Source organism: Maribacter flavus (assembly GCF_008386635.1).
Lineage (GTDB): Bacteria > Bacteroidota > Bacteroidia > Flavobacteriales > Flavobacteriaceae > Maribacter > Maribacter flavus.
In genome coordinates this window covers 288358-403700 of the sequence record NZ_VUOE01000003.1, presented here as the reverse complement: position 1 = coordinate 403700, position 115343 = coordinate 288358, and the positions used below count along the sequence as shown (strand labels likewise).

Sequence of the window (115343 nt, the reverse complement as noted above, 5' to 3'; positions counted from 1 at the left end):
CTCCGGATATGGAAAGATCCGTACCGCTAAGGCTCAAGGTCTGCGAATCCGTGTTCACGAAACCGCTCAGGTCGACACTATTGCCGCCCGTTGCAGGATTCGTCAGTGTCAACGTGTTTCCGCTTAGGCTTAAGTCCGTAAGCTCGTTCGTGAGGCTACCGTCTACTTCCGTGAAGGTATTGTTCACAACATACGGGTCGCCCGATGTTCCGCTTCCAGTTACGTTGATGTTCGTGCCACTGTTCACTATCGTCTCAGAACCATCGGCCGTTGGCAATGTGATTGTATTACCGCCCGTAATGGAAAGGTCGTTGCCCACGATGCTCAGGTTCTGATTGTCAGTGTTGTCCAAATAACCACTAAGATCTACCGTAGTCGCATCACTGCTCAAGCTAAGGGTATTTCCACTAATACTTAAATCTTGTATCTCATTGGTTACGCTGCCGTCAACTTCCGTTCCAGTAACGACATACGGGTCGCCCGTTGTACCGCTTCCCGTTACCACGTTGATACCGCCTCCGTTCACTATCGTCTCAGCTCCCGTCGCCGTTGGCAATGTCACCGTGTTTCCTCCAGCAATCGATAGGTCGTTGCCGGTAATGCTCAAGGTCTGGGAATCTGTATTGTCCAAGTAGCCGCTTAAGTCAGCGGTAGTATCAGCACCCGTCCCGTTGGATAGGGTCAACGTGTTCGTGCTCAAGCTTATCTGCTGGTTGTCCGTGTTCACGAAACCGCTCAGGTCAACGCTGTTACCGTCCGCAATGGCCAAGGTATTTCCTGTAAGGCTCAACGTCTGGTCATCCGTATCCGTATCTATGCTACCGATATCTATGGTATTGCCTCCGGATATGGAAAGATCCGTACCGCTAAGGCTCAAAGTCTGCGAATCTGTACCCACCAAACTCGATAGGTCCACAGTGGCCGAAGTTCCGCCCTCGATGTCTATCTGTAACTGGTTGCTGCCATCCAGTGTGGCTCCCGTCAAGTTCTGGTCGTCGGTACTACCAGCGGCAAGTTCAGACAAAGCGCCCTCAACGTCCGTGGCCGTGAAATTACCTGCCACATCGGCGATGTTCACCTCACCTGCAGTCTGGTCATCGGTTCCGACAAGTCCGGATAAATCCACGGTTTCGGAAGTACCTCCCTCAATGCCGATGGTAAGTTCGTTCGTAGCCCCGTTGAAGCTCGAACCACTGATATTCTGGTCATCGGTTCCAGTACCATCTTGAAGTCCCGAAAGGTCAATCACAGGATCTATCTGGTTTGGAACGTTTAATGTAAGGTCGGTACCTGATAGAGAACCTCCAGTAACGAAGTCGTTCCCATCTGAACCGCCTGCAAGTACAAGCGCATCTATACGAGCATCAATTTCTTCGAGTACTCCCTCTACCTGGTTATTTGCGAAGTTTCCTCCTACATCTGCAACGGTTACTTCAGCTGCAGTCTGGTCATCGGTTCCGACAAGTCCGGATAAATCCACAGTTTCGGAAGTACCTCCCTCAATGCCGATGGTAAGTTCGTTCGTAGCGCCGTTAAAGCTGGAACCGCTTATGTTCTGGTCGTCCGTACCCACCAAACTCGATAGGTCCACAGTGGCCGAGGTTCCGCCCTCGATGTCTATCTGTAACTGGTTGCTGCCATCCAGTGTGGCTCCCGTCAAGTTTTGGTCGTCTGTATTGGTTGCCGCAGCGATGTCCGCCAAAGCTATCGTTACCGTTCCGCCATCGGAATCCGTCAAAATAAGGTTGGTTCCATCCTCCGTCAAACTGGCGTTCGTGGTGTTCGTGTCCGCCAATGCCGCGATGTCCGCAACGGGGACGCTCACAGTGCCGCCGTCGCTATCGGTGATGACCAAATCGGTTCCGACTACCGCGAAGGTCGCGTTGGTCGTATTGGTGTCCGTCGCAGCGGCGATGTCCGCCAAGGCTATCGTTACCGTTCCGCCGTCATTGTCCGTCAAAATAAGGTTGGTTCCATCCTCCGTCAAGCTCGTGTTCGTGGTGTTCGTGTCCGCCAATGCCGCGATGTCCGCAACGGGGACGCTCACAGTGCCGCCGTCGCTATCGGTGATGACCAGGTCCGTACCGACCACAGCGAAGGTCGCGTTGGTCGTATTGGTGTCCGTCGCGGCGGCGATGTCCGCCAAGGCCAAGGTTACCGTTCCGCCATCAGAATCCGTCAAAATAAGGTTGGTTCCATCCTCCGTCAAACTGGCGTTCGTGGTGTTCGTGTCCGCCAATGCCGCGATGTCCGCAACGGGGACGCTTACCGTACCGCCGTCACTGTCGGTGATGACCAGGTCCGTACCTACCACCGCGAAGGTCGCGTTGGTCGTATTGGTGTCAGTGGCGGCTGCCAAAGCTGCCAGGGAAACGGATAATATGGTGCCGTCGGAATCTTCAAGTTCCAAATTGGAACCATTGATCTCCAATCTATTATTTGTAGTATTTGTATCAATATCCGCCAATGGAATGGTCACCGTACCGCCGTCACTGTCGGTGATGACCAGGTCCGTGCCCACCACCGCGAAGGTCGCGTTGGTCGTATTGGTGTCCGTCGCAGCGGCGATGTCCGCCAAAGCTATCGTTACCGTTCCGCCGTCACTGTCCGTCAAAATAAGGTTGGTTCCATCCTCCGTCAAGCTCGTGTTCGTGGTGTTCGTGTCCGCCAATGCCGCGATGTCCGCAACGGGGACGCTCACAGTGCCGCCGTCGCTGTCGGTAATCACCAAATCGGTTCCGACTACCGCAAAGGTCGCGTTGGTCGTATTGGTGTCAGTGGCGGCTGCCAAAGCTGCCAGGGAAACGGATAATATGGTGCCGTCGGAATCTTCAAGTTCCAAATTGGAACCATTGATCTCCAATCTATTATTTGTAGTATTTGTATCAATATCCGCCAATGGAATGGTCACCGTACCGCCGTCACTGTCGGTGATGACCAGGTCCGTACCGACCACCGCGAAGGTCGCGTTGGTCGTATTGGTGTCCGTCGCAGCGGCGATGTCCGCCAAGGCTATCGTTACCGTTCCGCCGTCACTGTCCGTCAAAATAAGGTTGGTTCCATCCTCCGTCAAGCTCGTGTTCGTGGTGTTCGTGTCCGCCAAGGCCGCGATGTCCGCAACGGGGACGCTCACCGTGCCGCCGTCACTATCGGTGATGACCAGGTTAGTACCGACCACAGCGAAGGTCGCGTTGGTCGTATTCGTATCTGTGGCAGCTGCCAAAGCTGCCAGGGAAACGGATAATATGGTGCCGTCAGAATCTTCAAGTTCCAAATTGGAACCATTGATTTCCAATCTATCATTTGTAGTATTTGTATCAATATCCGCTAATGGAATGGTCACCGTTCCACCGTCGCTGTCGGTGATGACCAGGTCCGTACCGACCACCGCGAAGGTCGCGTTGGTCGTATTGGTGTCCGTCGCAGCGGCGATGTCCGCCAAGGCTATCGTTACCGTTCCGCCGTCACTGTCCGTCAAAATAAGGTTGGTTCCATCCTCCGTCAAGCTCGTGTTCGTGGTGTTCGTATCCGCCAATGCCGCGATGTCCGCAACGGGGACGCTCACAGTGCCGCCGTCGCTATCGGTGATGACCAGGTCCGTACCGACCACAGCGAAGGTCGCGTTGGTCGTATTGGTGTCCGTCGCAGCGGCGATGTCCGCCAAGGCCAAGGTTACCGTTCCGCCATCGGAATCCGTCAAAATAAGGTTGGTTCCATCCTCCGTCAAGCTCGTGTTCGTGGTGTTCGTGTCCGCCAATGCCGCGATGTCCGCAACGGGGACGCTTACCGTACCGCCGTCACTGTCGGTGATGACCAGGTCCGTACCGACCACAGCGAAGGTCGCGTTGGTCGTATTGGTGTCAGTGGCGGCTGCCAAAGCTGCCAGGGAAACGGATAATATGGTGCCGTCGGAATCTTCAAGTTCCAAATTGGAACCATTGATCTCCAATCTATTATTTGTAGTATTTGTATCAATATCCGCCAATGGAATGGTCACCGTTCCACCGTCGCTGTCGGTGATGACCAGGTCCGTACCGACCACCGCGAAGGTCGCGTTGGTCGTATTGGTGTCCGTCGCGGCGGCGATGTCCGCCAAGGCTATCGTTACCGTTCCGCCGTCACTGTCCGTCAAAATAAGGTTGGTTCCATCCTCCGTCAAGCTCGTGTTCGTGGTGTTCGTGTCCGCCAATGCCGCGATGTCCGCAACGGGGACGCTCACAGTGCCGCCGTCGCTATCGGTGATGACCAAATCGGTGCCCACCACCGCGAAGGTCGCGTTGGTCGTATTGGTGTCCGTCGCAGCGGCGATGTCCGCCAAGGCCAAGGTTACCGTTCCGCCATCGGAATCCGTCAAAATAAGGTTGGTTCCATCCTCCGTCAAGCTCGTGTTCGTGGTGTTCGTGTCCGCCAAGGTCGCGATGTCCGCTACCGGTACGCTCACCGTACCGCCATCGCTGTCGGTGATGACCAGGTCCGTACCGACCACCGCGAAGGTGGCGTTGGTCGTATTGGTGTCCGTGGCCGCGGCGATGTCCGCCAAAGCAATCGTCACTGTTCCGCCGTCACTGTCCGTCAAAATAAGGTTTGTTCCATCTTCGGTAAGGCTCGTGTTCGTGGTGTTCGTGTCCGCCAAGGCCGCGATGTCCGCTACCGGTACGCTCACAGTTCCACCGTCGCTATCGGTGATGACCAGGTTCGTGCCGACCACAGCGAAGGTGGCGTTGGTCGTATTGGTGTCCGTCGCAGCGGCGATGTCCGCCAAGGCCAAGGTTACCGTTCCGCCATCGGAATCCGTCAAAATAAGGTTGGTTCCATCCTCCGTCAAACTGGCGTTCGTGGTGTTCGTGTCCGCCAATGCCGCGATGTCCGCAACGGGGACGCTTACCGTACCGCCGTCGCTGTCGGTGATGACCAGGTCCGTACCGACCACAGCGAAGGTCGCGTTGGTCGTATTGGTGTCCGTCGCAGCGGCGATGTCCGCCAAGGCTATCGTTACCGTTCCGCCGTCACTGTCCGTCAAAATAAGGTTAGTTCCATCCTCCGTCAAGCTCGTGTTCGTGGTGTTCGTGTCCGCCAATGCCGCGATGTCCGCAACGGGGACGCTCACAGTGCCGCCGTCGCTGTCGGTGATGACCAGGTCCGTACCGACCACAGCGAAGGTCGCGTTGGTCGTATTGGTGTCCGTCGCAGCGGCGATGTCCGCCAAAGCTATCGTTACCGTTCCTCCGTCACTGTCCGTCAAAATAAGGTTCGTGCCGTCCTCAGTTAATGAGGTGTTGGTCGTGTTCGTGTCCGCCAATGCGGCGATGTCCGCTACCGGTACGCTCACAGTTCCGCCATCGCTGTCGGTGATCACCAAATTCGTCCCCACCACCGCGAAGGTCGCGTTGGTCGTATTGGTGTCCGTAGCGGCCGCGATGTCCGCCAAGGCAATGGTCACCGTGTTGCTATCGGAATCCGTCAATATAAGGTTCGTGCCGTCCTCGGTCAAGCTCGTGTTCGTCGTGTTCGTGTCCGCCAAGGCAGCTATATCGGCTACCGGTACGCTCACAGTTCCGCCGTCGCTATCGGTAATCACCAAATTCGTCCCGACTACCGCGAAGGTCGCGTTGGTAGTGTTCGTGTCCGTTGCAGCGGCGATGTCCGCCAATGCAATGGTTACCGTGTTGCTGTCGCTGTCCGTCAGTATAAGGTTGGTGCCGTCTTCCGTCAGACTGGCGTTCGTCGTGTTCGTGTCAGCCAATGCGGCAATATCCGCTACCGGTACGCTCACAGTTCCGCCGTCGCTATCGGTAATCACCAAATTGGTTCCGACTACCGCGAAGGTAGCGTTGGTAGTGTTCGTGTCCGTTGCAGCGGCGATGTCCGCCAATGCAATGGTTACCGTGTTGCTGTCGCTGTCCGTCAGTATAAGGTTGGTGCCGTCTTCCGTCAGACTGGCGTTCGTCGTGTTCGTGTCAGCCAATGCGGCAATATCCGCTACCGGTACGCTCACCGTATTGTTTTCGCTATCGGTAATCACCAAATTGGTTCCGACTACCGCGAAGGTAGCGTTCGTCGTGTTCGTGTCCGTCGCAGCGGCGATGTCCGCCAATGCAATGGTTACCGTGTTGCTGTCACTGTCCGTCAATATAAGGTTGGTGCCGTCTTCCGTCAGACTGGCGTTCGTCGTGTTCGTGTCAGCCAATGCGGCAATATCCGCTACCGGTACGCTTACAGTTCCACCGTCGCTGTCCGTGATGACCAAATTCGTCCCTACCACCGCGAAGGTCGCGTTCGTCGTGTTCGTGTCCGTCGCAGCGGCGATGTCCGCCAATGCAATGGTTACAGTATTGCTATCGGAATCCGTCAATATCAGGTTCGTGCCATCTTCGGTCAAACTGGCGTTCGTGGTGTTGGTGTCCGTTAAAGAGGCTATTTGTGCTAGTGGAATACCTACCATATTTCCATCTGAATCCACCATGACCAAATCTGTTCCCATAACCAAAAAGGCGTTATTGGTGGTATTTGTGTCAATCGATGCTGCAATATCGGCTAAAGCTAGAGTTACCGAATTTCCATCAGAATCGGTCAAAATCAAATTAGTTCCGTCCTGAGTAAAACTTGCATTTGTAGTATTATTATCCGTAGCGGTCAATTCCCAAGAATCACCATCCCAGAAATAGATGGTACCTGTATTGGTATTCACATATAAATCGCCGAGGTCCGCTCCTGCAGGAGTTACAGATCCAGCAGCGGTAACAGCAGTTCCTTGTAATACCTCACAGTTACATTGGTCTTCCAATGTTACGGTCGTTTGTGCGAACGTGATTCCGGATATAAATAAAAATATCCATAAAATTCTTTTATCCATCGCCTTATGTTTACTTAAGTACTTTGTCATTTTATGATTGACCCTGTTATTATCGTTGTTCAAATCCATAGTTAGTTGGTACTCTATTTCCACCGTAGGCACACCACGGCATGTTAATTCTTTACAAAATTAGATTTACACCTAGCCCAGTGAAATAATTGTTGTGTAAGTGGAATTTCGCACGGTCTACGTCCTGAAAAATGAGGTTATAGCTTTTAAAAATGTTCAAAAGATAGCGGGTACTTTATCGATTAGCCCAATATTTACAGTGGCTTTCAAAGGTACGCTTGTAGCCAAAAAACTACACTTATATTGTATTATACAGATTAGTTCTTCTTTATCCGGTAGGTAATCCTCTTGTTCGTAATCAAGGAGTTTGCCCTAATTTCACTTAAAGGAGAAAACTCAGAAGTGCTATTTGACAACGTTGCGGTAGCCGTAATCAACTCGCCAATGGTCACTCCGGGAGGTAACGGAATGGTGAACTTAAATTTGTTGGTGTCGTCCGTATTTCCGTCCATATCGGTATATGGTAGAACATTTGAATCCTGATCCGACCCGCTGCCTTCGACCAAGGTTGCAATATACACCTGACCTTCCCCATAGTCCCTTAAAAGACCCAATTGATTGTCCCCGGTACTGGCATTTCCTTCGTTAATATCGGTCGTAAAAAATTCCAAGGTCGCTCCAGGTCGTGACCAACCTTCCACTGTTAATGAAGTAGCGCTTCCATATACACCCGATATGATAGGGAAATTGAGGCTGCCGTTAGGTCCACCATCGGCATCGTTCAAATCATTTAAGGTAACACCATCGCCTAAAATATCTATACCCAAGGCTGGTGCATTAGTACCATTTGCATAAAATGAGTTTCGACTAATAAGATTACCACTTCCGGAACCAACTAGGGTAATACCCGCACCACCGTTGCCATATATCACGTTATTGGTTATCTGGGAGTCGCTACCTGCCAATTTTATACCCATATCTTCAGGTCCACCACTACAGTTTCCCCCGTTCTGGCCAGAACCTGTAATCGTATTATCAGATATGATAATATTGCCTAAGGAAGAAGCTGCATCTATTCCCAAAGAGGCCGCATTCTCAATTAAGTTTTGTTGTATAACTATACCACTACCCCCATTGATTAGGATGTTATCATCACAAGCGGCGTCACCATTCGAGGTAATATGATTGTTCTGGATAATGTTTGATGTTCCACCGTTGATAAGTATACCACTATCTGTAGTGGTGGCAATATAGTTGGAATCTACCAACAAATTTCCGCCTAAATTCTCTACTGCAATGTCGATATTACCTGCATTTACCCCAGAGGCACTTACTCCCAACAGGTTGTTTTGAATGTCAATACTTCCACCATCTATCCGAATACCCGCATTGTTGTTGGCATAAACTGAAAGATTCCTAATTTGGGTATTATTCGCATTTATTTTAAACACATCACCACCATTCCTATGGACTTGAATCTCCGGTAAATCATAATTTGGTAAGGCTAGTGAAGAAATTCCTACTTGAGTTCCCCCACCACCAACAGTACCGGTATTGGTGTTCCCCGAATAAGCTGTCTGGGTTCTACCGTCAATTTTTGTATTGTCCGAGCTTATATTACTTAGTGGGTTTCCATTTGAAATAAAAATATCAAAATAACCTCCGGAATAATTTGAATCTGCCGTTCGACCCAATGGATCGCTTGAAGTGGATATCATAAAGACCGATGTGTCCTCTCCCGATACCGGATCAAAGAGCGCGTTTGCTTCAATATCAAGGCCTGTCTCATCAAGGTTGTTGGAATTTACTATAAACTGCTCCAGAGATCCCTGACCGTCCTCGTTTGTGTTCACAATGGTATTAAAATTATAACCAAAATCGATATTGCCCAATCCTCCTCCAGCAATGGTTACGGAGCTAACGGATTGAGCTCCACTGAAAGTCCCAGCACCAACGTCTTCTTGGTCTGGGAATGCCCCTCCAATCTCGTCAGTAATGTAATTGTAAGAGGTACCATTATGGGAAGTTCTAAATGTCTGTATTGGCCAACACGCAGTGCAGGCGGTTCCCCCTCCTCTACTGGACCTAACCGTAGAATTTACTACGCGAATATTATAGGTTCCATCCGCCATACCGCCAAAGGCATATTCTCCGTTGGCATCCGTGGTCTCAGAATTCCATAAATTACCCAGATTGTCATAAATCTCTACCGTAGCACCTTCCACAGGAATACCGGAAGATGTGGCCATGTCTCTTCCCGATCCTCCGCCGTAATTTATATCCTCAAAAACGGTTCCTGCTATCAAGTTTGATTGTACCTTGAGCACGACAGCATTAGATATTACAAAGTCCTGACCCATGGCTACATTGGCCGTGAATTGGGTATCGCCAGGGTCTAGGATACTCGTTAGGTCGTAAGTGTCCCAGTCCAAGCCGTATGATGTGGTAATATTTATAGTTGTAGGTGTAGTATTATCATAAATGGTACTATTATAGGGATTATTCCCAGTCTGTCCTCCATCACCGGTTAAATCGACGGCTGGATCTCCAGGCACACTGATGGATAAATTTTCTACCACCGTGCCTGATCCGGCACCCACGATGTTTTCATCGCCTTCCCATGATAAAAAGGAAGCTTTTGACCCTGCCCCGCTGATAGCATAAAAACTATCCAATGTATAACTGTTTGTATCATCGCTTATTCCATAAAAGCCTTGGTACACATTTATTGTTGATACAGGTAAAGATGATTCCTCATAAAATACCATAAGTGCCCAACCTCCCAATACCGTTGAGGAACTACAGTAGGTAGCTGAATTATCTATATCTAAATCCGTAAACGTGAAATCAGCCGTGTTTAAATTTGCCTTTGCCTGTACAATGGAAGTTACATCACTTACATAGCCGTTAAACTGCCTTGTAGTAATGAAGGAAGTATAGGCCTGGTCCGCTGTAACGTTTTGTCCTTCAAAGGTCACATTTGTATCCAATGTACCATTGGAATGGGCCCAATACAGATATGCCTTTTCAATAGTGGCACCTACAGGAACATCAACCAAAAGGGGTGCCTGAGAAGTTGCTTGTATCTGACAAGCATCGTTGTTGGAATTATTATTAGGAAGGGTTCTTAATGATCCTCCCGTGGAAGTGTAGTCAAAGTTACCATTGAACTCTCGAACCAGTACTAAAGGAGGGTTAACTTGAACTTCATCATCGTTAATAGTAATCGTTCCGTTATCAGTAATATCAACCGAAGGATTACTTGAGCCAGTTAGGTCCAAAATGAAACTTTCCGGCCCCTCAAGTAAACTATCATCCAATATTGTAACCGTCACCGTTTCAGTATCTCCAACGGTACCAGAAAAATTTAGAGTTCCAGAATTAAAGTTATAGTCCGACCCACTTACAGCAGTATTGTCAACAGTTTGAAAGTTAACGCTAAAACTACCTGTATTAGTTGCTGTATGGGTCACCGTAATGTCAACAGTACCAGCAGTTTCATCTACGGAAACATCGGTGATTTCAACTACTGGGTCATAAAATGCCGTAAATAACACATTATCGATAAAAATAGTATCTCCATTTTGCCAGTCAGTATCCCTGGGATAAAAAATGATTGCTGGATTGGAATCGATTTCGGCAGCGGTGAGATTGTATGTTATGGTACCAGTAGTATTACTGTCTACACTCCCTACCAAATTCCAAAACGCCGTATTACTGTTATAAATGTATACATCCATGATTTCTCCACCCCTAGATGTACCGTCAAAATCCAAGGTCAGTTGAACACTTGATGCTCCTGCCAATGGTACAAATCGATAAATCCAATCATCATCACTATTAGAAAAGCGCAAACGCCCTGAAGTAATTCTTGTAGAACCACTACCGGGATTGTTATTATCATTGTTCTCAATCCAATTAGAACTAAAATTCTGACTACCATCATTATTTGAATATGAAGCAGAACTAAAATTATCCCTAAAGGTCTCCTGACTCCAGGAAACATCAGCAGCTACCATTAAAAAGATAATCAAAAGCAGTTTAAAGAACTTCATTTCTATACAACTTTTTGCAATTAAACGAAGTTAAAGCTTGAAAAAGGTATCAATAAACAATTGTTGTGAAAGGGCTAATCGATGAAGTGTGGCCCTTAAAAAACGTTATTGGGTTATATTCAAAGCGGCACCCAAACAGAAAAAGGCAGCCAATTTGGCTGCCTTTTCGTATTAGTATTATTGTTCACTTTATTCGAAAATAATGAATTCAGACCTTCTATTGACGTCATGATTGGCCGCAGAGCATGGAACTCCATCGGCACATTCGTTCAAAAGCTTAGATTCACCGAATCCTTCGCTCAATAATCGGTCTTTGGAAATACCCTTATTGATCATGTAATTTACCGTAGATTCCGCCCTTTTCTGTGACAGCCATAAATTATAGGCCGCAGGCCCCCTACTGTCCGTATGGGAATTGACCTTGATTTTTAGACTGGGATATTTTTCCATAGCCGCGATCACCTTTTCAATTTCAACTTCGGAGTCTTTTCTAATATTGTACTTGTCAAAGTCGAAATAGATAGTGCTCAATTGTAGGAGTTTTGCCAAATCATCGCCGTAGCCTGCAGTCACCCTATCCCTTTCCAAATAAAAGTCGATGATTTTTGGTTTGCCATCGGATACGCCAATATACTCCTCATGGGGAGTATATCCTTCCATCAAAGCCCGCACAAAGTTGCCATGGTTACAATCCAATACCAAACTATAAGTACCCTTGGAATCCGTAATCGTGGACAAAAGTTCTTCGTTGTCCTCATTGATCACTTTTACAGTGGCTCCCACCAGAACCTGATTTGAAATTTTATCCCTAACCGTACCGGTAACCTGTTGTATGCAATCAAAAACCAAGGGTTCGTTTTCAATAAAGGCGTAAATATCGTCATAGCCCATTCCGTCATCCCTATTGGACGCAAAATAGCCTTCTCTGTTCTCCTCATTAAAGATAAACGTAAAATCGTCCTTAACGCTATTTACAGGTTCTCCCACGTTCATTATATTCCCGTTGAAGTCCTTCCTTTTTATTTTTGTTCCGAAGACATCCAAACCACCTAAGCCCGGGTGGCCATCCGATGAAAAATAGAGGATTTCCTCCTCCGTCACGAACGGAAATGTTTCACGAGCCTCCGTATTTATGTTACTCCCTAAATTTACGGGGGTACCAAAAGTACCGTCCTTATTGATTTCTACCATGAAAATATCCGAGGCACCGAGGGTACCCGGCATGTCCGAAGCAAAATACAATGTTTTTTCATCCGGACTCAGCGCAGGGTGCGCCACCGAATAAGAGTCGCTGTTGAACGGAAGTTCCTCCACCTCGCCCCAAATGCCATCATCCATCATTTGGGCCCTAAAAATTTTTAGCCGAATAATACCCTCCTCGTCCTTTTTATATTTTCCCTCCACGATATTATTTCTGGTAAAATAAAGGGTTTGGCCATCGTTGGTGGTTATGGAAGTGGATTCATGTAGCCGTGTATTCACATAGTCGTCCAATTTTACCACCTTGCTTCGTGTGGCACTATCGGCATTAACTTTATATAAATCCAAAAAATCCTTGCCGTTCCAAGTGTGCCTATTTCGGGCAAAGTTTCCGGTATCCCTATCCGAAGAAAAAATTAGACCTTCCTTGTAAAAGGATGGGGCAAAATCCGAATAGGGCGAATTGTATTCAAAAGTTTTCAATTCATATCTTCCGGAGTTCTTTTTTATTTCTGCCAGGTAATCTTCCGCGCTCTTAAATTGCCGGGCCCTGACATCGTTACCCGTTATTTGGGTAAATTTGTTCATTATCTCACCCGCCTTTTCATATTCCTCCAAGGATTTTAAAGTTTGGGCGTATTTGAAATAATCCTCCGCACTCACTTCAGCTTCAAATTCATTCACCAATCGGTCAAAGGTTTCCCCCGCTTCTTTGTAGTCTGCATTGTAATAATAGGAATTCCCCAATTTTCTTAGCAAATCTGCGGAAACATAACCTTTGTCCAAGACTTTTTTATAAATATCTATGGCAGGACTAAAGGAATATTCCTCGTACTTTTCATTTCCTTTTTTTAAAAACCGTTCCTGGGCAACCAAAGTTCCCGAAACCAATTGGGCCATTATTAGCAAAAAAAGGATATGTACTTTTTTAAACATGTGCATACTTTAAAAGAATCGGGGTGATACCAAACGTTGAAAAGATCTGACCAATTCAAATCTTAAAAAGACCTCAAAAGAACCGTCATTGAACTGGGTTCCACCAAGTTCCGTTGTTTCCCTGTCGTAGGCCAGTCCTAACATAAATTGTTCGGAAACTTGAAAACCTACCAAGGCACTAAGCGCGGCATCCCAACGATAAGCCGCACCAAAGGTAAATTTATCATTAAACATGAAATTGGCGGACAGGTCCACTTGTAGTGGGGCTCCTCCCACCATCTTGGTCAATAAAGCGGGTTTGAATTTTAAGTTGCCGTTCAGGTCAAAAACGTAACCTGTTATAAAGTAAAAGTTGATTCTTTCCTGTGAAACAAATTGAACGGAACTTGCGTCCCTGTTGGTATTATCAAAATATTCGGTCTGCAACAAGTTGGGGGCGGATAATCCAGCATAAAAACTATTGGTGTGATAGTACATCCCCAATCCGAAATTTGGAGAAAATCTACTGTCAATATTATCGGTACGAACCACCTCGTTGTCAAAATTTCTAAGCTTGGCAAAATCTAGACTTAAAATGTTTCCTCCAGCCTTTAATCCGAATGAAAGTTTTGCGTCCCTGGAAACATCAATGGTATAGGAAACCATGGCATCCAAATAGGTCTCTTGTACGGTTCCATCACCAATTTCGTCATTTACAATGGACACCCCATAACCCAGTTTACTATTTCGTATGGGGGAATGAAGGTTGAGTGTAAACGTACTTGGGGCACCTTCCAATCCCACCCATTGGGAACGGTACAGACCTGCCATACTTAATTGACCCCGAGATCCCACATACCCCGGATTCACGGTCATCGTATTGTACATGTACTGTGTATATTGTGCATCCTGCTGCGCACTTGCCCCCTCTAGAAAGATAAAAGTAATAGCTAAAAAAGTTAGTATCCTGTATCTGATATTCATATAGTTATGCTTTTATCTGCTGATGTAAATATACTCACTATCCACAACATTCTCTCCGTCCAAAGTGGTGTAATTAAAAATGTAAAAATAGACTCCCGATGGCAAATATTCTTCCACACTTAAGGTTGACCTACCTCTAGAACGGCCATCAAAAACGTTGGTCTGATTATTGTAGTTTTCCCCTTCGTATACCGAAACGCCCCATCTGTTAAAAATTCTCAAGGTACTCTGTCTGATATTTTCTGTACCACGGATGAATAGAAAATCATTGCGTCCATCCCCATTGGGTGTTAGCATTTGATTAACTTCCACTTTTAGGCTCGTAATTTCCTCCACGGTAATACTGACTGTTGCCGTGTCGCAGTTCCCATCCGTATCGCAAACGGTATACTCGAAACTGTCGGTTCCGCTAAAACCTTCCCGTGGAGTATAGGTTACCGTATCATCTGAAATATCGCCCGGGGTTCCGCCGTCGTTAATTTCCACTGTTCCATTTGAAGGGGCAGTTACCGTTAATTCTCCATCCATAGGTATTCCGGAATCATTGTTTAGAATATCAATTTCAATGGAAGTATCCTGTGGCGTGGAAACTTCATCGTCCACAAGATCCAATATTGGTGGTGTCCCCACGGTTATGGTTACCGTAGCTGTGTCGCAGTTCCCTTCCGTGTCGCAAACGGTATACTCGAAGCTATCGGTTCCGTTGAACCCGACATCCGGGGTGTAGATAAGTACATTATCCGTGATATCCTCCGGAGTTCCATTATCGTCAATCGCTACGGTTCCGTTGCTGGGCTCGGTGACCGTCAACTCCCCATCCGAAGGAATTCCCGTGTCATTGGCCAACACATCGATATCAATAACCGTATCCTGGGGCGTGGAAACTTCATCGTCCACCGCATCCAACATTTCTGGTGTGCCCACCATTATGTTTACCGTAGCTGTGTCGCAGTTCCCTTCCGTGTCGCAAACGGTATACTCGAAACTATCAGTTCCGTTGAAACCATCTTCTGGAGTATAGATCAATACATCATCCGTGATATCGTCTGGAGTTCCTCCATCATTTATCTCTACTATTCCATTGGTCGGTTGGGTCACAGTAAGTTCCCCGTCTGATGGTATGTTCATGTCATTTGCTAATACATCGATATCGACAACCGTATCCTGTGGCGTGGAAACTTGATCGTCCACCGCATCCAGCATCTGAGGTGTTCCCACCGTAACGGTTACAGTTGCCGTGTCGCAGTTACCGTTGGTGTCGCAAACGGTATACTCGAAACTATCAGTTCCATTGAAACCATCTTCTGGAGTATAGATCAATACATCATCAGTGATATCGTCTGGAGTTCCTCCATCATCTATCGCTACTGTTCCATTGGTCGGTTGGGTCACAGTAAGTTCCCCTTCTGATGGTATGTTCATGTCATTCTCCAATACATCAATCTCCGTTACAGTATTCTCAGGGATTGAGACCTCATCGTCTACAACATCAACTATCTCTGTCGATGGATCTAAATAATCGGGCGTACCATCACTATCGGTGTCGTCATTGGTTGGGTCGCCATCCCCGTCCGCATCCTCATCGGGCGTGTCGATACCGTCCCCATCGTCATCAAGGTCACGGTAGTTCACGTCCTCCGTCCCGTCCGTATCCGGCAGGTCGTTGGCCGGGTCGTCGATTTCGTCGTTCACATCAAAACCGTCGTTGACATCGCTGCCCTCGTAGCCATCGTCCAATCCGTCGCCATCGGTATCGGTACCGGTAAATGTCTGGTCAGGGATACCGTCGAAATTGAAGTCGTTGCCTTCATTGTTGTCCGGCACGGAATCATTGTCCGAATCGTTATCCAGATAGTCCACCTCGTCAGTACCGTCCGTGTTCACAGGGGTAAGACCATCTGGATAGGCACTGTTCACGCCATCGTTGCTTGCATAGGTAGCCGCGTCGTCGTCGTTCGGTGCTATGTAACCGTCCGTAGTCTGCGCCTCCACATTGTCAGGGATGCCGTCGTTGTCGCTATCGATGTCCAAATGATTTGGGTATCCGTCACCATCGGAATCCAAGGGATCTGTCAGCGGGTCGTTGTCACCGTCGAGGTTTGGGTCTTCAACGGTATCCAAAATCCCGTCATTGTCATCGTCCAAATCGGCGCTATCAGGGACCCCATCACCGTCTGTGTCCGTACCTGGGGAATCGGGGTCAAGATAATCGGGCGTACCATCACTATCGGTGTCGTCATTGGTTGGGTCGCCATCCCCGTCCGCATCCTCATCTGGCGTGTCGATACCGTCCCCATCGTCATCAAGGTCACGGTAGTTCACGTCCTCCGTCCCGTCCGTATCCGGCAGGTCGTTGGCCGGGTCGTCGATTTCATCGTTCACATCAAAACCGTCGTTTACATCGCTGCCCTCGTAACCATTATCCAGACCGTCGCCATCGGTATCGACACCGGTAAATGTCTGGTCAGGGATACCGTCGAAATTGAAGTCGTTGCCCTCATTGTTGTCAGGGACCGAATCATTGTCCGAATCGTTATCCAGATAGTCCACCTCGTCAGTACCGTCCGTGTTCACAGGGGTAAGACCATCTGGATAGGCACTGTTTACGCCATCGTTGCTTGCATAGGTAGCCGCGTCGTCGTCGTTCGGTGCTATGTAACCGTCCGTAGTCTGCGCCTCCACATTGTCCGGGATGCCGTCGTTGTCGCTATCGATGTCCAAATGATTTGGGTATCCATCACCATCGGAATCCAAGGGATCTGTCAGCGGGTCGTTGTCACCGTCGAGGTTTGGGTCTTCAACGGTATCCAAAATCCCGTCATTGTCATCGTCCAAATCGGCGCTATCAGGGACCCCATCACCATCTGTGTCCGGTCCTTGATTATTGTCCACATCCAAATAATTTGGCCTGCCATCATTATCTGTGTCGTCATCGGTAGGATCGTTGTTACCGTTAACATCTTCTTCAGGCGTTGTCAATCCGTCATTATCATCGTCCAAATCCCTAAAGTTCACGTCGTCAGAGGCGTCAGTATTTGGAAGGTCATTGGCCGGATCGTTAATTTCATCGTTCACATCGAATCCGTCGTTGACATCGCTGCCCTCGTAGCCGTCGTCCAATCCGTCGCCATCGGTATCGGTACCGGTAAATGTCTGGTCAGGGATACCGTCGAAATTGAAGTCGTTCCCTTCATTGTTATCAGGCACCAAATCATCATCACTATCAAAATCTTGATAATCTGGCTTGTCAGGTGGCGGTGTACCATCGGTATTTACAGGTGTCAACCCACCAATATATGCGCTATTGACTCCTTGGTTTGAAATGTAGGTAGCAGGTTCGTCGGCATTAGGAGCAATATAACCCATGGTTGATTGCGCCTCCACATTGTCAGGGATACCGTCATTATCCGTATCAATATCCAAATGGTTGGGATATCCGTCATTATCCCTATCATTAACCGCTATCCCTTCTCCAGCACCCGGATATGATTCATAAACATCATCCAATCCATTCCCGTCTGAATCGACTCCCGATTTTGGTCTGTAGGTATGGAAATTTTGACCTTCCAGATTATCTAGTATACCATCATTATCTGAATCCAAATCCAAATAATCCGGTACCCCGTCACTGTCCGTATCCGTAGGGTTGGTTGCAGGGTTATTATCCCCATCATGATTTTTATCTTCTACCGAATCAAGAATTCCATCCCCATCATCGTCAATATCTTCATGGTCGTACACCCCATCGCCATCATAATCAGTGAAATATGGTGAATAACTAGAACCCCTGTTTGCGCGAATGGCACCAATTAAAAAAGTTCCAATTAATAATAGGATAAAGTATTTATGGGAAAGGGCAGTTATTTCAATTTTGTATAGTCTAGTTTTCATAATGACAGTTTATTAAAACAATCACCATGACAAGTATGAAATTCAGGATAGGATTTGGGATTTCCTTGGTGAAAATTATGCGCAAGATACTTTATAAATATTCAGTTGTTGGGTAATTCGGTCAAGTTGTTAATAATTCTCCATAAACTGTGAAAAAGTTTATTTTCCTAGTATTTATAGTATTGATTAAGACACCTTTAACCTTTTTAAGGTCACAAAAATTCGCATTATTTTTTACTACAAATACTATTGTAACCTAGATGTATAAATTAGCTTATTTTTGCGCCAAATTTTAATGCATGAGCTTTAAGAAAGAGATAGAAAGAAGGAGGACATTTGGCATTATTTCGCATCCGGATGCGGGAAAAACTACCCTTACTGAAAAGTTGCTCCTTTTTGGAGGGGCTATTCAAGAAGCCGGTGCCGTAAAGAACAATAAAATAAAGAAAACTGCCACCAGTGATTTCATGGAAATTGAACGACAGCGGGGTATTTCCGTGGCAACTTCTGTCTTGGCATTCATATACAAGGATAAAAAAATCAATATCCTGGATACCCCCGGTCATAAGGACTTTGCAGAGGATACTTTTAGGACCCTAACCGCAGTAGATAGTGTAATCGTAGTAATCGATGTTGCCAAAGGTGTTGAGGAACAAACAGTTAAGTTGGTTGAGGTTTGCCAAATGAGGAAAATTCCCATGTTGGTATTCATAAATAAGCTCGATAGGGAGGGACAAGATGCCTTTGACCTTTTGGATGAACTTGAGCAAAAACTAGGGCTTTCCGTTACCCCTCTTAGTTTTCCCATTGGCATGGGATATGACTTTAAGGGCATTTACAATATTTACGAAAAGAACATCAATCTCTTTAGCGGTGATAGTAAGAAAAATATAGAAGAGACAATTGCCTTTGATGATATTGAAAGTCCTGAACTGGAAAAAATCATTGGAACCAAAGCAGCTGAGAACCTTAGGGGCAACCTAGAATTGGTATGGGGCGTATATCCAGATTTTGACAAAAATCTTTACCTAAAAGGAGAACAGCAACCGGTGTTTTTCGGTTCAGCCCTGAATAACTTTGGGGTGCGTGAATTGTTGGATTGTTTTATAGAAATCGCACCCTCGCCAAAATCAAAAATGGCGGAGGAACGTCTAGTGAATGCCGATGAAAAATCCTTGACAGGATTTGTATTCAAGATTCATGCGAACATGGATCCCAAACACCGGGACCGATTGGCTTTTGTGAAGGTGGTATCCGGAACTTTTGAAAGAAACAAACCTTACTTACACGTTAGACTGGATAAAAATCTGAAGTTTTCTAGTCCGAATGCCTTCTTTGCCGAAAAAAAGGAAATTGTGGATATTTCTTATCCAGGGGATATCGTAGGGCTCCACGACACAGGAAATTTTAAAATTGGGGATACTTTGACCGAAGGTGAAGTTCTCCATTATAAAGGCATCCCAAGCTTTTCACCAGAACATTTTAGATATATAAATAATGCGGACCCAATGAAATCCAAACAACTAAATAAAGGTATAGATCAGTTGATGGATGAAGGCGTCGCACAGCTTTTCACTTTGGAGATGAACGGCCGTAAAGTTATTGGGACCGTAGGTGCCCTACAGTTTGAGGTCATTCAATATCGACTGGAGCATGAATATGGTGCCAAGTGTAGCTACGAAAATTTTCCGGTCTACAAGGCTTGTTGGATAGGCACGGAGAATAGGAAAAGTGAAGAGTTCAAGGAGTTTATCCGAGTAAAACAGAAGTTTTTGGCTAAGGACAAGCGAGGCCAATTGGTTTTCTTGGCAGATTCACAATTCTCGCTTCAGATGGCGCAGCAAAAATATCCTTCCGTAAAACTGTATTTTACTTCCGAGTTCGAATAAAAAAATCCACCTTTTGGTGGATTTTTTTATGCTTCTCCCGTGGGCCCAAAATTCATTGGTATTGCTGGCTGTTCGTAATCCCTAATGGTTCCGTGGGCCTTCTCAAAGCGCTGTACATTTTCATTGAGCGCCTTTAAGAACTTTTTGGCATGTTGTGGCGTCAAAATAATTCTACTTTTGACCTTGGCCTTTGGAGCACCCGGCATCATACTTATGAAATCTACAACAAATTCAGAAACAGAATGATTTATAATGGCCAAATTGGAATATGTCCCTTCGGCGGTCTTTTCATCTAGCTCAATATTGATTTGCTTTTGTTTTTGATTTTTAGTTTCACTCATACTTGTAAGTAAAAAAATAACAATTAAAAAAGCCCTCGCATTAACGAGGGCTCTTAACTTTAAAATCTCAAGGCCTCTTTTCTGGCCATTATCTCATCATATTCTTCCTTAGATCCAACTATGATGTTCTCATAGTCCCTCATACCTGTACCTGCTGGTATTTTATGTCCTACAATTACATTTTCCTTCAATCCTTCTAAGGTGTCCACCTTACCACTCACAGCAGCTTCGTTTAGTACCTTGGTCGTTTCCTGGAAGGAAGCAGCGGATATAAACGATTTAGTCTGTAAGGAAGCACGGGTAATACCCTGCAAAATTGGCGTTGCGGTTGCCGCGATGGCATCCCTAGCCTCTACCAATGCCTTGTCTCCACGTTTTAAAATGGAATTCTCGTCACGTAGTTCGCGAAGCGTAACGATTTGACCTGGTTTAAGGTTTTCTGAATCACCGGCATCCATCACCACTTTCTTACCAAAAATCTCATCGTTCTCAATAATGAAATCATCTTTGTGAATCAATTGGTTTTCCAAGAAAATAGTATCTCCCGGATCTTCGATTCTTACCTTACGCATCATCTGTCGTACGACGACCTCAAAGTGTTTATCGTTGATTTTTACACCTTGCAAACGATATACCTCTTGTACCTCATTTACCAGGTATTGCTGTACTGCGGATGGTCCTTTGATAGCCAAGATATCCTCTGGTGTAATAGATCCATCGGATAGTGGCATACCAGCTCTAACGTAGTCATTTTCCTGAACAAGAATCTGGTTAGAAAGTTTCACAAGATATTTTTTTATCTCGCCCAATTTTGATTCGATAATGATTTCTCGGTTACCCCTTTTTATCTTACCGAAAGAAACGACACCATCAATCTCGGAAACAACAGCCGGATTAGAAGGATTACGTGCCTCGAACAATTCGGTTACCCTTGGAAGACCACCGGTAATATCCCCAGCCTTGGCAGATTTACGTGGAATCTTAACCAAGATTTTACCTTCTTTTATCGTATCACCATTGTCTACCATAATGTGCGAACCAACAGGTAAGTTATAGGAACGTAGCGTCTCTCCTTTAGTATCCTGAATAAGAAGCGTTGGAATCAACTTTTTGTTTCTGGATTCGGAAATTACCTTTTCTTGGAATCCTGTCTGTTCGTCAATCTCAACTTGGTAGGTAACACCTTGCTCTATGTTTTCGTATGCAATTTTTCCAGGGAATTCAGAAACGATAACGCCGTTGTATGGATCCCAAGAACAAATCAAATCGCCTTTTTGAACTTTACCGCCATCCTCAACAAAGAGTTGTGAACCATAAGGTATATTGTTCGTGCTCAAGGTAATTCCCGTTTTAGCATCTACTACCTTGATTTCAGTCGTTCTGGAAATTACGATATCTACAGGTTTACCTTCTGAATTTTCACCTTTTACGGTTCTCAAATCCTCAATCTCGGCGATACCCGCGAATCTAGCTTCCAACTTATTATCCTCAGAAATGTTTCCGGCGATGCCACCTACGTGAAAAGTACGAAGCGTTAACTGCGTACCTGGTTCACCAATGGACTGTGCAGCGACAACCCCAACGGCCTCACCTCTTTGAACCATCTTATTCGTAGAAAGGTTCCTTCCATAACATTTGGCACATATACCTTGTTGCGCCTCACAAGTCAGTGCAGAACGAACCTCAATCGTTTCAATAGGTGAAGCTTCAATTTTCTTGACATCGGACTCCATGATTTCCTGACCGGCCTTCAATAACATCTCCTCAGAAATTGGGTCATACACATCGTGCAAGGATACACGACCAAGTATTCTTTCTCCCAAGGACTCCACTATTTCCTCGTTTTTCTTCAATGCCTGAACCTCTACACCTCGTAAGGTTTCACAATCCTCGATATTGATAATAACATCTTGGGAAACATCCACCAAACGACGCGTTAGATAACCGGCATCAGCTGTTTTAAGAGCCGTATCCGCAAGTCCCTTACGTGCACCGTGCGTAGAAATAAAGTATTCAAGAATTGAAAGACCTTCCTTAAAGTTGGAAAGAATCGGGTTTTCAATAATTTCTCCACCACCTGCAGTCGATTTCTTCGGCTTCGCCATCAATCCTCGCATACCTGTCAACTGACGAATCTGTTCCTTGGAACCCCTAGCTCCCGAATCAAGCATCATGTACACAGAGTTAAAGCCTTGCTGATCTTCCCTGATACGCTTCATGGCCAATTCGGTCAACATTGCGTTCGTGGACGTCCACACATCGATTACCTGATTGTAACGTTCGTTATTGGTTATAAGACCCATGTTATAGTTGGCCATAATACCATCAACCTGACCGTTTGCATCATTGATCATATCGTGCTTTTCTTCGGGGATAATGATGTCCCCCAAGCTGAAGGACAATCCACCTTTAAAAGCGAACTCGTATCCCATAGTCTTTATCTTGTCCAAGAAATCAGCAGTAGTTGGCACATCGGTAACGGATAGTATGTCACCAATAATATCCCTTAGGGATTTCTTGTTCAATACCTTATTGATATAACCAGCAGCTTCGGGTACTTCCATGTTGAACAATACCCTTCCCACGGTAGTTGGAATAATCTGGTATACCAATTCTCCAGCTTCATTAAAATCCTTCGCCCTAACTTTAATACCAGCGTTCAACGCAACTTTTCCTTCGTTGAAAGCAATTTCCACTTCTTCTGCGGAATAGAAAGTCAAACCTTCACCTTTTACTGGAACTTCCGGCGTAGATTTACGCTCTTTGGTCATATAGTACAGACCCAAGACCATATCCTGGGAAGGTACCGTTATTGGCGAACCATTAGCAGGGTTCAAAATATTATGGGAAGCCAACATCAACAATTGTGCTTCCAAAATGGCCTCAGGACCCAACGGAAGGTGAACCGCCATCTGGTCACCATCAAAATCCGCGTTAAAGGCGGTACAAACCAATGGGTGCAGACGAATGGCCTTACCTTCAATCAATTTGGGCTGAAATGCCTGAATACCCAATCTGTGTAGTGTAGGGGCACGGTTCAGCAATACCGGATGTCCTTTCAGGACATTTTCCAAAATATCCCAAACAACAGGCTCTTTTTTATCTATTATTTTCTTGGCGGACTTCACCGTTTTTACAATACCCCTTTCAATTAATTTCCTAATTACGAAAGGCTTGTATAGCTCGGCAGCCATATCTTTTGGAAGACCACATTCAAACAATTTCATTTCAGGTCCTACAACGATAACCGAACGTGCGGAGTAATCCACCCGCTTACCAAGAAGGTTTTGACGGAAACGACCTTGTTTACCCTTCAAGGAATCCGAAAGGGACTTTAAAGGTCTATTTGATTCCGTTTTAACCGCCGATGCTTTTCTTGTATTGTCAAAAAGAGAATCCACGGCTTCCTGAAGCATACGTTTCTCGTTTCTAAGAATAACTTCCGGTGCCTTTATCTCAACCAACCTTTTTAAACGATTGTTTCTGATAATGACCCTTCTGTACAAATCGTTCAAATCGGAAGTTGCGAAACGACCACCATCCAAAGGAACCAACGGTCTTAATTCTGGCGGAATTACCGGAATGACCTTCATGATCATCCACTCTGGAAGATTCTCACGATTGTCCTGGGACTCCCTTAAGGCCTCAACAACTTGAAGCCTCTTTAGAGCCTCGGTTTTTCTTTGCTTGGAAGTCTCCGTATTTGCCTTGTGCCTCAATTCAAAAGATAGGTCCTTTAAATTGATTCTGCCCAAAAGATCTATCAAACATTCCGCACCCATCTTGGCGATGAACTTGTTTGGATCGGTATCCTCCAAGTACTGATTCTCTTGTGGAATTGACTCCAAAATGTTCAGATATTCCTCCTCAGTCAAGAAATCCATTTTTTGGATTTCCTCTCCCTCAGGACCTTTGGCGATACCAGGCTGAATTACTACATACCTTTCGTAGTAAATGATCATATCCAATTTCTTGGAAGGAAGACCTAACAAGTACCCGATTTTATTCGGTAAGGAACGGAAATACCAAATATGTGCGACAGGAACCACTAAATTGATATGACCTACCCTATCCCTACGTACCTTTTTCTCGGTAACTTCAACACCACATCGGTCACAAACAATACCTCGGTAACGGATTCTTTTATACTTTCCACACGCACATTCGTAGTCCTTCACAGGTCCGAATATACGCTCACAGAACAATCCGTCACGTTCCGGTTTGTGGGTTCTATAATTGATTGTTTCAGGCTTTAAAACCTCACCTCTGGACTCTGCCAAAATTGCTTCGGGCGAAGCCAATCCGATTGAAATTTTATCAAACCTTTTTACTTGGTTATTATCTTTTAATCTAGCCATAATAGCGTACTGATAATGATTTTAAATGTGTTTAAAACAGCCTCTTAAAGACCATCGTTATTCTTCCAACCTGATATCCAAACCTAATCCCTTAAGCTCGTGCATCAATACATTGAAAGATTCTGGCAAACCAGGTTCCGGCATCGTCTCACCTTTTACGATGGATTCGTAGGTCTTGGCCCTTCCGATAACATCATCCGATTTAACGGTCAATATTTCACGTAAGGTTGCCGATGCACCGTATGCCTCCAAGGCCCAAACTTCCATCTCCCCAAAACGTTGACCACCAAATTGTGCTTTACCACCCAATGGCTGTTGCGTAATCAAAGAGTAAGGTCCTATGGAACGTGCATGCATCTTATCATCTACCATGTGACCTAATTTCAGCATGTAGATAACACCAACTGTTGCCGGCTGGTCAAAACGCTGCCCTGTACCACCATCATAAAGATGTGTATGTCCAAATCTTGGGATACCGGCCTCATCCGTATAGGCATTGATTTCATCCAAGGATGCACCATCGAAAATTGGGGTAGCGAATTTTCTACCCAGTTTCAATCCGGCCCAACCCAACACGGTTTCATATATCTGACCAATGTTCATACGGGAAGGTACACCTAACGGGTTCAATACAATATCAACCGGTGTTCCGTCCTCCAAGAAAGGCATATCCTCCTGACGCACGATTCTGGATACGATACCTTTGTTACCGTGACGGCCCGCCATTTTATCACCTACTTTAAGCTTACGTTTTTTGGCAATATAGACTTTGGCCAATTTCATAATACCCGCTGGTAATTCATCCCCAACGGAAATCGTAAACTTATCCCTTCTCAAGTTTCCTTGAAGATCGTTCAACTTGATCTTATAGTTGTGAAGCAAATCGGCAACAGAATTGTTGGTATCCGTATCCGTAGTCCAGCTTCCGCTCACCAAGTGTGCGAAATCGTCCACGGAGTTCAACATCTTCATGGTATATTTCTTACCTTTTGGCAATACCTCCTCACCCAAATCATTCAATACACCTTGGGAAGTTTTTCCATTTACCAGGGTAAACAACTTCTCTACCAGAATATCCTTTAATTCCTGGAATTTTACTTCGTATTCCAATTCCAATTTGGAAAGTTCCTCCTTGTCCTCTGAACGTTTTCTCTTATCCTTCACAGATCTTGAGAAAAGTTTTTTATCGATTACTACACCGCTTAAAGATGGTGAAGCCTTCAAAGAGGCATCTTTCACATCACCCGCCTTATCCCCAAAGATGGCACGTAGCAATTTCTCCTCTGGTGTAGGATCGGATTCTCCTTTTGGCGTAATTTTACCAATAAGAATATCGCCTGGCTTTACTTCAGCTCCAATACGGATCATACCGTTTTCATCCAAATCCTTTGTGGCCTCTTCTGAGACGTTTGGAATATCATGGGTAAGTTCCTCTGCACCTAATTTAGTATCACGAACTTCCAAGGAATACTCGTCCACGTGGATGGACGTAAAAATATCCTCGCGTACCACTTTTTCGGAAATCACAATAGCATCCTCAAAGTTATATCCCTTCCAAGGCATGAATGCAACGGTAAGGTTTCTTCCCAAGGCCAATTCACCTTTTTCGGTGGCATAACCTTCGCATAATACTTGGCCTTTTTTGACCCTATCCCCTTTCTTTACGATGGGCTTCAGGTTAATACTAGTACCTTGGTTCGTTTTTCTGAACTTCACCAAGTAGTATGTTTTTTCATCCTCGTCAAAAGAAATCAATCTTTCTTCGTCCGTTCTATCGTACTTTATGGTGATTTTTTCAGCATCCACATATTCAATGGTACCATCGCCTTCGGCATTGATCAATACCCTGGAATCCGATGCTACCTGTCTTTCCAGACCGGTACCAACAATGGGTGATTGAGGCTTTAGAAGTGGAACAGCCTGACGCATCATGTTTGAGCCCATCAAGGCACGGTTCGCATCATCATGCTCCAAGAACGGAATCAAGGAAGCGGAAATGGATGCGATCTGGTTTGGTGCAACGTCCGTGTAGTGAATCTCTGCTGGATCTACTACAGGAAAGTCACCCTCCTCCCTTGCAATGACCTTATCCGTATCAATCTGTCCATTTTCCTTCAAGGGAATGTTTGCCTGGGCAATTTTCATTCCTTCCTCTTCCTCTGCACTTAAATAGGTGTAATTTTCCAAATCGACTTTGGAATCTTCTACCTTTCTGTAAGGTGTTTCCAAAAATCCCATAGGGTTTACCTTGGCGAATACCGATAAGGAGGATATCAAACCAATGTTTGGACCTTCCGGGGTTTCAATTGGACATAAACGTCCATAATGCGTGTAATGAACGTCACGAACCTCGAAGCCTGCCCTTTCCCTCGAAAGACCTCCAGGTCCAAGAGCCGATAACCTTCTTTTATGCGTAATCTCCGCTAACGGATTCGTCTGGTCCATGAACTGCGATAACTGGTTGGTACCAAAGAAGGAGTTGATAACGGAAGATAAGGTCTTCGCATTGATCAAATCGATTGGTGTAAATACCTCATTGTCCCTTACGTTCATTCGCTCACGGATAGTCCTCGCCATACGGGCTAGACCTACACCAAATTGTTGCGACAATTGCTCACCCACGGTACGTACACGACGGTTTGAAAGGTGGTCGATGTCATCGATCTCCGCTTTGGAGTTGATCAGCTCGATTAAATATTTTATGATGGTAATGATATCCTCTTTGGTCAAGACCTGCTTGTCCATTCCAATATCAAGACCTAACTTCTTGTTCATTCTGTAACGACCCACCTCACCTAGGTTGTAACGCTGATCAGAAAAGAACAATTTGTCAATAATACCCCTTGCCGTTTCCTCATCGGGCGGCTCGGCGTTACGTAATTGTCTGTAAATATGCTCAACAGCCTCCTTTTCAGAGTTTGTTGGGTCCTTTTGTAAGGTATTGTGGATAATAGCATAATCCGACTGTGCATTGTTTTCTTTGTGCAAAAGAATGGTCTTCACATCAGCCTCCAAAATTTCGGCAATATGCTCCTTTTCCAAAACAGTATCACGGTCCAAAATAATTTCGTTCCTTTCAATGGAAACTACTTCACCCGTATCCTCATCCACAAAATCCTCGTGCCAAGTGTTCAAAACCCTTGCTGCGAGTTTACGGCCCAATACTTTTTTAAGTCCGGCATTGGAAACCTTTACCTCTTCAGAAAGGTCAAAAATTTCCAAAATATCCTTATCCCTTTCAAAACCAATGGCCCTGAATAAGGTGGTAACCGGTAATTTTTTCTTTCTATCGATATAGGCGTACATAACACCATTGATATCGGTAGCGAATTCTATCCAAGAACCTTTGAAAGGAATTACCCTGGCAGAATACAATTTTGTTCCGTTGGCGTGAAAAGATTGCCCAAAGAATACACCAGGAGAACGGTGCAACTGTGATACAACAACTCTTTCCGCCCCGTTTATTACAAAAGTACCACTAGGTGTCATGTAAGGAATGGTCCCTAGATAAACATCCTGTACTATAGTTTCAAAATCTTCGTGTTCAGGATCGGTACAATACAATTTAAGCCTCGCCTTTAAAGGAACACTATAAGTTAGTCCACGCTCGATACATTCTTGGATGGAATATCTTGGTGGGTCAATAAAATAATCTAAAAATTCCAGTACGAACTGATTACGGGTATCAGTGATAGGAAAGTTTTCCATGAAGGTATTGTACAATCCCTCATCACCTCTCTGGTCAGATTTGGTTTCAAGTTGAAAAAAATCTTGAAAGGACTTAATCTGAATGTCCAAGAAATCCGGATATTGCGGAGTATTCTTAGCGGATGCAAAATTTATTCTTTCAGTCTGATTTGTGAACATCTACGGACAGTGTTTTGATCGTGAGTACTATTTGGGTGGTATACCCCTTGATATACCTAATTCTATAAAAAGGCTTAGGTCTAACCGCAAAAAGCGAAAAGACCTAAACCAAAAGTAATATGGTTAAAGCTATTATTTAAGCTCAACTTCCGCTCCTGCTTCTTCCAATGATTTTTTGATACCTTCTGCCTCGTCTTTAGAGATACCTTCCTTAACAGCTTTTGGTGCGCTATCAACAATATCCTTAGCATCTTTTAAGCCAAGTCCGGTCAATTCCTTAACCAATTTAACTACTGCTAGTTTGGAAGCTCCTGCTGATTTCAAAATTACATCGAATTCTGATTTTTCCTCTGCGGCTTCACCAGCTTCAGCGGCACCACCACCAGCGGCAACAGCTACTGCAGCAGCAGCAGGCTCGATACCGTATTCCTCTTTTAATATATTGGCTAGTTCGTTTACTTCCTTAACTGTAAGGTTAACCAATTGTTCTGCGAAATCTTTTAAATCTGCCATTTTCTATCGTTTAATAAAATTTTAAAATATACTTAGTTTTTAGTGCGTACTTATTTTTCTGATAATGTCTTAAGGATACCGGCCAGTTTTCCACCGCCAGATTTAAGTCCTGAAATAACATTTTTGGCTGGAGATTGTAACAATCCAATTATTTCGCCAATCATTTCTTCTTTCGACTTAATGTTTACTAAAGCATCCAAAGTTTCATCACCTACATATATTGCTTCCTCTACAAAAGCACCTTTCAATAAAGGTTTATTGGATTTTTTCCTGAAATTCTTAATAAGTTTTGCGGGAGCATTACCTACTTCAGAAAACATTAAAGAGGTATTTCCCTTCAAAACTTCTGGAAGTTCACCAAATTCCTTTTCGGAAGCTTCCATTGCCTTTGCTAGCAATGTATTCTTAACCACTGCAAGTTTGATATTTGCCTTGAAACAAGCTCTCCTCAAATCGGAGGTCGTTCCTGCATCCATTCCAGAAATATCCGCTAGATAAATAATGGAATTCTCACCCAACTGCGTAGTTAAATCCTGTATAACCGTTGCTTTTTCTTCTCTTGTCATAATTGATATTTTTAACTAGCAGTGCTTAAACTGACTTTGGGTCTAATTGAACACTTGGGCTCATGGTGCTGGACAGGAAAATACTTTTCATGTAAACACCTTTTGCAGCTGTTGGTTTCATCTTGTTCAAGGTTTCCAACAACTCCTTGGCGTTTCCTGCAATCTTATCAGGAGAGAAAGAAACTTTCCCAATTGCAGCATGCACGATACCAGTCTTGTCAACTTTGAAATCGATCTTACCCGCTTTAACCTCAGATACCGCTTTGGCAATATCCATAGTCACTGTTCCTGTTTTTGGATTGGGCATTAGTCCTCTTGGCCCAAGAACACGTCCTAAAGGTCCAAGTTTTCCCATAACGCTTGGCATAGTGATGATAACATCAACATCTGTCCAACCATTCTTTATTTTATCCAAATATTCGTCCAATCCAACATAGTCAGCACCTGCTTCTTTAGCTTCGGCTTCCTTGTCCGGAGTAACCAAAGCCAATACTTTTACATCCTTACCGGTACCATGGGGAAGTGTTACTACGCCACGTACCATTTGATTCGCCTTACGCGGATCTACTCCCAAACGCACAGCTATATCAACAGATGCATCAAACTTAGTGCTTGTTATTTCTTTTACTAAAGCAGAAGCCTCTTCCAAAGAATATAGTTTATCCTTTTCAATTTTAGAGTGTGCTTCCTTTTGCTTTTTTGTTAACTTTGCCATTTAATTGCTTTTAAAGATTTTAAAAAGGTCTTTTACCTGCAACCTTCATACCCATGGAACGAGCAGTACCGGCAATCATACTCATTGCTGATTCAATCGTAAATGCGTTAAGGTCGGCCATCTTATCCTCAGCGATTGCCTTGATTTGATCCCAGGTTACACTACCCAATTTTACTCTGTTAGGTTCGCCAGATCCTTTTTTAATCTTAGCCGCTTCCAATAGCTGGACTGCCGCTGGTGGTGTTTTAACGACGAAGTCGAAAGACTTGTCCTTATAAACGGTGATAACAACAGGTAATACCTTGCCCTGTTTGTCCTGGGTCCTTGCATTGAACTGCTTACAGAACTCCATAATGTTAACACCGGCAGCACCTAAGGCGGGTCCAACCGGTGGCGATGGATTCGCTGCACCTCCCCTAACTTGTAGTTTAACTACTTTACCTACTTCTTTTGCCATTGTTTAAAATTAAATTGAAAGTGTGTTAATGGAAGCAACACTACTTTTAAATATGTAACAATTATCTTAAATCTTTTCTACTTGCATATAGCTCAATTCCAATGGTGTCTTTCTTCCGAAAATCTTCACCATAACTTCAAGCTTACGCTTTTCTTCATTAATTTTTTCTACGGTACCGTTAAACCCATTGAAAGGTCCATCTATAACCTTTACGGTCTCACCAAAGACGAATGGTATGGCAACACTGTCCGTATTCACGGTTAATTCATCAACCTTACCTAGCATCCTATTTACTTCAGACTTTCTTAGGGGAACAGGGTCACCACCTTTGGTTTCACCCAAAAAACCAATTACATTGGTTATGGAACGGATTATATGGACCATTTCACCACCCAAATTGGCCTTAACCATTATATAACCTGGAAAATAAACCCTTTCCTTGTTAATTTTCTTTCCATTTCTAATTTGAATCACTTTTTCGGTTGGAACAAGAACCTCCTCCAAATAATCCGAAAAACCATGGCGCTCTACCTCACTCTCGATGTAGCCCTTAATTTTGTTTTCCTGACCACTTACAGCCCTAACTACGTACCATTTCTTTTCCAATACTTCTGACATAGAGCTCTAATTAGTTTAATACATAATCAAAATACAGCTGAACGACTTTACTAAAGACCGTATCCACACCCCAAGTTGCCAAAGCGAACAATATGGAAAAAACAGCGACCACTACCATAAGGTTAGAGGCTTCCGCCCTAGAAGGAAGGGTAACATTATTCCTCAATTCTTCAACGGATTCTTTTATGTATGTAAGCATTTATACTATATTAGGTTTCAAAATTCAGGTATCGATTACGCGACCACCTGTTCAAAGCGCGAGAAAAGAGACCTCCTTAGACTATGCTTGGGATATATATCTCGACCCACAACTTTATTATAATATTTTAGCACGGGAGGAGAGACTCGAACTCCCGACACCTGGTTTTGGAGACCAGTGCTCTACCAACTGAGCTACACCCGTATTTGCGTATCACTAGATCTTTAGATGACACGCCTTTATATTTACATTTAAAGGTATCCGTCAAAAGACGGACACCCTTAAAATATCTATTACATTAAAAGATTGGATTAATCCAAAATCTTAGTTACCTGGCCAGCACCTACGGTTCTACCACCTTCACGGATAGCAAAACGAAGACCTACACTAAGTGCAATTGGTTGAATTAATTCAACAGTAATTGTAAGGTTATCACCTGGCATTACCATCTCTACACCAGAAGGAAGGGAAATATTACCGGTAACATCAGTAGTTCTTACATAAAATTGTGGACGATAATTGTTATGGAAAGGAGTATGGCGACCGCCTTCTTCTTTTTTCAAGATATACACCTCAGCTTCAAATTTAGCATGTGGCTTAACAGAACCTGGCTTACAGATAACCATTCCACGGCTAATTTGAGATTTCTCAATACCTCTCAACAAGATTCCAACGTTATCCCCAGCTTCACCTCTGTCCAGAATTTTACGGAACATTTCAACACCGGTAATAGTTGAAGACAATTTTTCAGCACCCATACCAATGATATCTACGGCATCACCAGTATTAGCGATTCCAGTTTCAATTCTACCTGTTGCCACGGTACCACGTCCAGTAATTGTAAATACATCCTCAACAGGCATCAAGAAAGGCTTATCGACATCCCTTTCCGGCAATTCAATCCAGCTATCAACAGCCTCCATTAATTGCATAACGGTATCAACCCATTTTTGCTCACCGTTTAACGCACCTAGGGCAGAACCTGAGATTACAGGCCCATTGTCACCATCGTACTCGTAGAAAGAAAGCAATTCCCTAACCTCCATTTCAACCAACTCCAACAACTCCTCATCATCAACCATGTCAACTTTGTTCAAGAAAACAACGATTCTAGGAATACCTACCTGACGACCTAATAGAATGTGCTCACGAGTTTGTGGCATAGGACCATCTGTAGCGGCAACCACCAAAATAGCACCATCCATCTGGGCGGCACCAGTAACCATGTTCTTCACGTAATCCGCGTGACCTGGACAGTCAACGTGCGCATAGTGACGGTTAGCTGTTTGATACTCTACGTGCGATGTATTGATTGTGATACCTCTTTCCTTTTCCTCTGGAGCGTTGTCGATAGAATCGAAACTCCTCTTTTCAGAAAGACCTGCGTTAGACAGAACCTCTGTGATAGCAGCAGTCAATGTAGTTTTACCGTGATCCACGTGTCCAATAGTACCAATATTTAAGTGCGGTTTGGAACGATCGAAAGTTTCCTTTGCCATGTTTATTGAATTTTAATCTTAGTTTATATTAGTGTACAAATTTATACCTTAATTGAGCCAATGACGAGATTTGAACTCGTGACCTCTTCCTTACCAAGGAAACGCTCTACCCCTGAGCTACACCGGCGTAAAGTGTCGAATCTACCAAAATGGTAAATTCCTGCCTTCGCAGGAATGACTATAAAGTCAAAAAATTAGGGTCAGAACGAAAAATCGTCCCAAAATAACCCTTCATAAACCTAAAACCTAAATAATAGACTTCCGGTTTATTTTGAGCGGGAGACCGGGTTCGAACCGGCGACATTCAGCTTGGAAGGCTGACGCTCTACCAACTGAGCTACTCCCGCTTGTTTAATTTTCAAGATTTCAATTTAATACCGATGATAAAGCTATGTGGGGAGAGCAGGATTCGAACCTGCGAAGACATAGTCAGCAGATTTACAGTCTGCCCTCGTTGGCCGCTTGAGTATCTCCCCGCCTTATCAGTATTTTAAGAACTTTGGAGCCGATGGCGGGACTTCCATCGACTTCGCCCAAGATAAACTTCTCGCCCCCACAAACAAAAGCGTATTTATTCACTTTTTAATTGCATCCTGATGCTTTATTCACTATTTCAAGAGCCGATGGAGGGACTCGAACCCACGACCTGCTGATTACAAATCAGCTGCTCTAGCCAGCTGAGCTACATCGGCACTTTTAATGCTTTTTTCGGCACAAAAAAGTCCGCTATTTCTAACGGACTGCAAATGTATAGATTTATTTGTTTTTTCAAAATAAATTTCGAAAAATTTTAATCAAGCATGTGCCCTTAATTTTTGCTTGTTCTTGATCAATTTTCTCTCCAAGGAATTACATGCAGTATCTACCGCTTCCTCAAAGGATTTGCACTGCTTTTTTACTACGAAATGGTTCTTTGGAACATTTAACTTAATTTCCACAATCTTGTTCTCTTTAGAACTAGTATTCTCCACCTTTAAATAAACATCGGAACTGATGACCTTATCATAAAACGTCTCCAACTTATCTAAACGGCTTTGCAGAAAATTTATCAGTTTAATATCTGCATTAAAATTCACGGATTGTGCGTTTACTTTCATAAGCTAAAAAATTTTAACGCCCCTTTATCTAGACCAGGGACCGGATTAAACAATTAATTGTTTTTCCCTCTAGGGTGGGAAGAAGCATGTATTCTTTTGAGTTCCGCTATGCTGTTATGCGTGTAAACTTGCGTTGAGGCCAAACTTGCATGCCCCAGTAATTCCTTCACCGAATTTAAATCGGCTCCCTTGTTCAACAAATGTGTTGCAAAGGTATGCCTCAGAACATGAGGGCTATTTTTAACCTTAGCGGAAACCTTTCTAAAATACTTATTTATAATTCTATAAACAAGGGTTTCATATATTTTATTGCCCTTATTGGTCAAGAAAAAATAGTCGGTATTTTTAGCTTCGGCGATTGTGTTTCGTTCAGCTAGATAATCCTCAATAAAAAGTATCGTCTCCGGTAATAGGGGAATGATACGTTCCTTGTTTCTTTTTCCCAAAACCTTTACTGTTTTCTCCGCTAGATCTATATCCTTTACTTTAATATTTACCAATTCTGCCCTTCGGATACCCGTAGTATATAAAATATGGATAATGAGCTGATCCCGCAAACCGTCAAAATCCTTGGAATACGGAATTTCGTTCAAAACTTGTTGCATCTCATTTTCAGAAAAAGGCGTCTCCAATTTTTTAGGGGTTTTCAAGGCCTTGTGCTTCAAAAGAGGACTCACCTGTAGTATGTCAATCTTTTGAAGGAATTTATAATAAGCTTTTAAAGAAGCAACTTTTCGATTGATCGTACGGTTTGAAATACCGATATCGGACATGGACACGATCCAACTCCTTATTATGGTATAGGCGACATCATCGATATCCCCAATGGAATATTCCGATTCACAAAAATCCCGAAATTCAATAAGATCGGTTCCGTAGGCCTGTACCGTATGAACGGAATACTTTTTTTCCAGGGTGAGATAGTCCGTGAATTGATTTAAGTGCATATACCAAAGTTAGGAATTACCGAGAAGAAAACGTCAAAAACAAAAAATCCCGCAAAGTGCGGGATTTAATGCTGTATGTATAAAAGTCTAAATTTCCTCTTGGTCCCTTAGACTTTGAATATACTGTGCTTTCTGTATTTGGGCTCTGCGCTCTACGGAAGGCTTGGTAAACTGCTGACGTTTTCTCAACTGCCTCATTGTACCTGTCTTGTCAAACTTTCTTTTGAAACGTTTTAAAGCTCTATCTATGTTTTCTCCTTCTTTAACTGGTATTATTAACATGGGCTACAACCTCCTTTCTTTTGTGATTAAGGCCGCAAAGATAATAACTAATTTCACATGGACAACATTAATGCCTAATTTGAACAGGAAATTGTCATTAATTCGTTGTAGGCCGATATTCTTTTTTATCTATGATGATCTTTGCAATAATTTCCCGCAATATCTCAGAGGTTCCACCACCAATAGGGCCCAATCTACTATCCCTTAACAAACGGGCCATGGGGTAATCCTCAATGTATCCGTAACCACCCAGAAATTGCAGGCATTCATAAGCGACCTCATCGGCCATTTTTGTGGATTTAAGCTTGGAAATGGTCGCCTCCTTTACAACGTATTCCCCTTTGTCCAATCGGCCTGCCACAAAATAATTATAATGTTTACAAATTTCCATATCGGCATGAAGGTCCACTATCCTATGACGCAAAGCCTGAAATTGATCGATGGTCTTGCCAAACGCCTCCCGTTCGGACATATATTGCAAGGCATATTCCAAGGCATATTCCGCCCTTGCATGTGCGTTGATTCCCATAACAAGACGTTCGAGTGCGAAGGCTTCCATAATATATGAGAATCCCATACCTTCCTCGCCCAATAAATTTTCTTCAGGGATTTCAACATTGTCGAATGCTAGCTCGGCGGTATCCGAAGCCCTCCATCCTAGTTTGTTAAGCTTATTTGCAGTTACGCCCTCCGTTTTTCTATCAACGACAAAAATACTGATCCCTTTATTCCCTGCCGAAGCGTCCGTTTTGGCTGCCAGGATAATATAGTCTCCATAAACACCATTTGTAATGAATGTTTTTGACCCGTTTATTACATAGGTATTGCTCTTTTTTATCGCCGTGGTTCTCATACCCGCGACATCACTTCCGCCATAGGGTTCAGTTACACCAAGACAACCGATCAATTTACCAACCGCGCTGGGCTCAAGATATTTTTTCCTGATACCCCCTTTTGCCCTCTTGTTCAAATACGTCATGGCCAGATAAGCGTGTGCCCACATTGCGGCCGCGAAACCACCGGAATTTATCTTTTGCAGTTCCTCTAAAAATATAACCGTATAAAAAAGATCCAGGCCTAAACCGCCATCTTCTTCCGGTGTAGCGAGGCCAAAATATCCCATTTCGCCAAACTTCTCCCAAATAAATCTTTCGATGGTACCGGTCTGCTCCCATTTTTCAATATGCGGTACTACTTCTTTCTGCAAAAAATCCTTTAGGCTTTGCCTAAATAAAAGATGTTCTTCAGTGAAGTACATATTCTCCATAGCTTTATTTTTTGAGCGACAAATATAAAGGAAATCTATTTATCCGATTGGTTGGAAAATTCTCGATTTGTCGCAATTCATCGAAGGAAGTTATTTCGCCGTTCTCTTCCCGAAACCTGACAATTCCCTCAGCGAGGCTTCTAGAAATATAGCCTATTTTAGATAATTCCCGTGCGCTGGCGGTATTGATGTTGACCTTTTCAATTTCTGGTGCTTTCAATACCTTATATCTTTCAATGACACGTGCGGCAACCTCGTGTTCCAGTCCAAAAACATCGTACAATTGATCATCCAACAAAAACCCGCCCAATCTGTCCCTGAACTTTATGATTCTTTCAGAAAGTATATTTCCTACACCGCGTATCTCCATTAATTCTTGAACGGTAACTTGGTTTAAATCCTTCAGCGCAATATCAAGGGGGATCTTACTTTTTTCGACAACCTTGGGATTCCTATCAGTGATGCCACTATTTTTGACCCACTCCGGAAACTTGAAATATGGTGACAGCCTATTCAAAAGAGAATCCGAAACCCCCGTTACCTCTTGAAATTCTTCCGTGTTGTTTATAAACCGATTTTGCTCCCTGAACTCGTGAAGACGATCTATCTCCTCTACAGACATCCCCAAGGTGTAGCCTTTATAGTCCGAAATAAAATTTGGATTGAAGGGGAATATCACCAAATTATCCCGCTTTTTGGTTTCCTCTTTAAGCGCATCTATCTTACCTTGGATTTCCTTATCCAGATGTAAAGAATGGGTAGCCACACTGGAAGACCGCTTGTAAAACCAAAAGGCACCTTGAACAAGGATGATGATCAACAACAAAAAGAAAATCCCACTTCGTTCCTGTTTTGTAAACTTTATGTGGGATTTTCTCAATGTTATTCAATTAATCACTATTCCGTAACTGCTTTAACTTTGAGTCTTATTGCGTCCATGTATCTTTTTAACTCTCCTTTTACTTTTGGCGCCAAGATTACTATCCCTATCATATTAGGCACCATCATACCAAAAATCATGGCATCTGAAAACCCAATTACGGAACTCATACTCGCGGATGCTCCCACGATAACGAATAAACAAAAAATGATTTTATAAGTGTACTCCGTTTTCTTAGTTCTCCCAAAAAGATATGCCCACGCCTGATAACCATAATAAGACCAAGAAATTTGCGTACTAAAGGCAAAAAGGACCACGGCCACCGTTAATACATAGGGGAACCAACTAATAACGGAACCAAAAGCACCCGAAGTCAATAAGATAGCATCTGCATCGTTCAACCCAGCATTACCTGGATCTACATTCCCAGTAATGATAAGTACCAAAGCGGTCATTGTACAAACTACCACAGTATCTATGAAAGGCTCCAAAAGAGCAACAAGGCCTTCGGAGGCAGGGTATTTTGTCCTAACTGCAGAGTGGGCAATTGAAGCTGACCCAACACCCGCCTCATTGGAAAAGGCGGCCCGTCTAAATCCTTGGATCATAACACCCACTGCCCCACCAACAATTCCTACAGGTGCAAAGGCCCCTTGGATAATTTCATTAAAGGCCCAACCGATCATATCAAATTTGGCCACAAGGACGAAAATAGATGCACCCACATAAATAATGACCATAAACGGAACGATTTTATCCGTAACCTTGGCAATGGATTTGATACCTCCTATTATTACAATACCGACCAAGATGGCCATAACAACACCGAAGGCCCATCTGTAGCCATATAAGAAAGATTCCGTACCTCCGGTCATATTTTCAAAGAGCTGTACCGCTTGATTCACTTGAAACATATTTCCCCCACCAAATGAACCACCAATGCACATTATAGCGAAAGCACCAGCCAATATTTTTCCTAAAGTTTTGTTTTTTAAACCTTTATTTAAATAATACATAGGACCACCAAATATGGTTCCATCCTTACCTACGTCCCTGTACTTAACTCCCAAAGTACATTCCACAAATTTGGAGGCCATACCCAAAAGTCCGGCTATAATCATCCAAAAAGTCGCACCTGCACCGCCTATTGAAACTGCCACGGCAACACCAGCTATATTTCCCAAACCTACTGTTGCAGATAGCGCCGCAGTAAGTGCTTGAAAATGGGAAACTTCCCCACTCGAACTCTCATCCCTTATGGTATCCAGAATATCTCCGTCAACCACAATTTCATCCTTGTTGTCTGCCAAGTGCTTGTCCAAACTTTCCACTTTGTTCATATCTACACCTGCGGCAATACCCTCTTCCCCATATAATTCCTTGGCACCGTATTTTTCAATATCCTCATACTTACCCATTACCACCTTTATGGCAGTCCACACACCAGTGAAATTGATAAATTTGAAGTAAAATGTAAAAAAACCTGCACCAAGAATAAGTGGAAACAATACCCAATAAATTTTTATGTTCTCAGAAAAAGGTATTTGATAAAAAATAAAGTTTACGAACCAACCAGTAAGATCTCCGAAAACTTGATCAATTTTTTCATCTATTCCAATTTCTTCGGCCTCTTGGGCCATGGATAAAAGTGGTAATAGGAACGTACAAAAACTCAGAAGTCTATACTTCATATTCTTTTTTGGATTTTTTAGTTAGTTAGTTTGGCAATATCACAAAAAAAATGAACCCAATCAAATTATAACGTTGAATTAACTCAACTCAATATGGAACATTTCATTCAACTTTCGAATTTGCTCTGGCCGGCCCAAAACAATCACCTTACTTTTTGGCTGTAACGGAAGGTCTGCTTCCGGATTTATTATATATTCGCCATCAGGTGCGATGTATCCAATGATGGTACACCCGGTTTTTCTGCGCAAATCCAAATCTCTTAAGGAGCTACAATCCATCTGATCGGAAAAATCCTCGATGGCAACTTCCTCCAGATTCGTTGTATGCTCCCCTTCCACGGAGAGTTTATCCATAAACGTTATAAGATCGGGCATAACGACCAATGAGGCCATATGGTCCCCCCCTATTTTATCCGGCATTATCACTTTATTGGCTCCTGCCAACTGTAGTTTCCGTTGAGAGGTTACCTGGGAAGCCCTGCTAATTATAAAAAGGTTGGTATTTAATTGCCGTGCCGAAAGCACCACGAACAGATTGGCCGCATCGTCCGGCAATGTGACAATCAAGTATTTTGCCCTATCAATTCCTGCCGCTAGCAAAACCTCATCTTCGTTGGCATCTCCCTCCATAAAAAGAATATCGTCATCGTATTTTTCCAAAAGCTCCTTGTCCCGTTCGATTACTACGAACGGCTTTTTGTAGGCTTTTAGCCTTTCTGCAGCCTGCATTCCATTTCGACCAAAACCACAGACTACTACGTGATTTGATAATTTATCGATCGTATTTTTCACTTTTTTTAATTTTAATTTTTGCGGACTGTTTCTACTCAAAAGATATTCCGTTATAACGGAAATGGCAAAACCAAAGATAAAAACACTGGTGACTATCAGGACGACGGTGAAAATCTTTCCTTCGATATCCATGGGGCGTACTTCGGAAAATCCTACTGTCGTTACTGTAATTATGGTCATGTAAAGAGCATCTATCCATGAATAATCGGCTATATACCGATATCCCAAAACCCCAAAAAATAGGACCACTACCATTAATAATAGGGCCACATATAGTTTGGAACGAAAGAGCTTTATCATGATTATAAATCAAATACGGAAGTTCTTTTGGTATAAATCAAATCCTTGATCTTTAACCAAAATGCCAAAAACAAGTACAATGCAAATCCAAATCCAAGGGTTACGAAGGTTAGGTAAATGAAGGAAGTTCGTACCACCCTTGCCCTAATTCCAAGTCGGTCCGCAATCCTTCTACATACCTCAAAACCCCTTTTCTGAAGATAATGCAACAAATTATATAAGATGTCCATAAAAGTAAAATTAGGATTTTAAATTCAATAATCTGTTCCCAACGGCACAGTCAAGACATTTATTCTTGGTACAATAATTAGTGTACAGTTGTAATAGTGCCTGACTCTTAAAAGCCGTACCCACACGAACGCCCAAAAGTTTGAAATTCTCAATGATACTATTCTTTTCTTCGCCTAAATCTTGCATTATGGAAAGCAAGGAATCTGAATTGTAGTTGCCCTTTTGTCTGAAATAACAGAACCGCAAGGGAATGATGGTGTTTATTATCAACAGGTCCACAAAACTTTTAGAAATCGTTTTGGGCGACTTTTGGGATTCCTTGCCAAAATTGTAATGGGTATCCCAATAGGAACTGGCCTTTACCTTGAAGAGGCCATAAAGTTCCATTTCAGGACCGTGTATTAGGTCGCGGAACAAATTATGGGAAGATGCATACAACATGGCAAATTGGGACAAGCGTATGGTTGGAAAATTTGGTGGTCTTAATTTAAAGAAGGAAACGTTTGAAATTGGAATATTCCCCAATTCATATTTGGCACTTAAAAACCTGTAGGAACCCTGCAGCTCCTTATAATAGTAGTCTAGCCCTTCTTCAGATTCCAATAGCCCTGCCATCCCAAATAACAAGCTTTCCAATTCCAAGGGTTTACCCAGTAAGTGCCTAACCTTGGAAAAATTCAAATTCTTGCCCAACTGGAAAAAGGCGTCGCCATTTATTTTTGAGCCGAAGTTTTTCAACAATAAGGTAAACAACACTTTTTCCCAGTCATTTTTAAAGGTTTGAAGAAGTTTCTCAATTACCTTGGATTTTTCCTCCAAGCGCTCCAGAAACATACGCTCCAGCCAATTATTGAAATCGAATTCCGGGATTTCTGCAATGTTCTTTTCGCAATTGATAAATTTCCCTGAATTGGCCTTCATCAGTTCCCGATATGTTTCCAACAAATGGGAATCTATCCGATTTTTTAGTTCCAAGGTGGGTATTTCCGTACCATCCTTTCGGTATACCGATACATCATCGTTCCAGACTACGTGAAGTATAACATTGTCATAATTCGAATCCTTCTCATGATGGTGCGCGTACCAGTCCGATGCATTTACGTGGATTTCAACGTTCCCCGCCCAAAGCTGATCTCCTATCCGTACCTGGGCATTGAAAAAATCGGGACCATGCAAATGATTGTGGGAACCGGTATTGATTATGGAGAGATTATCCCCATTCGTGGTCCTTAATCCCTGTTGGGGATATTTTTTAAAATTCCAGATGTAGTGCAACAGGTCTTCGCGCATGGTAGAATTAAAAAGACCCGCTAGATGCGGGTCTCCAAATTAAGAATTTAAATCCATTTTACTCGGCCACTTCGCCTTCCCAGTTCATAAATCCTCCTTCCAGATTAAAGGCGTTTTCAAAACCAAGACTGTTCATGATGGCACATGCCTGACCAGATCTATTGCCGGACCTACAATAAACGTAATAGTTCTTTGATTTGTCCATCTTTTCAAGTTCATCTATAAATCCTTGACCTTTATAAATATCGATATTGACCGAATTGGGTATAAACCCTTCCTCGACTTCGGTATCGGTACGCACATCCAAAATGATTGCATTGTCGTCCTGCGCTAGCCTAGAGGCCCATTCCTCTTGCGATAAGTCTGCCATAATAGTTTTTTTCAAAAATAACGGATCTATTTGAAATCGGTCAAAAATAATTTTAACAAAAAATTAAATCGGTTGCATTAGGATAATTCCTGTGAACCGACATACATTTGTATATACAAATATTGTTTGTACATGAACGTTGAGAAAATCATAAAAACAAAAAAAGAAATTCCCTTGGAAGCGAGGACCATCATTCATCTGACATTGGTTACCAACAAGATTAATGAAATGATGTCGGCCTCGTTAAAACCCTTTGGAATTTCCATTCAACAGTTCAATGTGTTGCGCATTTTAAGGGGCCAGGAAAATAAGCCTGCCAACCTATCCACCATAAATGAAAGGATGGTCACGAAAATGAGCAATACTACAAGGTTGGTTGACAAATTGTTGGCCAAAGATTATGTCATTAGAAAAATATGTCCGCAGAACAGAAGGAAAGTAGAAATTAAAATCACTACAAAAGGTTTGGATGTTTTAAATGAAATCGATGGCATAAAATTTGAAATGGAAAAGGACATTCTTAAGAACTTTTCTACGACCGAGTTAAAAGAGTTAAATAGTCTATTGGATAAATTTTAAGGAAATGAAGGACATTATACATGATTTGAATTGGCGCTACGCTACCAAAAAATTCGATACGACCAAGAAGGTTAATTCGGAGGATTTGGAAACACTTTTGGAAGCAACTAGACTGAGCGCATCATCCTATGGCCTCCAACCTTACCATATTTTCGTAATCGAAAATAAAGAACTCAGGGAAAAATTAAAACCTGTCACATGGAACCAATCACAAATAACGGATGCCTCCCATGTCATCGTGTTTGCCAACAAAAATTCTTTTGGTGAGGATTTGGTAGACGATTATTTGGACAATGTGGTTCAGACCCGGGGCATTACCCATGAAGCCGTTAAAGGGTATTCGGATTTTATGAAGTCGAAACTAATGGGACTCCCCAATGAACACAAAAATAGCTGGACGGCCAGGCAGGTATATTTGGCCCTTGGTAATTTAATGACCGTGGCCGCCTCCATGAAAATTGATACTTGCCCCATTGAAAGTTTTGAGAATGAAAAGTACAATGAAATATTGGGGCTGAAGGAAGCCAACCTAAATGCTTCGGTCGTATTGGCCATTGGCTACAGGGCGTCATCCGATGAAACCCAGCACCTACCAAAAGTTCGTTACCCAAAAGAAAGATTATTCACCCATTTATAAACAAAAATTAGTATTCAAACATTTAAATTAGAAACATGAAAAAATCAGTTTTAAGCATTGCATTGGCTCTAGTATTCGGATTTTCCGCAACGGCCAACTCCCCAATCGACGGAGAGAAGAAAGAAGTGAACGTTAGCGAAAGTAAGATTACTTGGAAAGGGTATAAAGTGACCGGTTCCCACGAAGGAACGATCGACCTTAAATCCGGCCATTTGGAAATGGACGGCAACAAACTTACAGGCGGTGAGTTTGTGGTGGATATGACTTCCATTACCAACTTGGACATGGCCGCAGGTGAAGGAAAGGAAAAATTGGAAGGACACTTAAAATCAGACGATTTCTTTGGTGTTGAAAATCACCCGACCGCAAAATTGGTAATCACTTCCGCAGAATCCATGAACAAGAACTCCTATTCCGTGAAGGGAGACTTGACCATCAAAGGAAAGACAAATCCAGTAACCTTTGTGGTTTCCATTTACGAAAATAAGGCCACCGCTACCCTTAAGGTAGACAGGGCAAAGTACGATGTTCGCTATGGTTCTGGAAGCTTTTTTGACAATCTTGGGGACAAAGCGATTTACGATGAGTTTGACTTGGTCGTTGATTTAGCCTTATAAAAGGTAATACACCCATTTTAAATTAAAGTCCCTTGGAAAGTTTTTCTAGAGGGATTTTTTTTTGAAAGAAAATTTGAGACTTTCATTTTCCTTTCTATATTTACACCCATGTTAGTAGTAAAAAATATCTGGTGGTGGAACAACTTGCGACGGTATTCGTGAGCTGGTTCTCCATGTAAATAATATAGAGGCTTGTCATCACGACAGGCCTTTTTTAATTTTCAATTGTATCATGTCATTTAAAATTAAGACATACTCAAAAAAAATTCTTGCGGATACCATAACCCCCGTAAGCGTCTACTTAAAAATAAGGGATAAGTTTCCCAACAGCATCTTGCTGGAAAGTAGCGACTATCATGCCAACGATAACAGTTTTTCCTATATCTGCTGTAATCCCATTGCTTCCATCAAGGTTCAAAATGAATGTATTTCAAAAGAGTTTCCAGATGGTTCAAAGGAAAAGGTTGAAATCGATGCCCATGTGGATGTAATCCATGAAATGGACACATTCGCAAAAAGTTTCAACACCACAAAACAGGATTTTAAGTTCATTACAAACGGTCTTTTTGGTTTTATGGCGTACGACGCCGTCCGCTATTTTGAGGATGTGGACATTTCCAAAAAACCAAATTCCGTTGAGATTCCGGATATTTTTTACGCCGTTTACAAGAATGTCATCGCCATCAACCATTTTAAGAACGAGGCCTACATCTTTGCACACTGTTTTGAATCCGAAAACAACATTGCCGAGATTGAGAGACTATTGAACGTTCGCACATTTGCATCCTATAATTTTTCCAAGGAAGGCGATGCCAAAACCAACCTGAAGGATGAAGAGTACAAGGAACATGTGGAACTGGCCAAAAAGCATTGTAAACGGGGCGATGTTTTTCAGTTGGTACTTTCCAGAAGGTTCTCCCAAAAATTCAAAGGGGACGAGTTTAACGTTTACAGGGCTTTACGCTCTATAAACCCTTCACCCTATCTGTTCTTTTTTGATTATGGCGATTTCAAGATTTTTGGAAGCTCCCCTGAAGCCCAACTTATTGTTAAGGAGGGAAAGGCCGAGATACATCCCATTGCCGGTACCTACAAACGAACCGGAAACGACGAAAAGGATGCGGAACTCGCTAAAAAACTGGCCCAGGATGATAAGGAGAACAGTGAACATGTCATGTTAGTTGATTTGGCCCGAAACGACTTGAGCAGAAATGGAAACTTGGTCCAAGTAGACACTTACAGGGAAGTACAATATTTTTCTCATGTAATCCATTTGGTTTCAAAGGTAACAGGGATGAAAAAACCGGATATTTCTACGTTGAAAATAGTTGCCGATACCTTTCCGGCCGGCACCTTGAGCGGTGCGCCAAAACATATGGCCATGCAACTGATAGAAAAGTATGAAAAAACCAGTCGAAGTTATTACGGCGGAGCCATTGGTTTTATGGATTTTAACGGAAACTTTAACCACGCCATTATGATCAGAACCTTCCTCAGTAAAAACCATGAACTTCATTTCCAAGCCGGTGCAGGGCTCGTAGCCGCATCCGATGCGAATGATGAACTTCAAGAAACCTATAACAAATTGGGCGCATTAAATAAGGCCCTAGAAATTGCTGAAACTATCTAAATGGCACGGAAGATTTTAATGATAGACAATTACGATAGTTTTACCTTCAACCTTGTACACTATCTTGAGGATTTGGGCCGCGAAGTAATCGTAAAAAGAAATGACCAACTTAGCTTGGAGGAAGTGGATAACTATCAGGAAATAGTACTTTCACCCGGTCCGGGTATCCCGGATGAAGCAGGGCTATTAAAACCCATTATTGAAAAATATGGCCCCTCCAAACGGATTTTTGGGGTATGCCTAGGTCAACAGGCTATAGGGGAGGTTTATGGGGGATCCCTTATAAATTTGGACCAGGTTTACCATGGAGTGGCTACTAAAATAAATATTATAGTTGATGACTATATTTTCGATGGACTTGAAACGGAAATAGAAATAGGAAGGTATCATTCTTGGGTGGTGAACCCTAAATTACCCGAATGTTTGGAAGCAACCTCCCTTGATGAAACTGGACAAATTATGTCCCTAAGACATAAGGTTTACGATATCAGGGCGGTACAGTTCCACCCAGAGTCGGTTTTAACACCAAACGGAAAGAAGATATTAGAAAACTGGTTAAACGGCCAGAAAAAGAAATAAGATTTTTAGACCTGTCAGATTTTAAAAACCTGACAGGTCTAACCAACATAAAACAATAAAAAAAGCCCTCCCCCTTGGGGAGGGTTGGGAGGGGCTTATGAAAGAAACACTAAATAGACTAATCAATCACGAAATCCTTGAAAAAGAGGATGCCAAGCAAATATTGGTCAACATCGCCAAGGGCGATTACAACACCAGTCAGATCGCGGCCTTTCTGACAGTGTACATGATGCGAAGCGTCACTATTGAAGAGTTGGAGGGATTCCGTGATGCGCTGCTGGACCTTTGTTTGGCCGTCGATCTATCAGAATACAACCCGATCGATCTTTGTGGAACCGGAGGAGATGGCAAGGACACCTTCAATATTTCCACTCTGGCCTCCTTTGTTACCGCAGGGGCCGGTGTAAAAGTGACCAAACACGGAAATTATGGGGTATCTTCTAAATGTGGCAGCAGCAATGTCATGGAATTCTTGGGCATCAAATTCAGTAACGAGCCCGACTTCCTTCGAAAATCCATCGATGAGGCCGGAATCTGTGTGCTTCATGCACCACTCTTTCATCCGGCAATGAAAAATGTGGCCCCAATTCGAAGGGAATTGGCCGTAAAGACCTTTTTCAACATGTTGGGACCCATGGTAAATCCGGCCTTTCCAAAGAACCAAATGGTGGGGGTATTCAATTTGGAATTGGCTAGAATGTACGGCTATCTATATCAGAATACTGACAAGAACTTTACGGTTTTACATGCCTTGGACGGGTATGATGAAATAAGCCTGACCGGCGAAACAAAGACCATATCAAATGGTTCCGAGAATATTCTAAAGCCTTCGGACTTTGGTGTATCTGAAGTGAAAGCTTCGGAAATTGAGGGGGGCGAGGACATACCGGAATCGGCACAAATATTTATGAACGTTCTAAACGGTAAGGGAACGGAAGCACAAAACAATGTGGTCTGTGCCAATGCGGGGATAGCTATAAGTACGGTCAATGGGGTATCCCCAAAACAGGGATTTGAATTGGCCATGGAATCCCTAAAAAGTGGCAAAGGACTATCGGCATTAAAGAAATTACAGGAAATAAGCCGATGTTAGATGTTAGATGTTAGATGTTAGATGTTAGAATATATACTATTCTAATCGATTTTTAAACCATGTATCAAAAATGTATTAATGAATATTCTGGATAAAATAGTGGCGGATAAACGCAAGGAAGTCGCTTTGAAAAAATCGGTACTACCTAAAGCACAGTTTGAAAAATCGGTTTTTTTTGATAGAAACTGCAATTCTTTGGCCGAAGCTTTACGTAACAGTGAAACCTGTATTATAGCGGAACACAAAAGACGTTCTCCTTCAAAATCCACAATCAACCAGAATACCAATGTGGGACAAGTAGCCCAAGGCTATGAAAGGGCCGGTGTGTGCGGAATGAGCGTACTAACGGATATAAAATATTTTGGAGGTTCTATTGAGGACCTTTTGTTGGCCAGGGCGTCTGTGGATATTCCACTTTTACGGAAGGAATTTATTATCGATGAATATCAGCTCTTGGAAGCAAAGGCCTATGGTGCCGATGTTATTCTATTGATTGCCACCGTTCTCACAAGAGAAGAAATCAAGAACCTATCAGAATTTGCCAAGTCCCTAGGGCTCGAGGTCCTTTTGGAAGTGCATGATCAGGAGGAATTGGAGAAATCGGTCATGCCCAGTTTGGACATGTTGGGGGTCAACAACAGAAATCTAAAAACATTTGAAGTTAGTTTGGAAACAAGCAAGGCACTATCGGTGCTGATACCTGATGACTTTGTAAAGGTTTCGGAAAGTGGCATTAGCTCCATCGAAGCAATAAAAACGTTAAAGGAGTTTGGATACCAAGGTTTTTTAATCGGTGAAAATTTTATGAATACCGATAATCCAGGAAAGAGTGCCGAAATGTTTATAAAAAGCCTCCTCTAAATCCTTCAATGAAAGAGAATCACAAAAATATGGATACCAGCAAATACAACACACGCAAAACTTCCTCCCCTTTGGGAGGGGCCGGGGTGGGGCTTAAAATTTGCGGTATGAAATACAATCCTATGGAGGTTGCCACCTTACGACCCGATTATCTGGGATTCATATTCTGGGAACCATCGGCGAGATATTTTGATGGGGAAATCAAAGCTATACCACCGGACATAGAAAAAATTGGGGTGTTTGTAGATGCGGATATATCCTATGTTTTGGACCAAATTGAAAAGTATGACCTTCAAGGGGTGCAATTGCATGGAAATGAGACCCCGGAATATTGTAAGGAGCTTGTAGAATACACCGGAAGACCTGACAGGTTTTTAAAACCTGTCAGGTGTATCAAGGTTTTTTCGGTAAAAGAGAAGTTTGACTTTTCAGTTCTAAAAGAATATGAAGAGGTTTGCGATTATTTTTTATTTGATACCAAAGGAAAACTTCCGGGCGGAAACGGGTATACTTTTGACTGGTCTTTATTGAAAAACTATCCATCCCAAAAACCCTATTTTTTAAGTGGAGGGATTGGGCCGGAAAATGTGGAAGATATTAAAAAGTTTTTGCAAACACCCGAGTCAAAATATTGTCATGTCCTTGACGTAAACAGCAAATTCGAGGACAGGCCAGGGTTGAAAAATATTGAGAAATTAGAGGAATTTATAAAGGCATTAGGCATTAGGCATTAGGCATTAGGCATTAGGCATTAGGCATTAGGCAAAAAAGAAATAAAAATTAGCTCATGAAAAAATCTGGACATGATTCCCTATTTGGGAGCGGAGGGAAGTTTCACGTAAACGAAAAAGGCTATTACGGAGAATTTGGAGGCGCGTTCATCCCCGAAATGTTATACCCCAACGTAGAAGAACTACGCCAAAAATATTTGGAAATCATGAACGAGGAATCCTTTCAAAAAGAATTCCATCAGCTCTTAAAAGATTATGTGGGGCGGCCCTCACCATTATACTTTGCCAAAAGACTTTCGGAGAAGCATGGTGCAAAAATCTACCTAAAACGAGAGGACCTCAACCATACCGGGGCCCATAAAGTGAACAATACCGTTGGCCAAATCTTGATGGCCAAAAGACTGGGAAAGACCCGTATTATTGCGGAAACGGGAGCGGGGCAACACGGTGTGGCCACGGCAACCGTTTGTGCCCTAATGGGTATACACTGTGTGGTATATATGGGCGAAATAGACATTGCCAGGCAGGCACCCAACGTGGCCCGGATGAAAATGCTCGGCGCCGAAGTTAGACCGGCTACTTCCGGGAGCAAGACCTTGAAGGATGCCACGAACGAGGCCATTCGCGACTGGATCAACAACCCCGTGGATACCCATTACATTATTGGATCGGCCATTGGGCCACACCCCTACCCAGACATGGTAACCCGTTTCCAATCGGTCATTTCCGAAGAAATAAAATGGCAGTTAATGGAAAAGGAAGGCCGGGAAAACCCGGATTATGTGGTAGCTTGTATAGGTGGTGGCAGTAATGCCGCCGGGACCTATTACCACTTTTTGGATGAACCTGAAGTAGGCATTATTGCCGTAGAGGCGGCCGGAAAGGGTATCGATTCCGGGGAAAGTGCCGCTACATCGGCCTTGGGAAAAATCGGGATTATACATGGTTGTAAGACCATGCTCATGCAGACCGCGGATGGTCAGATTACGGAGCCCTATTCCATATCGGCAGGTCTGGACTATCCCGGAGTTGGCCCCATGCATTCGCATTTGTATACATCGGGGAGGGCGGAATTTTATTCCGCCACCGATGATGAGGCAATGACGGCAGGTCTGGAACTCTCGCAATTGGAAGGAATCATTCCTGCCATCGAATCTGGGCATGCATTTGCCATTTTTCAGCACAAAAAATTCAAGCCGGACGATGTGGTAGTCATGAGTTTATCCGGAAGGGGCGATAAGGATTTACAGACGTATATAGATTATTTTAAAATATAGATGTTAGACATAAGATATTAGAAGTAAGACCCATAATGCCGGTCAAACAATATCCACAAAGCTAACATATCATTTCTAGCATCTCATATCTCTTATTCATGAACAGAATACAACAAAAATTAAGGGAAGACAAGAAACTATTGTCCATCTATTTTACCGCTGGATATCCTTCCCTGAAAAGTACCGTACAAATCATTGAGGATTTGGAAAAGAACGGCGTGGACATGATAGAAATTGGTCTACCGTTCAGCGATCCATTGGCGGACGGACCCACTATTCAGGAGAGCTCCACCGCAGCCTTAAAAAACGGAATGACCTCGGATGTTCTGTTCAAGCAATTAAAGGATATTCGAAAAACTGTGTCCATTCCCTTGATCATCATGGGCTATTTTAATCCGGTACTTCAATATGGCGTTGAGAAATTTTGTAAGAAATGCCATGAAATTGGTATCGACGGACTCATTTTGCCCGATTTGCCGTTGGATGTCTATGAATCCGATTACAAAGCGATTTTTGAAAAATACGGATTGTTGAATATGTTTCTCATTACCCCGCAAACGAGTGACGAAAGAATCCGCCAAATTGACAAAGCCTCCAAAGGGTTTATCTATATGGTAAGTTCCGCAAGTGTTACGGGTTCAAAATCCGGATTTGGGAAAGAACAGGAAGCTTATTTTGAGCGGATAGCTGCGCTTAAGCTCGCCAATCCGCAAATTGTAGGCTTCGGTATCAAGGATATCGAAACATTTGAAAAGGCCACTCGCAAGGCCAAGGGTGCGATTATTGGGTCTGCCTTTATTAAATTCCTGACAGAAAATGGCACAGGAAATATCCATAGTTTTATTAATAAAATACGATGAGCTTCATAAACGATTGGCGGGTCATTATACTATTATGCTTGACCCTTGGGCTGGCCCCCTTTTTTCCTGAACCGCATCTTTGGGGCAAAATAAGGTGGATACTGGGAGGGGCCAAAGGAATGGCCTTTATGGATTGGTTCGATGTACTTTTACATGGTTTTCCTTATGTATTGTTGCTTCGGAAAATTGTACTTTCCCTACTAAAAAAGTAGTTTCATTTCAATTGGTAGCCCTATCTTTAGGCTTCACTTTTTCAATTAGTCAGCTACTACTATATGATAAGAAGCGTTATAACCCTCGTATTTTTCATTGCCACCATAACCAATATTCTGGGGCAGGATTCCATCAAATTAAAATCCCAGGTGCGTAAAACCATCGATGAGCTAAAGGATTTTGTGGCCCTACCCAATGATGCCCTAAATCCGGAAGATATAGATAATAACATTATTTGGCTTCGGAATAAATTCAATGCCCGTGGTTTTAATACGAGTATTTTGGAAACGGAAGGACTACCCCTATTCTTTGCAGCGCTCCCCATGGACGATGCCAAACCCACTATTCTTTTTTACATGCATTTTGACGGCCAATCCGTTGATCCGTCCAAATGGAATCAGAAAAATCCCTACGTCCTGGAATTAATGTCCGATAAGGAAGGAAAATGGCAAAAAGAATCCTTTGATGCCTTGGATACCGATATCAATTACGACTGGCGCCTTTTTGCCCGTTCCACTTCTGATGATAAAGGGCCTATTATAATGTTTTTGAATACGATAGACCTGTTAAAGGAAAATGGTGTTACCCTTCCTTTTAACGTAAAGGTGATCTTGGATAGTGAGGAGGAAAAAAGTAGTGCCCCTTTACCAAAAGCGGTGAAAACCTATCGCGAACTTTTGGAGGCCGATTTTCTGGTAATCAATGATGGGCCGGTACACGCATCGGGCAGACCTACGGTGGTTTATGGATGCCGCGGTATCACCACCTTGTCACTTACTACATTTGGCCCAATTCATCCGCAGCATAGCGGGCATTATGGGAATTATGCCCCAAACCCGGGTTTTATACTCTCCAAATTATTGGCTTCCTTTAAGGACGACGCAGGTAGGGTCATCATCCCGGGATATTATGATGGAATAGTTTTGGACGACGACACCCAGACTATTTTAAAAAGTGTTCCGGATAATGATACCGAAATTAGGAAAAGACTTCAATTTAATTCTGCCGATAAAGTAGGGGCATTCTACCAAGAATCCTTACAATATCCAAGTTTGAACATCCGAGGACTAGGCTCTGGTTGGGTAGGTGCCGAAGCACGGACCATAGTACCAGCAACGGCCACGGTGGAATTGGATTTGAGATTGGTACCGGAATCGGATGGAAACCAACTCAAAAAATTGGTGAAGGATTTTATCAGGGACCAAGGTTTTTACATTACGGACACGGTACCAACGAAAGAAGAACGTTTAAAACATGAAAAAGTAATCATGGTCACCGAAGGCTCCGTTACGGATGCCTTTCGAACAGATTTGAGCAATCCTTATGGAAACCACATTGTAAACACCTTAAAGGACACCTTTGAACAGGATGTAGTGCAGATCAGAATCATGGGGGGAACGGTACCTATTGCCCCTTTTGTGAACGAACTTCAAATTCCCGCATTCCTGGTGCCCTTGGTGAATCCGGATAACAACCAACACAGTCCCAACGAAAATCTAAAAATCGGTCAGATTGCCTACGGAATTCAAGCCTTTTATGCGCTGTTGAGCACACCAATGGATTAACGGCTATTTTTTTAAATATATTAGAAATACACCATTGGCTCCCCTTGAGCCATATAACGTTGCATCTTCACCTTTCAATAATTTTATGGATTTGACTTCCGCTGGATTTATAAAGGATATGCTTTGCACAAAACTATCATCTACCAAAAATAACGGTGTAGTATCCCCAAAAGAACCTTTACCCCTAACGACAATATTAGATCCGCTGACCTCTATACCTGTGAACATTTCCCTTATCAATTGGTAGATGTCTGCATAGTCCTCAAATCGTGAGGGGTCAATGGTTCCCTTTCTATAAGCCGTAGTATTGAATCCTAAATCCTCCAAATCACGCTCGGTTAGAATAATATGCTCCTTAGGAAAAACAAATTGTACACGCTTTTCCCCATTATAAAACAGGGTAGCCATTCCATGCTCCGTTGAATATATAGAAAGCGTTTTGGTTTGATTTGAAATCTTTGTTTTGAAAACACCCTCTTTATTGGTTTGGACAAAAGTCTTAACCGAATCCTTATAAAGAATGGCCCTTTTTATAGGAGAGCCAAATCCGTCCAGTACAATACCCTCTATATGTATTTTATCGGATGAGCGCCGCTGTGCTTGTAAGAAACCTGAAATCAATAGGAAAAAGATAAATAGATATTTCATAAAAAACTTATAAGATACTGGTTCAAAGCCTAGTAAACAATTTGAGTAATTCCAAAACAACTAGATTCAAAAAAATTGGAAAGCAATGATGACTATTTGGTCGTTCTAAAGATTAAGATACAAATTTGTACCATATTAGGAGAAATAATAATTATTATCCAATTGAATTAGAACCTATTTCTCAAGACTTTAACATCCAATAACAAAGGTTTAATGGGGCATTAACGGAGTTCCCGACCCATATTTCTTATCTTATAGTTGAATCAAGAAAATAAAAGATATGGGAATAATTAAGGATAAAAGAAAATTTAAACGAACAAAGGAACAGGAAAATCCTACAAATCCGACTGGCAATACAAGAATCGATACCAATAAATTCGATATCGACGAAAAGACAATAAAAGACCAGCAGAACAAAAAATAATTGTCTGAATAATCATACTAAAAAATCCCGGCTGTTACGCCGGGATTTTTTCATGAATGTAAACCTAGTTTTATGCAGAATTCCTACTCGCATTGATATTCCCGTATAGTGACCGGGTTACAATTTTCTCATAGAGTTCCTTGTGCTCCACCCCTTGGCTTATTTTCTGAAGCGCATATTGCTGAATGACCAATAATGGTAACACAATATCTTCCCTTATTTTAATGGATTCCCTGGATATGGCCTCCTTCTCCATAAGGACTTCCATACCGGAAAGCTGTAACAACATCTTTTTAGAAAGCTCGTACTCCTGCAATAAAATCTCCCAAAAAGCCCCATATTCCTTATCCTCCTTCATGTAGCTGGTAAGTTCAAAATAACACTTGGAAAGGCTCATCATACTGTTCATCATGAGCGCCTGAAAAAATGGAACCTCGTCATACAGCTTTTTGGCCTCATCGAATCGGCCTTCATCCTCCAATTTTTTAAGTGCCGTACCAATTCCAAAATACCCGGGAACATTTTGTTTCAATTGGCTCCAGGAGCCTACGAATGAGATTGCCCTTAAATCCGACAGTTCCAGTTTTGCCTTGTTCCCACGTTTGCCCGGCCTACTGCCAATGTTGGCTTTGGTATAGTATTTCAAGGTACTCATGTTTTCCAGATAAGGCATGAATTTATCATGGTGCTTTAAAGCATCGTACTTCTCAAAACTCAACTCGGAAAGTTCCTCGATCAAGTCCCTGGATGCTTCGGAAATCGTAATCTCCTTCCCTAAGATTGAATTGGAAAGTCCGGCAGTCAACAATTGTTCGCTGTTATATATAAACTGCTCCTTAGTACCATACGTACTGGTAATCGTCTGCCCCTGGATGGTCAATTGAATTTCATTATTGGCCACCTTGCTGGTCTGGGCGGCATAAAAACGGTGTGTCTTTCCACCACCCCTGGCCGGTGGACCTCCCCTACCATCAAAGAATATGGCATCCACACCATTTTCCTCACAAACTCCGGAAAGTGATTCCTTGGTCTTTAAAATGGACCAATTTGCCTTAAGGTACCCGCCGTCTTTGGTTCCATCAGAAAATCCGAGCATAATGGTCTGCTTGTCCCCTCTGCCGGCAACATGTTCCCGGTATTCCTTCAAACCGAACAACTTCTGCATGGTGGTTTCGGAATTGTCCATACCGGCCATGGTCTCAAATAAGGGTACGATATCAAAGGTTATTTTTTTATCGGCCCAACCACACCATCTGAACAATCCGTATACGAACAGGACACTGAAAATATCCTCGGAGTTGCTTATGATATACCTATTGCATCCTTCCTCCCCATTTTTTTCCTGGATCGTCTTCAATTGGGAAATATTAACTATAGTATCCTTTACGATATCCTCGGAGAAATCCTTTGCCGAAAGTTCAAAATCCTCATGAAGCAAAATCCTGACCAGTTCATCTTCGGACAATTCGTTCAAGTTCTCCTTAATAAATTCTTTATGTTTCAGCACTTCTGTCATCACCTTGGTGTGCATGCTGTGATCTTGACGGATATCGATGGTGGCAAAATGGGTCTTAAAGATTTTTACCTTATCGATAAACTTATCCAAGTCCTTTAAATACAAACTGTTGTATTTGTCGATCAAGGCTTCGCGTATTTGAATCAATGGATTTATAATTTCGTCATAACCAACATCCTTGGTACTATCGAACATGGCCGTATAGAGATTGGAACGTAGTTGGTTCAACGGGTCTTGGACGGCTTTAAACGTCAATTTATGCTGCAATCGCTTTAGGTCATTATAGTAGCACTTCATTAAGTTTAAACGAAGTTCGTTCATGACATCCTTGGTAATTTCCGCGGTTACAAAGGGATTACCGTCCCTGTCGCCCCCAGGCCAAAACCCGAGTTTTACTATATTGTGGTTCTCGAACTTCTTTGAACCTGTACTTCCCTTTATATAGGAATAAAGGTCACCTATGGCATCATAATACACATGTCTCAAGGTGTAAATGATGTTCTTGGCCTCATCCAACGGGGTAGGTTTTTTTGCATTTATCAAAGAGGTAAGGCCCAATTGCTGTAAGGCCACATCGATTTCATCGATACGATCCTCGAGAATCAGTGTCCGTAAATTTGTAATGATATCAAGAACCGCCGGTGTGTAAAATTGGGTAGGGTGCGCCGTCAATACAATGCGTGCACTGAAATTATCCAGTTTTTCACCAATTTGGTCCCAGGCCCCATTGCGTTCCACCAATTGAAAATAATCCTTCAAGGACAATGAACTGGAATGTTTGTGCAATTTTGGAAAAGCGGCATCCTCCACACTGTCGTACAGTACTACTTGGCGTTCCACATACTGGATTACACGGAACATAAAATCGATTTTTTCCTTTTCCGTTTCCAAACTACCAAACTTTTCGAAAAACATATCCAATATTTCCTTTGGATTGAGACCCTGTTTTAGACCTTTTTCAGATTGGTCCATCAGTAAAGGAATCAACATGCCCACATTATCGATATTACTGTATGGCAAGTTTAGAAATAGACTATTGTAAACATTGAACTTATTTTCAACGGATTTTTTAAATTCTTCCAATCTTTCAGACTGCTGCATATTTCAAATAATTTTTTCAATTAATAAGACTGCCTTCCCTCCTTCCTACATCCATAAAGATCGATATTCTATGGAAATTGAAAGCACGAAAATGCTTAAATAACAAAATAGATTTCCTTCACCACAAAAACAACAGTTTTGACAACAATAATTAATCCAAGCCAAAAAACCGACTTAATTTTACATCGTAATCAAGTAAATAATTTTTTCATTTTCATATAGTGTTCTCGTAAAAGAGTCTTGCCGCAAAAGCAAGGCTCTTTTTAGTTTTAAGGGTTTAGAAATGTTTGGCGTACTGGAGCACCCTAAATTCTACCGTATTAAAATTGGGGTTGGCCGCTTTCATTTCTTTGTATTCTGGAATACTGCCCACTGCGCGATTTGCAGCGCCGGATGGTGCGATCAAGGATACCGTTTTAATTGCATTGTTGGTTTTAGGATGCACAAATTCATGTATCCTTGGAACTTCATTCGATTTCACCTTCAATTGCAATCCATGGTCCTTCAAGTGTTTTCTAAAAAAGTACTCCGGGCCGTTCTTACTGTTGCCCCCCGTGAATAGCAATGTTTCCACGGTAGGGTATTTTTCCAAATAAAAGAGAAGGTTTCTAAGTTTGATATTTTGCATTCCCAAATCAGAAGCATCTACTTTTTCACGTTCCGCCGATGCAACAATATCACAAATCCCTATTCTGTTCCTGATCAAAAATTCCTTTCGTTGCACAATAGCCCTATTAGAGGTTTCAAAAAGTAGGTCCAGTTTAAAGATTTCGTTCAAAATAGGCCATAACTGGCCGTCCCTGCTTCCATAACAGAAATTCACATCGCCATCCTTTAGGGCTCCTATAGTGAATCTTGGTGGCGGTAGGGTACCAACGATCAATTTTTTTACGCCTTCAAAAAGAAAAGGTTCATAGGGATGTGTATGCAGAAACAAACTATTGGATATTGAGATTAGGAAACCAAATCTATTGAAATAGGCGTTTAACTCCAATTTTGTAACTTTAGGAAGTAATACCATTTCTGGTTTAAGCGACCAAAAACATTTGGAGCTAGGCATCCATGTGCGTGGAAGCACAACAGGAGTTTTAAATTTTATAAATAAGTAAAGTTCCTTGGAGCACGTCCGCAAGGCGTTCGATGGAAACGTACTTTTAATCTTGAGTTAAACATCAGGGTACAATACCCATTGGCTTTGCCAATAAAAACGAAAATGATATGGGAAAAGGGGACAAAAAAACAAAGCGCGGAAAAATTGCCAATAATTCATACGGGGCAAGAAGACCTAGAAAAATAAAGAGAAAACCCTCCGTTGAGGAGAAAATTAAAGTCGGGAAGAAGAAATAGGTTTAATAGTCTATCCTAAAGTTAAAATCAATTTGGTTTTCATCATCAAGACCCAATTCGTAGGTATAAAAGCCTACTGGCAATGAATCTATAATGAGAACCCTAGGGGTATATTCGAAAGTTGCTGAATCTGACACAATGGTCAAGCCCATTTCTTCCGGAGCCGAATCAAAAGGATAATATTCTGAGAATTCACCTGCCAGTACATTTTCGTAAATCGTATCCTTTTCGGTCACCCTGACTTCGCTGAAATTGAAATCCGTATCGTTCTTTATACGGATGTTTACCTTGTTCACATCATCGTCGCGATCGGTACATGATAAAAGGACTGCGGAAAATAGAGCGAAAACCAGTAGGATTCTTTTCATTTTTTTAGAGTAAGAATAAACTATACTAGCAGAACGATAAGAAGGAAAATATATTATTAGCGGATAAAGACAGGTTCGCTTTCCTTAACTGTATGTTCCTGACTGAATTGATAATCATCCAAATCGAATCCTTTGATATCTTCCAGAGTCGATGCCTTGGAGTCCAAAATATAACGCACCATGGAACCACGGGCTTTTTTGGCAAAGAAGCTTATCACCTTTAATTTATCGTTTTTCCAATCCTTAAATACGGGACTGATTACGGGAACATTTAATTTCTTGGTATCCAGGACGCTAAAATACTCGTTGCTGGCCAGGTTCACGAACAGCTCCCCCTCTTCCAATTCATTGTTCAAGTGTTCCGTAACCTCCTTTTTCCAAAAATCATAGAGGTTCTTTTTACTACCTACTTTTAAGGAGGTACCCATTTCCAATCGGTACGGCTGAATTAAATCGAGGGGTTTGAGAATACCATAGAGTCCGGATAATATGCGCAGGGTATTCTGTAGGTCATCAAGTTTTTCTTCCTGGATGGTATACGCATCCAGCCCTTGATACACATCACCATTGAAGGCATATATTGCCGGCCTAGCATTTTCTTTGGTGAAGGGAACGGAAAAATTTTGATTGCGCTCCCAGTTCAATTGGGCCAGATTATCGGAAATTGACATCAATTCTGACAGGACCTTAGGTTTTTTCTTGGCCAGCACTTTATTCAGCTGCTGGGCTTGCTTCAAAAAATAGGGTTGGGAAAATCTATCGGTAGGCAAGGTACTTTCAAAATCCAGTGATTTTGCAGGAGATATTACTATCTTCATAAGTTTAAAATTAGGTAAATAAATTGATTTTCAAACACTTAATTATGTGTAGGTATTTTACTTTCTACAACAAATCCCTCGATGAGGGTTTCATTTGTTTCTGTTATTTCCGATGGCAAACATCAATTTCTCAGCTTCAAAAATATGTGATTTTTGTCCGTTCAAAAACCGATATCAAAAAAGAGTTTTGATAGTCCTATCGACTTATTCTATAAACCGGATTTAGCGTAGCTGCGCCACTTTTCTATGCACGTCTGCATATCCTCAGGGATAACGGAATCAAAGCGCATTTGCTGGCCCGTCGCCGGATGGACAAATCCCAATGTTTTGGCATGTAGTGCCTGTCTGGGTAAAACCTTAAAGGCATTTTCTACAAACTGTTTATACTTGGTAAAGGTGGTCCCTTTCATGATTTTGTCGCCCCCGTAGCGCTCGTCGTTAAAGAGGGTATGGCCTATGTACTTCATATGGACCCTTATTTGATGGGTCCTACCGGTCTCCAATTTGCAGGATACCAAGGTTACATAGCCAAGACGTTCCAACACCTTATAGTGGGTGATTGCCTCCTTGCCATCAGATCCATCAGAAAAAACGTGCATCTGGAGTCGGTTTTTGGGATTCCTGCCAATATTTCCACGAATCGTTCCTTCATCATCCTCCACATTTCCCCATACCAATGCGATGTATTCACGCTCAGAAGTCTTGTCAAAAAACTGTTTTGCCAAATGGGCCATTGCCGTTTCGGTCTTGGCGATTACCAATAACCCCGAAGTGTCCTTGTCGATCCTATGAACCAATCCCGGTCGTTCACTGCTGTTGGTAGGTAAATATTCAAAATGATAGATCAGAGCATTTATGAGCGTACCGGAATAATTCCCATGCCCGGGATGTACCACCATGCCCGCGGGCTTGTTCACCACCAAAAGGATATCGTCCTCATAGACAATATCCAAGGGAATATTTTCCGGCACCAATAAAAATTCATGGGGCGGATGTTCAAAAAGTACCTTTACCTCATCCCCTGCTTTTACCTTATAGTTACTTTTTACAATGGCATCGTTTACCCAAACATGGCCGTCCTTGGCGGCTTGCTGTATCTTGTTTCGAGTGGCGTTTTCAACAAAGTTCATCAAGAATTTATCCACCCTCAATGGATCTTGTCCCTTGGAGGCTACAAACTTGTAATGCTCAAAAAGATCGTCGTTATCCTCTTGCTCCGAATTTACTATTGAAGTCATAATTATTCCGGATCTTCCTGAATGACAACACTGCCTGGCACGTTGCCGTTACCGCAAATCAACTCAATTTTAGAGGTTTTGGGCAGCTTATCCCCTGGCTTGATATCCTTTCCCTTATATTTTATGTAGTAGACCATATCCTTTCCCAATTGGTCTATATAGGTTACACGTTGGACATCCAGACCAACGGCTTTTAACATGGACGATGCGTTTCGCTTGGTTACTTGGATAATTTTGGGCACGGTCACCTTTTTATATCCGGACGGATTTACCGTAAAGTATATCTTTCTATTGCTTTTGACCTTGGTGCCAGCGGATGGATTTTGCTCAATAATCGAAAATCTTGGATAATCTGGATTATAATTGGCCGAGTCCACAACTTCATAGCGCAAACCGGCACTTTCCACTTTTTGGCGCATTTCCATTACCGATAGTTTTGAAAAATCCGGTACTTCTACAAATTCCCCATGGTTGGTGGTACTGTTAAGCCATCTTAAAACCAAAAAGATCAGTATCAACATGATACCTAAGGCGAGGCCTATTTGTATCAGGAAAGTTTTGCTCTTTAAAAACCTTAAAAAATTTCTCATGTATTTTTAAATTGGTACAAATATAGTAAATGCCGTTTTACAAATAGGGTACATCATTTTTCGATAAATAATTGGCACTCGCCGGCATACTGGTCTTTTTTCTTTTACGGGAATAATCCATCTTTGTAGCCTAAACTTCTATTTAATCCATGAAGAAAAATATAGCGATTATTATGGGCGGGTATTCAAGTGAATACAAGATTTCCTTGAAGAGCGGCAACGTGGTCTACGGTTATTTGGACAAGGAAAAATTCAACTGTTTTCCCATTCATATATTCAAGGATAAATGGGTGTATGTGGATGAAAAAAATGAAGAAACCCCGGTAAACAGACACGATTTTTCCATCGAAATAAACGGTAATAAAGTGAATTTTGATTGTGTTTTCAATGCCATCCATGGTTCACCAGGAGAAAACGGACTCTTGCAAGCCTATTTTGAACTGTTGGATATACCACAGACCTCCTGCGATTTTTACCAATCGGCACTTACCTTTAACAAGAGGGATTTATTGAGTGTTTTAAAGCCGTATGGCATTAAATGCGCCCCATCCTTTTATTTGAACAAAGGCGACGCCGTGAATGAGTATGAGATCATTGAAAAAGTAAAGCTTCCCTGTTTTGTAAAGGCAAATAAATCCGGTAGTAGCTATGGAATCTCAAAGGTTTACAAAAAGGAAGAATTGAAAAAAGCGATTGAAGTGGCCTATGAGGAGGACGATGAAATAATCATTGAAGGCTTTTTGAGTGGCACTGAGGTATCCGTAGGGGTTATCAAATATCAGGGAAAGACTAAGGTACTTCCGGTTACCGAGATTATCTCAGAAAACGATTTTTTTGACTACGAGGCAAAATATGAAGGTAAATCGCAGGAAATAACACCCGCAAGAATTTCAGAAACACAGGAGGCGAATGTATCAAAATTGGCAAAAAAAATCTATGAGGTTTTGAAAATGAAAGGATTCTCAAGAAGCGAATTTATTTTTATCGGAGATGAACCGTATCTCTTGGAAGTAAATACCACACCCGGTCTTACCACGGAGAGTATTCTGCCACAACAGGCCGTCAAAGCGGGAATATCCCTTTCAGCTCTTTTTGAAAATGCCATCAATGAGGTTTTAGGATAAGCTGTTTCAGGGCAAGTCCGTTGGCTTAGGCTGAAAACTATTTTAGTTTTAGGATAAACTCCTGGGTCTTGAAACCTTTGGCGGAGGCAATAAAATGAGTATTTTTAAAATCAATCTTAGTTCCATTTTATGAGGCGCGCAATTTTTCCAGGATCTTTTGACCCACTTACACTAGGCCATCATGACATCATCATGCGTGGCATCACGTTGTTTGATGAACTTATTATAGCCATTGGAAAGAATGCCGAAAAAAAGTACATGTTCACCCTCGAAGAGCGGGTTACCTTCATTGAAAAGGCCTTCGTGAACGAACCTAAAATAAAGGTTTTGACCTATGAAGGCCTAACCGTGGATTTTTGTAAAAAAGTAAATGCAGGTTTTATTTTAAGAGGTCTAAGAAATCCGGCAGATTTTGAGTTCGAAAAGGCCATTGCGCACACCAATCGGAAACTTTCCGAAATTGAGACCGTATTCCTGCTAACCTCTTCCGGAAAATCCTATATCAGCTCATCCATCGTGCGGGATGTAATCAGGAACGGGGGAGATTATACCGGCCTAGTCCCTGATTCTGTTAAGGTTTCAAAATAAAGTTTGACACTTAGTCCATTGCTGTCTCTTCTAAAAAAATTTTGGAATCAAGCCACAAATCCCTTTAAATTTTTTCAATTGTAAGAAAATACCACAAAATTTCATATGTTCACAACATTTATAAAATACATTTAACATCAACCGATATTTTTGTAAGAAATTACATATATGTTGAAGGACCTTAAGATTCAATCTACTTCGTATTTAATAAAGCAACTACCTACACTAACAGTATTTGTTGATACGGATTTTAATATCATCCATGCTTCGGACAATTGGCTTTTTACTTTTGGAGAGAAAAGCACCAGTACCATAGGTGATAGTCTTTTTAGCGTTTTTTCTGAACTAAATTCTAAATGGAAGAAGGTATTGATGGGGTGCTTTGAAGGAAAATGTAGTCCCATTGGAATTCAAAAATATACAGATATATCCAATCAAGTTAAGTGGTACAAGTGGTCCAACACTTGCTGGTATGATGAGAATGAGAATATTATTGGCGCTATCATTCAGATGAACGATGTAACTGATGCCGTAGAAAATGAACGAGAATTAAGAAAAACAAAAGTACAGTTAAAGCAACATTCAGAAATTTCCAAAACCGGTAGATGGGAGTACGATATTGAAAAGGACGAAATAACTTGGTGCGATACTACAAAGGCAATCCATGAAGTACCCTCAAGTTTTGTCCCCAGATTGGATACCAGTATTCAATTCTACAAAGAGGGTTATAGTAGAAATGCTATTTCCATGGCCGTTTTTGAAGGTCAGGAAAAAGGAAGGGCATGGAGCCTAAAATTACAGATCATTACAGCAACAGGAAAAGAAAAATGGGTGTTGGCTACCGGAAAACCATACTATGAAAAAGGAAAACTTATAGGTTTCACCGGAACCTTCCAAGATATAGACGAACAGGTATTAGCCAACAATGAGATCAAGAAAAGTGAAAAACTATTAAGAACATTAATAGATAATCTTCCATTGAATGTCTATGTAAAGGATATCAACTCCAAAAAGATATTGGTCAATAAAGCGGAGTGCATCTATTTAGGGGCCAAAAATGAATCAGAACTTATTGGGAAAGATAATTTCGACATTTATGATATTGAGACGGCAAAGAAATTTACGGAGCAGGATATGAAGGTAATGTCTGATTTAGTGCCTATCCTAGGAGAAGAAATGGTAAGTATTGATAAGAAAGGAGTCGAAACGACCTTTTTGACATCTAAAATTCCCTTGCTAGATGAAAGGGGACGGGCAAATGGACTTATAGGTATCAGTGTTGATATAACATCCATAAAACAAAAGGAAAAAGAATTAAGAAATCTCATAGACGTAACTTCCTTGCAAAATAAAAAAATTATAAATTTTGCCCATATTGTCTCTCATAACCTTAGGTCCCATAGTGCTAATTTTTCGATGCTCCTTGACTTTTTACGACATGAAAACGATGAAGATGAAAAACAAAAAATTCTGGGAATGCTCAACAATGCATCAGGTAATCTCTTAGAAACTATTGAAAATCTTAATGAGGTATTGGCGATAAACACCAACATTAATGTTGAAAAAAAGGTAATCAACCTTTTTGAAAAATTAAAATCAGTTGAGAAAAATTTGGCCAATGTTATTTTCGAAAACCAAGCGCAAATTGAATCGGATTTTCATTTAGATCAAACCATAAAGACAGTACCTGCATATTTGGAAAGTATTTTAATGAACTTTATTACCAATGGGATAAAATATAAACACCCAGAAAGAAAACCCGTTATTTCACTGAGTTTGGAAAAAGGCAAACTGGTTTCCATATTAACAATCAAAGATAATGGACTGGGAATAGATCTAATGAAATATGGAAATAAGCTTTTTGGAATGTACAAAACCTTCCATGCTCATGAAAACGCTAGGGGTATGGGACTTTATATTACAAAAAATCAAGTTGAGGCTATGGGTGGTAAAATAGAAGTTGAAAGTAACGTCGGAGTTGGAACCACATTTAAGATTTTTTTTAATGAGGAAATTTAAATTTATAAGCATAATAGATGACGATCCAATAACTATATTCGGTATTAAAAAATTGCTAAGCTGTGTTGTGGATTGTGATAGTATTGAAGCGTATAAGGATGGTAAAATAGCCTTTGATACATTTAGAAAAAAGTTCGAGCATGATGAGGATATTCCAGAGGTAATTTTTTTGGATATTAATATGCCCATTATGGATGGATGGCAATTCTTAGAAGAATTTATTAAGTTACCGATTAAAAAAAGGATAAGGATTAATATCGTAACATCTTCAATTGATCCATTTGACAAAGAAAAATGGAGTTACTTCAAGGATAGCACACACCACGTTATAACTTATAATAACAAACCGATAAACCGGGAGGAAATAGCAGAAATGACCAAAGAAGCTTAATTCTGAAGTTGGATGTTTTTGGCTATTTTTGCAAGAAATCCATTGAATTATAGTAATTAGTGATGTAGTTTTTTGCTATGAAGAAGCGTTTTATACTACCTATCTTATCCCTTATATTTCTTGCCTGTGAAACCAAGACAACAAATGTTGCCCTAGACCTCCCTACTACATTTGAAACATCCAATGGCACAGAAACGCCTACTTATGAAGAAGTAATTGATTTTTACTTGAAGTTGGCGAAGGAATTTCCTGAAATAAATATCCAGACTATTGGTAAAACGGATAGTGATCGGCCGCTGCACTTGGTTACCTACAATAACGATAGAGATTTCAATTTCAGTAAAATAAACAAGGAAAAAACAGTTTTATTCATCAATAACGGAATCCATCCAGGAGAAAGTGATGGCATTGATGCCACGATGCTGTTGTATCGGGATTTGGCGAGCGGGAAACTATCGCCACCCAAAAATACCGTATTGGTAACAATACCCATATACAATGTTGGCGGCGCGTTAAACAGAAATTCCACCTCCAGGGCTAATCAGAACGGACCTAAATCCTATGGCTTTAGGGGAAATGCTCTCAATTATGACCTAAATAGGGATTTTATTAAGTCCGATACAAAAAATGCAAGAACTTTTGCCCATATTTTCCATTTGGTAAAGCCCGATGTTTTTATTGACAACCATGTTAGCAATGGGGCAGATTACCAATACACCCTGACCCATCTGTTTACACAACATAACAAACTTGGGGGCGAATTGGGTCCCTATCTCCATGAGCGGTTCATGCCGGCCCTAGTGGACTCTTTGGCCAGCGATAATTGGGATATTACACCTTACGTGAACGTTTTCAACAAGCCGCCAGAGGTTGGTTTTGCCCAATTTATGGACCATCCCAGATACTCCACAGGCTATACGACCCTATGGAACACTTTGGGCATGATGGTAGAAACGCACATGTTAAAACCATACAAAACAAGGGTAGAAGGCACTTATGAGCTAATGACCAAAATGCTTGCCCTAAGCGAAATTGAAGGCGCCAAGATCAAGGAATTAAAGAGCAAATCCAACGCGGCTTTTTTAGAGAAAGACCATTATCCAATTCAATGGGTTATTGATAGTACAAAAATCTCTAAAATTGATTTTAAGGGCTTTCAAGCGGATACGGTCATTAGTGGGGTCACCGGATTTAAGCGATTGAAGTTCGATAGGGAAAAACCCATAACAAAGGAGGTTACCTATTACGATTATTACAAAGCAGCGGACTCCATACAAATCCCCGAAGCATATATAATTAAAAAACAATGGAAAGAAGTTATTGACCTATTGAGCACAAACGCAATTAAGTTTAGTGTTGTCGAAAAGGATACGGTCAAAAATGTGGAATCCTATACCATTGATAGCTTTGAGACTCGGAACCGACCTTATGAAGGGCACTATCTACACTACAACACTAAAGTATTGGCCACAGTTGAAAATATTTCATTTGAAGCCGGGGATGTATTGGTACCTACACAGCAGGAGGGCATCAGATATCTATTGGAAACCCTGGAACCAGAAGCAGTGGATTCCTTTTTCAACTGGAACTTCTTTGACACCATATTACAGCAAAAAGAAGGGTTTTCACCGTATGTTTTTGAAGATACCGCCCTCTTAATGCTACAAAACGATTCGGTTTTAAGACAAGAATTTGAGTTTAAAAAACAGAATGATACGACATTTTCAGAAAATTGGTACACCCAACTTGACTGGTTGTTCAAGAAATCCGAGCTCTATGAAAAAGCCCATAATCGATATCCAGTATACAGGGTCTTGAAAAAGTGATGTAGTTCACCATTAGTTCGAACAGCATTGGCCTAATCTCCTTCGAACAAAATTTTAATGTTCACATAGGAGTTCTGTAAGGCCTTTTGAATCTTTTTGGGTCCTTTCCATTTCACCTTAACGATTCCCTCCTTTTTTTCGGGTTTCAGTTTTCCTGAATAATCGGTCTTCATAGCATACCAATGCACCTGCTTAAGTGTAATGACGCCATTATTTTTGAAAATGTGGTAAGTCGTCCTAAGAAAATTCTCTACACGTAAACCCTTTACACCGGTTTCTTCCATAACTTCCCTTACTGCACAGTCCTCAATGGATTCTCCCTTGTCCAGCTTACCTTTGGGCAAATCCCATTTATCGTTCCTATAAATAAACAAGACCTTTCCCAATGGATTCGTGACCACACCCCCGGCAGCAACGACCAATGGGATTTCCTGTGTAAATTTTTTTAGGATTTCTTCCGAATTGGGATGATAGATGTAGGCCTCAGTAAGCTTTTTCTTTTTTAATGCCTTTATGGCACTGTTGATAGATTCTTGATTCAGAAGAAAATACTCGCCACCAGCTGTTTCGGAGAGTTTATTTGTTAAAATCAGAGGCAGTTCATTAACAAAAACTTTATACATTTGCGACATGGTTTTAAACAAAAACACGGCTAAAAAAACAGCTGAGCTTCTGCTGCAAATTAATGCAATAAAATTGAAACCCGAAAATCCTTTTACATGGGCCTCAGGATGGAAATCCCCTATTTATTGCGACAATAGAATTTTACTTTCGTACCCCAGTATAAGGAACTTTATCAAGGACGAAATGGCAAAACAAGTCGAATCCCTTTATGGGAAACCGGATGTTATTGCTGGTGTTGCAACAGGGGCCATAGGAATGGGTGCATTGGTAGCGGATGCCCTTGGCCTTCCTTTTATTTATGTTCGACCGGAACCTAAATCCCACGGTAGGCAAAACCAAATTGAAGGGTACTTGGAACCACACCAAACTGTTGTGGTAATCGAGGATTTGATAAGCACCGGAAAAAGTAGCTTAAATGCCGTAGAGGCCTTGGAATCCTACGGTGCAAATGTAAAAGGAATGTTGGCCATATTTACCTATGGTTTTGAAACTGCCACCTTAAATTTTGCGGAACGAAAAGTGGAACTCTACACTTTGAGCAATTATGAGTATTTGATCGAGCAGGCATCTGAAACCAACTATATAAAGGAAGAACAACTGAACACATTAATGGAATGGAGGAAAAATCCCTCCAAATGGTTACAATAGAAGTATGTTTATAGAATCACCCAAATCAAGAGTATCCAAGAGTAAGGAAGAAACTTTCAAATTTTTGAACGACCTGGCCAATTTTGAAAAATTGATGCCCGACAATATCGACAAGTTCGAGGTACTGAACGAAAACAGATTTCTATTCTCCCTAAAGGGAATGCCGGAAATCGTTCTTGAAAAAAAGAATCAAGAACCCTATTCCAAACTTGTTTTGGGCGCGGCCAGCGATAAACTGCCATTCACCTTGACTGCGGATATCCAAGAGCTGGAAGCGTCCAAAAGTGAAGTAACGCTGAGCTTCTCCGGAGAATTTAATGCCATGATGGCCATGATGATAAAATCGCCCATTACCAACTTCATGAACACCTTGGCGACCAATTTGGAGAAAATTTAGTAAAGCAGGGTAATTTCCTTTATATCATATTCCGCAAGGCTATCGTCCTCCAACCGTACCCTTAACTTTCCCTCGTTCCCAACTCCTAATATAATGCCGTTGAAGATTGGTCCATCTCCAGATTTAAAGGTGCTCGCAACGCCTTTTCTGAAAAGATTTGAATGATATTCGTAAAGAATGGTTTCCCCTTCACCCATTTGGAGCATTGACAAGGCTAGCTTTAAATTTTTAATCAAACTTTGCAATAATTCCTCCAAATCATAGACGATACCCGTTTTGTTGTATAAGGAGGATGCTTTGGGGTTCCCAGGAAAATGGGACTGGTTCACATTCAACCCAATTCCAATAATTACCGATTTTAAAGAGATACCCACAATACTGTTCTCTATTAAAATCCCGCAAATTTTGTGGGAACCTGACATAATGTCGTTCGGCCATTTTACGGCAATCCTAGGGATTTTCAATAAGTCCAAAGTCCTAAATACGGCCAAAGAAACGGCCATGTTGAGCTCAAAATGTTTATTAAGTTGGAATCCCTCCATTTTTTTCAAGACACTGAATGTTAGGTTTTTACCAGGTTCGGTACACCAATTTCCATCCATTTGCCCCCTACCCCTTGTCTGGTTTTTGGCCCAAACGACCGTAAAATCATCTAGGTAGCCGCTTTTGGCCAATTCCTTTAAAAAGGTATTGGTAGATGCCGTGGCATCAAGTTTGATTAATCGCATATATATTTGCTAAGGGCCTATCTTTAATCTATTGTTAAAAACTAAGCCTAAAAGAGCAAAAAAACAATAACTTTGTAAAAACTAAAACTTTTGAATGCAGAAAAGGAAAACTAGTGCAGATGAGCTAATTGCATTGATTTTACAGGGAATAGAAGAAGTAAAAGGACAAAATATAAATTTACTCGACCTAAGGGAAATCGAAAATACCGTTTGTGACTACTTTATTATTTGTAATGGTACCTCCAACACGCATGTAAACGCAATCGTAGGTTCTATCCAAAAAACGGTCAGTAAGGCAAGTAAGGACAAACCTTGGCATGTAGAAGGTACGGAAAATGCCGAATGGGTTTTAATGGACTATGTAAATATTGTGGTCCATGTCTTCCAAAAGCACATCAGGGAATTTTACGATATAGAAGGGCTATGGGGTGATGCAAAATTCACTACCATAGAAAGTAGCGTTAATAATTAATAAAATAGAATGGCAAAAGAGAATAATACGAGTCCCAAAAAACCAAAATTCAGTTCTTGGTGGATATATGGATTGGTAGCGGTATTGCTTATAGGGTTTCAATTGTTCAGTAGTGATGATTTGGCAAGTACCAAAAAAACCACCACTTCAGAATTACAGGAATATCTAAGAAATGGGGATGTTCAGAAAATATTGATAATTACCAATACCAATCAGGCAAAGGTATTTCTGACGGACGAAGCAATGACCAAGGAAGTCCATAAGGACGTTTCCGAAAAATCCTTTTTGCCAACATCGGGAAGTGTACCCCAATATACGCTGGATTATGGGGATTTACAGATTTTCCAGAACGAGATTACCGAAATAAAAAAGGACAACAACCTGGATACGATCATTGAATTTGGAAAGGAATCCACGGCTATTTTGGACTTTTTGCTATCCCTGTTGCCATTTGTACTGATTATTGGTATTTGGATATACCTAATGAGAAGAATGTCCGGTGGTGGAGGCGGTGGTGCCGGAGGGCAAATTTTCAACATTGGAAAATCCAAGGCCAAATTGTTCGATGAGAAAACGGATACTCGAACTTCTTTTAAGGATGTAGCCGGATTGGAAGGGGCCAAGGAGGAAGTTGAGGAAATTGTGGAGTTCCTGAGAAATCCGGATAAGTATACTTCACTTGGTGGTAAAATCCCAAAGGGAGCCTTGTTGGTTGGACCTCCAGGTACCGGTAAGACCCTCTTGGCAAAGGCCGTAGCCGGGGAAGCCAAAGTACCTTTCTTTTCACTATCCGGTTCGGATTTTGTGGAAATGTTTGTAGGTGTTGGTGCATCCAGGGTAAGAGATCTATTCAAACAGGCAAAGGACAAATCCCCCGCAATTATATTCATCGATGAAATCGATGCCATTGGTAGGGCACGGGGTAAGAACAACTTTACGGGTTCCAACGACGAAAGGGAAAATACGTTGAACCAGTTGTTAACGGAGATGGACGGTTTTGGTACCAACACCAATGTCATCGTCTTGGCAGCTACCAACCGAGCCGATGTATTGGACAAAGCCTTAATGCGTGCCGGTAGGTTCGATAGGCAGATTTATGTGGACCTTCCGGATATTAGGGAACGAAAGGAAATATTTGAGGTTCACTTAAGACCGATTAAAACTGCCGAAACCTTGGATTTGGATTTCCTTGCCAGACAAACTCCAGGTTTTTCGGGTGCGGATATTGCCAATGTTTGTAACGAAGCAGCATTAATAGCTGCCAGAAAGGAACAAAAGGCCGTTAGCAGACAAGATTTCTTGGATGCCGTGGATAGGATCGTTGGAGGTCTTGAAAAGAAAAATAAAATCATAACTCCGGGAGAGAAGGAAACAATCGCCTATCATGAGGCCGGTCATGCTACGGTAAGTTGGATGCTGGAACATGCCGCCCCCTTGGTAAAGGTGACCATAGTTCCTAGGGGACAATCCCTAGGTGCCGCATGGTACCTGCCGGAAGAAAGACTCATTGTTAGGCCAGACCAGATGTTGGACGAGATGTGCGCCACCATGGGCGGTAGAGCGGCAGAGAAAGTAATTTTCGACAAAATTTCAACAGGCGCCTTGAGCGACTTGGAAAAGGTCACAAAACAGGCCAAGGCCATGGTTACCATTTATGGTTTGAACGATACGATCGGTAATCTTACCTATTACGATTCCTCTGGTCAGGATTCCTACGGATTCTCCAAACCGTATAGCGAGGAAACAGCAAGGAAAATAGACGAGGAGATTTCAAAGATTATAGAGGAACAATATCAAAGAGCCATTAAAGTCCTTACCGATAATAAGGACAAACTGACAACCTTGGCCCAAAGGCTTTTGGAAAAAGAGGTTATCTTTAAAGAGGATTTGGAAAAAATATTTGGAAAACGAACATTTGACAAAGACCTAAAGGAAGAGGAACGTCAAAAGTTGGAGACCTCCGAGTCCAAAAAAGATGCGGAAGAAGACGAGAAAGTAGCAGAAAATAGTTAATTATGTAATTCGATTTTGTATCGCAAATGAACGTTTGGACTATTTGGTAGATTAAAAAATTACATGGGGCTTTTAGATATTTTATTTGGTGGGGGGAAAAAGAAAATTTCCAAGGAAACTGCGGAAACGCGCGGTGAGCACATGCCAGATTTAGCCCTCCCGGTAGATGAAAAATTTACCATCCACTTCAAAAAGAACGGCGGCAAATTCATTTATTGCATATCTGACCAAGAAGTACTGAAGGCCATTCAAAACATTATCGAAGAAAATGGCTGGGAAGACCATCCGTTTTTTGCAATGAATCCCCAGTTGGTCAAGAAGTTCTCCAAAGAGCAAATCTCCTTTACTGAAAAAATATCGGAAAGCGAGGTGTTCCTGACGACTTGCGAACACTTGATCGCCCAAAACGGAAGTATTTTGGTATGCTCCAACCAGCTGATGGAGAAAAAAATAAATGAACTTCCAAGCAACGTAATCGTTTATGCCACCACAAGTCAATTGGTGGAATCCATTGGGGAAGGTCTTAAGGCCATAAAAAAGAAATATGGCCCCGCCATTCCGGCAAATATTACCACATTAAAACACTTTAAGGCCACTGAGGAAAATTCAGATGATTTTCTAACATATGGCAGTAGTACTAAAAATCTTTATCTTTTATTGCTGGAAGATTTATAGTATGAAATTCCCATTAGTAGAATATTTAAATCACACTGTCCATTTTTATTGGCGCATTACATCTGACTTATTAAATACATTAAATAATTTCAGATGAAAGAGGTTCTAAGAAGATCGCTTACGGGCGCCGTGTATATTATTCTACTATTATCGGCTGTATTTCTAAGCTCGGATGCATTTGATTTTCTTTTTATGATATTTGGGCTTGCCTGTCTCTATGAATATAAAAGACTCGTAAAACTTAAGGGATATTATATTTTTTTGGCCTACCTCTCCTTATGGTGGGCCTATATTTATCTGATACATGACCAAATTTTGATTAACATTTTAATGTTTATCACGATTTTTATCGATATATATTTATTATTCTATCTTTTTTCAAAAAAACAATCAAGTTTTACACCATTGTTTAAATTTTTGGTTGGTTTGTTCTACATAGGTGGTGGATGTATCTTTCTAACGATGATTCCCTATAAGAACGATGCGTTTGCCAAGCTATTGATAATGGGCATATTTATATTGATTTGGGTAAACGACTCTTTCGCATATATCGTTGGCAAGACCATGGGAAGGACCAAGTTATTCCCTGAAGTTTCCCCAAAAAAAACTGTGGAGGGAACGGTTGGAGGTTATATCTTTGCCCTTGGTGCGGCGTATATCATGGGTACCCAAGAACAAATTATAGGCCCCATACAATGGATGCTCCTAGCCAGTGTTATCGTTGTAACGGGAAGTTTGGGTGACTTGATCGAATCAAAACTAAAAAGGTCCGCAGGTGTAAAAGACAGTGGGGCCATATTGCCGGGTCACGGTGGCATGCTGGACAGATTGGACAGTTTGGTTTTTGCCGCCCCATTTGCTTATTTAACGTTAAATATTTTTACCTATGTTTCATAGAGAAGGTCAAAAAATAATCTTAATTACCTTTTTTATAACGGCACTGGCAGTTTTGCTGGCCCACTTCTTTGTGAATATACCTTGGATAAAACTAGCAATCCAAATTACCGCTTTGGTCATTCTTATCCTAATACTCCAATTTTTTAGGAACCCAAAAAGAAGATCCAACAAATCTTTCAATGAAATTTTGGCCCCCGTCGATGGTAAAGTTGTAGTTATAGAAGAAGTTGAGGAAACCGAATATTTTAAGGAGAAGCGCAAACAGGTTTCCATTTTTATGTCTCCAATCAACGTACATGTAACTCGGTATCCCGCGAGCGGAAAGGTAAAATATTCAAAATACCATCCCGGCAAATATCTTGTGGCCTGGCATCCAAAATCCAGTGAGGAGAACGAAAGAACGACCGTTGTAATTGGAACACCAAAATTTGGGGATATCCTTTTCAGACAGATAGCTGGGGCAATGGCAAGACGTATCGTAAATTACGCCGAAGTGGGTGAAAGCGTGCAGCAAGGTGAAGATTCCGGTTTCATCAAGTTTGGCTCTAGGGTTGACGTATTTCTTCCCTTAAACTGCCAAATAAACGTTTCCTTAGGACAAAAGGTAAAAGGAGCCATTACCTGTATAGCAACGTATGTTGACCCAAATGAGCAAGAAGAATCTACATACTGATTTTCAAGAAGCGGTAGCGTTCGTAAGCAATTATGAATTTCCCATTCCAGCGGATATTTTATTGAAACTTTATGCCTATTATAAAGTGGCCACTAAAAATTTCAGCAATCCCGGAAGTAAGACTCCATTAATCAATGCCTTTAAGGCGAACGCATTGATCCAGGCACAAAATATCAGCATTGAAGATGCCATGAAAGAATATATAAACTTGGTAGAAAAAGAGTTGAAACCAGACGGTAAATAAACTCATCCAACAAGTAGGCTACTCGTAAAGATCCTCCAAATCGGCATCACACAAGTCCACAAATAGGTTACTTACTTTCGCGCAAACATCCCTAAAAAACCGTGCGCCCTTTTCTTTGGTGGCCAATTCCGGATTTCCGGTTCCAGTATCCTCTGTTATTTTGGACCATTCACGTTCTGCCCATACACCCCCTTGGGAAAAGGCCTTTATCTTGAACTTTTTGTGGTCGCCCCTACCCCAATGTTCCTTAGGAAGTACTAAATCCTCCCTTAAATAGAGCATGAGACTTGTTTCCATTTCATCGGCATGGTCGCCTGCCTTTTCAAAAAATTTGTACTTGTCCAGCATCTGTGGAAAGAAGCAAAAACTGATGAACATTTTAGGGAAGAGTAGTCCCAACTCGCGTATCATAGGTTTAAAGTCGTTACCTCCATGTCCGTTAAAAATCAGCAACTTATTAAGTCCTTGATTATTTAACACAGTGATGATATCCTTTAAAATGGCAAATTGGGTGCTTGGGTTTAGGTTGATATCCAAGTAGATATCCTTCTGGCCCGTATTCACACCAAAGGGAATGGTGGGCAACACGACCACTTTTTTTCCTTGCTCCCATGCGATTCTTGCCGACTCAGCGACCATGGCTTCCGCTTGAAAGTTGTCCGTCGCATAGGGAAGATGGTAATTATGGGCCTCCGTTGCGCCCCAAGGTAACACGGCCAATTGAAATTGTTCGTCCTTTAGATGTTTCCAATTAGTTTCGGCCAAAATGTAAGGTCGTATCATACCAATATTCTTTTCTTTTTAAACAGATTCATAAAGTAAACTATCTTTGGGCAAGCCTACGAGTCATACTTCGAAAACGAATTATTATTTTCGAGGTAAGCCTTGGAGTTTAAACCCTTTGGCGGTGCCAATAAATACTTCCTATTATGGTCGACAAAAAGTAAAGAAGTATGAGCGTTTTACCTGCCGAAAAATAGGAATTCAATCCGAACCAATCCCCAGTAGATAAAATAATCGTACAACCCAGCACCCCCCGGAAAACTTCAATCCATACGGCATAGGTATCACCATCCATTAAGGAAGTGTATCCATAAATTCCCAGAAAAACCAAACCTCCGTACCACAACAACTGATTGACCTCCAAGTTTCCAAAATTTGCGAACATGAACAGCAATAATAGTAGTGAAATGACCAATTGAAAAATCAAGTATGCATTGAATGCCTTGCTCGTTGGTGTGACATAACGTTCAAAATTGTACACATCGGTTATAACGTCCGTGGGATATTTGTCCTTGACATCACTGGGCCGCCAACCTGTTGGCATAAACCAAATCCTAATTTTATCCCAAAGATTTTTGGTCCTCCACGCATCTAACGACAACCTCCACAGATGTTGAAAGTTGATTCTTATAGGATTCCAGGTTCTTGCAGGTTTCAAAATTCCATATTGTGGAGGAACATCTGGTAATTCTTCCTGAAACGTTCCGAACATTCGATCCCAAATACAGAAAACCTGACCCAAGTTCTTATCAATGTACTCGGGATTAATGGCATGGTGTACCCTATGCTGGGATGGCGTTACGATGATGTATTCCAACCATCCCATTTTTCCAATATGTTGTGTGTGATACCAAAATTGGGCAAATAGTTGTATGGGAGCCAAAATAGCAATGACCTCGTTGGGAACGCCCAAAAAGGCGGCAGGTAGCAACAAAAACGGGAAATAACCCAAAACGTTGGAAACCGATTGTCGTAAGGCACAGGCCAAATTGAATTTCTCACTACTATGGTGGATCACATGTTGGTTCCAGAAAAAATTGACCCTATGGCTTAACCTGTGGTTCCAATACCCCGCAAAATCTATGGCAATAAAACCAATGACCCACGTAAGCCAGGTAGGTTCAATACTGGTAATGGCCAAATGTTCGAGCAAAAACGGGTAGGATATCAGTACCAAGACAATTCCCAGCGAGTCCTTTATAATATTGGTAAGTCCGGAGCTTATGCTGGAAACTGTATCCAACACCGTGTACTTTTGGTCCTTTACAAAATGACCATATGCCATCTCTATGACCAGTAGGAGAATAAAAAAAGGTATAGCGTACAACAGTGCAGTTGCGTAGGTTTCCAAAACTCTCTATTTAACGTTTAAAAGATACGAACTCCTAAAGAATGGCCAAAAGACAGATTGAATCTTATGGGTCAAATCGAAAGATATAGCCTTTACCATGAACATTTTCAATCTTTATATTGGTATCCTTTTCCAAAAATTTTCGCAATCTGGTAATGAATACGTTTAAACTTTTCCTGTTGAAATAATCATTTTTGCCCCAAATTTTGATGAGAATATCCTTGTGCGGGCACAATTGGTTCTTTTTTTCGACCAAATATTTTAAGAGTTCACTCTCCTTCGTCGTTAGGTTTATCTTTTGTCCGTCAACCATCAATTCTTGGTTAAGCGAATTAAAATGATATATACCGATAGTGTATGCTTCAACTTCCTCCTTTTTTGTGATGGATTTATCCAATCTTGAAAGTAGGTTCTCAATTCTAATGACCAACTCTTCCTCATCGATGGGTTTTTTTAGGTAATCCACCGCACCCAAATAAAATCCTTTAAGCACGTCTACTTTCAAGGATTTTGCCGTCAGGAAAATAAAGGGGAGTTCAGAAAAATTTTCATTTATTTTTTCTGCCAATGTAAACCCATCCATTTCCGGCATCATAACGTCCAATACGGCCAAATCGAATTTAGTTTGATCCAATTTCACTAAAGCCTCCTTGCCGTTTTTTTCCCAAATGACCTCGAAGCTTTTCATTTTCAAGTATTCCGATAATAAATACCCAACCGCCTCGTCATCCTCTACCAAAAGAATCCTTTTCTTTTCTTCCATCATGATAATATAGGAATTGTTAATCTAAACTTTGTACCTTTTTTCTCCTCACTGCTCATTTGTACCTTGCCTCCATGCTTTTTGATTACTTTTTTAACATAACTCAGCCCCAGACCATAGCCTTTAACACTATGGAGGTCTCCATTTGTAACTCTGTAAAATTTCCGAAACACCCTTTGTGACTCCTCCTTTGAAATCCCGATTCCATTATCGGTCACCTCCACAATGAGCCTATGGCCATCCTTATAAGCCTTCAAATGTATTTCGGGCTCGGGGGAATATTTTTTTGCATTGTCCAGAATATTATTGATGGCGTTTTCCAAATGAAAGACTTCCGCGTTAAGTACATAGTTTTCGCCGGCCAAATCATAGTTAAAAATACCATTTTCTATGGCGACCAGTGTCTTGAATTCGGCACACAGGTTTTCCAAATATGGTTTAAAATCTACTTTAGTCAAGGTAATCACGCTTTTACCCGATTCCAGACTGGCCAACTCCAAGACTTTTTCTATGTGACCGGACAAACGTCCTACTTGTTGCCTGATTATTCCCAAAACCGGTTTTTGTTTTTCGTTCGCGGATTCATCCAAAATCTTGGTAGCCAATCCAATAGAAAATACAGGGGTCTTCAATTCATGCGTAAGATTGTTGATAAATTCATTGGTGGTGGTAATGACATTACTTTGCCAATAGTAGGTACGCAATACCCAAAAAATAGTCGCACAAATCCCTATCAAAAACAATATACTGGGAAATGTAAGGCCGTTTAGTTTCGCTAAAAAATAATTATGAAGATTTTCAAATTTAAGATCCAATACTGTCGGTTTGCCCAACAATTGGGGGAAATAACCCTCCAAATCAATTGGATAAGAATCCACATTGTCCATCCCTTCAAAGGAATTGGTGGAATGCAGAACATAGCTACTATCCTTGGTATAAAGGGTATATGTAAAATCAGATTCAATACCTTGATTTAAAAGCTGGTCCCTAATAAAATCGTCCAAAAACATGTTTCCCACATTTTGCAGGCTATCAACACTGACCTTAAAAAATGAGGTGTCCCTTCGAATGCCCTCTCCAATTAAATACGTGAGTTTGTTTTCTTCTTTTAGACTGTTAGCCACTAAAGTACCCACTCTATCTATTTTAGAATCGAACTGAACTTTTGCCAAACTTAGGCCAATACGTAAATACTGATACTGTACAATTGCCAAACCCACAATTGAAACCAAAAACACCCCTATGTAGATATATCTCTTTTTCAAAATCCCTACGAAATAACTTAAATAAATGCGTTTATTAATGAAAATTAATATTCCGTTAATTGCATTAAACTTTCCTTAAACCTCTTTACCCTACCCTTAATGCTTATGGATGACCTAATCAGGTAAGTTTGTCAATGTTAATAAATTAATCTTGAGTTTAGTTAAAGTTTCATAACAGAATGCAATAAAGTCAACTCTTTGTAGCGTAGAGTTGGCTTTATTTTTAACGCTACTATTCCTAACTACCAACTAAATACAAACTCAAACATGCAGGGAAAACTATACTTCATCATTCTTTTATTCTTATTGTATCCAATATTTTCAATCAATGGACAAGGTTGTGTAGCAATCCGGCATTTTTCCTCTTGCGTTGGCAGCAATTTAGAGAACAATTTATTAAGCACCGGAGATATTCAAATTGGAGTCAATTACCGGTATTTTAAATCCTTTAGGCATTTTAGGGGTACGGAGGAAGAACCGGATAGACTCGCCAACAATACAGAGGTTATCAATCACTCCCATGCGTGGGATTTTTTTGCCACTTACGGAATAAACGATAGACTGTATACCAGCATCACCGTACCAACGGTAATAAACACAAGATCTTCTCTTTATGAACATGGTCGCAATGAAAGAAATGTAACTTTTTCAAGGGGGCTTGCCGATATACGGTTCGGGTTTGGCTATTGGGTGTTCGATATGGATAAATCCCCAAACGGAAACCTTGCCTTGGGACTAGGTGTAAAGCTGCCAACGGGTAACTACAATGCATCGGATATTTTTTATAATGTGGGACCGAACGGGGAGCCTCAGACGAGACCGGTAGACCAGTCCATTCAACCAGGTGACGGAGGATTTGGGGTCACGGTAGATTTTCAATTCTATCAAAAAATAACCACGGATGTTTTTAGCTATGCAAGCGGATTTTATCTAATAAACCCCAGGGAAACGAATGGCGTTAGGACCTTTAGGGAGACCTTGAGCCCAATTTTGCAAAATGAATCCATCATGGCGGTACCGGACCAATATTCGCTCAGGGGAGGGCTTAGTTATAACATCTCGCCCACAATATCATCTTCGCTTGGCGCCCGGTTCGATTGCGTGCCCGTCAAGGATTTGATCGGTGGAAATGAAGGGTTCAGGCGACCTGGAAATGTACTATCCATAGACCCTGGAGTAAGTTTTATGAAGAGTAATTTTGTAATAAACCTGAACGTACCTTTTGCGGTCCGTAGGGAGCGGCCTCAAAGCATAACTGACTTGCAGACCGAACAGCTTACAGGTACCCCAAGGAATGGGGATGCCGCCTTTTCCGACTATGTTATAAACTTGGGCGTTACCTATCGCTTTGCCAATAACAAGGTAAGACTTGCCCCGGAACTTGAGAATAATTTCAAATAACCAATTCAAATACATACCAAATGAATCTTCAAAACATTAAAAGACGCTATTTACAAATATCCATTGGACTGGTATATCTATGGTTTGGGACCCTTAAGTTCTTTCCCAATTTGAGTCCGGCAGAGGAACTTGCGAAAAACACCATTGGAGAGCTTACCTTTTCATTGTTACCATCAAATATTTCAATACTACTCTTGGCCCTTTGGGAAGTTCTCGTGGGACTATTTTTCCTTTTCAACCTTCAAAAAAAGACAACCATAAAAGTGGCCGTTATACATATGGTACTTACCTTTACACCGCTGGTTTTTTTCCCAGAACTGATTTTCAATGAGAACTTGTTATCGCTCACCTTGTTAGGTCAGTATATCATTAAAAACCTTATTATCCTAGGAGCCATGGGTGTCCTGTGGATGGAAGTGACTCAGGAAGCTTCCGCTTCCAAAGAGATTAAGGAAGAACTTACAGGTTCTGAAGAAGTAAGCTTAAAACGTATTTTTAGATTCAGGTAATTAATTGGGTCCTACCATGATGTGGGCCCTGTGGGTACCGGGGTCCATCAACCAGGGCATTCCTTTGGCATGGGGTTTATCGGGCAGACCCGTGGATTCCGTTGTGGCATAGGGAATGTAGATCACATATCTAAATTGACCGTTCGCCAATTCCCCTGTAGAGGTATTATAATCGGCATCCGTGCCATAATATACATACATCATACTGGGTTCCCTTGGCATATCCAATGTACCGTTGGCAATCTCCTTGCCCCTAATTTCACGGATTTCCATAATTTCCTTTCCTTCGGCCCTGAGTTCTCGTCCACGTTTCATAAAAGGTTCGAGTTTTTTGGAATAACAGGAAACACTAATACCTTCCTTATGGGGGTCATCGGCCAAACAAACCAAATTACTCGTTCCCTCCCGTAGTACTACAAAATCCCCATTCGCATCGTATCCATAGACCATAGTATCCGTACTGCTACCTTCCGGTACAGGTAAAATGGCCGTCTTAATTTGAATTTCCTTAGACAAAATAGTTCTTTTTCCGCTCTGAGAGTATAGACAGGTAAATGATAAAAGCACAAGAAAAAATAAAGAGTACTTCATATTTAATGGATTTATTTCTAGCAAGATACGAAATAATATATTTTAAGTTTATGCCTAGCACCAGTGTGTAAAACAAAAAACCAATCCTAGAACTAGGATTGGTTTTAATTTAATTCTAAGTGAAATCTTATAAAGGTTTTCGACCTGAAATAATATTGTACAGTACTACAATCACGGCAATAACCAACAATATATGAAGTAAACTACCCGTTGCCAAGCCAGGTACCACGCCCAACATACCCAGCAACCAAATGATAATACAAATAACTGCAACTAACCATAATAGACTTTTCATAATTTTAGTGTTTTTGATTTGAATGGAAATTAGCTGATAATGAATCAACTATCGTCCTTTAACACTATGATTATTAACCCATTTGGTTGGCAAACGAGCTACTTTTAGCCCAAACTGGCGAGGCTTTTTTCCAAGGTTTCTATCTTGGCCTCGGCATCGGCTTGTTTTTTACGTTCCATTTCGATCACCTGCTCAGGTGCGTTGTTTACAAATCGCTCATTGGAAAGTTTTTTCTGTACCGATGTCAAAAATCCTTTTATATACTTTAATTCGTCCTCAATTTTGGCCTTTTCGGCCTCCACATCAATGGCTCCGCTTATCGGAATAAAATATTCATTGGATTTCACCCTGAAGGACAAAGCTCCGTCCACCGTTTTATCCACATAGGAAATGGAAGAAAGATTTGTCAACTTCCCGATAACGGAATCCCAATCCCGAACCAAATTTTCCTCATTCAAAACCGATAGTTCCAAGCTTTCCTTCATGGGAATGTTCTTCTCCTTGCGTATGGTTCGGATACCGGCGACTACCTCCGTAACAAAATCAAATTGACCAATAAGGTCTTCATCAGCGGTATAGGCTTCCGGCCATTTTGATATAATCAAAGCTTGGGAAGGGTCCCGCTCCGAAATATGCTGCCAGACTTCCTCCGTTAAAAACGGCATGAAAGGGTGCAATAATTTGAGGTTTTGCTCAAAAATTTGGATGACGGCCTTGAAGGTTTTTTTATCGATCGGTTGTTGATAGGCCGGCTTTATGATTTCGAGCAACCACGAACTATAATCGTCCCAAACCAGTTTGTAAATGGCCATGAGAGCATCGGAGATTCTGTATTTACCAAAGTGGTCCTCAATTTCCCGCAAGGTCTGGTTGAACTTCGCCTTGTACCATTCTAAGCCCATTTTGGAGGCTTCGGGCTGGGGAATATCGGCCACTTCCCAACCCTTTAGGAGTCGGAATCCGTTCCAGATTTTATTCGCAAAATTCTTTCCCTGTTGGCATAGATCCTCATCGAACATTAAATCGTTGCCCGCGGCGGAGCTTAATAATAGTCCGACCCTCACTCCATCTGCACCATATTCCTCGATAAGTTTTAGGGCATCGGGAGAGTTGCCCAAGGACTTGGACATCTTTCTTCGTTGCTTATCACGGACCAGGCCGGTAAAATAGACGTTTTCAAAAGGCCTAGTATCCCTGTATTCATATCCTGCAATGATCATTCGGGCTACCCAGAAGAAAAGAATGTCCGGCCCCGTAACCAAATCATTGGTGGGGTAATAGTATTTGACCTCTTCATTCTCTGGGTCAAGAATGCCATTAAACACGCTTATGGGCCATAACCAGGAAGAAAACCAAGTATCCAGCACGTCTTCATCCTGTTTTAAATCGGCCATGGTCAAATTGGGATTCCCTGATTTTTCCCTGGCCCTATCCAATGCAACTTCGGCATCAAAGGCCACTACAAAATCATCTTGTCCATCCCCAAAATAGTAGGCGGGAATGCGTTGCCCCCACCAAAGCTGTCTGGAAATGTTCCAATCACGGATATTCTCCATCCAATGCCTATAGGTATTGTCAAACCTTTTAGGGAAAAACTTGATATCGTCCGACTCCAAAACTGCCCTTATGGCAGGTTTTACCAATTCCTCCATTTTTAAGAACCACTGATCGGACAGCCTGGGCTCTATGACCGCCTTTGTACGCTCCGAAGTTCCCACTTTATTCAAATGCTGTTCGGTCTTGACCAAAAAGCCCTTTTCTTCCAATTCCTTGGCGATTTCCTTCCGTACTACGAATCTGTCCTTGCCTTCATAATGCAGACCATAGGAATTCAGCGTTGCGTCGTCATTAAAAATATCAACGGTTTCCAAATGATGCTTTTCTCCCAGCGCTTTGTCATTTATATCGTGGGCCGGGGTCACTTTTAGACATCCGGTTCCAAACTCTATGTCAACATACTCATCCTCAATGATTGGAATTACCCTATTGCAAAGCGGTACAATGGCCTTTTTGCCCCTTAAATGCGCATAACGCTCATCATTGGGATTGATACAAACGGCGGTATCGCCCAGTATGGTCTCAGGTCTTGTAGTTGCAATGGTCACCTTTTCATCGGAGTCTTCTATTGAGTACTCCAAATAGTACAAAAGCCCCTGTTTTTCTTCATAGATTACCTCCTCGTCAGAGAGGGTGGTTTTGGCCTCCGGGTCCCAATTGACCATTCGGTAACCTCTATAGATGAGTCCCTTTTTAAAAAGGTCAATAAATACCTTGATTACACTGTCATGGCGTTCCTTGTCCATGGTAAAGGCTGTTCTGTCCCAGTCACAGGAGCATCCCAGTTTTTTTAACTGTTCCAGGATGACCCCGCCGTATTCATGGGTCCAGTCCCAGGCATGTTCCAAGAATTCCTCCCTGGATATCTCGTTCTTATGGATTCCCTGTTCCTTAAGTTTTGCCACTACCTTGGCTTCCGTTGCTATGGATGCATGGTCCGTACCCGGTACCCAACAGGCATTGCGCCCTTTGAGACGCGCACGTCGTATCAAAACGTCTTGTATGGTATTATTGAGCATATGCCCCATATGCAGCACCCCGGTTACGTTTGGAGGCGGAATAACGATGGTATAGGGTTCCCTGTCATCTGGCGTGGAATGAAAGTAATTGTGTTTCATCCAATAGTCATACCAGCGCTTTTCAACCTGATGCGGCTCATACTTTGAGGCTATTTCCATTTTGGAACAGTTTTTGAAATACATTGGGTGGAAAAAATAAAACGGAATGGATTTTCAAAGATCCGTACCGTTTTTCCACTATTAAAATACGAAACAAAAATAAGTAACGTTAGAGTATAACAAAAGGATTTTGGAGTTGTTCTGAAAAGAATTAATTTTGAGATTCATCCTAAATTAAGAATGATGAAAAAAATTGTACTTGTATTATTTGTCGGATTGCTTGGAATGAGCCTAAAAGCCCAGGATAGCGCGGCAAAAATTGAGTTTAAGGAGGAAACCGTGGATTACGGTGAAATCGAAAAGGGTTCGGACGGTGTCCGGGTGTTCGAATTCACGAATACAGGAAATTCGCCTTTGATCATTAGCGATGTACGTTCAAGCTGTGGATGTACCATCCCTAAAAAACCGGAAGATCCCATCATGCCAGGAAAAACTGGGGAAATCCAGGTAAAATATGACACCAATCGTGTTGGCCCCATTAGAAAAGCGATAACCGTTACTTCAAATGCGGAGACTCCAACAAAGATTTTGAAAATTAAGGGAGAAGTAAAGGCTCCTAGCGGAACCAAGTAATACGTTTCCAAAAGATTTTAAAGGCCCTCCCGAATGGAGGGCTTTTTTATTGGCACTGCCTAAGGATTTATTCCCCAAAGCTTTATACCAGTTCTGGTTTAAGAATGGGCCAAAATTTACGCCGTTGCTTTTTTCTGTACCGAAGCCGTGGAGATTGCAAATAGCTTGAGTTCTTCGCAATTTCCACAATGAAGGTAGAGGAAAAATGGACAAGTAAATTGGCTCATTTTTAAATTGGAAATGGTATTATATGCAATGAAACCTTCGTTCACTTCAAGAGCCTAAAAGACTTTCCTTAAAGTAGTTTACTTGAAAAGGTCCTTGAGCACAAAACTGAACAACAAATTGTTATTGGCCCTTTCCACAAGCACCTTCACCCGCTTGCCTTCCTTTTCATTGAGCATCTCCATTATTTCCTGGATTTTATATCTATGGATTCGCTTGCCGTTCACGGCCAAAATAATATCCCCTTCCTGTAAACCAGCAGAATGTGCCGGACTTCCAGACCTGATACCGGAAACCACAATTTCTGGGACAAGGCTCAATCGGGTGGCGCCTTCCAACAAAATCTGAACGTTTCCGTACGTCCTTTCGCTACTTACAACGATACCGTTAACATCGGCAATCCTTTCTGAAACATAACGAACTCCGACATGTTGCAGATCAATACCGCTTACGTTATAATGAAAAGGTTTTTTGAAATTCGAATTTTTCCTGAGACTGATTTTTCCGTTGGGATAATCGAATACGATGTTAAATCGCTTTAATATTTCCCCTCCCAAACTACCATTTCTATTGCCCAAGTCCTTGATGGTGCTAAAAGACAGCATATCCGGGAATGCGGCCTTTGCATCGTATAGTTCGAAACCCCCAATCTGGATTCCTTCCACCTTGGTTCTTTTTCCATAGATGTCCCCGGCGAGACCTTTTCCCAAATAATCCTCGTAATATTCCTTGGGCAATTGGATACGTTCGTCCTCAAAGAGCCAAATAGCGTCACTACTACCGGTATCCAATAACATTTTTACAGGAATAGCTTTCACACCCTTCAGCGAAACGGTGGCATCCATATAGGCCTTTCTGTTAACAACCTCAACTTGTAAGGTCTCATACCTATTTCCCAATTTTGGCGCATCAATTTCGGGGTTATAAAATTTAATGGTATTGGCAGAATAGTTGATGTCCACAATAAAATCCCTGAACAGATCGTAACCGATGATGCCATGAATGGGAACGCCCAAGCTTGGGGAGAAATTGATACCTGCGTCCATCACAACATATAGTTTTTGGGAAAAATTTCGGACGTTGCCCAACTTAAAATAATTTCCTTGGGAACTCAAGGCATTTATCGGTTCCCCTTCGCCAAGCCCATTGATGGTGATTTCGGAAACATTCTTTAGCTCTAGGGAATCCTGATTGGAAAGATTGAACAAAATAGGTGTACTGACCCCAGAATCTAGTACAAACGATAATTCCGTACCATTGACATCGATAGGGACAACGATCAAATTATTGATCAATTGGAACCGAATTTTTTCGAACTTTTGATCTTCGGGCAACGAATACCCTTGTGTACTACCAATTATGGGCAGTGCCATCAATAGCAACAAAAATTTCAAGCGCCTTATTAACATGTTCGTTTCCAATTGTTTGACCAATAGTAAGATACGGAATTTTTCACCACATCGGTATATTTTAACATTTCACAAAAACTTACTAGCTTCGGAAAGGAAAGATTTAATGGGTTATCTACCCAGGGGCAAATCCACGAAGAATCCATCGGCAATAATGAATGGATAGTGAGTGAAGCCTAGTATTTGTTTACCGATTATGATTACCAATAAATAAACAGCCCATATATTGTAGATTCCCCAATCATTTGCCACTTTTGTCAAAAAGTATTTGACATGCCTAAAATTTCCCAAAAAGGGCTTGCGATGCCGCAATCCCCCATTAGAAAATTGGTCCCCTTTGCGGAAAATGCCAAGAAAAAAGGTGCCAACGTAATCCACCTAAACATAGGGCAACCGGATATCAAAACGCCACAAATAGCCTTGGATGCCGTAAAAAATAACCAACTGAATGTTTTGGAATATAGCCGAACCGAAGGCTCAGAAGCTTACAGGGAAAAAGTGGCGGCCTATTACCAAAAAAATAAAATATCGGTCACTGCCGATGATATCATCGTTACCACAGGGGGCTCCGAAGCGCTCGCCTTTGCCATGGGCAGCATTGCCGATGCCGATGACGAAATCATAATCCCCGAACCATTTTACGCCAATTATAACGGTTTTGCCACGGCAAGTGGCGTGAAGGTCGTTCCCGTAGTATCCAAATTGGAAAACAATTTCGCGCTACCTCCCATTGAGGATTTTGAGAAATTGATTACCCCAAGAACAAAGGCCATCCTCATCTGTAATCCGGGGAATCCTACGGGATATCTTTACAGCGAGGAGGAAATTAGGAAACTGGCCAAAATCGTTCTCAAACATGATTTATTCCTTATTGCCGACGAGGTGTACAGGGAATTTGTATATGATGACAAGGACCATTATTCAATTTTGCAGGAACCTTCTTTGGAGCAGCACGGAATTATCGTGGATTCCGTTTCCAAGAGATACAGTATGTGCGGGGCCAGAATAGGTTTTTTGGTTTCCAAGAACAAGGAAGTGATTTCAACGGCCATAAAATTCGCGCAGGCGCGACTTTCCCCGCCGACCTATGCGCAAATAGCTAGTGAGGCAGCCCTGGAAACCCCTCAAAATTATTTTGACGAAGTTAAGACCGAGTATGTTGCCCGTAGAAATCTATTGATTTCCGAACTTGAAAAATTGGACGGAGTAAAAGTGGCCAAACCACAGGGCGCTTTCTATTGCATTGCGGAATTGCCCATTGAGGACGCGGATGATTTCGCACAATGGTTATTGGAGGACTTTAGGGTAAACAACGAAACCGTCATGGTTGCCCCGGCAGCAGGCTTTTATGCCACGGAAGGACTGGGCAGAAACCAAATTAGGATAGCCTATGTACTGGACCAGGCCTCCCTAAAAAGGGCGGTTCATATCTTGGGCGAGGCCCTTAAAACCTATATCGGTTAGGGAAACCTTCTTTGAAGAATCATTATTGCCATCCGCACATTGGTAATAAGGATGTGTTCAATAAGCCAATTGCTGACCTAAATTACAAAGCATGCAAATACACGAAAATTATTCCCTAAAGGACTACAATACCTTTGGCCTCGATGCCAAGGCGAGGTTCTTTGTAGCAATAAATTCGGTAGCGGAACTTCAGCGGATTTTGGCCGACAATTCCTATCCAAACAAGTTTATTTTGGGCGGAGGCAGCAATATGTTGATAACCCAGGATATCAATGCCTTGGTCATCCATATCAACATAAAGGGCATTTTTATCGAAAATGAAGATGATTCCCGTGTTGAACTTAAAGTGATGGCCGGTGAAAACTGGCATGAAATGGTTTTATGGACCTTGGAACGGGATTTTGGTGGGCTGGAAAATATGTCGTTGATCCCCGGAAATACGGGAACCGCGCCCGTACAGAACATAGGTGCCTACGGGGTTGAATTAAAGGATGTTTTTGTGGGGTGCGAAGCCATACGAAGGGCCGATCAAGAATTGGTATATTTTTCAAAAGAAGACTGTCGGTTTGAGTATAGGGATTCATTTTTCAAAAATGAGGGCAAGGATAAATATGTAATTACTTCGGTAACACTAAGGCTTACCAAAAAGAACCATGCTATAAATACCAGTTACGGTGCCATAAACGAAGAATTGGAAAGAAACCATTGTAAATCACCTACCATAAAGGACGTCTCCAACGCGGTTATAACTATTAGAAACAGTAAATTACCAAATCCCAAGGAACTGGGTAATAGCGGAAGTTTTTTTAAGAACCCCGTAATATCCAAAGAAGTGTTTGAGGAGTTCATCGCTAAATACCCGGAGGCTCCCTTTTATAAAGTTTCGGAAGAAGCCTATAAGATTCCGGCTGGATGGCTGATTGAACAAAGTGGTTTCAAGGGGAAACGTTTTGGGGATGCGGGAGTGCACGTGAAACAGGCCTTGGTTTTGGTAAATTATGGAAGCGCGACCGGAAACGATATATTAAATTTGGCCCATATGATTATTGAGGAAGTACGAATTAAATTCGGTATTACCATTGAGCCCGAAGTCAATCTCATAAAATAACCCCTGAAATAAAATCCCAGGGGTTATACCAAACCAAACTAACCAAAAACTAAGTGGCAGTTACCAGCTGCTCACTTATAAGATAATATTTTAGATAACGCCGCTTTAGCAATCAATTTTATAAATTAGCGTTTATGGATATACGGACGAACAACCTACCTTGGATCTTGCACCCAAAAAAAAATTAAGCATCCCCGCTAGGCTATGAGCATACTACTTGAAAAACATATTGTTGAGCTATTGCAGGAGCGGAATGACAAGGCCATTTCCCTATTGTACGACAATTACGGGGACACACTTTTGGGGGTTGCCAACAAGGTACTTAGAAACGAGGAGTTGGCCCAGGATGTCTTACAGGAAAGCTTCGTTAAAATTTGGAAAAAAGCCGATTCCTACGACCCCACCAAAGCAAAACTTTTTACTTGGCTGTTCAGGATAACCAGAAATACCGCCATTGATAAATTAAGAAGTTTAAATACAAAAACCGATAAGGAAATCCAAATAGACGTTTCAGACGTATATAATTTAGGAATTGAAAGTACAAGACCTGAATTCATGGATGTTCAAGAACATCTGGACAAGATCGAGGAAAAGTATCAAATCGTCCTGGACGCTTTGTTTTTTCAGGGAATGACCCAACAAGAGGCCAGTGAAGAATTGGGGATTCCCCTTGGAACGATTAAATCCAGGTTAAAAATCGGATTGCGCGAATTGAGGAAAGTTTATGGCCCTGCAGTGCTTTTGCTTCTCATAAATATGATATAGTTATGAAGGATAAAATTAAAAAGTTCTTGGAAACGGATTTACTGGAAAACTATCTTCTTGGGACTACCACAGATTTGGAGGCTTCAAAGGTAGAGCAGTACATTGCCATGTATCCTGAGGTAAGGGAAGCTTACAATGAACTACAGGAAAGTTTGGAGATTTTTGCAAAGCTCCATGCCATCAAATCCCCGGAAGGATTGAAGGAAAAAATTACCGCCCGCATAAAATCAGAACGGGTGGGAAGGAAAAAATTCTTCAGGTTTGCGATCGCGGCCAGTATCGTGGCAATAATCTTCGCGGGATCTTCCTTTTTCTTCTGGGACCAAAACCAGAATTTACAGGAAGAAAATTCCATGGTAAGCAACAAGATAAAATTGTTGGAAGCGGATATGAAACAACAATTGGAAGATGTTCGAAACCAATTCATTGTACTAAACAATCCAAGTACAAGAAAATTCAATGTTAACGGAAACAAAAAAGCGAAGGAACTGAAGGCGGTCGCATATATAAATCCTGTTAAAAAATTGTCCTATATCAATGTAAGCAACCTCCCTAATTTACCGGAAAACCAGTGTTTCCAAATGTGGGCCGAGGTGAATGGCGAAATGTTGAACCTGGGCATTATTGAAGAGGCAGGAGATAGTCAGAAATTATTGGCACTTCCATATGCTGAAAATGCGATGGGCTACATCACCATTGAGCCCAAGGGTGGCAATGAAATCCCTACGGTGGACAATATTGTGGCGAACATCGCATACTGATGTGCCCATATTATAAAGTAGTCTTAAAGCCCCAAATTGGGGCTTTATTTTTTTACCTTTGTAACGGATTAAAAAATCAGGATCCTGTACTATTGGAATCCAAGGGTTCTTCAGTTAGAAATCAGGACCTATAATAAAAGCACATATATGAAACTTATACTCCTTACCGTTGGACTTTTAGCATTGGCTATCTCTGGCATAGCCATAAAAATATGGGCCAAGAAGGACGGGAAGTTCGCCGGAACGTGCGCTAGCCAAAGTCCCTATTTAAACAAGGATGGCCAAGCATGTGGCATGTGCGGTAAACTTCCAGAGGAACAGGATTGCAAAAAGGAGGCCGTGACCTCCTAGGTACCCATTAAATTTTTACCATCATATTGACAGAGGACGTTCATGACATTATCATCAAGGCCAAAGAAGGTAATCAGATAGCATTCAGTAGATTACTGGATAGGTTTTGGAATGAGGTCTATGGTTTTCAGCTAAAACGCACCGAAAACGAAAATGACGCCGAGGATATCACCATACAGACATTTTCCAAGGCCTTTGACAAAATTAATACGTACGACCCTCGATTCTCATTTAAAACTTGGCTGATAACTATATCAAAGAACATTCATATTGATTTGGTCAGGAAGCGGAAGAAAAGTCTTCTGGATTCGCAACGAAACGATGATGCCATAAAAGGAGTACATGACGATGCGCTTTCCATGGAGGACCAACTCATCCAAGAACAGAATTTGGCCGATTTGCTTCGGGATATCAAAAGCTTGAAACCCCATTATCAGGAGGTTATCAACCTTCGCTATTTCAATGAACTTAGTTATGCCGATATCGCAGAGAAGCTGAACGAACCCATCAACAATATCAAGGTGAAAATTCTTCGAGCCAAAAAGCTACTGGCCGAAATCATACGCAACAGAAGATAGTTCCGTTTATCCCGAAATATATATATATATATATATATATTAGGAGCGCGTCGTGAAGATAAAAAGCATAAATAATGTGGTTTGGAAATTTTGGCATAGCACCGCTATGGTAATATTGAAAATACAGCGTAACGTTTTATTTTGAGGCGATTTTTAACGGTAACAGCTTTTCCAGTGCATAATCCGGGATTATTGGCATATGGGCCATTCAGTAAGAATATGGCACACCCCTTTCAAGATTGAACTTTAGACTATTTACTTCGTATATTTGTAAAAAAAATTGGCATGTCCGAAGCAGTTAAAGAAAATGTAGCTCCTCCCAAAGGAAAACCAAAGTGGTTAAGGGTTAAACTTCCTACCGGAAAGAAATATACCCAGCTTAGAGGTTTGGTGGACAAATATGATTTGCACACCATTTGCACATCCGGTAGTTGCCCAAATATGGGCGAATGCTGGGGCGAGGGTACAGCGACCTTTATGATCCTTGGTAATATTTGTACACGGTCCTGCGGCTTTTGCGGTGTTAAAACAGGACGTCCGGAAAATGTAGATTGGGCAGAGCCGGAAAAAGTAGCACGTTCCATTAAGATCATGGGTATAAAACATGCCGTTATCACATCCGTGGACAGGGACGACCTCAAAGATATGGGTTCGATTATTTGGGCGGAAACCGTTAAAGCCATTCGAAGAATGAATCCCCAAACAACCTTAGAAACATTGATCCCCGATTTTCAGGGAATTGAAAAACATTTGGACCGAATTATATCAGTTTCCCCCGAGGTTGTTTCGCATAATATGGAAACGGTAAAGCGGTTGACACGCGAGGTTAGGATACAGGCAAAATACGAGCGTAGTTTGGAAGTCTTACGATATTTGCGTGCAAATGGTGTGAACAGGACAAAGTCTGGCATCATGTTAGGGCTTGGAGAATTGGAAGAAGAGGTCATCCAGACGATGCGCGATCTAAGGGATGCCAATGTAGATGTGGTGACTATTGGACAGTATTTACAGCCTTCCAAAAAACACCTTCCGGTAAAGGAATTCATTACCCCGGACCAATTCAAAAAATACGAGGAAATTGGACTGAAAATGGGTTTTAGACATGTAGAGAGTGGGGCTTTGGTTCGTTCTTCCTACAAGGCGCATAAACATATTCATTAATAGCACATTCTTGGAGACGTTGAGACCTGTAAAGATTTCTGTTTAATTGCGGTAACAATGAAAAAAATCAGAATAGGAATCAATGGTTTCGGGAGAATTGGCCGAACATTTCTCAGACTCGTTCAAAACTATCCAGACCTACAGGTCGTTGCCATAAACGACCTTGCGAACGCGGAAACGCTCGCCCATTTACTCAAATACGACAGTATTCACGGTGTATTTAAAGGCAAAGTCACTTTTGAAGAAAATACCTTGATTGTCAATGGTACCAAAATAGCCTTAACGAACAAATTACACCCAAAGGATATTGACTGGGGTTTGCTCCAAGTAGATTTGGTGGTTGAAAGTACTGGGAAATTCAAGACTAAGGAGTCTTTAGATAATCACATTAAAAACGGCGCAAAAAAGGTTATTCTTTCTGTACCACCCGCAGATCAGGATATAAAGATGGTGGTCTATGGTATAAATGAATCGGTCTTGACCAAGGAAGACCAAATTATATCCAACGCATCCTGTACAACCAACAACGCGGCCCCAATGATCAAGGTCATCAATGATCTTTGCGGCATAGAGCAGGCATATATTACCACCATCCATTCCTACACATCGGACCAAAGTCTTCACGACCAGCCCCACAAGGATTTAAGGAGGGCACGGGCGGCGGGTCAATCCATCGTTCCTACGACCACAGGAGCGGCTAAAGCCTTGACCAGCATTTTTCCGGATTTGGAGGATGTAATTGGCGGTTGTGGTATACGCGTACCGGTCCCAAACGGCTCATTGACAGATATTACCTTCAATGTTAAAAGAAATACCACAATAAAGGAAATTAATGATACTTTTGAAAAAGCGTCCAAAAATGAACTAAGAAACATACTTTTTTATACGGAAGATCCCATAGTCTCCATTGATATAAACAATAGTTCTTATTCTTGTACGTTTGATTCACTAATGACCTCCGTTATTGGAAAAATGGTCAAAATTATTGGTTGGTATGATAATGAAACAGGGTACAGTAGTAGAATTATCGACCTCATACACTTAATGGTAACTAAAAAGTACATTTGAGAAAGACATACTTTCATAAAAAACTTTTAAAGCTACTACCACTTTTTGCTTTCTTAATAGTGGGATTATCCCTCCATTCCCAAGATTCGGTTCCCGTAAGGGATATGGATCCTTATTTTGACGAGGCGCGAAGACTGAGGAATCAGAACAAAATTGATCTGGCCCTTGAAACATTGGACAGAGCAGCGGAAGAAGCCGAAAAGGACGAGGATATAAAAGGGCTGATTGATTGTTACCATGAGCTTGCAATTCTCTACCTAAAGTTGGATAGGGAAAAAGATACTCAATTTTATTGGGACCGAACCAGTGTACTACTTGCCGATATTGCTTACCCTTATGGTGATGCCATTCACAAATATATTGAAGCGATCTTACTTTTTAGGGCGGATCAAAGCTATCAGGCACTGTTTATGTTGAACGAGGCAAAACAACTCAATAACGACAGAAATTTCTTCAACAATATTTTACTGACCGAAGCATTGATCTACCTGAGATTGGAAAAATATGAGAGTGCCGCAAAAAACTTGAATTCATTGGTGGTAAACTCTGATATTTATGAAAAGGACTACCTGTCTACACGTGGTTATTTAGGACTGGCAGAGTTACATTATAAAACCGAAAATTTTGAGGAGAGTGCCAAAAATGGTGAAGAGGCCCTGGCCCTTGCCAATACCAATGGTTTCTTTTCCGAAATTAGACAGTCTAATGCCATGCTGGCAAAAGTCTATGGAAAGTTGGGTGCTTATGAAAAGGCGTTATCGAATAGCACAAACTTACTGGACATTCAAGATTCGTTGTTCACAATAGAAAAAGTTCGTGTCGAGGCAAAAACAGCGGATAAAATTAGGGACGATTACAAAACCGAAGAAATAGCGCGACAACAAAATACCATACAGGAATTGAAGGAATCCCAAAACCGTTCTGAGCTAACGGCTATTTTAACCTCTGCATTTCTTATTATAATCTCTTTATTGGCGGTTTCCCTCTATAGAAACAATCAGATCAAATTAAAGACGAACGACCTTTTGCAGACAAAAAATAGGGAACTACAAGTAGCCAGGGATGGGGCCGTACAGGCCATGGAGGCCAAAACCAACTTTCTATCAACGGTTAGCCATGAATTGCGCACACCGTTGTACGCTGTAACTGGGCTTACCCATCTATTATTGGAAGAGAACCCCGCCGAACATCAAAAAGAGCACTTAAAGGCCTTGAAGTTTTCCGGGGATTATCTCTTGAACTTTATCAATGACATTCTTCACATCAATAAAATCGATGCCAATAAACTGGAGCCCTTACACATGGAGTTCAATCTGAAAAAGGTCATCAATGAAGTGATGGATTCCCTGCAACAGAGTGCCAAGGAAAACAAGACAAAATTGATTTTGGATTATGATAGTGAGATTCCAAATCATTTGATGAGCGACCCACTGAAGCTTTCCCAGGTGTTTATGAACCTTATTGGCAATGCCATAAAATTTACCCGTGGGGGTATTGTGGAGGTCATCTGTAAACTCAAGGAGAAAAATGGGGAGGATGTCACCCTTTATTTTGAAGTAAAGGACAACGGAATTGGTATTTCCAAAGAAAAACAGCAAAGTATTTTTGATGGCTTTGAGCAAGGATCCATTCAGATAAATAGGGAATACGGTGGTACCGGATTGGGACTTACCATTGTAAAAAGTCTTTTGGGTCTTTTTGAGAGTAAGATTGAGCTGCGGAGCAATTTGGGCGAAGGAAGTTCCTTCAGTTTTGAAATCGATATGAAAAGTAAGGAAGAGCTGGAGGATGAGATCGCTTTTGAAATTACCAAAGGCGAATATGATTTCAAGGGACTTCACATCTTGGTGGTGGAGGATAACAAGATCAATCAGGTGATTACCAAGAAAATGCTCAATAAAAAGGAGATCAGCTGCGATATTGCAGGTAGCGGGGAAGAGGCCGTTGCACTCGCCAAGGATAATGAGTATGATGCCATATTAATGGATATTCACATGCCGGGCATTAGTGGGGAAGAGGCGACCATTCAAATTCGAAAATTCAACCAAACCACCCCCATCATTGCACTTACGGCCATCTCTCTGGACGATAGCGTGGAGAGCTTTTACGCCGCTGGGTGTAACGATGTGGTAACAAAGCCCTTTAAGCCAGAAATATTCTATCAGAAAATAGGGGAAAACATCTTTGATAAAAAGGTTAGGACCTCTCTTTCATAAGTTTGGTAAGGGCATCATAGATAATATGCTGACCGTCGCCCATAAACCGATGCATTACAGGCAGATAATACAGGTTCGATACGTGATTTCGCAATCGAACAAAATCCTTTTCCGTAGTAATGACCAACCGTTTCCGGTTCAGCAAATCGATTTCCTTTTGGGTGAAAAAATGATGATCCTTGAACGCCAAATGCTCAAAGGTGAGACCCTTGGATTTTAAATAACCTACCAAGGGTGCAGGATTGGCAATCCCTGTCACCAAGGTAATTTCCTTTCCGTGCAGGGCCTCAACTTCCATCTTTTCCGATGGTCCGTGAAAGGCATCGTCATAATCCAAAAAACTAAAAAGAACGACCTGATGTTTATGTGGTTTTAGCTTTTCCAAAATTGTACCTTGCTCGGTCTTTGTTATTTTCGAAGGACACTTAGTAACAACAATAATATCCGCACGTTGGGCCGCTTTTTTGCTATCCCTCAAATTACCCGTTGGCAGATACCAATCATCCGTATACAAATCTCCATACGGCGTCAGTAAAAAGGAAAAATGGGGCTTGACCTTCCTATGTTGAAACGCGTCATCAAGGATAATCATTTGAGGTTTTACGGCATCGGACAATAACCGGATTCCCTCCCTCCTATCGGCATCAACGGCAAGGGCTACATCGGGGAATTTTTGATGTATCTGAAAAGGTTCATCGCCAAGTGCCTCCACGGTGGTTTGTTCATCGGCCAATAAAAATCCATCCGATTTGCGCTTGTAACCCCTACTCAGTACGGCCAATTTATAATGAGGTTTCAATAGTACGATAAGGAATTCCGTCATTGGGGTCTTCCCTGTTCCGCCAACGCTTAAATTCCCTATGCAAACAATGGGGACATCAAATTTTTGGGATGAGAAAACACCTTTATCGAACAGGAAGTTCCGCAAATGGACCACAAGGGCATAGATCAACGAAAATGGGAACAGAAGTTTTCTCAAGAGTTGCATTAGAACGAAATTATAATATTTTATCTTTGAAAACCTTATAATTCATTGAAAATGACGGTTAGATCGGTTGCCCAAATTCTGGAAGAACTTGCTCCTTTGGATCACTCGGAGGATTTTGATAACGTCGGTCTTTTGGTAGGCGACAGTTCCATGGAGGTAAGCGGAATTTTGGTGACCTTGGATACCTTGGAAATTGTAGTGGACGAGGCAATTGCCAAGGATTGTAACCTCATTGTTAGTTTTCACCCCATTATTTTTGGGGGATTAAAAAAGATAACCGGTAAAAACTATGTGGAGCGCACCGTATTAAAGGCGATTCGGAACAACATCGCGATTTATGCCATCCACACGGCCCTGGATAATTCCTTTAACGGGGTCAATGCCAAAATATGTGAGGTCTTGGGCCTTATCAATAATGAGATACTGATACCCAAAAAGGATACGATCCGTAAACTCACCACCTATGTTCCAGTGGCCGAAGCAGAGAAGCTCAAGAAAAAACTTTTTGAAGCGGGTGCCGGAAATATCGGCAATTACAGCCATTGTAGTTTTACGCTTAAAGGAACAGGAAGTTATAAAGCGGGCGAAAACAGTAATCCAACGATAGGAGAAATTGGAAAGACGCATTTTGAAAGGGAAACAATGGTCCATGTGACCTACCTAAAGTCCTCTGAAAGAAATGTTTTGGATGCTTTGATGACAAACCACCCGTATGAGGAAGTGGCCTATGAAGTATATTCCTTGGAGAACCGAAACCAGCAGATAGGTATGGGAATGATCGGTGAACTTGAGGAAGCCATGCCGGAAACATCCTTTTTGAAACACCTTAAGAAGACGATGAAGGCCCAAGTGGTAAGACATTCCAATTTGAGGGATTCACCGGTAAAAAAAGTGGCGGTTTTAGGGGGAAGCGGGGCATTTGCCATTGGAGCCGCAAAAGCCGCGGGAGCCGACGTTTTCGTTACGGCCGACGTTAAATACCATCAGTTTTACGAAGCCGAAAATAAAATGGTCATTGCGGACATTGGACACTTTGAAACTGAGCAGTTTACAAAAAACCTTTTAGTTGATTATCTTACGAAAAAAATTCCTAATTTTGCAATCCGTTTATCGGAAAGTATAACAAATCCTATCAAGTATTTTTAAATATGGCAAAAAAAGAAGAATCGTCTGTAGAAGCAAAGTTAAGGGCGTTGTATGACCTTCAATTGATTGATTCCAGAGTAGATGAAATAAGAAATGTACGTGGAGAACTACCCTTGGAAGTAGAAGATTTGGAGGACGATGTGCTTGGCCTAAAAACAAGACTGGATAAGCTTAAGACGGATTTGGAAACCATCAATTATGAAATTGGGGCCAAGAAAAACATTATTGAGGAGGCAAAAGCCTTGATAAAAAAATACAATGAGCAGCAAAAGAATGTAAGGAACAGCCGCGAATTCAACTCCATAAGCAAGGAATTGGAATTTCAGGAGTTGGAAATCCAGCTTGCTGAGAAAAACATCAAGGAATTCAAGGCACAGATTGAGCAGAAGAAAGAAGTGATTGCCGATACCAAAGAGAAGTTGGCAGAGCGTGAAGCGCACTTAAAGCATAAAAAAGGCGAATTGGACGCTATTTTGGCAGAGACCGAAAAAGAGGAGAAAGCGCTTTTGGAAGAATCCTTGAAATATCAGGATTTGATTGAGGAACGTTTGGTAAAAGCCTACGCCCGTATAAGGGGCAATGTTAAGAACGGATTGGCCGTGGTACCTATTGAAAGGGGCGCTTCCGGTGGTTCTTTCTTCACCATTCCTCCACAGGTTCAAGTGGAAATCGCTTCCAGAAAAAAGATTATAACAGATGAGCACAGTGGTCGGATTTTGGTAGACCCTGCCTTGGCAGACGAGGAACAGGAAAAGATGCAAAAACTCTTCGCTAAATTATAACAGCGTTATAGTCACAAAAGTTTTGAAAGCCGTCCCAAAAAGGACGGTTTTTTTGTATCTTCCTGTAGATGAAAATTTTAGCAGCCATAATTACACTACTTATGTCCATAAACACGGTATACACCCAAAACCTTTCCGATTATCAATGGAATAATAGGGTGTTAATCCTTTCCGATGCCACTGAGGAGGAAACCCTATCCAACATCGCATTTAAAAAAGTGACTCACCAAATGGAAGCTTGCGATGAAAGGGATGTGATCGTCCTCTTTCTTAGAAACAATGAATTGACAACTCCAGATGGCCAAAAAATGAGCTACAAAATCAGCCTTCCTACTGAATTCAATGGCTACCTGCTGATCGGCAAGGATGGAGGCATCAAAATGAAAGAAGATTATCCCCTTGATTTGGAAAAGGTCTTTGACCGTATCGATGGTATGCCTATGCGAAGGGCAGAAATTCGTAATAAGGACTATTGAGAAGAATCCTTTAGGGCTTCCAATATTTTGTCCTCGACTTCCTGGCTATCCCAAATCGTCTCAATATTGGACATTGCCATGATATCTTTCATGATTTTTTCCTGAAAATCACCTTCGGCCAAGGCCTCTGCATAGGGCCTGTCCGAAAAGGTCACCCTGCTATACGCTGGTATCCATTTCTCTGGATGCTTTTCAGCGAAACGCTTTTCGATTTTCTTCTGCAGCAAAAATAGCGGATCGGCCGTCCTACTGCTCATTTCCTTAAAATTTCGGTAACTCAATTCTGCAATGGCATCGGCGTTGGGCTTTCGCATTTCCTGATAGTTCCTGAAAATGGTCTCCCAATCGTCCCCGTGTGTACGTATGAGTTCGTTTAACACGTAAATATCCTCAAACCCGGCGTTCATGCCCTGTCCATAAAAAGGCACAATGGCATGGGCAGAATCGCCTACAAGCGCCACCTTGTCCCAATAGGTCCATGGAAAGCACTTCATGGTTACCATGGCACTGGTAGGGTTCTTGAAAAAATCATGGGTCAAATTTTCAATATCCTTACGTACATTGGGAAAATAGGTGCTGAAAAATTGAATGGCATCTTCCTTCGTTTTTATGCTTTCAAAGGAAACTTCCCCCTCAAATGGCATGAACAAGGTACAGGTAAAACTACCGTCCAAATTGGGCATGGCAATGAACATAAACTGACCCCTGGGCCAAATATGGAAGGAGTTCTTGTCCAGTTTATGCGAACCATCCTCATTGGGCGGTATCGTTAACTCCTTATAGCCAACATCGATAAAATCCTGGGAATAATCAAACCGACTCCGTCTCTGCATTTTGTGACGTACCCGGGAAAAAGCCCCATCACAGCCAAATACCAAATCAAAATCATAGGCCTTCCATGCGCCTTTTTCCGTTTCTCCGGTAAACACTTGGGCATTGGGCAAATCCACGTCCCAGACCTTTTCCTCAAACCTGAACTCCACGCCGGCCTGCTCTGCCAAGTCGATCATTTTTTTGTTGAGCACGCCTCTGGAAATGGACCAAATCGCTTCCCCTTCCTTCCCATACTTTTGGAAGTATTCAGGTTTACCTATAACATGCATGGCCCTTTTATCCAAGGGTATCCCTATTTTACGTATTTCATCTTCTATCCCCACTTCCCTTAGGGCCTTCCAACCCCTATTGCTCATGGCAAGATTAATGGACCTACCGGAGAATTCCACCTCACGAATATCGGGCCTTCTGTCAAAAACGGTAATCGTATGCCCATACTTTTTAAGATAAATAGCTAATAAAGAGCCTACTAGCCCTGATCCTATGATGGCAATATTCTTTTTAGTCTGGGTCATAAATGGTATGCTTGGTCTATTTTAACGGTATTCGGGAAGGTAAAATAGAAATTAATTTAGGTTTTAGTTTAATATTAACTGTTTTTGTTTAGCCAATATTTAATTTTATTAAACACAAATAAAGAAGGAATGCATTTTAATCTTTCGGATTTAAAAAACCTCCCCAATAGATTTAGGGCAAATTTAATCAATAGTTCCACAGGGTACAGACCTAGCAACCTTTTAGGCACAAAATCGCCAGAGGGCGTTACAAATCTGGCCATATTCAATTCCATTTCGCACATTGGGAGCGACCCTGCCCTGCTTGGTTTTATCCTAAGACCGTTTACGGTACGGAGGGATACCTATAGTAACATGAAGGCGACGGGCGTTTTTACAGTAAACCATGTAAACGGGTCCATATTGGAGCAAAGCCATCAAACCTCGGCGAAATATGGGGATAACGAGTCGGAATTCGAAAAAACTGGCTTGACTGAGGAATACCTCGACGGATTTCAGGCACCGTATGTAAAGGAAAGCCATATTAAACTGGGCTGTTCCTACGTAAATGAATACACAATCGCTGAAAACGGCTGCGTCCTGATTATTGGGGCCATAGAACATATATACCTTCCGGATGAAGCCCTGTTCGAGGATGGCAGCATCAATCTAGAATTTGCGGAAAGTATCGCCAATATTGGTCTGGATGGCTATGCCCTTCCAAAACTCCTGAAAAGATTCGCTTATGCGCGGCCAAATGAGGCAATAAAAGAAAAATAGATGGCCCATAAAAAACAACATTTACCTTCAAAAACCTGTCCGATTTGCGGACTTCCATTTAGTTGGCGAAAAAAATGGGAAAGACATTGGGACGAGGTACGATATTGCAGTGAAAAATGTAGAAAAAACAAAAAACAATTTACATGACTAATTTAGTCTGGTTCAGGAACGATTTACGGGTACAGGACAACACCTCACTTCTAAAAGCAAGTCAGGGCGAAAAGGTAATGGGCGTTTATTGCTTTGATACCCTTTATTTTGAAAAAGGGGATTTCGGATTTAAAAAAACGGAACGGTTTCGCGCCAAATTTCTAATAGAATCCGTGCGGGAATTACGGGAAAATCTCAAAAAATTCAATATCCCGTTGTTCGTCTATGTGGGGAATTCATCGCAACACATCCCAAAACTGGCAAAAGAACATCAGATCCATAAAATATATCTCCAGAAAGAGTGGACGCGCGACGAGGTTTTTATATCGGATTCGGTAAAAAGGGAGGTGGGTGAAGCCGTACAGTTTGAGGAAACCTACGACCAGTTTCTTTTTCATATGGAGGATATTCCATACACGAAGTTTGAGGACATTCCCAAGGTTTTTACCGAATTCAGGAAAAAGTGCGAAAAATACTGTAAGGTTCGTCCTGAGGTTACCTTTGAAAGGGTTTTTCCTGAATCAAACAAATTAGAAAACCATACGAAGTTACCTTCGTTGACAGATCTGGGACTATCGGAACCGACACCGGACAATAGGTCCGCTTTTCCTTTCCAGGGAGGTGAAACGCAGGCCTTACGACGCATTGCCCATTATTTCTGGGAAACCAAAAAATTGGCCTATTACAAAAAAACCAGGAACGGCTTGGTGGGCACGGACTATAGCTCCAAACTTTCTGCATGGTTGGCAAATGGCAGTATTTCTGCCCGTTCGATTTACTGGCAAGTAAAGAAGTTTGAGAAAGAGGTCAAAAAAAACCAGGATACCTATTGGTTGGTTTTTGAGCTGATATGGCGGGATTTTTTCAAATATGTATCTCTAAAACATGGCCCCAAAATCTTTCGGCTTGAAGGAATTTTGGACAAGCAGTACGACTGGCAACTGGACCAGTCAAAACTGGACCAATGGATAGAGGGAAATACACCCGATGCCTTTGTCAATGCCAATATGAGGGAACTGGAAAAAACAGGATGGATGAGCAATAGGGGCAGACAGAATGTCGCCAGTTATTGGGCCAAGGAACTGGAGCAGGATTGGCGCTTTGGAGCCGCTTATTTTGAGAGTATGCTCATCGATTATGACGTGCACAGCAATTGGGGCAACTGGATGTATAACAGTGGTGTTGGCAACGACCCAAGGGACCGAAAATTCAACACCAAATTACAGGCAGAGCGCTATGACCCCAATGGAAAATTTCAAAAACATTGGTTACAAGGAAGTTTGTTTGACCAATAACCTATAAGACATTGTTTTCGCTCTTTGAGAATCCGTAACTACGGATTGTACAATTCGCCAAAGAAAGGAAAAAAAGCATAATAAAATATTGACATTCAGTAAATTAATAATAAAAGATGACTAAGGACAACTCTTCTCCTTCGGGGAGGTCGGGAGGGGCTACTTTGCGATTGATATTGGGCGATCAGCTCAACCAAAAACACCGTTGGTTTGATTCGGTAAATGATAATGTTACTTATCTCATGGCCGAAATGCGGCAGGAGACGGACTATGTGAAGCATCACATCCAAAAGGTAACGGCCTTCTTCTTGGCCATGCGAACCTTTAAGGAAGAACTGAGCGAAAAGGGACACCAATTCATCTACCTAAAAATTGGAGACACGGAAAATCCACAAGACCTGGCCAAGATTGTAGAAAAGTATTGCGATGCGACAAGTGCGGAACGATTTGAATACCAATTGCCGGACGAATACCGCTTGGACGTACAGTTAAAACAAATTGCGAAATCCCTGAAAATCGACACCCATGCCGTGGATACGGAGCATTTCTACACGAGTCGGTACGAACTGAAAGATTTCTTTTCGGGGAAAAAGCAATTGTTGATGGAATCCTTTTACCGGATGATGCGCAAAAAGCATGGCATCATGGTGGAAAATGGCCAACCCGATGGCGGAAAATGGAACTACGACCAGAGCAACAGAAAAAAGTGGAAGGGAACACCGGAAATTCCCCACGAACGCGGATTTAGAAAGGACGTTACCGATTTACTGAAGGAAATAGAGCAAGCCGGTGTAAAAACCTTTGGGGAAATTGATCCGGAAAAGTTCAATTGGCCCGTAAGTAGGGCGGATTGCCTTTCGGTCCTGAACTATTTTTGCAAGGAACTGTTGGTTCACTTTGGCGATTATCAAGACGCCATGCATACAGAAGAGAAATACCTTTTCCATTCCCGACTGTCCTTCGCCATGAACGCCAAAATTATAAGTCCGAAGGAAGTCATTGACAAAGTATTGGAACAGTATCATGAAAACAAAGAAAATATCGATATTTCACAGGTTGAAGGCTTTGTACGGCAAATAGTGGGATGGCGTGAATATATGCGAGGCATTTATTGGAAGGAAATGCCGGACTATGCCAAACTGAACAAACTCGAAAATCAGAACCCCCTACCCGAGTTTTTCTGGACGGGCAACACCAAAATGAACTGCTTGAAACATGCCATTGGGCAAAGCCTTACTGATGCCTATGCACACCATATTCAACGGTTGATGGTCATTGGAAATTTTGCCCTGTTGGCACAACTGCATCCGGATGAAGTGGACCAATGGTACCTTGGGGTTTACATTGATGCCATTGAATGGGTAGAAATCACCAATACCAGGGGCATGAGCCAATTTGCCGATGGGGGAATCGTGGCCACCAAACCCTACGTGAGCACTGCCAATTATATCAACAAAATGAGCGATTATTGCGGTTCCTGCCACTACAAACATACCCAAAAACAAGGGGACAATGCCTGTCCGTTCAATACCCTCTATTGGAATTTTCTGGATGCCAAAAAAGAACATTTTAAGGACAATCAACGCATGAACATGATGATGAGTTTGCTCGACAAGAAAAGTGCTTCGGAGATGGAATACATCAGAGAAAAATCAGCCGAAATCATTAAAAATCCAGATACGTTTTAACAAATAATTAAAGGTGGAAAAACATCCAATGAAGTATTTTTAAGCGTCTATTAAGGGACTATTCCGCGAGAGCGTCTATATATATCCAAGAAGCTCCTTCACAAGAAAATTGTGAAGGAGCTTTTTCTATGTAAAGGACGAATTCAACCGTGGATGTTTACAGCAATCTATTGCTCATATTGTTGGTGAAAATCCAATAAAATAGGTAGTTTATCGATAAATGACCTATTCCTCTTTACGCCATTCGTCTTTGATTAAAATCTTTTAATCGACGTTCTATCCTTCCATCGAATAATTGACCTCCTTAAACTATATTCTTAAAAAACTCAATGAATATGTAAATATTTTTGAAATAGAATTTGACCCAATTCTTACATATTAAAACCAATTAAAAAAACTTGGAAACCTTTAACCAAAAAATTCAAAGCGGTTTCCATTACCTACTAGCTATTCATGAATGTAAACTACGCCCAAACAAACTATTTTTTACCCAAACTACCATCTTTAAATTTAATAGGCCTTTTTGTTACTATTCTTTTTACAATCGGAGTTGCAAAAATCTATGGGCAAGGTATTTCATCTGGTGTAAATTTTAATTGGCAAGACACCCAAACAAACATTTGGGACCAGGCGACTCTGGAGTCGATTGATATTAATGGTGAAAACTATAACACTTTTGTGGTTCCTTCCAGTTACGAAATGACCCGGGTGGGTCCAGGTGGACATTCAGAAAATCATATTTGGTCAAACGGTGCCATGCTTATGGGCAGTAGTAATGATTATAATTGGGATTTAGAAGCCATAAATGCCTATCAATCCCTAAACCTTAATCATTATTTTGAATCGAATAGCAATGGAGTCAATTTTTGTGAAAATTATGGTGCCACAGCATCCGTGGATACCCAAATACAGACTATATCATACAACCCTGGTATTCCATCCAATCCAGATGGTGTCTTGGCAGTAACAGAACGTGGTGGCAACAATTGTCAATATCTCGAAATATATGGTATACCTGCCAATAGTTCTACTGAAGTTTTACTAGGTGCAACCTTTGTAAGAAGTCAAGGTAATTTAACAGGTATAAAACCCCAATCACCTCCGTTACCCAATTCCGATTATTGGTCCAGTGGAAGAAATAACGATAATGGTCAAATTATAGGTATTGCCCTTTTTAAGTTATCTGACTTAGCTCCAGTTGGTTCCATTATAACTTCAATAAAATATTTGGCAGCTACTACAGATAATGGAGATGGCAAGTTCTTTTTGATGCAAACCTATGCGGTTGATGATTATTTTGAAACAAACTTCAAGGAAAGTTTAAATGCCAATGTCGCCACCAATGACAACCTTCCGGATTTCTCTACATATTCTTTGCTTAACGACATGCAACCTTTATATGGTAGCGTTACTGTTGAAACCGACGGCACATTTATGTACACTCCAAATAATGACTTCAAAGGAATGGATCAATTTGAGGTTCAAGTTTGTCTTCCATACCCCAACGAGCACGTTTGTGAAACGTCGACAGTAATTATTAAGGTTAGGGAAGATAACAAACCCAATGCCCAAGATGACCATTTTTTAATAGTTCAGAACACGGCTGATATAGCATTAACCATTTTGGACAATGATACTTTTGGAGTGGACGGACCTAATGCAAACCTTGCTTTAGAGATTACCAGTTCCCCAAGTAACGGAATTTTGGCAATAGGCAATAATGGCACCCCTTTGGATAAAGCGGACGACTATTTCGTGTATACTCCTAATGCCGATTTTATAGGTTCAGACGATTTTACATATACGATTATTGATGGCAACGGAACCAGAGATACTGCCACTGTAACACTGACGGTTATAGAACTCCCTTCAAATGTTACCGTTGAAGCCTGTAAAACTACTCCCGCTGCTGATTATAATCCATCCTCAGGCACTTGTCCCATAGACACTGTTCTTACCGAGAGTATAAATGGCAATAATGACAATTGTCCTACGGAATATGTAATTACAAGAAATTGGACCATTACAGATTGTGTTGGTAATATCATAAACCATGAACAGGTGATTACGATAGTAGATACAACCGCTCCTACTTTTGTTGAACCATTACCTCAAAATGAAACGGTAACCTGTGATAAGATTCCATTTGCAGAGACCCTAACCGCTATAGATTCCTGTGAAAGTGATATCATGGTAAACTATACCGAAACCATATCAAATGATGGTAATTGCGCTATAGGATATGAAATTACAAGAATGTGGATAGCCAGTGATTGTGCAGGGAACACGGAAACCCACACCCAAACGATAACAGTAATACCTAACGGACCAATTATGGCAAGTCCCTATGAGGAACAAGTCACCATACTTTGTGGAGATGAAATACCTGAAGTACCTAATCTAACTTTTACTGGAGGTTGCGGTAATTATTCCGTAGATTTTAATGAGCAGCGAGAAAATGCTAACGATTCGGAAGATTATATGATTGTACGCTCTTGGAATGTAATAGATTCATGTGGAAACACCGCACTTTTTGAGCAGTTTATATTCGTAATGCAACCTCAACTTCAAGAAGTGACAATTGAACTTTGTATTGAGGATGAAGCAATAGACCTAGTAAATTATTTACCATCAGGTTTTGAAACTGATGGGACATTTAAAGCGATAACACAAGGAACACAGATGACTGGAAGTATTTTTGACCCTATGCAGCATCAAACACAAACATATGTCGTAGAGTATAGCTCTACATCTGGGGAGTGCAACTACTTTGTGGATTTTACTATTGCTGTGAACAATAAATGTGTGCCTTGCTCCGTAGATAATTTTACGGTCTCAAAGGCAGTAACGGCCAACGCCGATGGTTTCAATGATTTCTTCGAAATTAAAGGAACCGAATTTTGTGATAATACTTTCGAAGTGATGATTTTTAATAGATGGGGAAATAAAGTATTTGAAGCAAAAAACTATGAGAACGATTGGGGAGGAACCTCACCCGATAATTCCCTAGGCAACTCTGGATACTTACCTACCGGGACCTATTATTATATTATTAATTTAAATGGAGAACAGAGTCAACAAATCAATGGTTACATCTATTTAGGTTCGGAATAAACATTTCGTGATACACTAATTGCTTGCACCTATATTTTCATCAAACCCATTGCCAACAAACGAATAATCAAAGTAGTTAAACGGCTTTATACAAATATCAGCAAGCTACTGATTTAAATTTGCCAAACGTAAATGACCTACTTATTAGATAATGTTTTAACTCCCCGATTTATGAACGTTTACAAGAGAATTCTTGTATTGGCTGTAACAATGTGTGCCACTTCCGTTAGTGCTCAACAGCTACCACAATTTACACAATATATGTACAACACCATTTCCGTAAATCCAGCGTATGCCGGAAGCAGGGAAACTTTGAACATAACGTTGCTACATAGAAACCAATGGGCAGGCCTAGAAGGAAACCCGAGAACAAACACTTTTTCCATCCATAGCCCGTTAAGAAACGAACGTATTGGCCTAGGTCTGTCCTACATAAATGATAGATTGGGTTTTGAAAGTACCAATTACGTATATGGAGATTTTTCATATACGGTGCCCTTGACCCAAGAAGTTAAAATGTCCTTTGGACTTAAAGCGGGGTTTACAAATTACAACTTGGAGAATCCTGACAGTAATGATCCTTTTTTCAATGCCAATTTTAATAGTTGGAAACCCAATTTTGGCGCAGGTATATTCATGGGTTCAAATTTATGGTATATAGGTGTCTCCTCACCTAGAATTGCAAATACGGATTTAAATCAGGGAGAGTTTAAAGCTTTGGAAAGAAATAGTTATTATGCAATTGGAGGGGTAGTGATGGATTTGTCCTATAACTTGAAGTTTAAACCGACGGTTATAGCTAAAATTACAAATGGAGCCCCGGCGACCTATGATTTAACGGCTAACTTTTTGTTCAATGAAAAACTCTGGTTAGGAGCATCCTATCGCTTCAACGATGCCTCAAATTTTGGTGGGATGGTCGATTATCAGGTAACGCGAGATTATAGATTGGGATATGCCTACGATTTACCTACTTCAAGGGTTAAACCTTATACTGGAGGAACCCATGAGATTATTTTAATCTATGAAATGTTTAAACGTAAAGTGGGGGGTATTAAATCACCCAGATACTTTTAAACCCACTTAAATTTCAACCTTGACAATATGTGATAACTAAAAAGTCCCGATAGGAATCTATAAGGACTTTTTGCAAAGATAACATAATGTTATTCCAGAATCCCGTCCACAATACCATATTCAATGGACTCTTCGGCGTTCATCCAGTAATCCCTATCAAAGTCCCTCAATACCCTTTCATAAGACTGGCCACAGTTATCGGCCAAAATTTTTGCGCTCAATTCCTTGGTCTTGATAATTTCCCGGGCTTGGATTTCTATATTGGAAGCCTGTCCCCTAGCACCACCACTGGGCTGATGGATCATAACCTGTGCATGGGGCTGTATGAATCGTCTTCCCTTTTTTCCAACGGATAACAAAATAGAGCCCATGGAGGCCGCCAGACCGGTACATATGGTGGAAACCGGACTTTTTAAAGATTTTATGGTATCGTACATGGCAAAACCAGAAGTTACATAACCGCCAGGGCTATTGATGTACAATTGTATTTCCTTATGGTTTTGCATATCCAAATACAGTAACCTATCGATAACATGTTTGGCGGAATCGTCATCTACCTGTCCCCAAAGAAAGACTTTTCTTTCGGCCAACATTTTTTCGTCGATAGCTTCCTGTATTTTTCCCTTTTTAGAACTCATATGTATGTTTTTTAATCAAACCCAAAATTAAGGAATAAATTATGATTCCTTTTTATTTTGATTCCTGCAAAAATTCAGTCGCTCACCTCAACGGTACTGTCCACAATTTTCTTGATGGGCACTACCAATTTACCGGATTTGGTCTTTACGATCATGGAGATATTATCGATAGCCTCCACCTTACCCTCAATCTTCCCAATTTTCACTTGATCACCCACCTCATAGATTTTTCTTGAGTAAAAGGTCCGTAAAAGATCGCCCACTACTTCCCTGGCGCCAAGACCCAAAGCCAAGGCGAAGGCCAACAAAAAGGCACCGAGTACCAAAGTGAAATTACTCGTAATGATTTGGGTTTCAACGCCCGCTTGATTCAAAGCCGTAATAGAAACGAAAAATACGATCAAATAAAAAAGGGTGCCACTCACCATTTTAGATCCGCCCACGCCCATAGAATCGAATAGCTTTAGCGTGGCTTGTTTAACGACCGTGGCCAAATAAAGCCCTCCTATAAGGATCAACAGGGCACTGATAAATGTTGGCAAATAGCCTAATAACGAATAAATGGCATCGGAAATGGCATTCAATTTCAACATTTGGGCAAGTACCACCGTAAACATTAAAATGAGAAGGATCTTGGTGGCGGACAGGGTTACCTTGAGCAAATCTATTTTAAGTTGTCTGTCCCCAAATAATTTGGCATCGGCGACGCGCTGGGATAGCACATCTATCTTGGCCGCTTTAAGAACCCGTTTCAGGATGAAAAGAATGATTTTTATAATCAACCAAGCGACGATCAAGCCTATAATTCCCACTACGATTTGCGGTATCATTTCAGCGGCGGACTCCAGTAAACTACCAAAACTGTCCGACAAAGTATCTTTGAGTTCAGTAAGTGTTTTCATAGTTCAGTTATTTAGTTTTCTTGGTTTTTAATAAGCTTTCTATAAGACTGCCATAGTTGGATGTGAACAGAGTGGCCATTTCCATGATAAGTTTGGCCATGGCCACATCGTTCATGACTTTTTGACGTAGCTCTGGAGGGACATCCTTAAGGTCTCCCTGCATTCTCTTAAACGGATTTTGATCCTGTTCAAACATTAGGGCAATGCATTATATGCTTCTATTACTTTGGCCTTGGCTCTCTTTAATCTCATTTTTACGGCACTCGTACCCAGTTCCAGGGTGGATTCCAATTCTTTGATGGAAACACCGTCCTGATATTTAAGCATCAGGATGGTCTTGTCCTCACCGGGTATCATTTCCAATGCCTTTTTCAATTTCTCCACCTGCAACTCCAATAAATGCTCGTCCGTTACTTCTTGGGACAATCTATATTCCTCATCACCAATATCATTGGAGCGATCGCTTATTTTCCTTCCCTTATCCCTGTTCACATAATTAACGCAAAAATTGTACGTGAAAGAATACAGCCAGGTTGAAAATTTTGAGTTCCCCTTGAAGGAGGCCAACTTTACGAATACCATCAAAAATACGTCCTGTGTTAGGTCTTCTGCCTCCTTTTGTGATTTTGCAAATCCATAACACTTATTGAAAACCATTTTGGCATAACGATCATAAAGGACCCCAAAAATCATGGAATCCTTCTTCGCCACTATTTCCTTCACCAGATCTTCATCGGTGATGTCCTTGTATGGATCATTGGCATCCAATTCCTTATTGAATTGATTGCCCACAATGATTAGACACAGTTTGCGTAAGAAGGTCACCTTCAGAAAATTATTATGCAAAACAAAAATAGGTTAAAGTTTCTGTTATTAGTACCTTGTTACCTAAATGATACCCACCATGAAAAAATGCTTATTTGTGCCGGTGCTCTTTTTGGTTTTATTTGGAAGTTGCAAAAACGACGAGAAAAAGCAAGAAGAAACCATTGAAAAAGAAAGTACAGTATTGGAGAAAATAGCCGATGCCAATGGCTACGAAAATTGGAAAAATATAGAGCGCATCAAATTCACGTTCAATGTGGATAGGGATTCGTCCCATTTTGAACGCACGTGGCAATGGCATCCAAAAACCAACGATGTCGTTTTTATGACCCATGAGGATACGCTTCGTTACAACCGTACGAAAATGGACAGCGTAATTGCCAAAACCGATGCCGGTTTCATCAACGACAAATATTGGATGCTTGCCCCTTACCAATTGGTCTGGGACCGGAATAGTTTTCAATACACACATACCGACTCTGTACAGGCGCCCATGAGCAAGGATATCATGCAAAAATTGACCATTGTGTACGGAAACGAAGGTGGCTACACCCCCGGGGATGCCTATGACTTTTATTTTGGGGACGATTATATCATCAGGGAATGGGTCTTTAGAAGAGGTAACCAAGAGGAACCCAATATGATAACCAGTTGGGAGGACTACAAAAATATTGATGGACTCAACATCGCCACCATGCACAAAATGGGGGAAGGCAATTTCCAGTTGTACTTCACGGGTATTGAAGTGGAGTAAGCACAATTTCCATTGAATTATGGGGAACATGCGAAGGTACCTACTGTTAACTTTTTGTTTATATGGGGGACTTGTGTTGGGCCAAACGGAATTTGGTGGTATCAAAATGGATGCCGATGAAAAAGTTCCCTTGGAATTCGTGCATGTATTTAACAGGAAGCATAGCACCATTAGCAATACGGATGGCAGGTTCCTATTGAAAACTTCACTGGATACGGTCCTATTCTTTAGAAACGGATACGAAAAAAAAGCGCTTTCATTAAAGGCCCTTAAGGATACTATTTACCTAGAAAAGAAGGTAGTGGCCTTGGACGAAGTGGTGGTGACCAATGCCAAGACTATTCTTCAGAAGATCAAGGATTCCATCAATTCCAATTATTTATTGACACCACATACGGAAACGTTTTTCATCCGGGCCTTGCTCCGTAAAAACGACACTTTGGTTCGGCTACAGGATATGACAGGTACGCTACTGCGTAAAACCTCCATTTACGGCAATGGTCTGGAAATGGAAAAAAAGGATTACCAAGTAGAACTGGCGGAAATGCGGCAATTGGGAATCATTAGGGACGTTTACGGCGTATACTTTGAGCTTCCCTCGCTGTACAACATTTTCGGAGAATTCATGCGGCTGAACGCCATGGGTCCGGAATTCGACGTAATTGAAAAGCCCTATGAGAATAGTGAGGAGATACGGGTAGAATTCAATTCGTTACCAACAGAGGATGGCAGTAGTGCAAAAGGTCACTACATTATTAACGAAGAAGATAATGCAATCTTATCTTTTGAATTATTTCTCAAAGGGGCTCAAAAGACTTCTAAAACAGATTTGGATAAATATACCCATCTATTAAAAGCTAGTTCCTCCATGTACTTTAAAGAAGATATGGAACGAGGACTGTATTTTATGCACAGGGCAAAACGATCCTTCTCCTTGGAAGTGAAAACGGAAAAACATCCCGCACCGGATGTTTACGAAATAGAAATTACCTTATACACCCCGGATAGTTTTGGCAATGAAAAGGTGAAAAGCAATGTCAACGAGCATAAGGACATTTTTATGTTAAAACATCCGTATAATGAAGCCTATTGGCAAGAACAGTCCTGGCTTCCGGTAACGGAGGAAATCAAGGAGTTTATACAAACTATTGGAAAGGGAACTTCGGGGCTAAAGACGAAAGGCAACATGAACTAAGGTTATCGGACCAACCAAATTTTCCCCTACCCCCGCCTCTTTTTAAGGATTGCCGTCGCACCCAATATAAACATAGCCACGCCCAACAACACGATAAAACTTGTTTTGAGGGAATAATTGTCCGCAAGAAAACCCAAAATAGGGGGCGCACATAGAAACCCGGAATAGCCGGCCCCGGCGATAAACGAAACTCCCTTTGAGGAATCCACACCTTTGACGTTTCCACCGATTCGAAAGAGCTCCGGAACCATGGCCGAAAAACCCAGGCCACAAATGGCAAATCCTACGATGGCCAAATAGGTGGATGTTGTCAGTACCAGTACATAACCGATAATACTTAACAACGTACCCAAGGCCACCATTTTTACGGAACCGATACTCGCGCTGATCCCGTCACCCAAAAACCGACCTAAGGTCATCGTCACCTGAAAACCTAAAAATCCGGCACCCCACAAGGCCTCGGGAGCCAAACTGACTTCCTTTAGGTAGAGTCCGCTCCAATCCACAATGGCACCCTCGCTTCCCATGGCAATAAAGGAAATAAGCCCTAACAAAAGCAACGGTTTAAAAAGTTTCAGGCTAAATGTCTCCTTTTCAATAGTCGCCGCAACCTCGTTGACGAAGTTTTTGTAGAATGTGAAATTAACGATGAAAACTAACGCAATGGCCATTCCCATATGCAATACAGGATTGTCCAAGGGACCTATCAAAAAGCTGCCCAATCCGGCCAAGACGCCGCCCAGACTAAAAAAACCGTGGGAGGCCGACATGAATTTGGCGTTATCTTTTTTCTCCAGTTCGGTCACTAAGGTATTCATGGAAATATCCGTAAACCCGTTGGAAGCCCCAAACAAGAATAGACTGCCCATCAACGTGTAATAACTTGGGCTCAGAATCGGAAGGATGGCCGTGCAACAACTGATCAGCACCCCATACCAAGTGGCCTTCCCTACCCCAATCCGATTAATAATGGAGGAAGCAAAAGGAAATACGATAAATACGCCTAAGGACAGGCAAAAAATGGCGATTCCCAACTGGGACTTGTCAATCCCAAGATTTTCCTTTACGGTTGGAATATAAATGGCCCATGTCCCAAAAAGGATGTTGATACTTGCAAAAACCCATGAGGGTCCAAAATATCGGGCATTGGAAAAAATCAATCCGAGCGATTTCATCTAACTTATCGAGTGTTTTTTAATATACCCTCCTTAAGTATCTGTCCAAATCGGTACATATCCTCATACGAACAATAAAATGGGGCCGGTGCCAAACGAATTACATTGGGCTCACGCCAATCCACGATTACACCATTTTGCATCAGATAATCGAACAAGGCCCTTCCTTGGCCGTGCAAGAAAACGGAAAGTTGACAGCCCCTATCCTTTGGGGTGATGATTTCAAAACTACTGTCTACTTCGGCATCGATTTCCTTCAACACGAATTCCAAGTACCCCGTAAGCGTTTTCTGTTTTTCGATGAGGGCGGGCATTCCTACCTCCTCAAAAAGTTCCAATGAGGCCAAATAGGGTGCCATGGACAATACGGGAGGATTGCTCACTTGCCATGCATCCGCATTGGGCATGGGTTCAAAGTGGGGCTTCATTAAGAAGCGTTCTTCTTTTTTGGTTCCCCACCAGCCCTCGAACCTGGGGATATCCTTTTTATCCAAATGACGTTCATGTACAAATACGCCCGATGCATTTCCCGGACCGCTGTTCATATACTTATAACTGCACCACGCGGCAAAATCGGTATTCCAATCATGTAATTTAAGCGCCACATTTCCAACGGCATGCGCCAAATCCCAGCCAACATTGGCACCTACTCTTCTTCCGGCCTTGGTAATAGATTCCATATCCATCACCTGACCGTTGTAATAATTCACCCCGCCAATGAGCACCAAGGCCAGCTCGTCCCCTACTTCTTCGATTTTGGCCACAATATCCTTGGTCCGCCAAAAATGCTCGCCTTCGCGCTTTTTTACCTCCACAATGGCATCCTCTGCAGCAAAACCGTGAAAACGCACCTGACTTTGAAGCATGTATTGGTCGCTGGGGAAAGCCTTTTCCTCACAGAGTATTTTATATCGGTTTTTTGTTGGGGTGTAGAACGATACCATGAGAAAGTGTAGGTTTACGCTCAAGGTGTTCATAACCGTGATCTCTTCGGGCTTGGCGCCTACAACTTTTGCCAACGGCGGAATCAAACGTTCGTGATAGTCCCACCAAGGTTTATCGGCATAAAAATGGCCCTCCACTCCCAACTCGGCCCAATCCGTCATTATTTCGTCCACAAAAGCTTTTGCCCGTTTAGGCTGAAGCCCAAGTGAATTGCCGGTAAAATAAATAACCTCTTCCCCATTTACTTTTGGGTAAACGAACTCCTTACGGTACTTCGCCAACACATCCTTTTTATCCAATTCCTGGGCAAACCCCAAGGTATTTTGAAATTCCATACTTCAATTTTATCCGATGAACTACCTCGGGGCAAGCCCACAAGGCATTAAACCACTTCAATAAGAGAAACAACATTTTTAGGTTTCAACGCAAGCACCTTAGTAATTGATCTCGATTATCGAGTAAAAATAGGGATATACGAACAAAGAAAAACTATGGTTTAGGTCCGATTTCAGGTTTTGGCCTCCGTAACAAATCGCATTTCTATGATGTGTCTTTTGAAACCCACTTTTTCATAGGCCGACAAGGCCGGTTCGTTATCGTCGTAGACGGTTAACCTAATTTCGGTA

General features: G+C 41.8%; 103 protein-coding genes and 5 tRNA genes (2 of these 108 only partly in view). 51 read left to right on the top strand and 57 right to left on the bottom strand.

Features of this window, described 5'->3' with window-relative positions; genetic code table 11:
• The 5 genes from F0361_RS17910 to F0361_RS17890 form a co-directional block, all read right to left on the bottom strand.
• On the bottom strand, positions 1 to 6853 hold part of the coding region annotated (locus F0361_RS17910; RefSeq protein ID WP_154920763.1) for a beta strand repeat-containing protein (this coding region is incomplete at its 3' end). The annotated region extends 239 nt beyond the left edge of the window; 6853 of 7092 annotated nt are visible.
• 326 nt (positions 6854 to 7179) lie between these two features.
• Positions 7180 to 10917: a Calx-beta domain-containing protein gene (locus F0361_RS17905; protein ID WP_154920762.1), complete on the bottom strand. Its 3738-nt coding sequence runs from the start codon at positions 10915 to 10917 to the stop codon at positions 7180 to 7182.
• Between the two features lie 189 nt (positions 10918 to 11106).
• Entirely contained in the window at positions 11107 to 13053 is a 1947-nt protein-coding gene (locus F0361_RS17900) for an OmpA family protein (protein ID WP_154920761.1), read from the bottom strand.
• A 9-nt stretch (positions 13054 to 13062) separates the two neighbouring features.
• Entirely contained in the window at positions 13063 to 14016 is a 954-nt protein-coding gene (locus F0361_RS17895) for a PorP/SprF family type IX secretion system membrane protein (protein WP_154920760.1), read from the bottom strand.
• Positions 14017 to 14028: 12 nt separating this feature from the next.
• Positions 14029 to 17907 carry an Ig-like domain-containing protein gene (locus F0361_RS17890; RefSeq protein WP_154920759.1) on the bottom strand — a complete coding sequence of 1293 codons (3879 nt, stop codon included), beginning with the start codon at positions 17905 to 17907 and terminating at the stop codon, positions 14029 to 14031.
• Positions 17908 to 18206: 299 nt separating this feature from the next.
• On the opposite strand from F0361_RS17890, the gene F0361_RS17885 reads away from it, so the two are divergent.
• Entirely contained in the window at positions 18207 to 19796 is a 1590-nt protein-coding gene (locus F0361_RS17885; RefSeq protein ID WP_154920758.1) for a peptide chain release factor 3, read from the top strand.
• A gap of 26 nt (positions 19797 to 19822) precedes the next feature.
• Here F0361_RS17885 and F0361_RS17880 read toward each other — a convergent pair whose 3' ends face one another.
• The 26 genes from F0361_RS17880 to F0361_RS17760 all read right to left on the bottom strand — a co-directional run bounded on the left by F0361_RS17880 (position 19823) and on the right by F0361_RS17760 (position 42076).
• Positions 19823 to 20137, bottom strand: a complete 315-nt coding sequence (locus F0361_RS17880; protein ID WP_138259567.1) for a DUF3467 domain-containing protein — start codon at positions 20135 to 20137, stop codon at positions 19823 to 19825.
• Positions 20138 to 20196: 59 nt separating this feature from the next.
• Positions 20197 to 24495, bottom strand: coding sequence for a DNA-directed RNA polymerase subunit beta' (gene rpoC, locus F0361_RS17875; protein ID WP_154920757.1), 4299 nt, complete (start codon positions 24493 to 24495; stop codon positions 20197 to 20199).
• Positions 24496 to 24552: 57 nt separating this feature from the next.
• Positions 24553 to 28362 carry a DNA-directed RNA polymerase subunit beta gene (gene rpoB / locus F0361_RS17870; RefSeq protein ID WP_138259565.1) on the bottom strand — a complete coding sequence of 1270 codons (3810 nt, stop codon included), beginning with the start codon at positions 28360 to 28362 and terminating at the stop codon, positions 24553 to 24555.
• 132 nt (positions 28363 to 28494) lie between these two features.
• Entirely contained in the window at positions 28495 to 28875 is a 381-nt protein-coding gene (gene rplL / locus F0361_RS17865; protein ID WP_154920756.1) for a 50S ribosomal protein L7/L12, read from the bottom strand.
• Between the two features lie 50 nt (positions 28876 to 28925).
• A complete protein-coding gene (gene rplJ / locus F0361_RS17860) occupies positions 28926 to 29441 on the bottom strand; it encodes a 50S ribosomal protein L10 (RefSeq protein WP_154920755.1) in 516 nt (171 codons plus the stop codon).
• Between the two features lie 25 nt (positions 29442 to 29466).
• Positions 29467 to 30156, bottom strand: coding sequence for a 50S ribosomal protein L1 (rplA, locus tag F0361_RS17855; protein WP_154920754.1), 690 nt, complete (start codon positions 30154 to 30156; stop codon positions 29467 to 29469).
• Positions 30157 to 30175: 19 nt separating this feature from the next.
• Positions 30176 to 30613 carry a 50S ribosomal protein L11 gene (gene rplK / locus F0361_RS17850; protein ID WP_138259561.1) on the bottom strand — a complete coding sequence of 146 codons (438 nt, stop codon included), beginning with the start codon at positions 30611 to 30613 and terminating at the stop codon, positions 30176 to 30178.
• Positions 30614 to 30679: 66 nt separating this feature from the next.
• Positions 30680 to 31231, bottom strand: coding sequence for a transcription termination/antitermination protein NusG (nusG, locus tag F0361_RS17845; RefSeq protein WP_138259560.1), 552 nt, complete (start codon positions 31229 to 31231; stop codon positions 30680 to 30682).
• A 10-nt stretch (positions 31232 to 31241) separates the two neighbouring features.
• Positions 31242 to 31430 (bottom strand): preprotein translocase subunit SecE, encoded by a 189-nt coding sequence (secE, locus tag F0361_RS17840; protein ID WP_138259559.1) that lies wholly within the window; start codon positions 31428 to 31430, stop codon positions 31242 to 31244.
• Positions 31431 to 31561: 131 nt separating this feature from the next.
• Positions 31562 to 31634, bottom strand: a tRNA-Trp gene (locus tag F0361_RS17835).
• 107 nt (positions 31635 to 31741) lie between these two features.
• Complete coding sequence (tuf, locus tag F0361_RS17830; protein WP_154920753.1) at positions 31742 to 32929, bottom strand: elongation factor Tu; 1188 nt, start codon at positions 32927 to 32929, stop codon at positions 31742 to 31744.
• A 55-nt stretch (positions 32930 to 32984) separates the two neighbouring features.
• Positions 32985 to 33056 (bottom strand) — tRNA-Thr (locus F0361_RS17825).
• Positions 33057 to 33203: 147 nt separating this feature from the next.
• Positions 33204 to 33276 (bottom strand) — tRNA-Gly (locus tag F0361_RS17820).
• A gap of 47 nt (positions 33277 to 33323) precedes the next feature.
• Positions 33324 to 33405, bottom strand: a tRNA-Tyr gene (locus tag F0361_RS17815).
• Positions 33368 to 33508 carry a hypothetical protein gene (locus F0361_RS18760; RefSeq protein WP_161598259.1) on the bottom strand — a complete coding sequence of 47 codons (141 nt, stop codon included), beginning with the start codon at positions 33506 to 33508 and terminating at the stop codon, positions 33368 to 33370. Before F0361_RS18760 ends, F0361_RS17815 begins: the two co-directional genes overlap by 38 nt.
• Before the next feature lie 39 nt (positions 33509 to 33547).
• A tRNA-Thr gene (locus tag F0361_RS17810) sits at positions 33548 to 33621 on the bottom strand.
• Between the two features lie 102 nt (positions 33622 to 33723).
• Positions 33724 to 34026, bottom strand: coding sequence for a ribosome hibernation-promoting factor, HPF/YfiA family (hpf, locus tag F0361_RS17805; protein ID WP_154920752.1), 303 nt, complete (start codon positions 34024 to 34026; stop codon positions 33724 to 33726).
• Positions 34027 to 34079: 53 nt separating this feature from the next.
• Positions 34080 to 34973: a tyrosine-type recombinase/integrase gene (locus tag F0361_RS17800; protein ID WP_154920751.1), complete on the bottom strand. Its 894-nt coding sequence runs from the start codon at positions 34971 to 34973 to the stop codon at positions 34080 to 34082.
• An 87-nt stretch (positions 34974 to 35060) separates the two neighbouring features.
• Positions 35061 to 35255: a 30S ribosomal protein S21 gene (rpsU, locus tag F0361_RS17795; RefSeq protein WP_138259555.1), complete on the bottom strand. Its 195-nt coding sequence runs from the start codon at positions 35253 to 35255 to the stop codon at positions 35061 to 35063.
• Between the two features lie 97 nt (positions 35256 to 35352).
• Positions 35353 to 36522, bottom strand: a complete 1170-nt coding sequence (locus F0361_RS17790; RefSeq protein WP_154920750.1) for an acyl-CoA dehydrogenase family protein — start codon at positions 36520 to 36522, stop codon at positions 35353 to 35355.
• Between the two features lie 4 nt (positions 36523 to 36526).
• Positions 36527 to 37402, bottom strand: a complete 876-nt coding sequence (locus F0361_RS17785) for a helix-hairpin-helix domain-containing protein (protein ID WP_246160931.1) — start codon at positions 37400 to 37402, stop codon at positions 36527 to 36529.
• 17 nt (positions 37403 to 37419) lie between these two features.
• On the bottom strand, positions 37420 to 39093 hold the full coding sequence (locus tag F0361_RS17780; RefSeq protein WP_154920748.1) for an alanine/glycine:cation symporter family protein: 1674 nt from the start codon (positions 39091 to 39093) through the stop codon (positions 37420 to 37422).
• A gap of 78 nt (positions 39094 to 39171) precedes the next feature.
• Complete coding sequence (locus F0361_RS17775; RefSeq protein WP_154920747.1) at positions 39172 to 40185, bottom strand: potassium channel family protein; 1014 nt, start codon at positions 40183 to 40185, stop codon at positions 39172 to 39174.
• Positions 40186 to 40187: 2 nt separating this feature from the next.
• The gene (locus tag F0361_RS17770) at positions 40188 to 40415 is read right to left on the bottom strand and encodes a PspC domain-containing protein (RefSeq protein ID WP_138259550.1); all 228 of its coding nucleotides are present in this window, start codon (positions 40413 to 40415) and stop codon (positions 40188 to 40190) included.
• A gap of 10 nt (positions 40416 to 40425) precedes the next feature.
• The gene (locus tag F0361_RS17765) at positions 40426 to 41706 is read right to left on the bottom strand and encodes a DUF2851 family protein (protein ID WP_154920746.1); all 1281 of its coding nucleotides are present in this window, start codon (positions 41704 to 41706) and stop codon (positions 40426 to 40428) included.
• Positions 41707 to 41764: 58 nt separating this feature from the next.
• Positions 41765 to 42076 (bottom strand): rhodanese-like domain-containing protein, encoded by a 312-nt coding sequence (locus F0361_RS17760; protein ID WP_125223761.1) that lies wholly within the window; start codon positions 42074 to 42076, stop codon positions 41765 to 41767.
• 132 nt (positions 42077 to 42208) lie between these two features.
• Here F0361_RS17760 and F0361_RS17755 point away from each other — a divergent pair, with 132 nt between their 5' ends.
• The 12 genes from F0361_RS17755 to F0361_RS17700 all read left to right on the top strand — a co-directional run bounded on the left by F0361_RS17755 (position 42209) and on the right by F0361_RS17700 (position 52718).
• Positions 42209 to 42655, top strand: a complete 447-nt coding sequence (locus F0361_RS17755) for a MarR family winged helix-turn-helix transcriptional regulator (RefSeq protein WP_138259547.1) — start codon at positions 42209 to 42211, stop codon at positions 42653 to 42655.
• 4 nt (positions 42656 to 42659) lie between these two features.
• Positions 42660 to 43292 (top strand): NAD(P)H-dependent oxidoreductase, encoded by a 633-nt coding sequence (locus tag F0361_RS17750; protein WP_154920745.1) that lies wholly within the window; start codon positions 42660 to 42662, stop codon positions 43290 to 43292.
• A gap of 35 nt (positions 43293 to 43327) precedes the next feature.
• Positions 43328 to 43909, top strand: coding sequence for a YceI family protein (locus F0361_RS17745; RefSeq protein ID WP_154920744.1), 582 nt, complete (start codon positions 43328 to 43330; stop codon positions 43907 to 43909).
• 232 nt (positions 43910 to 44141) lie between these two features.
• Positions 44142 to 45539, top strand: coding sequence for an anthranilate synthase component I family protein (locus tag F0361_RS17740; protein ID WP_154920743.1), 1398 nt, complete (start codon positions 44142 to 44144; stop codon positions 45537 to 45539).
• A complete protein-coding gene (locus F0361_RS17735) occupies positions 45540 to 46118 on the top strand; it encodes an anthranilate synthase component II (RefSeq protein WP_154920742.1) in 579 nt (192 codons plus the stop codon). It abuts the gene before it with no gap.
• A gap of 97 nt (positions 46119 to 46215) precedes the next feature.
• Entirely contained in the window at positions 46216 to 47211 is a 996-nt protein-coding gene (gene trpD / locus F0361_RS17730) for an anthranilate phosphoribosyltransferase (RefSeq protein WP_154920741.1), read from the top strand.
• Between the two features lie 78 nt (positions 47212 to 47289).
• A complete protein-coding gene (trpC, locus tag F0361_RS17725; RefSeq protein ID WP_154920740.1) occupies positions 47290 to 48072 on the top strand; it encodes an indole-3-glycerol phosphate synthase TrpC in 783 nt (260 codons plus the stop codon).
• 8 nt (positions 48073 to 48080) lie between these two features.
• Complete coding sequence (locus F0361_RS17720) at positions 48081 to 48806, top strand: phosphoribosylanthranilate isomerase (protein ID WP_449562221.1); 726 nt, start codon at positions 48081 to 48083, stop codon at positions 48804 to 48806.
• A 53-nt stretch (positions 48807 to 48859) separates the two neighbouring features.
• Positions 48860 to 50080, top strand: coding sequence for a tryptophan synthase subunit beta (trpB, locus tag F0361_RS17715; RefSeq protein ID WP_154920739.1), 1221 nt, complete (start codon positions 48860 to 48862; stop codon positions 50078 to 50080).
• Positions 50081 to 50178: 98 nt separating this feature from the next.
• Positions 50179 to 50940, top strand: coding sequence for a tryptophan synthase subunit alpha (gene trpA, locus F0361_RS17710; protein WP_154920738.1), 762 nt, complete (start codon positions 50179 to 50181; stop codon positions 50938 to 50940).
• Positions 50937 to 51152, top strand: coding sequence for a hypothetical protein (locus F0361_RS17705; RefSeq protein WP_154920737.1), 216 nt, complete (start codon positions 50937 to 50939; stop codon positions 51150 to 51152). The genes trpA and F0361_RS17705 overlap by 4 nt, the downstream gene beginning before the upstream one ends.
• Before the next feature lie 63 nt (positions 51153 to 51215).
• The gene (locus F0361_RS17700) at positions 51216 to 52718 is read left to right on the top strand and encodes a M20/M25/M40 family metallo-hydrolase (protein ID WP_154920736.1); all 1503 of its coding nucleotides are present in this window, start codon (positions 51216 to 51218) and stop codon (positions 52716 to 52718) included.
• 3 nt (positions 52719 to 52721) lie between these two features.
• Here F0361_RS17700 and F0361_RS17695 read toward each other — a convergent pair whose 3' ends face one another.
• Positions 52722 to 53366: a TonB-dependent receptor plug domain-containing protein gene (locus F0361_RS17695; protein WP_154920735.1), complete on the bottom strand. Its 645-nt coding sequence runs from the start codon at positions 53364 to 53366 to the stop codon at positions 52722 to 52724.
• Positions 53367 to 53646: 280 nt separating this feature from the next.
• On the opposite strand from F0361_RS17695, the gene F0361_RS18810 reads away from it, so the two are divergent.
• A complete protein-coding gene (locus tag F0361_RS18810; protein ID WP_165776594.1) occupies positions 53647 to 53790 on the top strand; it encodes a hypothetical protein in 144 nt (47 codons plus the stop codon).
• Between the two features lie 70 nt (positions 53791 to 53860).
• Here the strand turns inward: F0361_RS18810 and F0361_RS17690 are convergent, their stop codons facing one another.
• Together F0361_RS17690 and F0361_RS17685 are read right to left on the bottom strand one after the other, a co-directional pair.
• The gene (locus F0361_RS17690) at positions 53861 to 56407 is read right to left on the bottom strand and encodes a phosphoenolpyruvate carboxylase (protein WP_154920734.1); all 2547 of its coding nucleotides are present in this window, start codon (positions 56405 to 56407) and stop codon (positions 53861 to 53863) included.
• Between the two features lie 277 nt (positions 56408 to 56684).
• A complete protein-coding gene (locus F0361_RS17685; RefSeq protein ID WP_154920733.1) occupies positions 56685 to 57344 on the bottom strand; it encodes a uracil-DNA glycosylase family protein in 660 nt (219 codons plus the stop codon).
• Positions 57345 to 57625: 281 nt separating this feature from the next.
• Between F0361_RS17685 and F0361_RS17680 the strand changes: the two genes are divergently transcribed.
• Positions 57626 to 57754 carry a 30S ribosomal protein THX gene (locus tag F0361_RS17680; RefSeq protein ID WP_138259533.1) on the top strand — a complete coding sequence of 43 codons (129 nt, stop codon included), beginning with the start codon at positions 57626 to 57628 and terminating at the stop codon, positions 57752 to 57754.
• Positions 57755 to 57756: 2 nt separating this feature from the next.
• Here the strand turns inward: F0361_RS17680 and F0361_RS17675 are convergent, their stop codons facing one another.
• The 4 genes from F0361_RS17675 to F0361_RS17660 form a co-directional block, all read right to left on the bottom strand.
• Positions 57757 to 58122, bottom strand: coding sequence for a hypothetical protein (locus F0361_RS17675; protein WP_154920732.1), 366 nt, complete (start codon positions 58120 to 58122; stop codon positions 57757 to 57759).
• A 56-nt stretch (positions 58123 to 58178) separates the two neighbouring features.
• Positions 58179 to 58940, bottom strand: coding sequence for a peroxide stress protein YaaA (gene yaaA / locus F0361_RS17670; protein ID WP_154920731.1), 762 nt, complete (start codon positions 58938 to 58940; stop codon positions 58179 to 58181).
• A 209-nt stretch (positions 58941 to 59149) separates the two neighbouring features.
• Positions 59150 to 60178: an RluA family pseudouridine synthase gene (locus tag F0361_RS17665; protein WP_154920730.1), complete on the bottom strand. Its 1029-nt coding sequence runs from the start codon at positions 60176 to 60178 to the stop codon at positions 59150 to 59152.
• A gap of 2 nt (positions 60179 to 60180) precedes the next feature.
• A complete protein-coding gene (locus F0361_RS17660) occupies positions 60181 to 60768 on the bottom strand; it encodes a PASTA domain-containing protein (protein WP_154920729.1) in 588 nt (195 codons plus the stop codon).
• Positions 60769 to 60917: 149 nt separating this feature from the next.
• Here F0361_RS17660 and F0361_RS17655 point away from each other — a divergent pair, with 149 nt between their 5' ends.
• From F0361_RS17655 to F0361_RS17635, 5 genes are all read left to right on the top strand, one after another.
• Positions 60918 to 61892 (top strand): D-alanine--D-alanine ligase, encoded by a 975-nt coding sequence (locus F0361_RS17655; protein ID WP_154920728.1) that lies wholly within the window; start codon positions 60918 to 60920, stop codon positions 61890 to 61892.
• Positions 61893 to 62021: 129 nt separating this feature from the next.
• Positions 62022 to 62480 carry a pantetheine-phosphate adenylyltransferase gene (gene coaD, locus F0361_RS17650; protein WP_154920727.1) on the top strand — a complete coding sequence of 153 codons (459 nt, stop codon included), beginning with the start codon at positions 62022 to 62024 and terminating at the stop codon, positions 62478 to 62480.
• 168 nt (positions 62481 to 62648) lie between these two features.
• The gene (locus F0361_RS17645) at positions 62649 to 64499 is read left to right on the top strand and encodes a PAS domain-containing sensor histidine kinase (protein WP_154920726.1); all 1851 of its coding nucleotides are present in this window, start codon (positions 62649 to 62651) and stop codon (positions 64497 to 64499) included.
• Positions 64486 to 64890 (top strand): response regulator, encoded by a 405-nt coding sequence (locus F0361_RS17640; RefSeq protein WP_154920725.1) that lies wholly within the window; start codon positions 64486 to 64488, stop codon positions 64888 to 64890. Before F0361_RS17645 ends, F0361_RS17640 begins: the two co-directional genes overlap by 14 nt.
• 77 nt (positions 64891 to 64967) lie before the next feature.
• Positions 64968 to 66716, top strand: coding sequence for a M14 family metallopeptidase (locus F0361_RS17635; protein WP_154920724.1), 1749 nt, complete (start codon positions 64968 to 64970; stop codon positions 66714 to 66716).
• Between the two features lie 32 nt (positions 66717 to 66748).
• Here F0361_RS17635 and F0361_RS17630 read toward each other — a convergent pair whose 3' ends face one another.
• On the bottom strand, positions 66749 to 67339 hold the full coding sequence (locus F0361_RS17630; protein ID WP_154920723.1) for an NUDIX hydrolase: 591 nt from the start codon (positions 67337 to 67339) through the stop codon (positions 66749 to 66751).
• Between the two features lie 7 nt (positions 67340 to 67346).
• On the opposite strand from F0361_RS17630, the gene pyrE reads away from it, so the two are divergent.
• Positions 67347 to 67988, top strand: coding sequence for an orotate phosphoribosyltransferase (gene pyrE / locus F0361_RS17625; protein WP_154920722.1), 642 nt, complete (start codon positions 67347 to 67349; stop codon positions 67986 to 67988).
• A gap of 4 nt (positions 67989 to 67992) precedes the next feature.
• Positions 67993 to 68385 (top strand): SRPBCC family protein, encoded by a 393-nt coding sequence (locus F0361_RS17620; RefSeq protein WP_154920721.1) that lies wholly within the window; start codon positions 67993 to 67995, stop codon positions 68383 to 68385.
• Here F0361_RS17620 and F0361_RS17615 read toward each other — a convergent pair.
• Positions 68382 to 69113 carry a biotin--[acetyl-CoA-carboxylase] ligase gene (locus F0361_RS17615; RefSeq protein ID WP_154920720.1) on the bottom strand — a complete coding sequence of 244 codons (732 nt, stop codon included), beginning with the start codon at positions 69111 to 69113 and terminating at the stop codon, positions 68382 to 68384. The two genes, F0361_RS17620 and F0361_RS17615, sit on opposite strands and share 4 nt — an antisense overlap.
• A 94-nt stretch (positions 69114 to 69207) precedes the next feature.
• Between F0361_RS17615 and rsfS the strand changes: the two genes are divergently transcribed.
• The 6 genes from rsfS to F0361_RS17585 all read left to right on the top strand — a co-directional run bounded on the left by rsfS (position 69208) and on the right by F0361_RS17585 (position 74087).
• Complete coding sequence (rsfS, locus tag F0361_RS17610) at positions 69208 to 69585, top strand: ribosome silencing factor (RefSeq protein ID WP_138259519.1); 378 nt, start codon at positions 69208 to 69210, stop codon at positions 69583 to 69585.
• Positions 69586 to 69594: 9 nt separating this feature from the next.
• On the top strand, positions 69595 to 71598 hold the full coding sequence (ftsH, locus tag F0361_RS17605; protein ID WP_138259518.1) for an ATP-dependent zinc metalloprotease FtsH: 2004 nt from the start codon (positions 69595 to 69597) through the stop codon (positions 71596 to 71598).
• A gap of 63 nt (positions 71599 to 71661) precedes the next feature.
• Positions 71662 to 72273 carry an LUD domain-containing protein gene (locus F0361_RS17600; RefSeq protein ID WP_138259517.1) on the top strand — a complete coding sequence of 204 codons (612 nt, stop codon included), beginning with the start codon at positions 71662 to 71664 and terminating at the stop codon, positions 72271 to 72273.
• A 93-nt stretch (positions 72274 to 72366) separates the two neighbouring features.
• Complete coding sequence (locus F0361_RS17595) at positions 72367 to 73170, top strand: phosphatidate cytidylyltransferase (RefSeq protein ID WP_138259516.1); 804 nt, start codon at positions 72367 to 72369, stop codon at positions 73168 to 73170.
• Entirely contained in the window at positions 73160 to 73843 is a 684-nt protein-coding gene (locus F0361_RS17590; RefSeq protein WP_154920719.1) for a phosphatidylserine decarboxylase family protein, read from the top strand. The genes F0361_RS17595 and F0361_RS17590 overlap by 11 nt, the downstream gene beginning before the upstream one ends.
• Entirely contained in the window at positions 73818 to 74087 is a 270-nt protein-coding gene (locus F0361_RS17585) for an acyl-CoA-binding protein (RefSeq protein WP_154920718.1), read from the top strand. Before F0361_RS17590 ends, F0361_RS17585 begins: the two co-directional genes overlap by 26 nt.
• Before the next feature lie 18 nt (positions 74088 to 74105).
• Here F0361_RS17585 and F0361_RS17580 read toward each other — a convergent pair whose 3' ends face one another.
• The 4 genes from F0361_RS17580 to F0361_RS17565 form a co-directional block, all read right to left on the bottom strand.
• The gene (locus F0361_RS17580) at positions 74106 to 74870 is read right to left on the bottom strand and encodes a creatininase family protein (protein ID WP_211361187.1); all 765 of its coding nucleotides are present in this window, start codon (positions 74868 to 74870) and stop codon (positions 74106 to 74108) included.
• Between the two features lie 109 nt (positions 74871 to 74979).
• Positions 74980 to 76221, bottom strand: a complete 1242-nt coding sequence (locus F0361_RS17575; RefSeq protein WP_154920717.1) for a sterol desaturase family protein — start codon at positions 76219 to 76221, stop codon at positions 74980 to 74982.
• A 64-nt stretch (positions 76222 to 76285) separates the two neighbouring features.
• Entirely contained in the window at positions 76286 to 76987 is a 702-nt protein-coding gene (locus tag F0361_RS17570) for a response regulator transcription factor (protein ID WP_246160930.1), read from the bottom strand.
• Positions 76984 to 78249 (bottom strand): sensor histidine kinase, encoded by a 1266-nt coding sequence (locus tag F0361_RS17565; RefSeq protein ID WP_154920716.1) that lies wholly within the window; start codon positions 78247 to 78249, stop codon positions 76984 to 76986. Before F0361_RS17565 ends, F0361_RS17570 begins: the two co-directional genes overlap by 4 nt.
• 267 nt (positions 78250 to 78516) lie before the next feature.
• On the opposite strand from F0361_RS17565, the gene F0361_RS17560 reads away from it, so the two are divergent.
• A complete protein-coding gene (locus F0361_RS17560; RefSeq protein WP_154920715.1) occupies positions 78517 to 79650 on the top strand; it encodes a transporter in 1134 nt (377 codons plus the stop codon).
• A gap of 20 nt (positions 79651 to 79670) precedes the next feature.
• Positions 79671 to 80159: a hypothetical protein gene (locus F0361_RS17555; RefSeq protein WP_211361186.1), complete on the top strand. Its 489-nt coding sequence runs from the start codon at positions 79671 to 79673 to the stop codon at positions 80157 to 80159.
• On the opposite strand, the gene F0361_RS17550 is transcribed toward F0361_RS17555, so the two are convergent.
• The 3 genes from F0361_RS17550 to F0361_RS17540 all read right to left on the bottom strand — a co-directional run bounded on the left by F0361_RS17550 (position 80160) and on the right by F0361_RS17540 (position 83780).
• On the bottom strand, positions 80160 to 80675 hold the full coding sequence (locus tag F0361_RS17550; RefSeq protein WP_246160929.1) for a hypothetical protein: 516 nt from the start codon (positions 80673 to 80675) through the stop codon (positions 80160 to 80162).
• Positions 80676 to 80877: 202 nt separating this feature from the next.
• Positions 80878 to 81045, bottom strand: coding sequence for a lmo0937 family membrane protein (locus tag F0361_RS17545; RefSeq protein WP_154920713.1), 168 nt, complete (start codon positions 81043 to 81045; stop codon positions 80878 to 80880).
• 104 nt (positions 81046 to 81149) lie between these two features.
• Positions 81150 to 83780 carry a valine--tRNA ligase gene (locus F0361_RS17540; RefSeq protein WP_154920712.1) on the bottom strand — a complete coding sequence of 877 codons (2631 nt, stop codon included), beginning with the start codon at positions 83778 to 83780 and terminating at the stop codon, positions 81150 to 81152.
• A gap of 180 nt (positions 83781 to 83960) precedes the next feature.
• Here F0361_RS17540 and F0361_RS17535 point away from each other — a divergent pair, with 180 nt between their 5' ends.
• On the top strand, positions 83961 to 84353 hold the full coding sequence (locus F0361_RS17535; protein WP_138259508.1) for a DUF1573 domain-containing protein: 393 nt from the start codon (positions 83961 to 83963) through the stop codon (positions 84351 to 84353).
• A 305-nt stretch (positions 84354 to 84658) separates the two neighbouring features.
• Here F0361_RS17535 and F0361_RS17530 read toward each other — a convergent pair whose 3' ends face one another.
• Positions 84659 to 85951, bottom strand: a complete 1293-nt coding sequence (locus F0361_RS17530; protein WP_246160928.1) for an aspartyl protease family protein — start codon at positions 85949 to 85951, stop codon at positions 84659 to 84661.
• A gap of 309 nt (positions 85952 to 86260) precedes the next feature.
• Between F0361_RS17530 and F0361_RS17525 the strand changes: the two genes are divergently transcribed.
• From F0361_RS17525 to F0361_RS17485, 9 genes are all read left to right on the top strand, one after another.
• A complete protein-coding gene (locus tag F0361_RS17525) occupies positions 86261 to 87451 on the top strand; it encodes a pyridoxal phosphate-dependent aminotransferase (RefSeq protein ID WP_154920710.1) in 1191 nt (396 codons plus the stop codon).
• Positions 87452 to 87542: 91 nt separating this feature from the next.
• Positions 87543 to 88559 carry a UDP-N-acetylmuramate dehydrogenase gene (gene murB / locus F0361_RS17520; protein WP_154920709.1) on the top strand — a complete coding sequence of 339 codons (1017 nt, stop codon included), beginning with the start codon at positions 87543 to 87545 and terminating at the stop codon, positions 88557 to 88559.
• A 204-nt stretch (positions 88560 to 88763) separates the two neighbouring features.
• On the top strand, positions 88764 to 89324 hold the full coding sequence (locus F0361_RS17515; RefSeq protein WP_138259505.1) for an RNA polymerase sigma factor: 561 nt from the start codon (positions 88764 to 88766) through the stop codon (positions 89322 to 89324).
• Positions 89325 to 89326: 2 nt separating this feature from the next.
• Complete coding sequence (locus tag F0361_RS17510; protein ID WP_154920708.1) at positions 89327 to 90085, top strand: anti-sigma factor domain-containing protein; 759 nt, start codon at positions 89327 to 89329, stop codon at positions 90083 to 90085.
• Between the two features lie 147 nt (positions 90086 to 90232).
• Entirely contained in the window at positions 90233 to 90436 is a 204-nt protein-coding gene (locus F0361_RS17505) for a membrane or secreted protein (RefSeq protein ID WP_138259503.1), read from the top strand.
• Positions 90437 to 90462: 26 nt separating this feature from the next.
• Positions 90463 to 91014, top strand: a complete 552-nt coding sequence (locus F0361_RS17500; protein ID WP_394347776.1) for an RNA polymerase sigma factor — start codon at positions 90463 to 90465, stop codon at positions 91012 to 91014.
• 285 nt (positions 91015 to 91299) lie between these two features.
• Positions 91300 to 92175, top strand: coding sequence for a lipoyl synthase (gene lipA, locus F0361_RS17495; protein ID WP_138259501.1), 876 nt, complete (start codon positions 91300 to 91302; stop codon positions 92173 to 92175).
• Positions 92176 to 92232: 57 nt separating this feature from the next.
• Entirely contained in the window at positions 92233 to 93243 is a 1011-nt protein-coding gene (gene gap / locus F0361_RS17490; protein ID WP_154920707.1) for a type I glyceraldehyde-3-phosphate dehydrogenase, read from the top strand.
• 59 nt (positions 93244 to 93302) lie between these two features.
• Entirely contained in the window at positions 93303 to 95459 is a 2157-nt protein-coding gene (locus F0361_RS17485; protein ID WP_317131748.1) for a hybrid sensor histidine kinase/response regulator, read from the top strand.
• Here the strand turns inward: F0361_RS17485 and lpxK are convergent.
• Positions 95440 to 96447, bottom strand: a complete 1008-nt coding sequence (lpxK, locus tag F0361_RS17480; RefSeq protein WP_154920706.1) for a tetraacyldisaccharide 4'-kinase — start codon at positions 96445 to 96447, stop codon at positions 95440 to 95442. The two genes, F0361_RS17485 and lpxK, sit on opposite strands and share 20 nt — an antisense overlap.
• Positions 96448 to 96498: 51 nt before the next feature.
• On the opposite strand from lpxK, the gene F0361_RS17475 reads away from it, so the two are divergent.
• The 3 genes from F0361_RS17475 (at position 96499) to F0361_RS17465 (ending at position 98851) form a co-directional block, all read left to right on the top strand.
• On the top strand, positions 96499 to 97593 hold the full coding sequence (locus F0361_RS17475; protein WP_154920705.1) for a Nif3-like dinuclear metal center hexameric protein: 1095 nt from the start codon (positions 96499 to 96501) through the stop codon (positions 97591 to 97593).
• A gap of 2 nt (positions 97594 to 97595) precedes the next feature.
• On the top strand, positions 97596 to 98375 hold the full coding sequence (locus F0361_RS17470; RefSeq protein WP_138259497.1) for a zinc ribbon domain-containing protein: 780 nt from the start codon (positions 97596 to 97598) through the stop codon (positions 98373 to 98375).
• A 68-nt stretch (positions 98376 to 98443) separates the two neighbouring features.
• Positions 98444 to 98851, top strand: a complete 408-nt coding sequence (locus F0361_RS17465) for a DUF4174 domain-containing protein (RefSeq protein ID WP_154920704.1) — start codon at positions 98444 to 98446, stop codon at positions 98849 to 98851.
• Here the strand turns inward: F0361_RS17465 and F0361_RS17460 are convergent.
• Complete coding sequence (locus F0361_RS17460) at positions 98845 to 100200, bottom strand: FAD-dependent oxidoreductase (RefSeq protein ID WP_154920703.1); 1356 nt, start codon at positions 100198 to 100200, stop codon at positions 98845 to 98847. The genes F0361_RS17465 and F0361_RS17460 overlap by 7 nt on opposite strands.
• A 129-nt stretch (positions 100201 to 100329) precedes the next feature.
• Here F0361_RS17460 and F0361_RS17455 point away from each other — a divergent pair, with 129 nt between their 5' ends.
• The 6 genes from F0361_RS17455 to F0361_RS17430 all read left to right on the top strand — a co-directional run bounded on the left by F0361_RS17455 (position 100330) and on the right by F0361_RS17430 (position 108283).
• Positions 100330 to 100959, top strand: coding sequence for a flavin reductase family protein (locus F0361_RS17455; RefSeq protein WP_154920702.1), 630 nt, complete (start codon positions 100330 to 100332; stop codon positions 100957 to 100959).
• Entirely contained in the window at positions 100960 to 101106 is a 147-nt protein-coding gene (locus F0361_RS17450) for a DUF2256 domain-containing protein (protein WP_154920701.1), read from the top strand. It abuts the gene before it with no gap.
• Complete coding sequence (locus tag F0361_RS17445; protein ID WP_154920700.1) at positions 101103 to 102404, top strand: DASH family cryptochrome; 1302 nt, start codon at positions 101103 to 101105, stop codon at positions 102402 to 102404. Before F0361_RS17450 ends, F0361_RS17445 begins: the two co-directional genes overlap by 4 nt.
• Before the next feature lie 116 nt (positions 102405 to 102520).
• A complete protein-coding gene (locus tag F0361_RS17440; protein WP_154920699.1) occupies positions 102521 to 104092 on the top strand; it encodes a cryptochrome/photolyase family protein in 1572 nt (523 codons plus the stop codon).
• A 453-nt stretch (positions 104093 to 104545) separates the two neighbouring features.
• Positions 104546 to 107206 (top strand): T9SS type B sorting domain-containing protein, encoded by a 2661-nt coding sequence (locus tag F0361_RS17435; protein ID WP_154920698.1) that lies wholly within the window; start codon positions 104546 to 104548, stop codon positions 107204 to 107206.
• 171 nt (positions 107207 to 107377) lie between these two features.
• Positions 107378 to 108283: a PorP/SprF family type IX secretion system membrane protein gene (locus F0361_RS17430; protein WP_154920697.1), complete on the top strand. Its 906-nt coding sequence runs from the start codon at positions 107378 to 107380 to the stop codon at positions 108281 to 108283.
• An 89-nt stretch (positions 108284 to 108372) separates the two neighbouring features.
• On the opposite strand, the gene F0361_RS17425 is transcribed toward F0361_RS17430, so the two are convergent.
• The 4 genes from F0361_RS17425 to F0361_RS17410 form a co-directional block, all read right to left on the bottom strand.
• Complete coding sequence (locus F0361_RS17425; protein WP_154920696.1) at positions 108373 to 108921, bottom strand: ClpP family protease; 549 nt, start codon at positions 108919 to 108921, stop codon at positions 108373 to 108375.
• 74 nt (positions 108922 to 108995) lie between these two features.
• Positions 108996 to 109823 (bottom strand): mechanosensitive ion channel family protein, encoded by an 828-nt coding sequence (locus F0361_RS17420; RefSeq protein ID WP_154920695.1) that lies wholly within the window; start codon positions 109821 to 109823, stop codon positions 108996 to 108998.
• A gap of 7 nt (positions 109824 to 109830) precedes the next feature.
• On the bottom strand, positions 109831 to 110019 hold the full coding sequence (locus F0361_RS17415; protein ID WP_138259486.1) for a hypothetical protein: 189 nt from the start codon (positions 110017 to 110019) through the stop codon (positions 109831 to 109833).
• Positions 110019 to 110669 (bottom strand): RNA polymerase sigma factor, encoded by a 651-nt coding sequence (locus F0361_RS17410; protein WP_246160927.1) that lies wholly within the window; start codon positions 110667 to 110669, stop codon positions 110019 to 110021. The genes F0361_RS17415 and F0361_RS17410 overlap by 1 nt, the downstream gene beginning before the upstream one ends.
• 58 nt (positions 110670 to 110727) lie before the next feature.
• Here F0361_RS17410 and F0361_RS17405 point away from each other — a divergent pair, with 58 nt between their 5' ends.
• Positions 110728 to 111402, top strand: coding sequence for a hypothetical protein (locus F0361_RS17405; protein ID WP_154920694.1), 675 nt, complete (start codon positions 110728 to 110730; stop codon positions 111400 to 111402).
• Between the two features lie 28 nt (positions 111403 to 111430).
• Positions 111431 to 112597, top strand: coding sequence for a hypothetical protein (locus F0361_RS17400; protein WP_154920693.1), 1167 nt, complete (start codon positions 111431 to 111433; stop codon positions 112595 to 112597).
• A gap of 26 nt (positions 112598 to 112623) precedes the next feature.
• Here F0361_RS17400 and F0361_RS17395 read toward each other — a convergent pair whose 3' ends face one another.
• The 3 genes from F0361_RS17395 to F0361_RS17385 form a co-directional block, all read right to left on the bottom strand.
• Positions 112624 to 113772, bottom strand: a complete 1149-nt coding sequence (locus F0361_RS17395; RefSeq protein ID WP_154920692.1) for an MFS transporter — start codon at positions 113770 to 113772, stop codon at positions 112624 to 112626.
• A 5-nt stretch (positions 113773 to 113777) separates the two neighbouring features.
• Positions 113778 to 115052, bottom strand: coding sequence for a kynureninase (gene kynU / locus F0361_RS17390; RefSeq protein WP_154920691.1), 1275 nt, complete (start codon positions 115050 to 115052; stop codon positions 113778 to 113780).
• A 173-nt stretch (positions 115053 to 115225) separates the two neighbouring features.
• Positions 115226 to 115343 carry the end of a GNAT family N-acetyltransferase gene (locus F0361_RS17385; protein WP_154920690.1) on the bottom strand. Its footprint extends 359 nt past the window's final position, so only the last 118 of its 477 coding nucleotides appear in the window; the start codon falls outside the window, past its right edge; its stop codon occupies positions 115226 to 115228.

Excerpts from the sequence above, each read along its gene's own strand:
- F0361_RS17905 (WP_154920762.1), bottom strand. The coding sequence starts at position 10,917 with ATGAAGTTCTTTAAACTGCTTTTGATTATCTTTTTAATGGTAGCTGCT.
- ftsH (WP_138259518.1), top strand. The coding sequence starts at position 69,595 with ATGGCAAAAGAGAATAATACGAGTCCCAAAAAACCAAAATTCAGTTCT.
- F0361_RS17645 (WP_154920726.1), top strand. The coding sequence starts at position 62,649 with ATGTTGAAGGACCTTAAGATTCAATCTACTTCGTATTTAATAAAGCAA.
- F0361_RS17430 (WP_154920697.1), top strand. The coding sequence starts at position 107,378 with ATGAACGTTTACAAGAGAATTCTTGTATTGGCTGTAACAATGTGTGCC.
- F0361_RS17510 (WP_154920708.1), top strand. The coding sequence starts at position 89,327 with ATGAAGGATAAAATTAAAAAGTTCTTGGAAACGGATTTACTGGAAAAC.
- rplA (WP_154920754.1), bottom strand. The coding sequence starts at position 30,156 with ATGGCAAAGTTAACAAAAAAGCAAAAGGAAGCACACTCTAAAATTGAA.
- F0361_RS17890 (WP_154920759.1), bottom strand. The coding sequence starts at position 17,907 with ATGAAAACTAGACTATACAAAATTGAAATAACTGCCCTTTCCCATAAA.
- F0361_RS17460 (WP_154920703.1), bottom strand. The coding sequence starts at position 100,200 with ATGACCCAGACTAAAAAGAATATTGCCATCATAGGATCAGGGCTAGTA.
- F0361_RS17700 (WP_154920736.1), top strand. The coding sequence starts at position 51,216 with ATGATAAGAAGCGTTATAACCCTCGTATTTTTCATTGCCACCATAACC.
- F0361_RS17630 (WP_154920723.1), bottom strand. The coding sequence starts at position 67,339 with ATGTATAAAGTTTTTGTTAATGAACTGCCTCTGATTTTAACAAATAAA.
- hpf (WP_154920752.1), bottom strand. The coding sequence starts at position 34,026 with ATGAAAGTAAACGCACAATCCGTGAATTTTAATGCAGATATTAAACTG.
- F0361_RS17545 (WP_154920713.1), bottom strand. The coding sequence starts at position 81,045 with ATGAAAAGTCTATTATGGTTAGTTGCAGTTATTTGTATTATCATTTGG.
- F0361_RS17675 (WP_154920732.1), bottom strand. The coding sequence starts at position 58,122 with ATGAAAAGAATCCTACTGGTTTTCGCTCTATTTTCCGCAGTCCTTTTA.
- F0361_RS17760 (WP_125223761.1), bottom strand. The coding sequence starts at position 42,076 with ATGGCAGACTTATCGCAAGAGGAATGGGCCTCTAGGCTAGCGCAGGAC.
- trpB (WP_154920739.1), top strand. The coding sequence starts at position 48,860 with ATGAAAAAATCTGGACATGATTCCCTATTTGGGAGCGGAGGGAAGTTT.
- F0361_RS17515 (WP_138259505.1), top strand. The coding sequence starts at position 88,764 with ATGAGCATACTACTTGAAAAACATATTGTTGAGCTATTGCAGGAGCGG.
- rsfS (WP_138259519.1), top strand. The coding sequence starts at position 69,208 with ATGCAGAAAAGGAAAACTAGTGCAGATGAGCTAATTGCATTGATTTTA.
- F0361_RS17620 (WP_154920721.1), top strand. The coding sequence starts at position 67,993 with ATGTTTATAGAATCACCCAAATCAAGAGTATCCAAGAGTAAGGAAGAA.
- F0361_RS17690 (WP_154920734.1), bottom strand. The coding sequence starts at position 56,407 with ATGCAGCAGTCTGAAAGATTGGAAGAATTTAAAAAATCCGTTGAAAAT.
- trpA (WP_154920738.1), top strand. The coding sequence starts at position 50,179 with ATGAACAGAATACAACAAAAATTAAGGGAAGACAAGAAACTATTGTCC.
- F0361_RS17440 (WP_154920699.1), top strand. The coding sequence starts at position 102,521 with ATGACTAAGGACAACTCTTCTCCTTCGGGGAGGTCGGGAGGGGCTACT.
- F0361_RS17420 (WP_154920695.1), bottom strand. The coding sequence starts at position 109,823 with ATGAAAACACTTACTGAACTCAAAGATACTTTGTCGGACAGTTTTGGT.
- rpsU (WP_138259555.1), bottom strand. The coding sequence starts at position 35,255 with ATGTTAATAATACCAGTTAAAGAAGGAGAAAACATAGATAGAGCTTTA.
- rpoC (WP_154920757.1), bottom strand. The coding sequence starts at position 24,495 with ATGGCTAGATTAAAAGATAATAACCAAGTAAAAAGGTTTGATAAAATT.
- F0361_RS17555 (WP_211361186.1), top strand. The coding sequence starts at position 79,671 with ATGAATCTTCAAAACATTAAAAGACGCTATTTACAAATATCCATTGGA.
- F0361_RS17570 (WP_246160930.1), bottom strand. The coding sequence starts at position 76,987 with ATGATGGAAGAAAAGAAAAGGATTCTTTTGGTAGAGGATGACGAGGCG.
- tuf (WP_154920753.1), bottom strand. The coding sequence starts at position 32,929 with ATGGCAAAGGAAACTTTCGATCGTTCCAAACCGCACTTAAATATTGGT.
- pyrE (WP_154920722.1), top strand. The coding sequence starts at position 67,347 with ATGGTTTTAAACAAAAACACGGCTAAAAAAACAGCTGAGCTTCTGCTG.
- nusG (WP_138259560.1), bottom strand. The coding sequence starts at position 31,231 with ATGTCAGAAGTATTGGAAAAGAAATGGTACGTAGTTAGGGCTGTAAGT.
- F0361_RS17780 (WP_154920748.1), bottom strand. The coding sequence starts at position 39,093 with ATGAAGTATAGACTTCTGAGTTTTTGTACGTTCCTATTACCACTTTTA.
- F0361_RS17775 (WP_154920747.1), bottom strand. The coding sequence starts at position 40,185 with ATGATAAAGCTCTTTCGTTCCAAACTATATGTGGCCCTATTATTAATG.
- F0361_RS17745 (WP_154920744.1), top strand. The coding sequence starts at position 43,328 with ATGAAAAAATCAGTTTTAAGCATTGCATTGGCTCTAGTATTCGGATTT.
- F0361_RS17765 (WP_154920746.1), bottom strand. The coding sequence starts at position 41,706 with ATGCGCGAAGACCTGTTGCACTACATCTGGAATTTTAAAAAATATCCC.
- yaaA (WP_154920731.1), bottom strand. The coding sequence starts at position 58,940 with ATGAAGATAGTAATATCTCCTGCAAAATCACTGGATTTTGAAAGTACC.
- coaD (WP_154920727.1), top strand. The coding sequence starts at position 62,022 with ATGAGGCGCGCAATTTTTCCAGGATCTTTTGACCCACTTACACTAGGC.
- F0361_RS17465 (WP_154920704.1), top strand. The coding sequence starts at position 98,444 with ATGAAAATTTTAGCAGCCATAATTACACTACTTATGTCCATAAACACG.
- F0361_RS17770 (WP_138259550.1), bottom strand. The coding sequence starts at position 40,415 with ATGGACATCTTATATAATTTGTTGCATTATCTTCAGAAAAGGGGTTTT.
- rplK (WP_138259561.1), bottom strand. The coding sequence starts at position 30,613 with ATGGCAAAAGAAGTAGGTAAAGTAGTTAAACTACAAGTTAGGGGAGGT.
- trpC (WP_154920740.1), top strand. The coding sequence starts at position 47,290 with ATGAATATTCTGGATAAAATAGTGGCGGATAAACGCAAGGAAGTCGCT.
- F0361_RS17880 (WP_138259567.1), bottom strand. The coding sequence starts at position 20,137 with ATGAGTGAAACTAAAAATCAAAAACAAAAGCAAATCAATATTGAGCTA.
- murB (WP_154920709.1), top strand. The coding sequence starts at position 87,543 with ATGCAAATACACGAAAATTATTCCCTAAAGGACTACAATACCTTTGGC.
- F0361_RS18810 (WP_165776594.1), top strand. The coding sequence starts at position 53,647 with ATGGGAATAATTAAGGATAAAAGAAAATTTAAACGAACAAAGGAACAG.
- F0361_RS17740 (WP_154920743.1), top strand. The coding sequence starts at position 44,142 with ATGTCATTTAAAATTAAGACATACTCAAAAAAAATTCTTGCGGATACC.
- F0361_RS17470 (WP_138259497.1), top strand. The coding sequence starts at position 97,596 with ATGGCAAAAAAAGAAGAATCGTCTGTAGAAGCAAAGTTAAGGGCGTTG.
- F0361_RS17660 (WP_154920729.1), bottom strand. The coding sequence starts at position 60,768 with ATGAGAAATTTTTTAAGGTTTTTAAAGAGCAAAACTTTCCTGATACAA.
- F0361_RS17455 (WP_154920702.1), top strand. The coding sequence starts at position 100,330 with ATGCATTTTAATCTTTCGGATTTAAAAAACCTCCCCAATAGATTTAGG.
- F0361_RS17615 (WP_154920720.1), bottom strand. The coding sequence starts at position 69,113 with ATGCGATTAATCAAACTTGATGCCACGGCATCTACCAATACCTTTTTA.
- F0361_RS17560 (WP_154920715.1), top strand. The coding sequence starts at position 78,517 with ATGCAGGGAAAACTATACTTCATCATTCTTTTATTCTTATTGTATCCA.
- F0361_RS17750 (WP_154920745.1), top strand. The coding sequence starts at position 42,660 with ATGAAGGACATTATACATGATTTGAATTGGCGCTACGCTACCAAAAAA.
- F0361_RS17445 (WP_154920700.1), top strand. The coding sequence starts at position 101,103 with ATGACTAATTTAGTCTGGTTCAGGAACGATTTACGGGTACAGGACAAC.
- F0361_RS17755 (WP_138259547.1), top strand. The coding sequence starts at position 42,209 with ATGAACGTTGAGAAAATCATAAAAACAAAAAAAGAAATTCCCTTGGAA.
- F0361_RS17450 (WP_154920701.1), top strand. The coding sequence starts at position 100,960 with ATGGCCCATAAAAAACAACATTTACCTTCAAAAACCTGTCCGATTTGC.
- F0361_RS17595 (WP_138259516.1), top strand. The coding sequence starts at position 72,367 with ATGAAAGAGGTTCTAAGAAGATCGCTTACGGGCGCCGTGTATATTATT.
- rplJ (WP_154920755.1), bottom strand. The coding sequence starts at position 29,441 with ATGACAAGAGAAGAAAAAGCAACGGTTATACAGGATTTAACTACGCAG.
- F0361_RS17580 (WP_211361187.1), bottom strand. The coding sequence starts at position 74,870 with ATGATACGACCTTACATTTTGGCCGAAACTAATTGGAAACATCTAAAG.
- secE (WP_138259559.1), bottom strand. The coding sequence starts at position 31,430 with ATGCTTACATACATAAAAGAATCCGTTGAAGAATTGAGGAATAATGTT.
- F0361_RS17735 (WP_154920742.1), top strand. The coding sequence starts at position 45,540 with ATGGCACGGAAGATTTTAATGATAGACAATTACGATAGTTTTACCTTC.
- lpxK (WP_154920706.1), bottom strand. The coding sequence starts at position 96,447 with ATGCAACTCTTGAGAAAACTTCTGTTCCCATTTTCGTTGATCTATGCC.
- F0361_RS17540 (WP_154920712.1), bottom strand. The coding sequence starts at position 83,780 with ATGGAAATAGCCTCAAAGTATGAGCCGCATCAGGTTGAAAAGCGCTGG.
- F0361_RS17585 (WP_154920718.1), top strand. The coding sequence starts at position 73,818 with ATGAGCAAGAAGAATCTACATACTGATTTTCAAGAAGCGGTAGCGTTC.
- rpoB (WP_138259565.1), bottom strand. The coding sequence starts at position 28,362 with ATGTTCACAAATCAGACTGAAAGAATAAATTTTGCATCCGCTAAGAAT.
- F0361_RS17635 (WP_154920724.1), top strand. The coding sequence starts at position 64,968 with ATGAAGAAGCGTTTTATACTACCTATCTTATCCCTTATATTTCTTGCC.
- gap (WP_154920707.1), top strand. The coding sequence starts at position 92,233 with ATGAAAAAAATCAGAATAGGAATCAATGGTTTCGGGAGAATTGGCCGA.
- F0361_RS17525 (WP_154920710.1), top strand. The coding sequence starts at position 86,261 with ATGCCTAAAATTTCCCAAAAAGGGCTTGCGATGCCGCAATCCCCCATT.
- F0361_RS17705 (WP_154920737.1), top strand. The coding sequence starts at position 50,937 with ATGAGCTTCATAAACGATTGGCGGGTCATTATACTATTATGCTTGACC.
- F0361_RS17415 (WP_138259486.1), bottom strand. The coding sequence starts at position 110,019 with ATGTTTGAACAGGATCAAAATCCGTTTAAGAGAATGCAGGGAGACCTT.
- F0361_RS17900 (WP_154920761.1), bottom strand. The coding sequence starts at position 13,053 with ATGTTTAAAAAAGTACATATCCTTTTTTTGCTAATAATGGCCCAATTG.
- F0361_RS17640 (WP_154920725.1), top strand. The coding sequence starts at position 64,486 with ATGAGGAAATTTAAATTTATAAGCATAATAGATGACGATCCAATAACT.
- F0361_RS17790 (WP_154920750.1), bottom strand. The coding sequence starts at position 36,522 with ATGGAGAATATGTACTTCACTGAAGAACATCTTTTATTTAGGCAAAGC.
- lipA (WP_138259501.1), top strand. The coding sequence starts at position 91,300 with ATGTCCGAAGCAGTTAAAGAAAATGTAGCTCCTCCCAAAGGAAAACCA.
- F0361_RS17405 (WP_154920694.1), top strand. The coding sequence starts at position 110,728 with ATGAAAAAATGCTTATTTGTGCCGGTGCTCTTTTTGGTTTTATTTGGA.
- F0361_RS17885 (WP_154920758.1), top strand. The coding sequence starts at position 18,207 with ATGAGCTTTAAGAAAGAGATAGAAAGAAGGAGGACATTTGGCATTATT.
- F0361_RS17395 (WP_154920692.1), bottom strand. The coding sequence starts at position 113,772 with ATGAAATCGCTCGGATTGATTTTTTCCAATGCCCGATATTTTGGACCC.
- F0361_RS17535 (WP_138259508.1), top strand. The coding sequence starts at position 83,961 with ATGATGAAAAAAATTGTACTTGTATTATTTGTCGGATTGCTTGGAATG.
- F0361_RS17800 (WP_154920751.1), bottom strand. The coding sequence starts at position 34,973 with ATGCACTTAAATCAATTCACGGACTATCTCACCCTGGAAAAAAAGTAT.
- F0361_RS17475 (WP_154920705.1), top strand. The coding sequence starts at position 96,499 with ATGACGGTTAGATCGGTTGCCCAAATTCTGGAAGAACTTGCTCCTTTG.
- F0361_RS17400 (WP_154920693.1), top strand. The coding sequence starts at position 111,431 with ATGCGAAGGTACCTACTGTTAACTTTTTGTTTATATGGGGGACTTGTG.
- F0361_RS17600 (WP_138259517.1), top strand. The coding sequence starts at position 71,662 with ATGGGGCTTTTAGATATTTTATTTGGTGGGGGGAAAAAGAAAATTTCC.
- F0361_RS17680 (WP_138259533.1), top strand. The coding sequence starts at position 57,626 with ATGGGAAAAGGGGACAAAAAAACAAAGCGCGGAAAAATTGCCAATAAT.
- F0361_RS17505 (WP_138259503.1), top strand. The coding sequence starts at position 90,233 with ATGAAACTTATACTCCTTACCGTTGGACTTTTAGCATTGGCTATCTCT.
- F0361_RS17590 (WP_154920719.1), top strand. The coding sequence starts at position 73,160 with ATGTTTCATAGAGAAGGTCAAAAAATAATCTTAATTACCTTTTTTATA.
- F0361_RS17435 (WP_154920698.1), top strand. The coding sequence starts at position 104,546 with ATGAATGTAAACTACGCCCAAACAAACTATTTTTTACCCAAACTACCA.
- F0361_RS17425 (WP_154920696.1), bottom strand. The coding sequence starts at position 108,921 with ATGAGTTCTAAAAAGGGAAAAATACAGGAAGCTATCGACGAAAAAATG.
- F0361_RS17720 (WP_449562221.1), top strand. The coding sequence starts at position 48,081 with ATGAAAGAGAATCACAAAAATATGGATACCAGCAAATACAACACACGC.
- F0361_RS17665 (WP_154920730.1), bottom strand. The coding sequence starts at position 60,178 with ATGACTTCAATAGTAAATTCGGAGCAAGAGGATAACGACGATCTTTTT.
- trpD (WP_154920741.1), top strand. The coding sequence starts at position 46,216 with ATGAAAGAAACACTAAATAGACTAATCAATCACGAAATCCTTGAAAAA.
- kynU (WP_154920691.1), bottom strand. The coding sequence starts at position 115,052 with ATGGAATTTCAAAATACCTTGGGGTTTGCCCAGGAATTGGATAAAAAG.
- rplL (WP_154920756.1), bottom strand. The coding sequence starts at position 28,875 with ATGGCAGATTTAAAAGATTTCGCAGAACAATTGGTTAACCTTACAGTT.
- F0361_RS17655 (WP_154920728.1), top strand. The coding sequence starts at position 60,918 with ATGAAGAAAAATATAGCGATTATTATGGGCGGGTATTCAAGTGAATAC.
- F0361_RS17530 (WP_246160928.1), bottom strand. The coding sequence starts at position 85,951 with ATGGCACTGCCCATAATTGGTAGTACACAAGGGTATTCGTTGCCCGAA.
- F0361_RS17895 (WP_154920760.1), bottom strand. The coding sequence starts at position 14,016 with ATGAATATCAGATACAGGATACTAACTTTTTTAGCTATTACTTTTATC.
- F0361_RS17695 (WP_154920735.1), bottom strand. The coding sequence starts at position 53,366 with ATGAAATATCTATTTATCTTTTTCCTATTGATTTCAGGTTTCTTACAA.